Raw genomic sequence first — 112,987 nt, forward strand, 5'->3', positions numbered from 1 at the left:
TCGCCCTTCTCCATCGCGACGACGTTGGCGTGGAAGGCCGTCGGCGTCCACGACTCGTTGCGGGTCACCTGCATCACGGGGCAGACCTCGCGGCAGAACTTGTGGCCCGAGGAGAAGCAGTTGTAGCTGGCGTTGCGCCAGTCGGACAGGAATTCGACGGTCACCGGTGAGTGGTGGTGGTCCGGGGCTTCGGTCATGGAGCGGCCTCCCGGGTCAGGTCGGTGCACGGGTTTCGCTGTGAGCGCGGTCACGCTAGGCTAAAAACATATGACTTCATAGTTCAACGCGCAAGGGGTACCCGGCGGTCCCCGGTTAGGCTGCGGGCCCGGAACTGGGCTACCGAGAACGGGAGGACTGCCGGTGAGCGAACGCGGGGAGTCGGGCACTCCGCGGCACGTGATCTTCGCGCCGCTGGCCGACGGCGGCCGGGTGGACGTGGTCGGCAGGCGGATCAGCGAGGCGATCGGCCTCGGCCTGATCACCGACGGCGAGCAGCTGCCGAGCGAGACCGAACTGGCCGGCGCGCTCAACGTGTCCACGGTGACCCTGCGCGAGGCGCTGTCCTCCCTGCGGCAGCAGGGCCTGCTCGAAACGCGGCGCGGCCGCGGCGGCGGCAGCTTCGTCCGCGCCCCGGCCGACGCTTCCACCGCGCGCCTGCGCAAGCTGCTGCGCGAGACCGGCGTGCACGAGCTGCGCGAGATCGGCGACCAGCACCTCGCGGTGGCCGGGACCGCGGCCAGGCTGGCCGCCGAACGCGCCTCCGCCGACCACCTCGACCGGCTGCGCGGGCTGATCGACCAGCTCGCCGCGGCGGCCACGGTCGGCGAAAGACGGCGGGCCGACGGCCGGTTCCACATCGAGATCGCGGCCGCGGCCCAGTCGACCAGGCTCACCCGCCAGGAGATCGACCTGCAGGGCGAGATCGGCGAACTGCTGTGGATCCCGCTCGGCGAGGCGGTGCAGCTGGACGAAGCCGTGGCGCAGCACCGCGAGATCCTCGCCGCGATCGAAGCCGGTGACGGCGAGCGCGCCCGTGCGGCCACCGAATCCCACATCGAGCACGGGATCGCCCGGCTCATCGAATTCCACCTGCAGCTCGCCCAGCGCTGAGGCCTTACCCTGGGACCACTCACTGGCGAGCACGTGTTCTGGAGGCGCCGTGGCCCACGCGCGGGACCTGGACGACCGCGTGGCCACCGCGCGGGTCGAAGCCCTGTTGAACGAGGTTTTCGCCGGGATCGGCGCGCTGGCCGCGCAGGTGGTCGCGCTCTACGAACGGGCGGGCGCCGAGGGGCGCGCGCCGAGCACCACCGATCTCGCCGCGCTGCGCCCGGCCATCCTGGCCCACCTGCGCGGCCCCGGCCCGGCGCTGGCCGGCACCGGCGTGATCATGGCGCCCGAACTGCTGGCCGACGAACCGCGCTGGCTCGAATGGCTGCGCCTGCCGCTGGGCTCGTCCGAACCGTGCCCGCTGTCGGTGGATCTCGACCCGCACAGCGTGGCCGGGTACGAGTACACCTCGACCGAGTGGTTCTCCGCGCCCCGGCGCACCGGGCGGCGCGTGGTCGTCGGCCCGTACGTCGACTACGCGGGCACCGACGAGTACATCCTCACCTTCGCCGAGCCGATCCGATCGGGTGAGCGGTTCCTCGGCGTGGCCGCGGCCGACATCCGCGCGACCGACTTCGAGCAGTCGATGCTGCCGGTGCTCGACGCCACCGCGCCACGCTCGGCGCTGGTCAACGGCTTCGGCCGGGTGATCGCGTCGAACTCGCCGGACACCCTGCTCGGCCTGCTCGCGCCGGAGGCCAGGCAGGAGTGCGCGCTCCCCCGCGGGGACGCGTGGGCCGACTGCGACGGCCTGCCCTGGTCCCTCCGGACCGTCTGACTTTGCTATGGTCGAAGGGAGTCCCCAGATCCAGGAGCGTTGACGTGGCAGGTGAAGACGACATCTCCGGGTGAGCCCGGAGCTGCCAGGCCACCGGCAGGCTGAACCCAGCCTTCGCCGTCGTGGCCGGTTTTTGTCGTCCACCACACACTTTTCGGGGTCGTCCCCGCACACTTTCCTGAGGTCTCGACATGTCCGACGCCGCTGTCGTCTGCACCAACCTGTCCTTCTCCTGGCCCGACGACACCCCCGTCTTCGACCAGCTCTCCTTCTCGCTGCCCGGCGGCCGCACCGGGCTGGTCGCGCCGAACGGCGCCGGGAAGTCCACTTTGCTCAAACTCGTCGCCGGTGCGCTGACGCCCGCGTCCGGCTCGGTCTCGGTGGACGGCGTGCTCGGGTACCTCCCGCAGGACCTGCCGCTGACGCAGGATCTGAGCGTGGCCGAGGTGCTGGGGATCGCCCCTGTGCTGCGGGCACTGGAGGCCATCGAAGCCGGGGACGCCGACGAGGCGCACTTCACCACCATCGGCACCGACTGGGACGTCGAAGAACGCACGCGCGCCCAGCTGGCCCGGCTCGGTCTCGGCGGGCTCGCGCTCGACCGCCGCCTCGACACGCTCAGCGGCGGGCAGATCGTCTCGCTCGGCCTGGCCGCACAACTGCTGAAGCGGCCCGACGTGCTGCTGCTCGACGAGCCCACCAACAACCTCGACCTCGACGCGCGCCACCAGCTCTACGACGTGCTCGCCGACTGGACCGGCTGCCTGCTGGTGGTCAGCCACGACCGCGAGCTGCTCGACCGGATGGACCGCATCGCCGAACTCGACCGCGGCGAAATCCGGTTCTACGGCGGCAATTTCACCGAGTACGAGCAGGCGGTGCAGGCCGCGCGCGAGGTCGCGGAGAAGAACATCCGCAACGCCGAGCAGGAGGTCAAACGCGAGAAGCGGGAGATGCAGCAGGCACGCGAACGGGCGGCGCGCCGGGCCAGCAACGCCTCGCGCAATCTCGGCAACGCCGGGCTGCCGAAGATCTTCGCCGGGACCATGAAGCGCAACGCGCAGGAGTCGGCGGGCAAGGCCGACGGCACGCACGGCGCCCGGCTCGACGCGGCCAAGGCCAAACTGGACCAGGCCGAGCGTTCGCTGCGCGAGGACCAGAAGATCGCGCTGCACCTGCCGCAGACGGCCGTGCCCGCCGGGCGCACGCTGTTCCTCGGTCAACGGCTTCGAGTGCGGGAGCTGTTCGCCGGGGATGGGGCCGACCTGGCCATCCGCGGGCCCGAGCGGATCTCGCTGACCGGTGCCAACGGCAGCGGGAAGTCCACGCTCCTGCGGATCGTGCAGGGCGAACTCGAACCGGAGAGCGGTGAGGTGCGCCGGTCCGACGGCCGGATCGCCTACCTTTCGCAGCGCCTCGACCTGCTCGACCCCGAACGCACGGTGGCCGAGAACCTCGCCGACGCCGCGCCGGCGATGCTGCCCGCGGATCGGATGAACCTGTTGGCACGCTTCCTGTTCCGCGGTGCGAGGACGCAGTTGCCGGTCGGTGTGCTCTCCGGTGGCGAACGGCTGCGCGCCACGCTGGCCTGCGTGCTGTTCGCCGAACCGGCACCGCAGCTGCTCCTGCTCGACGAGCCGACCAACAACCTCGACCTGGTCAGCGCCGGGCAGCTGGAGAACGCGCTCAACGCCTACGAAGGCGCGTTCGTGGTGGTCAGCCACGACGAGCGGTTCCTGGCGAACATCGGCATACAACGAAGGCTGCGGCTGGAAGGCGGACGGCTGGCCGAAGCGTGAGCGCCCTGGTGGCCCGCGAGCTCGTGCGCGGCTTCGGCGGCCGCCGGGTGCTCGACGGCGTCTCGCTGACCGCGGCTCCCGGGCACCGGATCGGGTTGATCGGCGAGAACGGCGCCGGGAAGTCGACCCTGCTGCGCCTGCTGTCCGGAGTGGACGAACCCGAGCGCGGCACGGTCACCCGGCCGGCGGATCTCGGCTACCTGCACCAGGAAATGCCGTTCGACGGCACGGCAAAGGTGACCGACGTGCTCGACGACGCACTGGCCGACGCCCGTACGACGCTGTCCTCATTGGACAAGCTGGGCGCCGCGCTCGACGATCCCGACCGGCTCGACGAGTACGCCGAGCTCCTGGAATACGCACAGCGGCACGACGTCTGGGACGCCGACCGGCGCGCCGAGATCGTGCTGGCCGGGCTCGGGCTCGGCGCGGTCGAGCACCATCGCACGCTCGCGTCGCTGTCCGGCGGGCAGCGCGGGCGGCTGGCGCTGGCCGCGCTGCTGGTGCGCCGCCCGTCCGCGCTGCTGCTCGACGAACCGACGAACCACCTCGACGACGACGCGGCGGCGTACCTGGAAGAACAGCTCCGCGGGCTGCCGGGCACGGTGGTGGTGGCCAGCCACGACCGCGCGTTCCTCGACGCGGTGTGCACCGACGTGCTCGACCTCGACCCCGCGGTGGACGGCCCGACGCGGTACGGCGGCAACTACAGCGCCTACCTGGCCGAGAAGCACGCGGAACGGCAGCGCTGGGAACGCCGGTTCGCCGAGGAGCAGGAGGAGATCGCCGAGCTGCGCGACGCACTGGGCCTGACCACGCACCAGGTGGCGCACCACGGCGTCAAGCGGGACAACGAGAAGATGGGGTACGGGCACACGGCGGGCCGGGTGCAGAACCAGATCTCGCGCCGGGTGCGCAACACCACCCGCCGGCTGGAGGAGCTGGAACGGCGGCGGGTTCCGCCACCCCCGCCGCCGCTGCGGTTCCAGCCCGGTGCGCTGGCCGAGCAGGCGCCGGGCGAGGTGCTGGTGGCGTTGCGCGAAGTGCACCTGCCCGGACGCCTGTCTGTTGATCGCCTCGAGGTGACGGCCACCGAACGGCTGCTCGTCACCGGGGCCAACGGTGCCGGTAAGTCGACACTGCTGGCCGTGCTGGCCGGGCACGTCGAGGTGGCCGGGGTTCGCCGCCAGGAGGGGTTGCGGATCGGGTTGCTGAGCCAGGACACCGAATTCGACCGGCCCGACCTCAGCGCGCGGGCGATCTACCGGTCGGTGCTCGGCCCGGACGCGGTGCCGCTCGTATCGCTGGGCCTGCTGGGCAGGCGGGATCTCGGCAAGCCCGTCGGCGCGCTGTCGGCCGGCCAACGGCGGCGGCTCGCGCTGGCGTTGCTGGTGGCCGACCAGCCGCAGTTGCTGCTGCTCGACGAGCCGACGAACCACCTGTCCCCCACGCTGTGCGACGAACTGGAGGACGCGCTGGGCAGCGGTCCCGGTGCGATCGTGGTGGCCAGCCACGACCGGTGGCTGCGCTCGCGCTGGGGCGGCACCACCATCCGGCTGGGCCCCGATGACGTACGCCCGTGACGTCACCCGACGGTCTCGGAGGTGGTCCGGCCGGTTCTAGCGTTCTCCCGCAATCACCACAGCGATAAGGAAAACGCGATGCCTGAGATCACCTACACCGCCGTCGCCACCTCCACCGCGGAGGGCCGCAACGGCGGCCGCGCGACCTCCGACGACGGCGCGCTCGACGTCACCCTCGCCGTGCCCGCGGCACTCGGCGGCGCCGGTGGCGGCACGAACCCGGAGCAGTTGTTCGCCGCGGGCTGGGCGTCCTGCTTCGTCGGGGCCGTGCGCCGGGTGGCGACCGCGAAGCAGGTGCGGCCCGGCGACCTCGCGGTCGTCGCGGAGGTCACCCTCCACCACGACACCGAGGCGAGCGAGTTCAAGCTCAGCGCCGCGCTGCACCTGGAAGCCTCGGGCATCGACCAGGCCACCGCCGACGAACTGGTGCGGGGCGCGCACCAGATCTGCCCGTACTCGAAGGCGACCCGGGGCAACGTGGAGGTCTCGCTGGACGCCACGGTCGCCTAGAGCCGGTCCGCGTCCACGATGGCCTGGGTGAACGGTTCGGGAGCCTCCTGCGGAACGTTGTGCCCGATCCCGGCGAAGACGCGGTGTTCGTACTTGCCGGTGAACTTGGCGCGGTAGGGCTTCCCGTCCGCCGCCGCGCCGTCGAAGTCGCTGCCGATCGTGATGGTGGGTACGGCGATCGACGGCGCGGTGGCGAGCTTCTGCTCGTAGGCGTCGTACTGCGCCTCGCCCGGTGCGAGACCGAGGCGCCAGCGGTAGTTGTGGATGACGATGTCGACGTGGTCGGGGTTGTCGAAGGCGGCCGCGCTCCGGTCGTAGGTGGCGTCGTCGAATGTCCACTGTGGAGACGCTCGCTGCCAGATCAGCTTGTTGAACTCGCGCGTGTTCTGGCGGTACCCGAGCACCCCGCGCTCGGTGGCGAAGTAGTACTGGTACCACCAGCCCAGCTCGGCCGCGGGCGCCAGCGGCTGCTGGTTCGCCTGGAGGTTGGTGATGATGTAGCCGCTCACCGAGACCAGCGCCTTGCAGCGCTCCGGCCACAGCGCGGCGATGATGGCGACCGTGCGCGCACCCCAGTCGAAGCCGCCGAGCACCGCCTTGCCGATGCCCAGTGCGTCCAGGAAGGCGACCACGTCGGCGGCGATGGCCGACTGCTGTCCATTGCGGACGGTGCCGTCAGACAGGAACCGGGTCGCGCCGTACCCCCGCAGGAACGGGATGAGCACCCGGTACCCCTGCGCGGCCAGCAGCGGCGCGACGTCGGCGTAGCTGTGCCCGTCGTACGGCCAGCCGTGCACCAGCACCACCGGCGTCCCGGTGGCCGGCCCGAATTCGGCGTACGCCGTGCTGAGCACCCCGGCGGTGACCTGCTTGATCGGGCCGAGCGAGGTGTTCTTCCCCTCGCCCGCCCGCAGGTCCGGCGCCGCGGCGGGTTTCTCCGGCGAGCACGCGGCCAGCGAACCGGCCGCCACCCCGGCCGCGCCCGCGGCCAGCACCTGGGTGAATCGTCGCCTGCTGATCATCCGGAACTCCCTGCGCGATCGTCGTGGTGGAAACGACCGCGACGTTAGGCAGCCGGCGCCACCCGCGGCGACCGTCGAGTGACGCTGCCGGCGTACGTCACCGCTCGCCGAGCGCCTTCGCCAGTTCGGTGCGGGAGTTCACCCCGAGCTTGGGGAAGATCCGCTGCAGGTGGGTGCCGACGGTCCGGTGCGACAGGTACAGCTGCTGCCCGATCTCCCGGTTCGTCAGGCCGGTGGCCGCCAGCTGGGCGATGCTCAGCTCGTGCGGGGTCAGCCGTTCGCGCGCGTCCGGGTCCCGGTTCGGACTGGACTCCCCCGCGCTGCGCAACTCCCGCCGGGCGCGCTCGCCCCAGGCCGCCATGCCCAGCGCGTCGAAGGCCTCCCTGGCGGTGCGCAGGTGCGCGCGGGACTCCACGACCCGGCGCTGCCGCCGCAGCCATTCGCCGAAGGCCAGGTGCAGGCGACCGCGTTCGGCGGGCCAACCGACCAGGTCCGCCCGCAGCGCCGCGGTGAACGCGTCCTCTGTGGACTCCAGCACGGCGTGCGCGTACCGCAGGCCGATGTCCAGAGCCGGTGAGGTTCCGGCGAAGGGGGTCAACGTGCGCAGAACGTCCCGCATCGCGCCGGTCTGTCCGGATCGGACGGCCGCCTCGGTGAGTTCGGGCAGGAAGTACGCGCGCAGGGCCAGCTGGTAGGCGGGGTCCGCCGGATCGAGCACCCGGCTCAGCTGCGCGAACGCGTCGTCGAACCGGCCCTCGCTCAGCGCCAGGACGCCGCGGGCGAGCTGGACGGTGGCCAGCACCGGGCGCGCGCCCGCGGCGAGCCCCGCCCGTTCGGCTTCGTCCGCGAGCTTCCCGGCCTGTTCGTGCTCACCCCGCAGCGCGGCGATCTCCGCCTGCACGGCCTTGGCCAGTCCGCCCATGAACGGCTGTCCGGTCTCCTGCGCCAGCCTGACCGCCTCGGCCGCGATCGGCGCCGCGGTGATCAGGTCCCCGAGCCGGACCCGGCTCCACGCCTGCACGGCCAGCGCGCGCGTCAGCAGGCCGAGTCGTCCCTGGGCGCGCAGGCCCGGTGCCGCTTCGGCGGAGAACCGCGCGGCCACGTCGAACGCGCCGATCTGCAGTGCCGCACTGCCCAGGTACCGCAGGGTTTCCGGGTCGGTGACGGCTGCCGCGCGCAGTCCATTCCGGACAGTCTCGGCTCGGTCGAACGGCGCCACGTACGCGGCGATCGCGACCTTGCGCGGATCGTCGTCGCCGAGGGGCAGCCGGTCCAGCACCTCCAGCAGCGTGTGGCGGGCCTTCTCCCCGGGTTCCGCCCAGAAGCAGCGCATCGCGGCACCCCAGAGGATCCGCGACGCCGCATCCGGGTCGGCGACCGCTCCGGCGAGGTCGGCCAGTTCCGCGACGCGTGCGCTGTCCTCGCGGACACCGTCGTCGAAGATGCTGGGCAGCCAGCTCGCCGTGGCGCTCTGGTGCGGCGTGAGGTCGAGGGTCCGCGCCTCGCGCACCAGCCGCCCGGCCGTGTCGCGGCGGCCGGACTCGGCGGCGAGTTCGGCGGCACGCAGCAAGCGCCCGGCCTTGGTGTCCTGCCGCTCGCTGAGCCGCGCCGCCCGTTCCAGCGTGGTGATCGCGGCGGCGACTCCGCCCCGGTTCAGCGCGCGATCGGCGGCTTCGGCCAGCTCCGCGGCCACGTCCTCGTCGAGTCCGGCGGTCGCGGCGGCCCGGTGCCAGGCCCGCCGGTCGGCCTGGTCCGTCTCGGCCAGCGCGAGGTGCGCGCGCCGCTGGTCGGCGGGCGTCGCAGCGGCGGGAATGGCCGACCGCATCAGCGGGTGCCGGAAGGTCACCTTGCCCGATCCGAGGTCGATCAGCCGGGCCGCCACCGCGGGCGCGAAGACGTCCGGCTCGGTGGTGCCGAGCACGCGCGCGGTGGCGGCGAGCACCTCGGCGGCCGAGTCGCTCTGGGCGAGCGCGGCGATCAGCAGTGCGGTCCGGGTCTCGTCCGGCAGTTCGGCGACCCGGGCGGCGAACGCGCGGTGCAGGCGGTCAGTCAGCGGCAGCACCGGGTCGAGGCGGTCCAGCGCGGCGGGCAGTTCGATGAGGGCCAGCGGATTCCCGGCGGCCTCGGCGAGCAGGCGCTCCCGCACCTCGGGTTCGAGGCCGAAGGCGGTCGAGTCGAGCAGTTCGGCGGCGCTCTCGGCGGGCAGGCGGTCGAGCGGCATCGGGTGCAGCCCGGCGTCCCGCAACGGTCCGCTTTCGCGGGTGGCGGCGAGCAGCACCACGGGCTCGGTTTCGATCCGGCGGGCCACGAAGGCGAGGACGTCGGCGCTGGCCTGGTCGAGCCAGTGCACGTCCTCGGCGACGATCAGCAACGGCGCCGCGTCGACGAGCAGGGTCAGCGCGGCCAGCCCGACCAGGTAGGGGCTGGGCTCGGCGGCTTCGGCGAGGCCGAGCGCGGTCCGCAGGGCTTCGCGCTGGGCGGGCGGCAGGTCGTCGACGCCCGCGCGGACGGGGTAGAGAAGCTGGTGCAGTCCGGCGTAGGCGAAGTCGCGTTCGGCGGCCGTGCCGGTCGTCCGGAGCACGCGGAACCCGGCCGCCAGCGAGACCGCCTCGGCGAGCAGGGCGGACTTCCCGATCCCCGGCTCGCCGACGAGCAGGGCGCCACCGCGGCTGCCGGGCTCGTCGATCAGCTCGGACAGCACCTTCAGCTCGGGTTCTCGGCCGAACAGCGGCATGTGCTCCTCCTCGATCTTCGACATTACTTCCCCGCGCGTGACGTACGCCGGTGACGTCATCCGACCGACGCGGAGACCGCCGCCGCCGACCTAGCTTGGCCGCGTGTCCCTCTTCGCGAACGTGCCCCGTGTCCTGGCTTCCGCCGCCGTGGTCGTCCTGGCGACCGCGTGCTCGGCCGAAGCCGCGCCCACCGCCCCGGCTGCCGCCACGACTGCCGCGGCTGCCGCACCCGCGACCCCGGCTGCCGCAGCGACTGCCCCGGCTGCCGCGCCTGCGACCCCGGGCGGCGCGGCGGTCGCCCCGGGCGGCGCCCCGACCGCCGCCGCGCCACCGGGTGTTCCGGCGACCGAGCCGTCCTGGCCACCCGCGCCGGTGGTCCCGCTGCCATCGCAGCCGCCGCCCGCGCTGGTCACCGACGCGCCACTGCCCGAGCAGCTGGCCAAGGGCCTCGCGGTGATCCGCTACCGCGCGGAGAACCTGCGGATCGTGCCGGTCTACGGACCGGCCGCGCTGGACGTCTCGCCGCGGGTCGGCCACATCCACGTGACCGTCGACGGCGCGCCGTGGCACTGGGCCGACGGCAGCGGGGAGCCACTGATCATCCAGGGCCTGCCGTCCGGCCCGCACCAGGTGCGCGTCGACCTCGCCGATCCGACGCACCACGTACTGGACAGCAAGACCGTCGAGTTCACCATCCCGTGAAGGAACCCATGAAACGCCTGGCCGTACTGCTGCTGGCGGCGATCCCGATCGCCGCGCTCCTCTCGTTCAGCGCGAGTGCCGCCCCGCTCGGCTGCACCGCGCCCGCCGTCCCCGCGCCACCCGGCGCGCGGATCGAATCGGTCGACGCGGCCCGTGTCGCCGATCCCGCGCACTGCTTGGTCACGGTCACGCTGACGCACGACGGCACCGACCACGTCAAGGTGGCCGTCGCACTCCCGGACCAGGGCTGGACCGGCCGCCTCCAGGCAGTCGGGGGCAGTGCCTACGTCGCGGGCGACTTCGGCGCTCCGCTGGCCCAAGCCGTCCGCGACGGCTACGCCGGGGTGACCACCGACGCGGGCGTCTCCGCCAACCCGCTCGACACCAGCTGGGCGCTGAAGCCCGGCGGCGAGCTGAACACCACGCTGCTGACCAACTTCGCCACCCGGTCGGTGCACGAATCGGCGGTCATCGGCAAGGCGGTGGCGCAGGGCTTCTACCGCAGCCCGGTCACCTACTCCTACTGGAACGGCTGCTCGACCGGCGGGCGGCAGGGTTACGCCGAGGCGCAGCACCACCCCGGTGACTTCGACGGGGTGCTGGCCGTGGCCCCGGCCGTCCACTGGGGACAGTTCGCGGTGGCCACGCTCTGGCCGCACGTGGTGATGAACCAGGAGCACCACTTCCCCAGCGCCTGCGTGCTGACCGCGTTCCGGGAAGCGGCGATCAAGGCGTGCGACCCGCGTGACGGCGTGGTCAACGGCATCGTCGACCAGCCGGAGCTGTGCGGGTACGACCCCCGGCAACTGGTCGGCACCCAGGTCCTCTGCGACGGCCAGGAGGTCACGGTGACCGCCGCCGACGCGGAGGTGGTCCGCAAGATCTGGGCCGGTCCGGTCGACGAGCACGGCCGCAAGCTGTGGGCGGGCCTGCCCAAGGGCGCCGACTTCACCTGGCTCGCGAGCCCGGCCGGTTTCCCGGTGGCGGCGGCCTGGGTGCGGAGCTTCGTGGCGAAGGACCCAGCGCTCGACCTCGCGACCATCACCTACCCGCGGTTCGCCGAGCTGTTCCGGCAGTCGGTGCGCGAGTTCGACGACGTCATCGGCACCGCCGACCCGGACCTGTCGGAATTCCGCCGCTCCGGTGGCAAGCTGCTCAGCTGGGTCGGCGCGGACGACCAGCTGATCCCGCCGGACGGGGTGGTGCGCTACCGCGAGGCCGTCGAACGGCGGCTGGGCGGTGCCCACCGCGTCGACGAGTTCTACCGCCTGTTCTTCGCACCGGGTGTGGAGCACTGCTCCGGCGGCGTGGGCCCGGCCCCGAAGGACCCGCTCGGCGCGCTGGTGAACTGGGTCGAGCACGGCCAGGCGCCGGACGTCCTGCGAGCCGAGAAGGACCAGACCGTCACGCGCGACCTGTGCCGCTACCCGCGGGTGTCCCGCTACACCGGCCACGGCGATCCCGCGCAGGCGTCGAGCTACCGCTGCCGCTGAAGCTGGGCATCGTCACCGCGGAGGACCGCCTGGTGGACCCGGCCGACGAGGTCGCTCGGCTCGACACCGAGATCGTCCACCAGGCGGCGGCGCAGGCGCTGGAACACGCCGAGCGCGTCGGCGCGGCGCCCGCTGCCGTAGAGGGCGCGCATCAGCAACGCGGCCAGCGGCTCGCTGTGCGGGTGCTCCGAGGTCAGCGCGGACAGTTCACCGATGGCCTCGGCGTACCGGCCCAGCCGCACCAGGCACTCCAGCCGCCCCTGGAGCAGGGCGATCCGGCGTTCGCCGAGGCGTCGCCGCTCGCCCTCGGCGAAGGGGCCGGGCAGGCCGGCGAGGGGTTCGCCGCGGAACAACGCCAGCGCGCTCGCGTACCGGGCGACCGCGGCGACGAGGTCTCCGTCGCGCCGGAGGGCGGCCGCTTCGGTGGCGAGTTCGGCCAGGCGGACCGAGTCCACCTGGACCGCGGCACCGGCCAGCCGGTAGCCGCCCCGGTCCCGGCCGATCACCGCGTCCGGGGATTCGTCGCCCGTCTGCAGGCACTTGCGCAGCCGGTAGACGTAGACCGGCACGACCTTCGCGGCCGGCGGTTCCAGGCCCCACACCGCGTCGAGCAGTTCGGCACAGGTGACCGTGACGTCCGGGCGCAGCGCCAGCGCGGCGAGCAGCGCCTGCTGGCGCACCGGCCCCAGGTCCACCGGCTCGGTGCCGCGCCAGGCCCGCGGCGGGCCGAGCACGGACAGCCGCAGCGGCGCGGTCCTGGTTTCCTCGTCCAGCCCCAGATGGGCCACGATCCGCCCGAGGTCGGAGCGCACGGCCACTTCGGCGATGGACAGTTCCACCGCGATCTCCGCCGCGGACAGGCCACGCCCGACCGCGCGCAACACGCCCTGTTCCCTCGGAGTGAGCAACTCCCGTGTCAGCGCCATGCCCCAGATCGTGGCGTTCGCGCTGGTCACGAACCAGGGTGAGGACCGGCCATATGTGGCCGGTGGGCTCCACCGGCGCTTACGCACTGCGGCGGCCGGGCCGAGCCGTTAGCGTGGGTGACGTGCGGGATTCCCGCCCGCCGGACCCGGAGCGCACCGTGACCGATCACGAGGAAGATGCCCTGGCGCGGCGGGACCGGGCGCTGGGCCGCCGTGAAGAGCGGATCTTCGCACAAGACCGTGAGCTGGCTGCGGAGCGTCCGCACTGGTACGAAGCACTCGCGGCGAGGCAGCGGCGAGCTCATCGCCACGCGCTCGAGCAACGCGCGGTATCGGAGCGGCTCAGGGTCAGCAACCAGGAAACGATCGATGGCGCGCGTGCCGCGATCCAGCGGTCGCACCGGCGGCTGGACCGCGCCGAAGCCGCGCTCGCAGAGAGCAACCGCCGTATCGGGCGGGACCAAGCCGAGATCAACCGCGAGATGGCCAGGAGCGCCCGGCTAGCGGCGAACGACCCCGGGTACGGCGAAGAGGCCGCGCCAGAAGACCTCCCCTGACGCGACCTGCTCGCTCAACACGACCTCACTCGGCCCAGCCTGCCCAGTCCCGGTCACACACGCGATCCGGCCTACCCAGCCCGATCACACCCGGCCCAGCCAACCCAGCCCGGCCGCAAAGGCCCGGCCCGCCCAGCCCGATCACACGCGACCCAGCCTGCTCAGCCCGGTCACACGCGAACTGGCCTGCTTAGCCCCGGTCGCAGAGGACCTCGGTGATCGTCACCCCGCGGTGCACCGAGTTACCCCCGCCGACCGAACCGCTCTCCCCGGCGAGGTTGTTGATCACGTTCCCCGCCACGAACGCGGCCCGGCCGTCCGCGGTGGCCGCGGCGACCGACTGGTACCCCGGCCAGAGCCCGTAGTGACCCCAAGCCTCACCACCACAGGGCAGCTGGAACCGCTCCACGCCAAGCCCGTAGCCCCACGGCGGACCGCCTTCCACCAGCTGGAACATCTCCGCCAGCTGCGCGGGCGGCACCACCTCACCGGCCACGAGCGCCTGGAAGAACCGCGTCGCGTCGGCCCCGCTGGTGACCAGCCCGCCGCCCGACAGCCCGACGCTCGGCTCGATCAGCTCGGTGAAGTCGACGTAGAGGTACCGGCCGACATACCCGCGCGCGTGGCCGGGCGGCAGGGTCTTGTTCCCCGGCGTGGGCAGATAAGTCCTGGTCAGACCGAGCGGGGTGGTGATCCGGTCGGTGAGCTCCCGATCATAGGCGCGCCCGGTGACCTTCTCGATGATCATCCCGGCCAGGATGAAGTTGGTGTTCGAGTACTGGTACCCCTCCCCCGGCTCGAACAGCGGCGGCTGCGCCAACCCCCAGCCCGCCACCTCCGCCAGCGTGTGCGGCCGCAGCTGTTCGAGCGGGTTGAGACCACCGCCGAGCCACAGGTAGTCGGCGACCCCGCTGCTGTGGTTGAGCAGCTGCCGGACGCTGATCCGGTGGCCGTCGTACCCGTTGCCCTGGAGCACCCCCGGCAGGTACGTCTCGACCGAGGCGTCCAGGTCGACCGCCCCCTCGGCGACCAGCTGCAGCACCATCGCCGCGGTGAACGGCTTGGTCAGGCTCCCCGCCCGGATCTGGTCGTCCGGCCCGAACGGCTGGTTCTGCCCCAGCACCTTCGTCCCGCTGGTGACACCCCACACCTCGCCCTGCTCGCGCACCACGGCTTCCGCGCCGGGCGCGCCGTTGCTGGCGCGGAACTTGTCCACCGCGGCCTGGGTGACCGGGTGCGCCACCGGGGCGGCCGCGGCGGCGGGCCCAGCAAGCGCGAGCACCGCCGCGCCGACGACCGCCACCACGATTCTCTTCGACAACTCGGTTCTCCCCATGGTCAGTCGGCCACCGGCGTGAACCCGGCACCGGGCGCGTCCGGGCCGCGCGTGGCGATGTCGTCCTGGATGTTCTTGGCGCTGGTGAAGATGAACGGCGGCACGGTCAGCGCGACCCGCGTCACGATGCCCGCCCATTCCGTGGCCGTGCCGTCGTTACGCGCGACGACCAGCGGCCCACCCGAATCACCGGGCATGTTCACCGCGAACGACGCGATCAGCCCGTCCGCGTTGGACCCCACCAGTCCGCAGGTCTTGCCGGTGGTGCGCCCGTCCTTGCACACGTTCGACCCGACCGCGGGCAGCCCACCGTCGAGCACCTTGTCGATCCGCAGCGCCGGGCCGTTGGCACTGAGCGAAACCTTCGCCGGGTCGAACACGATCACCGCGTAGTCGCGGTACGCCTGCTCCTGCGAGACGAACGCGTACTTCCCGATCGGCCCCAGTTCGCGCTTGCCGGGGAAGTACACGTCGTCCCCGCCGTAGCAGTGCGCGGCGGTGATCCCGACCAGCCTGCCCGCGTTGTCCGTGCCCACCGGCCCCAGCGTGCACAGGGTGAGCCCGGCACCGTGGTCCATCTGCAGTCCGTTGGTCACCACCACCCTGTCCTGGGCGGCCGCGCCCGGCGCGAAAGCCAGCCCCAGCGACACCACCGCACCGGCCACCCAGGCCCAGCGCGTACCCCTGGCGAACACCATTTTCCCACCCCTTCGTTCCAGCGACGGGAACGAACCTAGGGGCAAGCGATGAAATCCTGACTACGTCGTGATTTTTGCGCCTTGACCGGGCCACCGCCCCGCTGGTGAGGTAACAGGTCTACTGGGAGGTGTGATGGCGCCGAATCCGAGGGACAAGCTCACCTACACCGAACCGATCGCCGTCGGCGAGGTCCACGTCGACGCCTCGCCGGACGAGGTGTACCGCCTGGTCAGCGACCCGGTGGCGATGGCGGACCTGGCCGAGGAGTTCTACCGGGCCCGCTGGATCCGCGGGGCCACCGAGGCCGCGGTCGGGAACTGGTTCTCCGGCTCGAACCGCAACGGCTGGCGCCGCTGGGTCACCCACGCCGAGATCACCGAGGCCGAACCGGGCCGCCGGTTCACCTACCGCGTGCGCACCCCGTTCTTCGTGCCGATCTCACGCTGGGAATACGACCTCGCCCCCGAACGCGGCGGCTGCCGCCTCACCGTGACGAACTGGCTGCGGGTGCCGCGGTGGTTCGTCCCGTTCGCCATCTTCATCACCGGCGAGCCGGACCGCGCCGGGACGAACAACGCCAACATCGCCACCACCCTGACCCGCCTGAAGGCCCACGTCGAGTCCCGGCGCGCGGACCTGCCCGACAGCGCCTGAACGCCCGGTCCGGGACCACTCCCAGCCCACCGCACCGGACCGGTAACCTCACCCCCGCCTTGTTTGACCGATTTCGAACCGGCGGGCGTGCTTGGAGGCGCGATGGGAGCCGAGCTGATCACCGCGGTGATCGTGGACGATCACGCGGCGATCGCCGCGGGGGTGCGGTACTGGTGCGAGCAGGCCGATCCGCCGATCCGCCTGGTCGACGCCGGTGACCGCCTCGCCGCGGTGTGGACCGGCGAGGGCGCTGAGGCGGACGTGGTGATCTTCGACCTGGAGCTGACGCCCGGCCAGCCCGCGTTCGGCGAGCTGCGCCAGCTGGTCGACAGCGGGCGGCGGGTGGTCGTGTACTCGCAGCACTCCGACGACCTCACCGCGATCAAGTGCATCGACCTCGGCGCGCTGGCGTACCTGACCAAGCACGAGGGACCGGGCCACCTGGTGCCCGCGATCCGGGCCGCCGCCGAGGGCCGCGGGTACACCGCGCCCTCGCTGTCCGGCGCGCTCGCCGCCGACGAGACCCCGGACCGGCCACGCCTGTCGCCGCGGGAAACCGAGGTGCTGCGGGCCTGGTTCGCCTCGTCCTCCAAGGAACTCGTCGCCGCCAAGCTGCACATCACGGTGAAGACGGTCGACACCCACATCGCCCGCGTGCGCGTGAAGTACGCCAACGCCGGGCGCGCCGCCCGCACCAAGAGCGAGCTCGTCACCCGCGCGCTCGACGACGGCGTGATCACGCTGGCCGAACTGAACGAGGCGGCGCTGTAACGGCGGCGAGCGTCCGCCGGATCACCTCTGCCCGGTCCGGGGTCTCGTGCCGGACCAGTTCGGCCACCACCCGCAGGGCCAGCGGCACGCCCGCGCACAGCTCGGCGAGTTCGGCAAGCGTGTCCGCCTCGGTGTCGCCGCCGAGCAATTCCCGCAGCAACCCGGCCGCGTCCGGCGCGGGCAGCCGCCCCAGCCGGATCCGGTGCGCGCCGTAGCGGACCACGAGTCCGGCCAGCGGGTCCCGGCTGGTCACCAGCGTGCAGCAGGTGGAACCGGCGGGCAGCAGCGGGCGCACCTGCTCGGCGCTGCCCGCGTTGTCCAGCAGCACCAGCATCCGGCGCCGGTCGGCGAGCGTGCGGAAGGCGGCCGCGCGCTCCTCGAGTTCGGCGGGGATCGCGGTCACGCCGAGCGCGCGCAGGAACCCGGCCAGCACGTCGGCGGGTTCGGCCGGCTCGCCGTACCCGCGGAGGTCGGCGTAGAGCTGGCCGTCGGGGAACCGGTCGCGCCGCTGCCGCGCCCAGTGCACCACGAGCGCGGTCTTGCCGGCACCCGCCGGACCCGTCACCACGGAAAGCGGGGCCGCGGCGTCGAGTTCGGCGAGTTCGGCGTGCCTGCCGGTGATCGCGCCCGCGTCCGCCGGGAGCTGGGCGGGCACCGCACTGGCCACCGGCGCCGGTTCGGACAGCACGCGGTGGCGCAACCCGCGCAGGGCCGGGCCCGGCGCCAAGCCCAGTTCGGCGGCCAGCACACCGTGGGCGCGGCGGTAGGCCTCCAGTGCCTCGTCCTGCCGTCCGGCCCGGTGCAGTGCGGTGATCAGCAGTTCGTGCAGCCGTTCCCGCAGCGGGTGCGCCCGCGCCAGTCCGGTCAGCTCCCCGATCACCGCCTCGTGCAGCCCGCACTCCAATTCGGCCTGGTAGAGGGATTCGATCGCGGTGAGGCGGAGTTCGGCGAGCCGCCGCGCCCAGTCGGCGAGCAGCGGCACTTCGGCCTCGGCGAACGCGTTTCCTTGCCACAGCGCCAAAGCCGCGCGCAGCGACTCGACCGCGCGCTGCGGTTCCCTTCGTGCGGTGGCGATCCCGGCCTCGGCCAGCGCCTCGAACCGGTCCGCGTCCAGCTCACCCGGCCGCACCTCCAGCCGGTACCCCGCGGTGCCGAAGGACAGCCGCTCCGGGACGTCGAGGATCGCGCGGAGCCGGTGGACGTGCAGTTGCAGCTTCTTCGGCGCCCGCGGGTCCGGCCGCTCCCCCCACAGCGCGTCGGTCAGCACGTCCACCGGCACCGGACGGCCGCGGCGGGCCAGCAGCACGCCGAGCAGCGTCCGCCGCAGGCTGCCGGTCAGCACCTCGGTCCGCTCACCCCGCCGGACCGCCACCGGCCCCAGCACCCGGAACTCCATCCGCCCACCCCTTCGCCCGCGGCCGTCCCCCGCCGGCCCCCCTCGGTCACGCTCCATTCCAGCCCGAACGCGAATCCCGTGCTGTCAGGCGTTCACCGGACACCCGTCAGTCGCGAGTGGCATCGAGCCAGTCCTGGTAGAACGGCGGCATCTCCGAGGCCCGGCCGGTGAACTCGGCGGCGCGCTTCTCGCGGAAGGCCGCCACGCCCTCGATGCCGTCGGCGATGCTGGTGTAGAACATCGCCAGCGAGTCCACGCGGTGGGCGTCGACGGGGTGCGGGCGGGCGGAGTTGCGCCGCATCATCTGCCGGGTGAACGCGGTGGCCACCGGCGACCGGCCGCGCGTCCACCGGTCGGCCAGTGCCCTGGCCTCGTCGAGCAGTTCCGCCGGTTCCACCACCTTCTGCACCAGGCCGACCTCGCGGCTCTGCTCGGCGTCGAGGATGTCGGCGCTGTAGGCCAGGTCCAGCGCGGCGGGCAGGCCCACGATCCGCGGCAGGAACCAGGTGGACGCGGCCTCCGGCACGATGCCGAGCTTGCCGAACACCAGCCCGACGCGGGCCTTGGTGGCGGCCAGGCGGGCGTCCATGGCCAGCGTCATGGTCGCGCCGATGCCGACCGCCGCGCCGTTGATCGCGGCGATGACCGGCTTGCGGCAGTCGTGGATGGCCAGGGTGACCCGGCCGCCGGTGTCGCGGATCCTGGCCAGCTCGGGGTCGTCGAGATCGGCCATGTCGGCCAGTTCCGGCCGCCGGTCGGGGTCGAGCCCGAACACGTTCCCGTCGTTGCTCAGGTCCATCCCGGCGCAGAACGCGCGGCCCGCACCGGTGACGATGACCGCGCGCACCTCGTCGTCGGCGTTGACCTCGGTGAACGCCGTTTCGAGTTCCTCGGCCATGGTCACGGTGAACGCGTTGAGCTGGTCGGGGCGGTTCAGCGTGATGGTGAGGATGCCGTCGGTCAGTTCGCGGGTGATCGTGGTGGGGCTCATCTGCGGGGTTCCCGTCCTTTCGGCTGGCGTCACCCCCACCTTCGCAGGACCGCTCCCGGGCTCACTCGGAGGGCTCCTCGGCGAGCCGCCAGCCACCGCGGCGGCGGCGCACGAGGAGGTAGTAAGCCCCGGCCAGCACGGCGATGCCGGCGGTGACGATCAGGCTGGGCCGCCCGACCTCGGGGTCGCGCGCGTTCTGGTACAACACAAAACCGAGCGCGGCCAGCGCCAGCACCGGTGCCACCGGGAACCACGGCATCCGGTACCGGGCGTGCGCGGTGGCCCCGGACCGCCGCCCGGCGATGGCGCCGAGGCACAGCGCCGCGTACACCACCACGATCGCCGTGCTGGTGACCACCAGCAGCACCCGTTCGTCCACAAAGCACAGTCCGGCGGCGACCGCGCCGGTGCCGATGGTGGCCACCCACGGCGTGCCGAACCGGGGGTGCACCTTCGCCAGCGCGCGGTTCACCGGCGCGGGCCAGGCGCGGTCGCGGCCGCTGCTGAACACCAGCCGCGAGCTGATCAGCACGATGGCCAGCACCGCGTTGACGATCGCCAGCGCCACGGCCAGGCTGATCACCGTGTCCAGCGTGCCGCCACCCCGCGCGGTGACGAAGTAGGACAGCATGTTCGGCGCGTTGAACAACTCCCCGAGATCCGGGGAGCCGAGCAGCACCGCGGTCACCGGGACCAGTTCGGCCAGTACGGTGATGCCCAGTGCGAGCAGGATCGCGCGGGCCACCCCGCGCCCGGCGTCCTGCGTCTCCTCGCCGAAGTAGACGGCCGAGCCGTAGCCGTTGTAGGCGAAAATCGCCACCGAGGTGGCCACCACGATGGCGCCGACGGTGGCCGGCCCGCCGTCGGCGGCCACCGGCTGGGTCAGCAGTTCGGTGAACGGGCGGACCGGGTCGAGCAGGCCCAGCGCGCTGACCACGGCCAGCGCGATCAGCTCGATGGCCAGGAACACCCCGGTGATCCAGGCGTTGACCTTGATGTCGAACACCGCGACCAGCCCGGCGAGCACGCAGGTCACCGCGGCCGCGACCGGGGCGGACAGGCCGGGGATCAGCACCCCGAGATAGGTCCCGACCCCGAGCGCGATCACCGCGAGGATGAGCACCTGGGTGACGATCATGATGCCGAGCACGACGAAGCCCGGCAGCCGCCCGAGCGTGCGCGCGGTGATCGCGTACTCGCCACCGGCCAGCGGGAACGCCGAAGCGAGTTCGGCGTAGACGAAGGCCATGAACACACCGACCACGGCCGCGATGACGAAGCTGTAGAAGGCGCCCGAACCGGCGCCGGTGAGCACCCCGGGCGCGATGACAAAAACCGAAGACGCCGGGCTGATCGCGGACAGGGTGATGAGCAGCGTGCCGAGGGTGCGAAGCCCTCGGCGGAGTGCGGGTGCGGCCACGGTCGACCTCCAGCTGTTCTTTGAAGTGCCTTCAGAGAACTGATGACCCAGAATGACAAGCCTTCAGCAGAGCAATGTCAAGACCGCTGTTGCGTTTTCTGAATCTTCTTTGAAGAATGATCGGCATGGCGAGACCGAGCAGGGCGAGCGAGCGGCGGGCGGAACTGGTGGCGGTGGCGCGGCGGGCCGTGGTCGATCGCGGGGTGCTGGACCTGCGGCTGCGGGACATCGCCGACGGCGCGGGCATGTCGTCCGGCTCGGTGCTGTACTACTTCCCGAGCCTGGCCGAGCTGCTGCAGGAGGTGCAGCGCGACGCGGTCGAGCGGTTCTGCGACGCCCGGGAGCGCGAGGCGTCGAGCGAGCTCACCCCGCCGGCGCGGCTGCGGGCCATGATCGGCAGCGGGCTGCCCACCGGCCCGGACGACGAGCTGTGCGTGCTGCTCTACGAACTCGGCACCATCGCGCGCCGCGATCCCGCCTACGCGGCCCGTCACATCGCGCTCTACGAACGCCAGGTTCGCTGCTACACCGCGATTCTCGAAGCGGGCGCGGCGACCGGGGTGTTCGACCTGACCGACCAGGCCGTGACGATCGCGCGGAACCTGGTCGCCCTGGAGGACGGGTACGGCCTGCACCTGACCCAGGCGGTGGCCCCGCTGGAGCGCGCCACCGCGGTGGCGATGCTGCTGGCCTACGCCCGGACCTCGACCCGCTGCGCGCTGGAGGATGTCTCGTGACCCGAGCCCGTGACCTGGCCATCGCCCCGCCCGGCGAACCGGGCCCGCACAACGCGATCACCGACGTGCCCGGGGTGGAGGTCGGCTACACCACGCTGATCTCCGGGGATTCGGTGCGCACGGGGGTGACCGCGGTGCTGCCGCGTGGGCGTGCCGAGTTCGATGTGCCTTGTGCCGCGGGGACTTTCTCGCTCAACGGCAACGGGGAGATGACCGGGACGGCGTGGCTCGCGGAAACGGGATCGCTGTCGTTGCCGGTGTTGCTGACCAACACGCACGCGGTGGGGCCGTGTCATCGCGGCGCGATCGACTGGGTGCTGCGGGAGCGGCCCGGGGCGGCGGCGGAATGGCTGCTGCCGGTGGTCGCCGAGACCTGGGACGGTTACCTCAACGACGTCAACGCGTCGACCGTCCACACCGGACACGCGATCGCCGCCATCGACGCGGCTTCCGGTGGTCCGATCGCCGAAGGCTCGGTCGGCGGCGGCACCGGCATGACCTGCTACGGCTTCAAGGGCGGGACGGGGACCGCGTCGCGGGTGGTCGCCCACGGCGGGGACCGGTACACCGTCGGCGCGCTGGTGCAGGCGAACTTCGGGAGCCGAGGGGAACTGACGGTCGCGGGCGCCCCGATCGGCCGTTCCCTGTCCGACGACGACCCGATGGCGGACACCAGCTGGCTCGCCCCACCCGGCGCCGGCTCGGTGATCGTCCTCATCGGAACCGACGCGCCGCTGCTACCCGGCCAGTGCGCTGCGTTGGCGAGGCGGGTCCCGCTGGGCCTGGCACGCACCGGAACGACCGGCTCGCACTTCTCCGGGGATCTGTTCCTGGCCTTCAGCACGGCCAACGCCGGGGCGCTCACCAGTCGCTTCCCGCAGCCCTCGGACCAGACGTACGAAACGCTGCGTTTTGTGCCGTGGGGCCGGATCGACCCGTTCTTCGAAGCGGTGGTGCAGACCGTGGAGGAGGCCGTGCTCAACGCACTGGTGGCGAACCGGGAGATGACGGGCTTCCGCGGTCGACGGGTTCCGGCGCTACCACACGCACCCTGGTCGCAGTGATCCCAACTCCTCGGAGGTCGCCCACCATGCTGCAGCTGAAGAAGGCATCGTTCGACCTGGCGTCCCTGATCGGGCAGCGGCCCGAAGTCGCGAAGGTGAGGTGCGAGGAGGACGGCTTCATCGTGGAGATCCTCGGGCCCGACACCGTCGCGTTGTTGCTGGACCTCAACCCGAACCGCATCCGGTTGCGGGTGGAGCGGAACCGGGTGGTCGAGTACCACCGAGGCTGACCGGCCCTCCTGCCGCCGGGGTACCGTGTTCGCTCGGGTTCGAGCAGGTAGGAGGGTGTTGATGGCCGCACCGGAAGGCGGGGAGAACGGGGGCGGGGTCCGCGAGGTGAAGTCGGCGGCCCGCACCCTGGAGCTGCTCGAACTGCTCGCCGCCCGCCGCAACCGCCCGGCCAGGTTGCGGGAGCTGAGCGAAGCCCTCGGCATGCCCCGCAGCAGCTGCTACGCCCTCCTCCGCACCCTGGCCAAGTACGGCTGGGTCCGCACCGACGCCTCCGGCACCCTCTACGGCATCGGCATCCGGGCCCTGCTCGCCGGCACCACCTACCTCGACACCGACCCCTGCGTCCGCATCGCCAAACCCGTGCTCGACATGCTCGGCGAGCACCTCGACGAGACCTTCCACCTCGGCAGGCTCGACGGCCAGGACGTGGTCTACCTGGTGACCCGCGCCTCCAGTCAGTACCTGCGCCCGCACAGCCGCGTCGGGCGCGACCTGCCCGCCTATTCGACCGCGCTCGGCAAGGCCCTGCTGGCCGAACTCGACACCGACCAGCTCGACGAACACCTCCCGGCCGAGCTGACCGCGCTCACCCCGCACACCCTGACCGACCGGCCCGCGCTGCTCAAAGACCTCGCCGAGATCCGCGAGCGCGGTTACGCGGTCGACCGCGAGGAGAACAGCGTCGGCCTGCAATGCTTCGCGCTGCCACTGCGCTACACCACCCCGGCCACCGACGCGATCAGCTGCTCGGTGCCGCTGACCCGGCTCACCCCGGCCCGCGAGGCGGAGATCCTGACCGCCATGCGCCGCGCCCGCGAAACCATCGAACAGGCCGCCCTGTCGATCGAGAGGTGACCTCGTCTACATCCGTGGACGCGCGTCTTCACATGTGGACAACGCCGGGTTAGGGTCGGGCCAAACACCCCGCGATCGGAGGTCCACCGGTGCCCTACGAATCCCACCGCGTCCGGGAAGTGCGCATCACCCCGGTGGCCTTCACCGATCTCCCGCTGCTCAACACCGTCGGCGTGCACGAGCCCTTCGCCCTGCGCGCGATCGTCGAGCTGGTCACCGATTCGGGACTGACCGGCCTCGGCGAGACCTACGGCGACGCCGGGCACCTCGACCGGCTCCGGCTCGCCGCGGCCGAACTCACCGGCGTCGACGTCTGGCAGGTCAACGAAATCGCCCGCCGCATCCGGGGAGCGCTCGCCGCCGACCGGAGCAAGGGCGGACACGGCATGAGCGGGATGGTCACCGGCAGCAGCACCGCCGACCGCGTGCTCTCCCCGTTCGAGGTGGCCTGCCTGGACATCCAGGGCAAGGCGATCGGCCGCCCGGTCAGCGACCTGCTCGGCGGCGCGGTCCGGGACCGCGTCGACTACAGCGCCTACCTCTTCTACAAGTGGGCGGGCCACCCCGGCGCCGACGACGACCCCTGGGGCCCCGCGCTCGACCCGGGCCAGCTCGTCGCGCAGGCTGAACGGATGATCGGCGAATACGGCTTCAGCGCGATCAAGCTCAAGGGCGGGGTGTTCGAACCGGACTCCGAGGTCGAGGCGATCTTCGAACTCCGCAAGGCTTTCCCCGACCATCCACTGAGGATCGATCCGAACGGCGCCTGGAGCGTGGAGACCGCCATCCGCGTCGGGCAGCGCCTCGACGGCGTGCTCGAATACCTGGAGGACCCGACCACCGGCATCGACGGCATGGCCGCGGTGGCCCGCGAAGTGCCGATGCCGCTGGCCACCAACATGTGCGTGGTCGCCTTCGACCACGTCCGGCCCGCCGTCAAACAGGACGCCGTGCAGGTGATCCTGTCCGACCACCACTTCTGGGGCGGCCTGGACCGGTCCCGCACGCTGGCCGGGATCTGCGACACCTTCGGCCTGGGGTTGTCCATGCACTCCAACTCGCACCTCGGCATCAGCCTGGCCGCGATGACCCATCTCGCCGCCGCCACGCCGAACCTCACCTACGCCTGCGACACGCACTGGCCGTGGAAGGACGCGGCCGACGACGTGATCGTGCCGGGCGCGCTCGCCTTCGAAGGCGGCTCGGTCGCGGTGCCGACCGGACCCGGTCTCGGCGTCGAACTGGACCGCGACGCGCTGGCCCGGCTGCACGAGCAGTACCTCGCCTGCGGCATCCGCGAACGCGACGACACCGGCTACTTCCGCCGGTTCGAGCCGCAGTTCGACCCGACCGCGCCGCGCTGGTGACGCGATGAGGATCCTGCTGTCCGACCCGATCATGAGCCGCTTCACCGACGAGCTGACCCGCGGCGGGGCCGACGGCCACGACTGGGAATTCCTCGCCGGCCGACCGGATGACGACGTGGTCGCGCGCCTGCCGGAGGCGGACGTGCTGGTGGCGTCCCGGATGACCGTCCCGATGGCCGAAGCGGGCACCGGACTGAAACTGGTGCACGTCACCGGCGCCGGGCTCGACCGCATCCCGCTCCACGCGCTCGCGCCGGACACGGTGGTGTGCAACACCTTCCACCACGGCCGGTCGATCGCCGAGCACGTGGTGATGGTGGCGCTGATGCTGTCGCGCCGCGTGCTCCGCGCGGATCGCCTGCTGCGACGGGGAATCTGGGAATCCGTAGCCCTGGATCCGACGGTCCCGCTCGGCGGTGCGCTGGCCGGGCGCACGCTCGGTGTGGTCGGCTTCGGCGAGATCGGGCAGCAGGTGGCCCGGGCGGCCACCGCGCTGGGCATGCGGGTCCGCGCGGTCCGCCGCAACCCCTCGGCAGCACTGCCCCCGGACCTGCGGGAGCTCCGGGTCGAGGGCGACGACCAGCTCCCCGGCCTGCTGGGCGACTCGGATCTGGTGGTGCTCACCGTGCCGCTGTCCACCGCCACCCGTGGCTTGATCGGCACCGCGGAACTGGCGCGGATGCGGCGGGACGCGTTGCTGATCAACGTCGCCCGCGGCCCGCTCGTCGACGAGGACGCGCTCTTCGAAGCACTGGTCGAGGAGCGGATCGGCGGTGCGGCACTGGACGTCTGGTGGAGCCACCCGAAGGACGGCACCGGCGCCACGGGGTACACCCGGCCGTTCCACGAACTGGAGAACGTGGTGCTGACCCCGCACCACTCGGGGCACACGCGCGAGACCTTCACCGGCCGGGCGGCCGAGATCGCCGCGAACATCCACCGGCTGGCCACGGACCAGCCACTGTCCAATGTGGTCAGAGGAACTGCTGGACGGTGAGCGTCACCGCGCCGGCGACCGCGAGCACCATCGCGGCGCCGCGTGTGCGACCCTCGTCGAGGTGCCGCGAAACCGGGCGGGCGAGCAGCACCCCGGCCGCCGCGGCGGGCGCCAGGAAGGCCGAATACCGCAGCGTTTCCACGTGCACCACACCGGCCACCGCCAGCGCGCCCAGGCTCAGCAGCGACCCGACCAGGAAGAACGCGCTCATCGTGCCGCGCATCTTCGGCCCGGCGTAGCGCTGCCACACCAGCGCCATCGGCGGCCCGCCGATCGAGGTCGCCGTGCCCATCAGCCCGGACGCGGCCCCGGCCAGCGCCACCGCCCGCGGCGTCGGGCGCGGCCGGAACCCGCGCAGGCTCACCACCACCCCGGCCAGCACCACCGCGGCCACGCTGAACGCGAGCGCCTTCGCCGGCAGGAAGGCCACCAGCGCCGCCCCGGCGATCGTGCCCGGCACCCGCCCGCCCAGCGCCCAGCCCGCCCCGCGCAGGTCCAGGTGCGCGCGTTCGGCCAGCACCGTCGCCGTGGTCACGCCGGTGGCCAGCAGGAGCAGCACCACCGGCACCAGCGTCGGGTCGAGCAGCGCGATCACCGGCGCGGCGAGCATGCCGAGCCCGAACCCGATGGACACCTGCAGCATCGAGCCGACCAGCACCACCGCCGACAACACGCAGAAGGCCGGAACGCTCACGCCGGGATCGCGGTGAGCGGGAAATGGCACAGCCCCTCGTGCGCCCCGGATTCGGTGACCACGGGTGGTTCCCCGGTGGCGCAGCGGTCGGTGGCCTGCCAGCAGCGGGTGCGGAACCGGCAGCCCGACGGCGGGTCCAGCGGCGACGGCAGCTCACCCCGCAGCAGGATCCGGTCCGCGCGCTCGGCCCCGGACACGTCCAGCGAGGGCGCGGCCGACATCAGCGCCGCCGTGTACGGGTGCACCGGCTGGTCGAACACCGCTTCGGCCGGACCCTGCTCGATCACCTTCCCGAGGTACATGACCGAGACCCTATCCGCGACGTGCCGGACCACCGACAGGTCGTGGGAGATGAACAGGTACGACACGCCGAGCCGCTGCTGCAGTTCGGCGAGCAGGTTGAGCACCTGCGCCTGCACCGAGAGGTCCAGCGCGGACACCGGCTCGTCGCAGATGATCAGGTCGGGGTTCAGCGCCAGCGCGCGGGCGATGCCGAGGCGCTGCCGCTGCCCGCCGGAGAACTCGTTCGGATACCGCTCGGCGTCGCCGGCCCGCAGGCCGACCAGGTCCAGCAGTTCCCTGGTGCGGGCGGCCCGGTCCGCCGCGGTCGGCACCACGTCGCGGTGCGTGCGCCACGGTTCGCCGATCAGCTCGGCCGCGGTCATCCGGGCGTTCAGCGAGGCGAACGGGTCCTGGAAGACCATCTGCACCCGGCGCCGCCACGCGAGCAGATCCTTGCCGCGCAGGGAGAACGGGTCGGTCCCGGCGAACCGCACGGTGCCCTCGTCCGGCCGTTCCAGCAGCATCAGCACGCGGGCCAGGGTGGACTTGCCGCAGCCCGACTCCCCCACCAGCCCGACGGTCTCGCCCCGGCCGATCCGGAGGTCGACGCCGTCCAGCGCCCGCAGCCGGTTCTTGCCCACCCGGAAGGACTTCCGGATGCCGTTGACCTCGAGCAGGTTATCCGGCATGGGTGCGCTCCTGTTCCGGGAAGTGGCAGGCGGCCGACCGGGTCCCGGCCGCCGGCGTCAGCCGAGGGCGTTCGCCGGCACACAGATCGGTGGCTTTCGGGCAGCGGGCCTGGAAAACGCAGCCCGGTGGCACGGCGCTGAGTTCGGGCGGGCTGCCCGGCACGGCGTGCAGCGGCTGACCCCGCACCCCCTGTTCGGGCACCGAATCCAGCAGGCCGCGCGTGTACGGGTGCTTCGGGTCGGCGAAGACCTCGCGCACCGGGCCGGTTTCGACCACGTTCCCGGCGTACATGACGGCCACGTCGTCGGCCTCCTCGGCGACCACGGCCAGGTCGTGGGTGATCAGCACCAGCGCCATCTCGCGTTCGGTCCGCAGGTCGCGCAGCAACCGCATCACCTGCGCCTGCACGGTCACGTCGAGCGCGGTGGTCGGCTCGTCGGCGATCAGCACCTGCGGGCCGAGCGCGACGGCCATCGCGATCAGCAGCCGCTGCCGCATGCCGCCGGAGAACTGGTGCGGGTACGACTTGGCCCTGGCCCGCGGTTCCGGGATGCCGACCAGTTCCATCAGCTCGACGGCCTTCTCCCGCGCCGCGCGGCGGGACAGGCCCTGGTGGATGCGGAACGGCTCACCGAGTTGCCTGCCCACCGGCTGCACCGGGTTCATCGCGGTCAGCGCGTCCTGGAAGACGATCGAGAGCACCGGCCCGGCCAGGCGGCGGCGTTCGGCGCGGCCGAGTTCGAGCACATCGGTGCCCGCCACCCGGACCGAGCCACCGGCCACCTCGGCGATCGGGTCGAGCAGGCCGACGATGGTCTGCGCGGTGATCGACTTGCCGCAGCCGGACTCGCCGAGCAGCGCCAGCGTCCGGCCCCGGCGCACGGAGAAGCTGACCTGGTCGACCGCGCGGACCGTGCCCGCCGCGGTGCGCAGGTCCACGCTGAGCCGGTCGACCTCCAGCGCCGCGTGCCCGGTGCCGGTGTCCGAAGTGGACTTGGTGGGAGCTGCCGCGTTCATCCGGTGACCTCCGTGGTGGTGGGACGGGCGCCGCGCGTGCGCCGCGGCAGGGTCAGCCGCCAGCGCTGGGCCGGGTCGGTGGCCAGGCGCACCCAGGCGGCGAGCACGGTGGCCGACACCGTGGTCACCACGATGGCCACCCCGGGCAGCACCGCGATCCACCACGCCGTCTGCAGGTACTGCCGGCCCTGGGCGACCATCAGGCCCCAGCTGACATCCGGCGGCTGGATGCCGATGCCGAGGAAGCTCAGCGAGGACTCGGTGAGCATGACGAAGCAGAAGTCGAGGGTGGCCACGGTGAGCAGGGTGGGCAGCGCGATCGGCAGGATGTGCCGGTAGATCGTCGGCCAGCTGGTCGCGCCGAAGGTCCGGGCCGCGTCGACGAACAGCCTGCTCTTCAGTTCGGCCGCCTCGGCGCGCGCGGTGCGCAGATAGACCGGGATGCGTGCGATGGCGAGGATCAGCACGATGTTGCCGACGCTGGGCGCGAACACGTAGAGCACCACCACGGCGAGCAGCAGCGACGGGAAGCTCAGGATCACGTCGGCGATCCGCATCGCGACGTTCTCCCGCACCCCGCCGTGGTACCCGGCCCACATGCCCAGCGTCGCGCCGATGACGAGCGAGCAGAGCACCGCCGGGATGGCCACCGACAGCGTGGTCCCGGCGGCGTCGATCAGCCGCGCCAGCACGCTGCGGCCCAGCACGTCGGTGCCGAGGAGGCCGAAGAAGCCGTGGTCGAACGACGGCGGCCGCAGCGACGCGCGCAGGTCCTGGCGCACCGCTCGGTCCCCGGTGAGCAGCGGGCCCAGCAACGCGGTCAGCAGCACCAGCCCGAGCACCACGGCGGCGACCGCGGCGAACCGGTCGCGGCCGAGCAGGGTCCACCAGCGCGCCCGGGCGCGGGCGGCCTTGCCGGGTTGGTTGACGGTGGTGGTCATCGTTGACTCCTAGAGCAGGTCAGGCCGGGACTGCCTGGCGCACACGGGCGTCGAGCAGGGCGTAGCAGAGATCGATCACGATGTTCAGCAGGAAGATGGTGATCGCGGTGAGCAGCACGGCGGCCTGCAGCACGGCGAAGTCGCGCTGCAGGATCGAGTCGATCATCAGCTTGCCGATGCCCGGCCAGCCGAAGATGGTCTCCACCACCACCGCGCCGTTGACCAGCCCGATGGTCAGGTCGCCGGCCACGGTCAGCGCGGGCGTGGTGGCGTTGCGCAGCGCGTGCCCGAACACCACCCGCTTCTCGCTCGCGCCCTTGCTGCGGGCCACCTTCGTGTAGGGCGCGGACAGCGCCGCCACCATCGCGCCGCGCACCACCTGGACCAGCACGCCGAACGGCCGGATGAGCAGGGTGGCGATCGGCAGCACCCAGACCTCCGGGCCGCCGCTGACCCCCGAGGTGGGCAGCCACTCCAGGCTCACGCCGAAGACCAGCACGCCCATGATGGCGAACCAGAAGTCCGGGATGCTGGCCGCGGTCATCGACAGGAAGCTGGAGATCCGGTCGGCCAGCGAGTTCGGCCGGTACGCGGCGAGGCAGCCGATCAGCACCGCGCCGGCCGCGGCGATCAGCATGGTCACCGCGGCGAGTTGCAGGGTGGCCGGGAACGCGGTGAGCACCATCTCCGCGGCGGGCTGGTCGGTCCGCAGCGAGGTGCCGAAGTCGAGCTGGACGACCTGGCCGAGGTAGTCCCACAGCTGCACCAGGATCGGCTGGTCGAACCCGTGCTCGGCGGAGAACGCGGCCCGCTGCTCGGCGGTGGCGCTCAGCGGGAGGTAGAGGTTGACCGGGTTGCCGGTCAGCCGCGCCAGGCAGAACACGCCCAGCACCACAAAAACCAGCGGGATCGCGCTGGAGACGACGCGTTTGCGCAGGAAGGTCAGCATCAGCGCGCCTCCCCCGCCGCCGCGGGCCGCACGGCGGCCAGGTGCATCTCGTCCCCGGTCGCCGAATCCGGTTGGTACCGGACGGACGGCGAGATGCCGAGCAGGCCGCGCATGTGGGCGAGGTGCACGTACTGCGCCACGGAGTCGTTCTGGTCGGCGAAGATCGCGGCGAACGCGTCCTGGCGGGCCGGACCGGCCAGCCCACCGGCTTCGGCGATCTTCGCGTCGAGTTCCGGCGTGCCGAAGGTCGACTGCGGGCCGCCGGCACGCAGGTACTGGCTCGTGGTGAACGCCGCGTCACCGGCCTGGTTGCCGTGCATGATCAGCAGCGCGATCGGCCCGACACCGGTCGGGAACGGCCGCAGCTGGTACTCCAGGTGGGCCGCCGTGTCCGCCATCTGGATCTGCACGTTCAGCCCGACCTGCGCGAGTTCGTACTGCAGTGCCTCGGCGGTCTCGGCCACCCTGGGGAACTGCGTGTTCCTGGCCACCAGGGTGATCTTGCGGTCGACCGGGACGCCGTCGGCGGCGGCCTCGCGGATCAGCGCGCGGGCGGCTTCCGGGTCGTAGGCGGCGGCCTTGAGCGTGGGGTTGAAGCCGACCACACCGTCCGGGATCAGCTGTGCGGCCGGTTCGGCCAGTCCGGCCAGCAGGGTGCCGACGATGCCGTCGCGGTCCACCGCCAGGCCGATCGCCTTGCGCACGCGGATGTCGTCGAGCGGGGCCTCGCGGCCGTCGAGGCGCAGCGCGGTGGTCTCGTTGTTGGGGTAGGCCACCGAGTTCTCCTCGGTCGCGTCCTCGGGGTTGAGCGTGGTGGCCAGATCGGCCTCGCCGCGGGTGATCATCGCCGCGCGCACGCTCGGCTCCGACCGCCAGACGTAGCGCGCGGCCGGGAAGGCCGGCGCCTCGCCCCAGTAGTTCTCGTTGCGCCGCAAGGTGATCGACACGCCGGTCTCCCAGCTCTCGATGGCGTAGGGTCCGGTGCCCACCGGTTCGCGCACCTTCGCCGTGGTGCTCGTGGCGCGCGGCACCATCTCGACGAAGCTGAGCCGCAGCGGCAGGATCGGGTCCGGCTTGGTGGTGTGCACGGTCAGCCCGGCGTCGCCGTTGACCTCCAGGCCGAGCTTCTCCTCGTCGTCGAACACGTAACCGTCCACATTGCACTGGAGGTCCGAGTTCACCGCGCGGTCGATGGAGAAGGCGGCGTCCTGCGCGGTGAACGGCTGTCCATTGTGGAAGGTGACGCCGCCGCGGAGGTCGAAGGTCCAGGTGGTCGGCGCGGTCTGCCGCCAGGCCGTGGCCAGCAGCGGGCGCAGGTCGCCGGTGCCGGCGTCGCGTTCCAGCAGCGGTTCGCTGATGTTGGAGCGGACCACCACGCCGGTCGAGGTGAGCGAGGCTTCACAGGGTTCGAGGGTCGGTGGTTCCTGCGCGAGGACAACGCGCAACGTACTGCCCGCGTCTCCGGCGTCGCCCGACGGGCTGTTCGCCACGGTGCAGGAACTGCCGCACAGGACCACCGCCGCGACCGCGAGGACGCGGGAACGTACGGAAGACAGCATCGTCTCTCCGATGATCAGGGGATGAAGTGATCGGAAAACCGGAGCCGATTGTCTATGGACGCGTATCCGGTCTGCATCTGTAGACGCAGACCGTAAGCCGGTCGCGATAAGCCGTCAAGGGAGTCCGTTTGATGCGCGGAAGGTATCGCTGAATGCGAACTTGGTCTTAGACAGGTATCGAACCGGTCCATACGCTCAGGGCCATGACCGGCTCCGTTCTCCAACTCTGCCCCCTGCTGCCGTCGCTGGAAACCGCGCTCGGCGCGCACCGCACGGTGCGGTTGTTCGAGCAGCCGGAGGGCTATCTCGCGGAGCACGGCGCCGAGTTCACCGCGGCGATCACCAGCGCCAGGATCGGCGTGCCGGACGAGGTGATGGACGCGCTCCCCCGCCTCGGCGCGATCGTCCACTTCGGAGTCGGTTACGAAACCACCGACGTGGCACGGGCCCGCGCCCGCGGTATCGACGTGAGCAACACCCCCGACGTGCTCACGGACTGCGTCGCCGACCTCGCCGTCGGCGGCCTCATCGACGTCATGCGCAGGCTCACCGCGGCGGACCGCTTCGTCCGCCGCGGTGACTGGTCCACCACCGCCTATCCGCTGGCGACCAAGGTCAGCGGCAAGAAGGTCGGCGTGCTGGGCCTCGGCCGGATCGGCCGCGCGATCGCCACCCGGCTGACCGGGTTCGGCGTGGAACTGAGCTACCACTCACGCCGCCCGGTCGACGGGATCCCGTACCGCTACGTGGATTCGGCCGTGGCACTCGCCGCCGAGGTCGACGCGCTGGTGGTCGCGGTGGCGGGCGGTGACGAGACCCGCGGCCTGGTCTCGTCCGACGTGCTCGCCGCGCTCGGCCCCGACGGTTACCTGGTCAACGTCTCCCGCGGTTCCGTGGTCGACGAACCCGCACTGGTGGCGGCGCTGACCGAGGGCAAACTGGCCGGCGCCGCGCTCGACGTGTTCGCCGCAGAGCCCGAGGTGCCCGCGCCACTGCTGGACCTGGATTCCGTCCTGCTGCTGCCGCACATCGCCAGCGCCACCACGGAAACCCGGGAGGCCATGGGAGAACTGGCTTTCCGCAACCTCGACCAGTTCCTCACCACCGGCTCGCTGCTCACTCCGGTGCCGTGAACCTCGCGGCGTGGTCGCGCGCGAACTCGGCGAAGTCCCGTGGCGGACGGCCGAGCAGCCCGGCGACCGCGTCGGTGGTGAAGTCACCCCAGCCCGCGGCGTAGGCCCGCGCGTACTCCTCCAGCATGTCGACGATCCACTTCGGAACGCCGTAACCGAGCAGCGTCTCGCGCTTCGCGTCGTCGCTGACCGGCAGGTGTCCGACGGACCGGCCGAGCACTTTTTCCAGCTCCACGGCGACTTCGTCGAAGGACAGCGAGCGCGGGCCGGTGAGCGTGTACGTCTTGCCGTGGTGGCGGTCCGGTTCGTCGAGGAGCACCCGCGCCGCGCTTTCGGCGATGTCGCGCGCGTCGATCATGCCGAGCCGCGCCGACGCCATGTTCATCGAGAACGTTCCGGTGGCCGCGATGTCGCCCGCCTCGTTCAGCAGGTTCTGCATGAACCAGTGCGGGCGCAGGATCGTCCAGCGCAGGCCCGACCGCTCGGTTTCCCGGTCGGACAACGCGTGCAGGCGGCCGCTGCGGTTGGGCGCATCGTGTGCCGCGCCCACCACGGACAGGCGCACCACGCGGTCCACCCCGGCCTGACGCGCGGCCCACAGCGCGTTCATGTTGTTCTCCGGTGCGCGCGGGCCGTTCGGCACGAGCAGCCAGAGGTCGTGCACGCCCTCGAAGGCGGGCGGTAGCGAACGGGCGTCGTCGAGATCGCCGGCGACCACCTCGATCCCGCGTTCGCGCAGTCCGTCCGCTTTGGACTCGTCGCGGACCAGTGCGCGGAGATCCGCTCCGGGCAGGGCGTCGATCAGCGCGGTGGACACGGTCCCGGTGGCGCCGGTGAGCAGGATGGTGCGAGACATGGCTTTCCCTTTCAGGCGGTTTTGACGACGGCGGTTTTCGGAGGCAACTGGGCGGCGGCGATGGCGGTCAGCGCGAGCGCGAATCCGGCGCCCTGCCATGCCGTGAGGGACTCGTCGAGGAACAACCAGCCCAGGAGCGTCGCGGCCGCGGGTGAGAGCAGGGACAGGAAGGACACGGCGACGACGGGCAGCCTGCCGAGGCCGTAGAACCAGATCGGGTAGGACAGCAGCGCGCCGACCACGCACAGCCAGGCGTAACCGCCGAGCGCGCGGGCGTCCAGCGCGGGGGGAAGCCCTTCGAAGGCGAGCGCGAACGGAACGAGCACGAGGCCACCGGCGGTGAGCTGCCAGGCCGCGATCGTCGTCGGGCCGGCACCGTCCGGGCGGCCCCAGCGCTTGGTCAGCACCAGCCCGGCGGCCATCACCGCGGCCGCCCCGAGCCCGGCGAGAATGCCCAGCAGGTCGAAGGAAACCTGGCCGCGCACCACGATCAGGCCGACGCCGACCACCCCGGCCAGGCCCCACCCGAGGCGCCGGCTCGTGGGTCTTTCGCCGAGCGCGACGAACGCCAGCGCGGCGACGAGCAGCGGCTGCACGGCGAACAGCGTCGCCGCCACCCCACCCGGCAACCGGTAGGCGGCGACGAAGAGCAGCGCGAAGAGGGCGCCGATGTTGAGCGTGCCGAGCACCAGCGAACGCCACAGCCAGTCACCACGCGGCAGTTTCCGCGTGATGGCGAGCAGGACGAGCCCGGCGGGCAGCGCGCGGAGCACCCCGGAGACGAGCGGGTGCCCCGGTGGCAGGAATTCGGTGGTGACCAGGTAGGTGGTCGCCCAGCTGACCGGCACGGCGGCGGTCAGCGCGGTCACCCCGAGGGTGCGGGCGGGCATGCAGACTCCTTAACATTGAAATGTTCAACGTTAAGGAACGTAGCTGTCTGTTAGGGTGACGTCAAACAGTTTCACGTTGAGATGTTCCGGAGGGGTGCGTGCGCGATAACGTCGACTGGCGACTGGACCAGTGGCGCACCGAACGGCCCGACCTCGATCCGGGGCCGATGGGCGTGGTGGCGCGGATCCAGCGCGCCTGCCGGTTGCTGGAGCGGGAGCTGCGCGAGAACTTCGCCCGGCACGACCTGCAGTTGTGGGAGTTCGACGTGCTGGGCACCATCCGCCGGTGCGGTCCACCGTTCCGGCTGACCGCCGGTCAGCTGGTCGAAGCCACCATGGTCACCTCGGGTGCGATCACCAACCGCATCGATCGCCTGGTGGCCAGGGGCCTGGTGACCCGGGAGGTCGACCCGGCGAACCGGCGGAGCGTCCTCATCTCCCTGACCGACGAGGGCCGGGAGCTGATCGACCGGGTGGTGGTGGACCACATCGACCTGGAGGCCTCGCTCCTACGCGACCTCAGCGGCGACGACCAGGACCAACTGGCGGGCCTGCTACGCCGCCTCCTCACCACCCTCGGCGACCACCCACAGACCTAGCATTCGCCGTGACCCAGGTCACAGTCACTCGGTGTCGAAGTGCCGCTCCCGGCTCCGACCCAGCGGTGTCAACCACAGCACCGAGGAGCCACCATGACCAAGCTGGAACACGTCGGCATCGTCGTCGGCGATCTTGAAGCGGCCAAGGCGTTCTTCGCCGAACTCGGCCTCGAGCTGGAGGGCGAGGCCTCGCTCGACGGCCCCACGGTCGACCGGATCACCGGCCTCGAAGGCGTGCGCACCGACATCGCGATGATGTGGGCCCCGGACGGCGACGGACGGCTCGAACTGATCAAGTACCACACCCCGCCGAGCCCGGCGGGCGACCCGCGCGCCCCGTCGAACGCACCGGGCCTCCGCCACATCCTGTTCTCCGTGGAGGGCATCGACGAGGTGCTCGACCGGCTGCGGCCGCACGGCGCGGAACTCGTCGGCGAGCTGGCGCAGTACGAGAACAGCTACCGGATCTGCTACGTCCGCGGCCCCGAAGGGATCATCGTCGAACTGGCCGAAGCGATCGGCTGACCGTCCACAAAAGACAAGGCAGGAAAAACCTCTCCCTGCCACTTCCAACATATAGCGCACCCCGGGGCTTGCGGCAAGACCCCGGTGGTGCCGCACAATCTGCGGCCGACGCGATTCCTCTCGAATGGTGGGTTCCTTGATCGACGTGATCATCGCCGGCGCCGGGCCGACCGGCTTGCTGCTGGCCGCCGAACTGCGACTGCACGGGGCACGGGTGCTCGTGCTGGAGAAGGAGGCCGAACCGCCCAAGTTCGTCCGCTCGCTCGGGCTGCACGTGCGCAGCATCGAGGTGATGGACCAGCGCGGGCTGCTGGACCGGTTCCTCGCCAACGGCAGGAAGACCCCGGTCGGCGGCTTCTTCGCCGGCATCACCACGCCCGCGCCCGACCGGCTGGACACCGCGCACCCCTACGTCCTCGCCATTCCGCAGACCACCACCGACCGCCTGCTCGCCGAGCACGCCGCCGAGGTCGGCGCCGAGATCCGCCGCGGCAGCGAGCTGACCGGGCTGAGCCAGGACGAGGACGGCGTGACCGCGGAACTGGCCGACGGCACGCGCGAGCGGGCGCGCTACCTCGTCGGCTGCGACGGCGGCCGCAGCACGGTGCGCAAACTGCTCGGCGTCGACTTTCCCGGCGAACCCGCGAAGGCCGAGACGATGCTGGGGGAAATGGAGGCGGACGCCCCCGTCGAAACGGTGAACTCCGTGGTGGCCAAGGTCCGCGAAACCCACAAGGGGTTCGGCCTCGGGCAACTCCCCGACGGCGCGTACCGCGTCGTGGTGCCCGCCGCCACCGTGTCCGAAGACCGTTCGGTCCCGCCGACGCTCGCGGAGGTCAAGGAACAGCTGCGGGTCTACGCCGGTACCGACTTCGGCGTGCACTCACCGCGGTGGCTGTCCCGCTTCACCGACGCCACGCGGCTCGCCGAGCGGTACCGGTCCGGTCGGGTGCTGCTCGCCGGCGACGCGGCGCACGTGCACCCGCCGATGGGCGGGCAGGGGCTCAACCTCGGCCTGCAGGACTCGTTCAACCTGGGCTGGAAACTCGCCGCCGAACTGGCCGGCTGGGCACCGGACGGCCTGCTCGACACCTACCAGGCCGAACGGCGCCCGGTCGCGGCCGACGTGCTGGACAACACGCGCGCGCAGGCCGTGCTGATGTCCACCGAGCCGGGTGCGCGGGCGGTGCGGCGGCTGCTGACGAAGCTGACCGAGTTCGAGGAGGTGAACCGGTACCTCATCGAGATGATCATCGCGATCGGCGTGCGCTACGACTTCGGTGAGGGCCACGAACTCCTGGGCAAGCGCTTGCGCGACGTGAAGCTCAAGCGGGGCCGCCTCTACGAGCTCACGCGCGGGGGTCGCGGCCTGCTGCTCGACCAGACCGGACGGCTTTCGGTGGCGGGCTGGGCGGATCGGGTCGACCACGTCGTCGACGTCAGCGAGGAACTCGACGCACCGGCGGCGCTGCTGCGCCCGGACGGCCACGTGGCCTGGGTCGGTGACGACCAGCAGGGACTGGAAACCGGTCTGGCGCGCTGGTTCGGGAATTCGTCGTGACGAGGCGTCGAATCGGCGGCGACGCGTTCGATCAAGAGGTATGACCGAACCCATCACCACCCGCAACCTCGACCGATCCGGTTCCGCCGACCTTCTTCGTCTCGACCTGATCTTGAAAAGCAAGCTCACCGGGTCGGAACCCCACGGCGCCACCCGCTGGGATTTCGCCCATTAGGTGGCGCCGCCTTTGTTTTCGCCCGGAAATGTCCCGGAATCGTCAATTCCGGCGCGGTGTGGTCAGCAATGCCAGCACCATGGCCACCGGCCAGATCACCGCGACCAGCGCGGCGCCGCCGACCACCACGGCCACCACCGCCGCCGTGGTGGCGACCAGGCCGAACGCGATCGACAGGTAGCAGAGCCCCAGCGGGCCGAAGACCAGGGTCCAGGTCAACGCCGTGCCGAGGGACTTGCCCAGGGCGCGGACGGCGGCCGGTTCCCAGCCCAGCGGAGGATGCGGCAGGACCACCGCCGGGCTCACGGCCAGCGATCGCGGCGTCCCCGGATGCGGCAGGGGCGGCGTCCGGCGGCGGTCGGTGGATCGCCGCCGGACGCTCTCGGCAGTACGCATGACGCCCTCCTCCGGTGCTGGCCAAACCTGGTGAACTCACCTGTGACCTGGCATGATTACCGAAAACCACGGTGGCCGGGCCACCCGCTCCCATGCTCGCCGACCGGCGGCGCGGGTGATGCGTCAGATGGAACAAAGCGGAGGGCCACGTGCGGGGTTCCTCGACTGCGGAGGCCGAGGAACGCCGGATGTGGCTGCGGCTGACACCGGACGAGCAGGCCGCGCTCACCGCAGCGGGCCACCTGAAGGTCTGGCAGCCCGGGCAGGTGCTCGCCCTGCAAGGCAGTCCGCCGAGCAGCGTGTTCGTGGTGCTGCGCGGGTGGGTGAAGGTCAGCGCCACCAACTACCGCGGCGACGACGCGCCGCTGGCCGCCCGCGGCCCGTCCGAGATCGTCGGTGAACTGGGCCCGATCAGCGGGCTCGCCAGAACCGCGACGATGTCGGCCATCGACGAGGTGCACACCCTGGTGGTGACGCGGGAGAAATTCGTCGGTGTGCTGCGCGCGCGGCCGCGCATCACCGAGGAAATCCTTCGCATGGCCGCGATCCGCCTCCAGCAGTCCGACCGCCTCCGCCTGGAATCCGGTGGCCCGGACTTCCCGCAGCGCCTGGCCGCCGTGCTGCTGGAGTTGGCACTGCAACACGAGTCCGGCCAGGCGGGCGAACAGGTCGAACTCCGCTTCAACCAAGGCGAACTGGCCGGTTTCGCCCGGGTTTCGCGGAGCACGCTGATCCGCGGCCTCGACGAACTGCGCAAGCTCGGCGTGGTGCGCACGGCGCGCCAGCGCATCACGATCACACAGCCGCTCGCCCTCCGCGAACTCGCCGCGGGCCGCCCGCCACCCCCACCGGCGAGCCAGACCTGAACCAGCCGGGGCCGAAATCCGGAAATCTCAGCTATCCTTGTTCAGGTCAAACTCTCACAACCGTTTGTCGGGTGGAGGGGATCGGCACGATGAGTTCGTTTTCGACAGGCACCGAACCGGACATCGAATCCGCGTTGATCGATCTCGACGCGGTTCCTTTCACCGCCCTGCGAGAGCTGGACGAGGACGCCCTCCACCATTCGGTGCAGCACGTGGTGGACCGGACCACGCGCCTCCGCGCCCGTTATCGGAGCGGAGCGGGCGGATCAGGTGAGCGAATCGACTGATGTCGTCGGAGCACCCCGCCTTCCATCGGTTGTCCTGGCGGGATTTCGACGCCCTTGCCCGGCTCGAGGGTGACGAAGGCGTGACCCGCCGCTTGCGCCGTGCCGAACGCAGCCGGCGCAAGCTGCTGATCCACGCGTTGCTGACCGAGGCGGCGAAATCCCCGGCGCGACTGGGATCCCTGCCGCCGCTGGAGGCGTTCTGGGAGCTGCTGGCCCGCGTCGAGGCCAGGGCACCGCGAGTGGTGAAGCGCATGCTCACCAATCCGTACACCGGGAGCTGGGCGGGCTACACCACCCGGCTGCTGCGCAACGGGATCGACGGCGTCGGTCCACTGTGGATGCACCTGGGCCACGCGCACGCCATCTCGGCGGCCGCGGCGATCCGGGCCGGACTGGACTTCGAAAACCGGATTCCCGTGTGGAACGGCAACGCCGTGCTGCCCTCACTCGGCACCGCCCGGTTCCCCGCCCGCGCCGCGTTCTCGCTCGCCACGGTGCGCGGCTCGGCGGGCCGGTACCGCGTGTCCCACGCCGGAACCACCGTCACCCTTCCCCGCACCTCGACCGACGACGGCCCGGGCTGGTGGGGCATCCGCCAGGTGCGGAGCCAGGTCGGCGCACACCGGTTCTCCTTGTTCCTGGACGATCTCGACCCGTACCGCGGCCTCTACGAACCACTTCCACCCGCGCGGCTCTCCGCCGGGGAACTCACGCATTGGCAGCACCTCATCGACGAGGCCTGCCGACTGGTCACCGCGCGGTTGCCCGCACTGGCCAGGACCATGCCGGTCGGACTGACCTCGCTGGTGCCGAAACCCCAGGTGCGCTTCCGGAACCCGAGCGCGTCGACCGGAGAAGCCTTCGGCAGCGCGGTGGTCGGCCTGCCCGCGGACGGCATGTCCCTGGCCGAAACGCTGATCCACGAATTCCAGCACATCGTGCTCGGTGGCCTGCTGCACCTGGTCGAGTTGCACGAACCGGATCCGCGAGAACGCTTGTACGTACCCTGGCGAGACGACCCCCGACCGTTCAGCGGCGCATTGCAAGGGGTCTATGCCTTTTTCGGCGTCACGGCATTCTGGCGGGCGCTCGCCGCCGGTGCCGGTTCACCGCGCACCGAGTTCGAGTTCGCCTACTGGCGACGGCAAACTTGGCACACCCTGCAGGCACTGCGCAACGACGCGACGCTGACCGGTGCCGGGACGCGGTTCCTCGACGGGATCGCCGAACGCCTCGGCCCCTGGCAGGACGAAACCGTTTCGGCGCAAGCGAAAGAACTGGCCGAAGCCGCCGCGCACGACCATTTCGCCGGTTGGCGCACGCGTCACCTGCGCCCGGACCCGCGGGTGATCGCCGAGTTGGCGCGGCACTGGCTCGCCGGGCGCTCGCGGCCACCCGCCGATCTCGAGCTCACCTCGACCGGCCTGCCACCGACACCGGTACCGGACGGGTCGTGGTGCCCCGCCAGGACCGACCTGGTCCGGCTCGCCAACGACGGCAAACTGGCCGGCTGGACCGCCGTCCCGGGCGCCACCGTGGCCGATTTCGCCTACGCCCGCGGGGATTTCACCGAAGCGGCCGACCGCTACCGCGCGGCACTGGCCACCGATCCGGACAGCCCGAACTCCCTGGTCGGCCTCGGTCTGGCGCTAGCCGCCCGCGGGCCTCACCCAGCCGCTCGCGCGCTCGTGCAGTGCCCGGAACTCGTCCGGGCACTGCACCGGCGCCTGCGCACTTCCGCCCCACGCCCACCGGCCGTGGAGCAGATCGCCGCCTGGATCGGCGGCCTCGTGCCGGAAACCCGCTGACGGTTACATCATCATCGGGTCGATGTCGCAGTCGGCCCGAGCGCCGCCGACCGCCGCCTGGGTTCCCGGATGTGCCTCGCCGAGAATCCGGCGGTACTTGACCAGGATCGGGTCGTGCAGGGGAGCGGCTTCCTCTTCGCGACCGGTCGCGGCAAGGTCCAAGCCGAGGTTGAACTGGGCCGCCAGCAGGGTCGGATGCTCGTCACCGAGCACCTGACGGCCCCGCTCGACCGCGTCCCGGCCCAGCTCGACCGCCCGTTCCAGCTCACCCAGTGCCGACAGGTCGCTCGCCAGGTTGATCGTGACGATGACCGCGTACGGGTGGTCCGGGCCGATGGTGGTGCGGAAGAGTTCGAGCGCGCGTTCGTTGATGGCACAAGCGGCGGTGACATCGCCCTGGAGCCGCAGGGTAACCGCGAGGTCGGCGGAGGCCCCCAGGGTGTGCGGATGACGCTCACCGAGGCCGCTCCGATAGCGCTCGAAGGTCTGCTCCCCCAGTTTCTTCGCCTCGGCGAGGTCGCCCGAGTGGCGGAGATCGATCGAATGCGCGAGGGCGCAAGCCATCGTGGTCGCGTGGGCGTCACCGTAGGCGAGCCGGAACCGCTTGAGGGCGACCGTGGAGAGCGCGAGCGCACCCGGGTGGTCGCCGTCCTTCCTCCTGGCCACCGAAAGGAGGAAGTTGTTGACGACGGCGTCCGGCTGTTCCTCGCCGAACCGGGCCTGGAAGTTCTCCGTCAGCCGCTCCTGCCGGACCCGGGCCTGGCCGTACTCACCGGCCTCGCGGAGGTCCACGATCAGCGCGCTGTTCGTGCTGAAGGTGCGAACGTGGTCGCGACCGAGCACCTCGACCCGTCGTCGGTGGGTGTCCTCGTCCAGTTCCGCGGCGGCGCGATAGGCACCGGACAGCCTCAAGCTGATCCCGTGCTGGTAGGCGGCGTTGAGCGTCTCCGGATCGTCCTCGCCGAACATGCGCTTGGCCTTGTGGTAGATCTCTTCGCTCAGCTTGGTGGCCGCGGCGAAATCACCCTGTGCGCGCAGGTCGGTGGTGATGTTCCGCTGCAGGGCGAAGGTTTCTTCGTTCTCCTCACCGGAAACCTGGAGCCGCAGGGCCAGCGTGCGCTGGTTGAGTTCGGCGGCCTCGGTGTACCGCCCGATCGCCCACAGGTACAGGCCCAGCCGGGAAGACACGTCGAGTGTCTGCGGATGCGTGGGGCCCAGGGTTTCGGTAAAGCGCGCCCGCGCCTGCGAACCAAGCTTCGCGGCTTCCTCGTGGTCGCCGAATTCGAACAGGTAGCGCATCAGGTTGATGTGCAGCTGACGCGGCCAGTCGTCGTCGCAGTCCAGCACGTTGGCGGCGTAGGCGTGGGGCAGCAGCTCACGATAACGCGGCCAGTGGCGGCTCGACTCGGGGTCGTTCGGGTCCAGCGCGGCGAGCAGCTGGTGCGCACCGTGTTGCATCGTGGCGTGCACCTGCGGGGCCATCACCCGGTTGCGCAGCACCAACTGCACGAGCCGGTGCAACTGGATTGTGTTGCTGCCGTGGTCGATCTTCGCCAGGCCGTACCGGTTGATGTCGCGGATGGCCCGCGCCAGCTTCATCGGCTCGCGCAGCGCGGCGTCCAGTTCCGGGGAGATGGACACCCGGCTGACGCCGGTGAGCAGGTCACGGGAAATCGGCTCGGGCGAGAAGAACGCACAGATGTGCAAGATCTGGTGCGCCGCCGGATTGCGGGTTTTCAGCTCCTCGAACGAAACGTTCCACGCGGCGGCGACGGACACCTCGTAGTCGGGCGCTGAGGCCGTGTCCAGGATTTCCTCGACCGAGTCGTCGAACAACCGCAGGTACTCCCGCACCGGCATCCCGGTCACCGCCCGCCAGGCTGCCGCCTGTTCGACGGCCAGCGGCAGGTCACCCAGCTTCTCGGCGAGTTCGTTGGCGTCACCGGGATCGATCTCCGGACCGCGCCGGCCGAGCAGTTCGACGCTTTCCTCCCGCTTGAACACCGCCAACTCCAGCGGACGGGCGATACCGGCCCAGTCGGAGTTGCGGGAGGTGATCAGGATTTCGCCGGGACCGTTGCGGGGGAAGAACGGCAGCACGTCTTGGGGGCTTTCCGCCGCGTCGAAGACCAGCAGCCAGCGGCGGAACGGCCGCCCCGTGCGCAACGCCTCGATCACCGCGGGCACCGCGACATTGGCCTCGGAAGCGCCCTGGACCCCGAGCACGCGGGCGAGTTCGGTGAGCCCGGCCCGGATCTGCGTGGTGTGGGCGGCGTCGATCCACCAGACGAGGTCGTAGTCGTTGAGGTGGCGGTAGATGTACTCGGCGGCCATCTGGGTCTTGCCGATACCACCCAGACCGTGCAGTGCCGACGGGAGCACGGCGGTGGTACCGCTGTTCAGCCGGCTGGCCAGCTGGTCGAGGAGTTCGGCGCGGCCGGTGAAGTTGGGGTTGCGAGCCGGGACGTTCCCCCACACCGGTGGTGGATCGTCGGGCTGCCGGTCGGGGAAGTTTCTGGTGGTGCCCGTCGCCAGCGGATGGGCGACCGGCCGGGTGGGCGACTCCGCGAAACCACCATCGTCGAGAGAGGGCGGATGTCCCTCCGTCGCGGGAGCGGAGGCGGAGGGGCGTTCAGCCGTCTCGGGCATCTTGGGACTCTCAGTCTTCATTGACGTCTTAATTGATTCAGTACCAGACATGACGGAAGACCGGCGCAGAACAGAGTTCCGCAACCGGTCGGCTCGGGACAGGTACGGGCCGGAAAGCGCGCGAAGGACGGCACCTTCCAGCTCCAGGTCGGCCTCGGACGCATGGGTGGCCACCGGGTCCGGCGTGTTGTGCGGGTCGGCGATGGCGTCCCGGAGGTGACCGAGCACCGGAATCCGTCCACCGAAATGGGTGGCCGCCACCTGCACGACACCGGCAGTTTCTGAACGCCGCGCGCCGCTGAGCAGCAATTCCCGGACTGCCTGGGGAAAGGCGAAAACCCCACCTGTGTCCCAAGTGGACTGCCCCTCCTTGAGTTCGGGACTGTACAGCACCCCGGACACGACGAGTTCCAGCAGGTGTTCCGGGCCTGCTTCGGGCAGGAAGCGCTGGCCTACCAGACGAGCCACGTCGAGGTGGACCGGGACCGCCGCGAGCAGTTGGGCCAAGCGTAACGCCAGCGGGGAGGCCACGCTCCGGAATCGGTGCACTCTTTCGGTGGGTGACAACGCGGCGAGCGGATCATCGGCCTCATCTTGGCGGACGCGGTCGGTGGTGAGCAAGACGGTGCCTTCTACCGATCCGGTGTGCTCGCCGGCGAGGAGCCGGGCCCACCAGGTCAGGCTGCGGGGCCGCAGTTCGAGCACGGGCACCGGCACGACCCCCCGCCGATCCGGCGGATCGGGGTCGAGCCAGGAATCGGACAGGTCGAAGGCCCACCGGCTGTTGGGTTTCAGCGCCCCCGGCACAGTCAGCCTGGCCTTGCGCGGGTTCAGCCCGCACCTGCCCCACAACCACTGCGGGAGCAGGTGCACGATGCTGACCGGCAACGCCCGGCCCCAGCGCGCCAGCAACGGGTACAGCACACCCTTCTGCCAGGCGTCGCCGACACCGTCGGTCAGCAGCAACACCGCGCGCCTGCCGCCGGGGGTGAGGATCTCGGCCGGGTCGCGCGCGGGCGCTCCTGGCGTGCCGCCCCGCAGTACGAGGGTGTCCTCCCCGTTGTCCTTGGCGGTCTCCAGCAACCGGAGCTGGATGGTGCGAAACGCACCCAATCGTTCGAGCAGTGCGACGAACGCCGACACCCGGGGCCGCCACAACGCCATCGACGGGCCGTTGTCGAGCACGATGGTCAGGTCCAGCCAGCGTTCCTCACACCTCCGGGTGACGGGCCACCACTGCCCGGTCTCGGCAACCCGGACCGCGGTCGCCTCCTCGTCCAGCACCATGTTGCGATGTCGCGGCGCGGGCGCCTTCCGTTTCAACGTGCGCAATGCACGGAAGTACTCGAGCGTTTCGGGCAGGGCGCCACCGTCCGCGCCGACGCCGTCGACCGTCGGTTCGGGCTGTTCGGAACGTTCGGCCGGCGCGGTTTCGATGCCCACGACGAGTTCTTCCGGCCACGTGCCGGGTGCGGGCGCTTCGGTGACCGGCGCCGGGCGCGGCGGGGATTCCCGGGATTCCGTACGTGCGTTACGAACCGGATTCCGTCCGGGGAGCGGACTCGGCCGGACCGCCTGCTCCGGTTCGGCCGTCTCGGCGGCGGGACTGATGGCCGCGGCCAGCCAGACGATGTCCGCCACGTCGGTCCAGCTCAAGTCGTCGAAGCCCAGCTTCGCCCGTGCCGGGCGGGCGTCAGCCGCTACCGGTTCCGCCGGGGCGGAACGCGGTTCGGGGGCACCGGCGGGCCTGTCCACGTCACCGCACCGTCAGCCGCTGCCAGAGGGCCTCCACCAATCGCGGCCAGGCATCGCGGTCCGGCTGGTAGGCACCGGAGGTGGCCAGGTAGACGGCGTCCAGTAGCCGGTCCGTCGGCAACCCGCCCTGCGCTTTGCTGCGTTCGGCGAACTCCCGGATGAGGGCGTCGCGATAATCGCCGTTTTCGTCGACCAGGTGACTCGAAACGATCGCGGCGAGCTGAGCGTGGTCCGGGTTCTCGATGCGCAATTGCAGGCAGCGGCGCAGGAACGCGGGCGGGAACTCCCGCTCACCATTGCTGGTCATCACGATGATCGGGAAGGCATGGCACGCCACACGGCCGTCGTGCACCACCGCGGTGCGCTGCGGATCATGGGTGTGCACGGTGACTTCAGGGTGCCGGTTGCGAACCCGCGCCAGCTCGTCGATGGTGAATTCGCCGTCTTCGAAGATCGACAGCAGATCATTGGGCAGATCGGCTTCTGATTTGTCCAATTCGTCGATCAGCAGCACACGCGGGAGGCGGGCGGACAGGAACGCGGTGCCCAGCGGCCCGAGCCGGACGAAATCGCCGATCGGTGGTTCCTCGGTCTCCTCACCGAGCCGCGCCTGGCTGGTCGCGGCGGCCTGGACCCGGCCGATCGCGTCGTACCCGTAGAGCCCGGAACTCAACGTGGTGTGACTGGTGATCGCCCAGCGCAGGACCCGGCCGAGGCCGAGTTCGCGGGCGATCCGGTAGGCGAGGCTGGATTTGCCGGTGCCCGGATTGCCGGTGACCAGCAGGGGCCGCCGCAACAGGATGGCGGCGTTGACCATGTTCAGTTCGTCGAAATCGATGTCGTGGCCGGACAGGGTGAACGCGGTGCCGAGCCGGCGCTCCGCTTCACCGTCGTCCGGCGGCGGCACGTCGTGCTCGGGCAACGGACCGCCGCGGTACGAACGCCACGGGGGCGGTGGTGGCAGCAGCCGGGCCAGGTCGATGTCGTGGATCGGCCTGCCGGTACCGCGGTAGATCCACCAGTCCGGCGCCTCGAATCGCGCCGCCCGCCGTCCCGGTGTCACGGCCGCGTCCTGATCGTTCACGCTCATCCGCGGTATCCCCCTACTGTCGATTCGGGAGCAACGGCTGACCGAGCACAATTACCCTTTTCGGATCGTCCCACAATACCACCAGATCCTCGACCAAAGAATGCTCGAACGGCAGCGCGGCGCGGGAATTCGCCAGTTTCCGGCGTTCCGGGAGACCGATGAAGCCGCTCTCCTCGTCCAGCAACCAGTCGAGCAACTCGCGCAGGTTCTCCGGGCCCGCCTCCGGGTGCCAGAGGATCACCGGAAGCCCGCCGCGGAGCGCGGTGGTCAGCTCGTCCGGCAGCGCATCCGGCTCGGGGGCGGGTGGTTTCGCCATCACGAGGCCGATCCAGCGCTCGTCGCTCAGTATCGCGTCGATGGGGAACTCCTCGAATTCCGGGCAACCGGAGTAGTGCAGCCGCTCGGCCGACGGGTCTTCCAGCATGGAGTTCCAGCGCACGTTCCACGCCCGGTGCCAATGCTTGGACCGCATGCGTTCCAGTGACCGTATCCCCAGCCGGTAGCCGTAGCGTAGCGGTTCCGGCTGACCCGTAGCGTGTTCTTTGGCCCAGCGTTGAATGGGCAGGTTGATGAGGGTCCGCGGGAGCAGGAATTCCACCGCCGCGGCGATCCGCTGATCGGACCAGACGTCTTCGGTCTCCAGGATCAGTTCGTCGACCCGGTATTCGACCTCGTCGATCCCCACTTCGCGGATCCCGCCGAGCGGCGGTGGCCACACGTCCGGATCGTCCTGTCGCCAGAAGGCGAGCGTGCAGCGGCCCGGATCAGCGGAAACCGGTTCGACCATGATCATCAGGTGCAGCCGGGAACTTTCGGTGAGGGGCGGCTGGGTTCTCCGTTGTTCGGCCAGTGCGGGACCGAGGCGCAGCCGGTGGGCCTGGTCGTCGATCCAGTCGTTGACGGCGGCCGCGGGGGCCCCACCTGTCCCGGCTGCCAGCAGGCGCAGGAAGCTGATCGCGGGCGGTATCCCGTCCGGGCCCGCGTTGAAGTCGGTCAGCAACTCGAAGGCGTCCCAGGCGTCGGTGATCCCGGCGAGGGAGGGCAACGGGACGGCGGGCCCGAGCGCGCGGCTCACCAGTACCGACAATCGGGGGACGTCCATCCGGGTGAGCTGGCGACGCAACTCCGCCAGGCCGGACGGCGGGATCAACTCCAGCACGAGGTCGTCGCCCACTTCGGCCGACACGGCTTTTTCGGGCGGCGGCGAGAGTGCCACCGAAGTTTGCGGCTTCGGCCGCACCGGTTCACCCAGCAGGCGGAAATAGACCGTTTCGGTGAATGTTTTCACCGAAATCGGTACCGCGGTGTAGGAATCGGGCAGCAGTCCCGAGTCCAGTTTGATCACTTCGTCGTAGAAACCCGGCGGCGAGATGAACGCGACCAAGCGATCGGAAACGGCGAAGGCCGTCTTGACCGGCGGTGCTTCCACGACGCGGAACGCGATGTCGATCGCCTGGCCGACCCAGCCGTTCCCGTCGTGCACCACGTCGCCGGAGTTCACGCTGACCCGCAGCCGCATCTGGGCTTCCGGAACGCGCGTCACGTTGTACCGGCGGAGCGCGACCGCGATGCGTTCCGGCAGCTGGTCGGCCACCACGGTCTTGGAAATGCCGATGGGCAACAGGATCAGCGCGCCGTCGCCACGGTCTTCACTCGCACAGGAACCGAAGTCGACACCGCTCTCGCCGAACGCGATCTTCAGCAGGTCGTACATGCCTTCGCGCAGCGCGAGGCGGTCGGACAGCGAACGTCCGGGTGAGGTGAAGCCCTCGACATCGACTACGACGATCGTGCGGTAGAGAGCCGGTGGCAGCTGAGACACGGCCCCCTCCAGCAAATATCCGGCCGGCCCGGACAGCCGACCGACATATTATGACCGCACCCGCGGCGCGGATCAGGCCCATATGACAAATTGCCGCGACCGGTGTTCTGGTATGAAAGATCAATTGCGAGTGCGCCGGCCACGCCCGCCGCGGGAAACAACGAACCGCGGCCCGTCACCGGACCGCGGTTCGTTGTTTGCTCACACCGTCGGCGAATCGGGGCGGTACGCCCGCGATCCCGCCGCCCGGATCACGCCCGTGCCGTCGACAGGGTCCAGTCGGGGCGGACGTAGTGGCAGGTGTAGCCGCCGGGTTGCTTCACCAGGTAGTCCTGGTGCTCGGCCTCGGCCTCCCAGAAGGTCCAGTCACCGGACACCGTGGTAACCACCTTCGCCGGCCACTTTCCCGAGGCGTCCACGTCCGCGATGGTCTGCTCGGCGACGCGCTTCTGCTCGTCGTCCTCGTAGAAGATGGCGGACCGGTAGCTGGTGCCGATGTCGTTGCCCTGCCGGTCCTTCGTGGTCGGGTCGTGCACCTGGAAGAAGAACTCCAGCAGCGCGCGGTAACTGGTCACCGCCGGGTCGAAGATGATCTCCAGCGCCTCCGCGTGGCCGCGGTGGTTGCGATAGGTCGGGTTCTGCACGTCCCCGCCGGTGTAGCCGACCCGGGTCGACACCACCCCCGGCTGCGCGCGGAACAGGTCCTGCAATCCCCAGAAACACCCGCCGGCCAGGACGGCGCGCTCGGTGGACTTGGTCATTTCGGCCTCAACTCCTTCCGCGGGGAGAACGCGGTCACCCGCCGCGGTATTCCGGGCCGGGTGGCCGCCTGTGATCTGGCGCACCGGCACTTGTCCTTGATACCGGTGTGAAGCTTTACCGTGGCGATCATGAACCAGTTTGTTGCCCAGCTCGACGGCAAGGACGCGACGGCGGAGGAACTGGCGCCGCTCGCCTTCTCCGGTTACGCCCATTTCACCGCCCTGCAGGTGCGCGACCACCGGATCCGCGGCCTCGACCTGCACCTGGACCGGCTCCGCGAGGCCTCGGCGGAGATGTTCGGCACGGCACTGCCCGACGAGCAGGTGCGCGCCCACCTGCGGACGGCCATCGAAGCCGGACCGGCCGACCAGTCGCTCACCGCCACGGTGTTCTCCGCCAACCGCGAGTTCACCGTGCCCGACGGGCAGGCGGAGCTCTCCGTGCTGGTCCGCACCGGCCCCGCCGCCACCCCGCCCGCGGGCCCGCTCCGGCTGTCCGCGGCCGAGCACGAGCGGTTCCTGCCCGCCCGCAAGCAGGTCGGTGAGGCGGCCAAGACCTACCTCCTGCGCCAGGCCGTCGCCGAGGGCTTCGACGACGCCGCCTTCCTCGACCGGCGCGGCCGGATCAGCGAGGCCACCATCTGGAACCTCGCCTTCTGGGACGGCACCGCGGTGGTCTGGCCCGAGGCCGAGCTGCTCCACGGCATCACCATGGCCATCGTCGGGCGGCAGCTGGACCGGCTCGGCGTGCCCCAGCGCACCGAGGAGATCACCCTCGCCGACCTGCCCCGGCTCACCGGGGCGGTGGTGCTGAACTCGTGGACCCCGGGCATCGCGGTGCACGGCATCGACACGGTCCAGCTCCCCGCCGCACCCTCCTTTGTGGACCTCATGCACCGGGCCTACGAGGCGGAACCGCTCACCGCCCCCTGACCGTCGAGCGCGGCCAGCTCGGCACCGGACAGCTCCAGGTGCACCGCCGCGGCCGAAGCCCGGATGGTCTCCGGTCGCGACGAGCCGGGGATCGGGATGACCACCGGCGACTTCGCCAGCATCCAGGCCAGGGTGACCTGCTGCGGGCTGGCGTCGTGCGCCCGCGCCACCTCGGCGAACGGGGCGAACCGCGAGCCGAGGTCCTCGGCCTTGGCGATGCCGCCGAGCGGACTCCACGGCAGGAAGGCGATGCCGAGTTCGGTGCACAGCTCCAGCTCTGGCTCGCTGGAGCGGAAGGCGGGCGAGAACTCGTTCTGCACGGCGGCGAGCCTGCCGCCGAGGATCTCGTTCGCCAGCCGGATCTGCTCCGGGTTCGCGTTCGAGATACCGGCGAAGCGGATCTTGCCCTCGTCGAGCAGGTCGGCCAGCGCACCGATGGAGTCGGCGTACGGGACCTCCGGATCCGGCCGGTGGAACTGGTACAGCCCGAGCGCTTCGGTACCGAGCCGCTTGAGCGAGGCCTCGGCCGCGCGCTTCAGGTACGACGGCGAACCGTCGAGCTCCCAGCGCCCACCCGGCCGGGTGTGGCCGCCCTTGGTGGCGACCAGCACGGCGGAGGTGTCGCCGGGAAAGCTCGCCAGCGCGCGGGCGATCAGCGATTCGTTGTGCCCGGGATCGCTCGTGTCGAGGTGGTAGGCGTCGGCGGTGTCGATCAGCGTCACCCCGGCGTCCAGCGCGGCGTGGATGGTGGCCACCGACCGGCTCTCGTCCGGCCTGCCCTGGACCGACATCGGCATGCCGCCGAGTCCGATGGCGCTGACCTCGGTTCCGCCGATCCGGCGCGTCTGCATGGGAACTCCTCTTGGTCGGGTCGTACGTCCCCCAGCCTGCGCCCCGCGCATTAAGCTGTCCAACAGAAGAAACCGATCCGACTAAGCAGACTGGGTGATCAGTGGTGGAACTCCGCCAGCTCGAGTACTTCGTCGCGGTCGCCGAGGAGTCGCACTTCACCCGGGCCGCGCAGCGGATGCACGTGGCCCAGTCCGGCCTGTCGGCCGCCATCCGGTCGCTGGAGAAGGAACTCGGCGCGCCACTGTTCCGCCGCAGCACCCGCCAGGTGCGGCTGACCAGCGCGGGCGAGGCCCTGCTGGTCGAGGCCCGCCGCACCCTGTCCGCCGCCGACGCCGGCCGGGACGCCGTGGCCGCGGTGCAGGGCCTGGTCCGCGGCACCCTGGCCATCGGCTCGCTGCAGTGCCTGCACTCGCTCCCCTTGCCGGAGTTGCTCCGTGACTTCGTCACCGCCCATCCCGGACTGGACGTCCGGCTGCGGCACAGCGGCTCGACCGAACTGCTCGACCAGGTGCGGACCGGCACGCTCGACCTCGCCTTCGTGGCCAGACCGTCCCGTTGCCCCGAGGGCCTCCGGCTCGCCCCGCTCGGCACCGAACGCCTCGTGCTCGCCTGCGCACCCGAGCACCCGCTGGCTGGTCGCGCCGAGGCACGCCTCACCGACCTCGCCGACGAGCGCTTCGTCGACTTCCACCCCGGCTGGGGCACCCGCGACCACGCCGACGCCGTGCTCGCCGACGCCGGGGTGCACCGCAAGGTGGCGCTCGAGGTCACCGACGTGCACTCGCTGCTCGAACTCGTCGCCTTCGGCCTCGGCGTGGCGCTGGTGCCGGAGACCTTCTCGCTGAAGACCGACCAGGCGCGGTTCATCCCGCTCCCCCGTCCGGTTCCGGCTTGGGAGACCATGTCGGTGACCACGGAACTCCCGAGCGCGGCCACGGTCGCGTTCCTCGGGCGGATGGGCGGCGGACATGGCTGAAACCCCGGAGCAGCGGCTGCACGACGCCCTGGCGAGCTGGGTCGCCGATCCCGACGGCGGGCCGGCCGAACTGATCGACGCGGCCTGCGCGGCCCTGGCCGGCGGGCTGGATTCCCCCGCGCTGCGCGACCTCGCCGGCACTTCGGCACGGGACTCGACCTGGGGCCTGCGGGAACTGGCCGAACGCGTGCTCCAGGAACTCGACATTCCCCTCCCCGGTCGCATTCCGCCCGGCTACTACGCGGCACCGGGCGGCGGGATCACGCGGCGCCCCGGCGTGGACTCCCTGCGGCTGGCCGTGGCTCCGACACCCGACGAAGCCCGCGGCTTCCAGGTCCTGGTCCACGTCAACGGCGTCGAGATGACCGCCGCCGGCGCGGGCCTCGGCATGGATCCGTTCGACCTGCTCATCCCGGACAACCGGCTGGTCGCCACCGCCGAACCGCACACCGTGCCGATCGCCCGGTGCGGCTGCGGGGTGTACGGCTGCGGCTCCACCGACGTCACCATCGTCCGCGACGGCGACCTGGTCCACTGGGAATGGCGACTCGAAGTGCCGATGCCACACGGGGTTTCCTTCCCCGCCGAGCAGTACGACGCGGAGATCGCCCGGGTCTCGGCCGACCATTCCTGGGAAACGCCGGTGCGCACCGCCGGGCGGTACGTGTTGACCAACCTCGACCACACCCACCTGCGCACCCACGGCCTCCGCGCCGACTGGGCCACCAACGACTACCGCGATCCCGAGTTGTTCTGCGTCGCTCTCGGGTGCGAGGAGTACCAGGTGTTCCTGTACACGCCGTGGCGCGGACGCAGCCCCGAGGTGCTGTCGCGCGAGGTGTGCGCGGCCCTCGCGCTCCCACCGGAACAGTGGACGGTCAGCTGGCACGCGATCCGTCCAGCGAACACCGAGCCGCCGAGCATCGCGGGACCTTCTTGGCAACGTCGGCAACTGTGGTGAGCCCAGTCGCTGCGGAAAACAACTCATTCGTCGGCGTCCCGGACGAGCAGCGCGATCTGGACCCGGTTGTCCACGGCCAGCTTGGTGAACAGACTGCCGGTGTGCGCCTTCACCGTGGCGACGCTGATGTGCAGCTGACCGGCTATCTCGTTGTTGGACCGCCCGTCCGCGATGGCGCGGGCGGTCTGCAACTCGCGTTCGGTGAGTGTGGACAGTCGTTCCCTGGCCCGGGCTTTCCGTGCCACGTCGGCCGCGCCCGCCCCGGTGGCGACCGCGATCAGCCGTGTGGCCGCGGCCGGTGACAGCGCGGGATTCCCGGCCGCCACCGTCCGGACGGCGGCCACGATGTCCGGCGGCGGGGTGTCCTTGAGCACGAACCCGAGCGCACCGGCACGCAGGGCGCCGAGCACCATCTCGTCGGAATCGAACGTGGTCAGCACCAGCACCCGCGGCGGCTCGGGCGCGGTGAGGATCTCCTCGGTGGCGCTCAGCCCATCGCGGCCGGGCATCCGCACGTCCATCAGCACGACGTCGGGCCGCAACTCGCCCACCATGGTGACGGCGGCGTCTCCGTCGGCGGCTTCCCCGGCCACCACCAGATCCGGCTCGCCCTCGACGATGAGGCGCAACGCCATCCGCACCAGCTGATCGTCGTCGACGATCACGATCCGGGTCTTCATTCACCCGCTCCCTTCCGGCCACGGCAGCCACGCGCCGAGAACGAAACCGCCCTCCGCCCGCTGGTGCTCCAGCTCGCCACCGGCGAGCGCGACCCGTTCGGCCAGCCCCAGCAAGCCGAACCCGGACGCCGGTGGCCGCTCGATCGTCCGCGCCGCACCGGAATCGCGGATCCCCACCCGCAGACCGTCGCCCGGCGTGCCCTCGACGGTGACGTGAACCTGTGCCCCCGGAGCGTGTTTCCCGGCGTTGGTCAGTCCTTCTTGGACGATCCGATAGGCGGTGCGTGCGACCAGATCCGGCGGCTCACCCACCGCCGTGTTCGTGAACGTGACGTCCAGTCCCAGCGCCCGTGCGTCGTCGACGAGTGCCGGAACGTCGGTGAGCCCGGGTTGCGGTGGTTCGGCGCGGTCCGGTCCCGCCCGCAACACCCCGAGCACATCCCGCAGTTCCTCCAGCGCCTGGTGGGAACCGTCGGCGATGCCCCGGGCCAGCACGGCGACCTGTTCGGCCGGGAGGTCGGTGCGGTGCCCGAGCACCCCGGCCTGCATGGCGACCAGGGAGACCCGGTGCGCGAGCACGTCGTGCATCTCACGCGCGATGCGATGCCGCTCCAGGATCCTGGCCTCCGCCGCTCGCGCGAGCTGTTCGCGTTCCGCGCTTTCCGCCCGCTCGCGCAGGGATCGCACCTCCTCCCGCCGCGCCCCGACCGCGATGCCGACCGCCACCACGATGCCCACGATCAACGTGGGCAGGGAGATCGCGAGCCACAACGGATCCACCCCGTCACGCCGGGGATAGAGGTCGTTGGTGAACAACACGGTGGTGGCCACGCAGGCCACCGCGAGCAACATGGTCTCCACCGGACGGCGGCGGGCCGCCAGCGAGCCCAGCGCCAGCAGCGCGGCACCGCTGGCCAGGGTGGACACGGTCGAGATCACGACGACCGCGGTGGCCACCACGACCGGGAAACGCCGCCGCCAGAGCAGCGCTACCAGACAAGCTAGCCCGATCACCGGGTCACCGATGAAGAACCAGTCGATCCGCGCCCCCGTTGCGCCCGCGGGCAGTTGACTGGCGGCGAGCAACCAGACGAGCACACCACACGCCGCGGCGGCGAGGAGCCGCCACGCGTGGTGCCACGGCCCGATGGCGGGCCCGCCGACGTCGTTGATCACCGGCCCATCATCACCGACCGGTGGCAGCGGGCGCATTCGCCGTCCGGCTAGGACTGCCCCCTACCAAAGTTGCAGATCGCCGTCTCTTTGGTAGGGGGTGGTTCGCGACGGAAGATCGATGTGCCCGCCCCGCCCCTCCGGCGAGACTTCTCCGGGCAAGCACATCCCGGACGGAGGAGAGCGATGAACAAGGGCGGCTACGTCGCGGCGCAGGTGCTCGGCATGGTGGTGACCGTCGTGTTCGCCCAGGCGAGCATCCGCAGTCTTGTCGACCATTCGTCGAACCCGCTGTGGGGTGCCCTCGACTGGGCGCCCGGCGGCTGGGGCGGACGGTTGGCCGTGCTCGTGCTGTGCACCGCGGCCGGAGCCGTGCTCACCGGCTGGGCCCACGACCGCCAGAAGACCAGAGCCCGCTCATGAGGTCCTGGGCGGGCGCGAGAGAACGCCGCGGATCATGAGTGCTCAGCCGGACCTTCAGCGCGCTGTGCGGGGCGGGCACGATCACGAATCGGCGTACGAACGCACGCAGCAGGCTAACGACGCCCGTCGCCACGATGGCGGTGGTTTTAGCATTCGGCATGGTCGACAACGGCACGCGGCTGATGCTCCGGCGAGGCCTGCTGCTCGCCGGGTTCGTGGTGACGGGCTGGGCGGCGACGCGGGTGGCGCTGTTGCTGAGCGGGAACGAAGCGGTCGTGGCCGAGGACGACCGGCACGGATATGTGGCGATCTTCTCGCTGGTGCTGATGCCGGTGCTGGCCGCCGCCCTGGTGGCGCTGGTGATCGCCGCCGGCGAAGTGTGGCGGCACGGCCGCTGGCCGATCGGCCCCGGGGTGGCGCTGGCGCTGTCGTCGCCGCTGGCCAGTCCGGTCGCGCTCGTCGCGTTCGCCCTGGGGGTGGTGATCATCGTGGTGGCGCTGGTGGATCGGCGTCAGAGGGCCTTGGCCAGGAAGTACTTGCGGTAACCGCCGGGAAAATCGGGCAGTTCGCCGAACACGCGGTACCCGTGTGCTTCGTAGAACGGCCTGGCCTGGAAGCTGTAGGTGTCCAGCCAGGCGGACCGGCAGCCCCGCCTTCGGGCCTCGTCCTCGGCGGCCCGCAGCAAGGAGGCGCCGAGGCCCTGGCCGCGGGTCGATTCGTGAACCCAGAGCTGGGCGATGAACAACCACCCGTAGTTCGTGTGGCCCGCGATCCCGCCGAGCAGCTCGCCGTTCTCGCCACGGATGAAGGAGGCCAGCTTCTCGCGGTTCTCCGGGGGCAACGAGGAGGGGCGGCTGGCGACCAGCGAGGCAACCAGCTCGTCGAGGTCGGCCGCGGCCGGATCGGCGGTGACCGCCGGCGGTGTCCCGTTCACCCGACGATCCTCGCAAACGCCTGGCCGGGGCGCCCCGGGGGAAGAACGGGCAGCCTCGGACGGCCACTCGGGCAGCGCCGGTGCCGGGGCGTTGTCGTGCTCGGGGGCGTTGCCTTGACTACCTCCATGGCCAATCCGCTGGTAGCCGAGGTGCAGGATTCGACCACGGCGATTTCCGGTGTCCCGATCCTGGAGTCGATCAACGAGACCAGCAAGGCGATCGAGAGTGGTGACTGGGCGGCCGGGGTGCTGGGCGCGGCCGGGACCGCGCTCGACGCCCTGGGCATGGCGATGGATCCCTTCGGGTCGATCCTCGCCGCCGGGGTGGGGTGGCTGATCGAGCACTGTGGACCGCTCTCCGATGCCCTCGACGCGCTGACCGGGAACCCGGATGAGATCAAGGCGCACTCGGAGACGTGGAAGAACGTCGGCACCGAGTTGTCCTCGATCAGCGCGGACCTGGCCAAGATGATCGAGGAGGACACCGCGTCCTGGACCGGCCCGGCGGGGGATGCGTATCGGACGCGCGGGGCGGATATCGCCACGTTGATCACCGGGGCGCAGTCCGCGGCCGAGGGGGCCTCCAGCGGTATCGGGACCGCGGGTGAGGTGGTCGGGGCGGTGCGGTCGCTGGTGCGCGACATCATCGCCGAGCTGGTCGGGCACATGATCAGCTGGGCGTTGCAGGTGCTGTTCACCCTGGGCATCGGGCTGGCGTGGGTGGTGCCGCAGGTCGTCTCGGCGGTGGCCAAGACGGCGATGAAGATCGCCGACATCACCAAGAAGCTGGTCCAGGCGCTGAGCAAGCTCTCCCCGCTGCTGAAGAAGCTCGGGGATTCCTTCGGGGATGCGGCCAAGGCGCTGAAGAACATCAAGAGCGGTAACCAGCCCAAGCCGGAAACCACCCGCGGTGGCGGTGGTGACACCAGCCCCAGCAGCTCCGGACCCACCCCCAACCCGCCACCCGGGCAAAGCAACAACGGCGGCGGTGGGGGTGGCGACACCACCAGCAGCAGCGCCAAACCGGACGGCTCCTCGGGCACCCCGCCACCACCGGCACCCAAGCCCGACCCCACACCCAACCCGACCCCCACACCGACACCCAGCCCCACCCCGACCCCGACCCCGACGCCGCGGTCACCGGAACCCAGTACAGCGAACGGCAAAGGCGGCTCGCGCAACGACTCCGTCGAGGCCGAAAACCGGAACTGCAAATCCGACCCGGTGGACATCGCCACCGGTGAGGTGGTGATGACCCAGCTCGACCTGACCATCGCGGGTCAGCCTGACCTGTTGCTGGAGCGCACGCACGTCTCGTCCTATCGCGAGGGCCGCTGGTTCGGGCCCTCGTGGGCGTCCACTTTGGACCAGCGGGTCGAGGTCGGCGGGGCGGGAATCACCTACTTCTCGGCCGACGGGATGAAGCTGGTGTACCCGCGCCCCGCCGGGGGCGAGGTGGTGCTCCCGGCCGAGGGACCGCGCTGGCCGCTGTCCCGCACCGCCGACGGGTACCGCCTGGGCGACCGCACCGCACGCCGGACGCTGGTGTTCACCACCGCTCCCGGGCAGAGCGACGGAGTGATGCCGCTGACCGCGATCGAATACGAGGCCGCGCCGCGGGTCACCGTCGAATACGCCGCGAACGGGGCGCCGAGCACGATCCGCCGCGCCGACGGCCACGAAGTCCGCCTTGCCTCGTTGCGTGGGCGGATCGTCGAGATGGAGGCCGTGAACACGGCCGACGGCACCGTGGTGCCGGTTGTCCGGTTCGGCTACAACGAGGCTGGGCACCTCACGCAGGTGATCAACTCGTCCGGCCGGCCGATGACCTTCGACTACGACCCCGCCGGGCGGCTCACCGGCTGGCAGGACCGGACCGGCACCTGGTATCGCTACGTCTACGACCACAACGGCCGCTGCGTGCAGACGGTCGGGGCCGATGGTTTCTACGACGGCCGGTTCACCTACGACACCGAGGCCCGCGTCACCACGTACACCGACGCGCTCGGGCACCGCAGCGAATATCGGCTCAACAACGCGGGCCAGCTGGTCGAGGAAACCGATCCGCTCGGCCACACCCGGAAGTACAGCTGGGACCGCTACGACCGCATGCTCTCCCGCACGGACGAGCTGGGCCGGATCACCCGGTACACCTACACCGACGACGGTGAATTGGCCGAGATCATCCGCCCGGACGGTTCCGCCCTGCGGGTTTCGGCCGCGGCGGACGGGGCCGTGTCGCTCGAAGCCCGTGACGCGCGGCGCGAATACCCGGCGGACGACGCACCCGATCTGTTCACGACTTCGGTGGGCGCCGCCGTTCCGTTCCGCGCGGACGGCCGGTCCAGTCCGCTCGACGAAGCGGCCGTGCACCCCGCCGTCGGGGGTGCTCCGGGTGAACGCGACCTGTTCGGCCGTCCACGAGTGGCGCGCACCGGTTCCGGCGCCGCCGTCCGTCACGGATGGACGGTGGAGGGCAACCGCACCGTGCGCACCGGGCCGCTCGGGCGTCACGAAACCTGGCAGTACGACGCCGAGGGCAACGCCATCGAACACCGCGGCGCGGCCGGGCAGGTGACCCGGCGCACCTACGGGCCGTTCGGCCTGCCCACCGCCGAGATCGATCCCGCCGGTGGGCGCACCACCTACGCCTACGACGGCGAACTGCGGCTGATCGCGGTGACCAATCCGGCCGGGCGAACTTGGCGCTATACCTACGATCCAGCGGGCCGCCTGATCGCCGAGGAGGACTTCGACGGCCGCCGCCTCAGTTACACCTACGACGCCGCCGGGCAACTGCTGAGCATGACGAACGCGCTCGGCGAGGTCACCGAGTACCGCTACGACGTGCTCGGCAACGTCGTCGAACGGCGGACGGCCGCCGGGACCACCACCTACTCCTACGACTCCCTCGGCCAGCTGGAGCGCGCGACCAACCAGGATTCCGTGCTGGACATCGTCCGCGACGAGTACGGGCGGGTGACCGCCGAGGCGGTCAACGGGCTCGGGATCAGCTGGGACTACGACGAGAACGCCGTGCACCGCCGCACGCCGAGCGGGATCGACAGCACCTGGGTGTTCGACGGTGCGGGACGGCCCGAGTTGCTCACGACCTCCGGGCGTGAAGTGCGGTTCGAGTACGACGCGGCCGGCCGGGAGATCGGGCGGTACGTCGACGGATCGGCTGTACTGCGCCAGTCGTTCGACGAGCAGGACCAGCTGACCGAACAGGTGCTCACGGCCGGCGACCGGGTACTCAAGCAGCGCCGGTACCACTACCGCGTCGACGGGGAACTCATCGCCATCGACGACTCCACGACCGGCGCGCAGCGGTTCCGGCTCGACACGGCGGGCCGGGTCACCGAGGTGTCCGCGCAGCACGGGACCGAGCGGTACGCCTATGACGCGTGCGGGAACCTCACCAGCGCCACCACGCCGTGGTCCGAATACGACCACGACGGCCAGGGCCGGGTGGTCTCCCGCTACACCGGCGGGGCGGTCTGGCGGTTCTCCTGGGATCCGCTGGACCGGATGACCGACCTGACCGCGCCGGACGGCACCCGGTGGACCTACCTCTACGACCCGCTGGGCAGGCGGTTCGCCAAGCAGCGGTGGACCGGTGGTGCCGACGGCGTGCCGGTGATGACCGACGAGACCCGGTTCGTCTGGAGCGGTCCGGAACTCGTCGAGCAGCTGACCCAGCGCCACGACGGGTCGAAGTCGGTACTCACCTGGGAACGGCACCCGCTCGACGGGCGCGCGGTTGCCCAGTCCGAATACGCGTGGCCCCAGCATGAATCGCGGTTCCACTCGATCGTCACGAACCCCGTCGGCACACCGACCGAACTGCTCGGCGACAACGGCGACATCGTGTGGGAAGCACGCACGAGCATCTGGGGCGTGACGTGGCCGTCGAGGTCGGTGGCCACGACGCCGCTGCGGTTCCCCGGCCAGTACCACGACGACGAAAGCGGCCTGCACTACAACGTCTACCGCTACTACGACCCGACGGCGGCGCGGTACCTCAGCCAGGACCCGCTCGGCCTGCGCCCGGCGCCGAACCCGGTGGCGTACGTGGCGAGCCCGCTGCTCGCCGCCGATCCGCTCGGCCTGGCCGGGACCGGCAAGTGCGGTGGGTCGAACGGCGCGCCGAACCGCGACGGCACCGGCAACGACGCCGGGCACATCGACCGGTCGCAGCCGAAGCCGGACGGGAACCCGGGCAACGGCAAGGGCCTGGACCTGCGCAACCTCAGCGAGGCCGACTACTACAAGCTGAGCCCGCAGCTCAAGGAACTGCTGAAGACCGATCCGAACGGCGCCTGGTTCTGGTCCGGCGGCCGCCACGACGCGGACGGCAAGTGGAACTCCGTGATGGACACGGCGAACGACACGGCCAAGCGCAACGACGGCACCACCCTGGAAGCCAAGCTGGACAGCAACAAGATCACCATGCCGAACTGGAAGGACGAAGGCCCGTTCAACAAGCCCATCTGGGACGACGCCTCGGCCGCCTTCGCCCGCAACGCCAAGGGTGACGTGCACGCCATCCTGGTGCAGCCGGGCAAGGACGGACCGATCCCGGAGAACCCCACCGACGGGATCGCACGGCGCACCGACAACGTGTTCGACATGACGGAGTTCCCGATCCTGCGGCACAACCCGAACGTGGACCGGATCTTCACCCACGACGTGGTGTTCGACCAGAACACCAAGACGTTCGTGCCGCTCGGCACGAACGACCTGCTGTGGGAGAACCCGAACCGGCCCAAGCCGAAGCTGTAGGGGGTCAGAAGGTGTAGCGGATCTGGCGGTAGGGCGCCTTGCCGAAGGCCAGCACCTTGGCGGGCGTCACGGCGTAGACCGGGGCGCGGTGGTCGTTGTTGCCGGGATCGCTGAACTGACCGTCGACCACCTCGAACGGCCAGTCGATCTTGTCCTGCCACATCTTGGCGAGGCGGTGCAGCGTCTCCTCGTCGCCGATCCGGGCCGCGGTGCCCTCGACAACCACGTCGAGGCCGGAGCGGTAGGAGTTGGTCCCGGTGGTGAGCACGCAGCGGGAGTTGGTTTCGAGGTTGCGTGCCTTCTGCTCGTGCGCGCCGGTGCAGAAGTGCAGTTTGCCGTCGAGCCACATCGCGGGCAGGGGCGCCACGTGGGGGCGGCCGTCCTTGCGCACCGTGGACAGCCAGAACATCTCCGACTCGCGCAGCACCGCCTCGACCTCGGCCCACGGCATGGCGACACTGCCCGGCTCGCTGAATTCGGTGACGTGCTGGCTCTTCGGCTTGGTCATCGTGGCTCCTGGTGCTCGGCTGACGCTCTCACCGAGTATCGACCAGGCTCCCGCGCGAAACTCATCGCTCCTCCGAGCCGGGCTCCAGTCGGACTGCCTACGCTCGGCTTCGCCCGGGACACGCCGTCCGGGGCCGCCGGCTCGGTGCCGGAACCTCCCCACGTGGACCCAACGGGTTCCCCACCGAGCCGGCACGGGCCCCTGGGCTGGGCACCGTGGCGGCCCGTTCGGAGAACGCTGCCATCAGGCGGCCGCAGTGGGCAGCCAAATTTTCGCTCGCACCAGGCTGGACCGCGCGACAACCGGGGTGGGGCGTGGCACCCGGAGTTGGGTGCCAGTCAGGGGGTTAGGTGGGTTGGAGTAGGCGGGCCGAGATCTGCCTGCCGATGCGTTCCAGTAAGGGCTCGGGCTGGGTCATGCACAGGTGGGCATCCGGCTCCAGGTCGGTTAGGGCGTAGGCGGTCTCGAAGCCGGCGAGACGGAGTTGTGCTGGGGTCAGGGTGGCCTTGCCCGCAACGGCGACCACCGGGACCGAGGCGGTGCGGGCGCGCGTGGCGACGCCCAGGGCTGCCTTGCCGCGGAGGGTTTGGGTGTCCAGGGCCCCTTCGCCGGTGATTACCAGGTGGGCGTCCTTCAACACCTCGTCGAAGTTGGTTAGGTCCAGTACCAAGTCGATGCCGGGGCGTAGGGTCGCGCCCAGAGCCGCCACCAGGCCGTAGCCGACTCCGCCGGCGGCGCCGGCGCCGGGGGTGGTTCTGTGGTCGGTGCCGGTGGCGGCGTCGAGCCGATCAGCCCAGCTGGAAAGGGCGTGGTCCAGCAGCGCGACCTGCACCGGCGACGCGCCCTTCTGCGGGCCGTACACCGCGGCGGCGCCGTTTTCGCCCAGCAGGGGGTTGTCCACATCCGCGGCGATGACGAACTCCGCGCTCGCCAGGGCCGGGTGCAACCCCGACAAGTCCATTGCCAGCACCTCGGTCAGGCTTCTTCGCACCACGCGGGCGCCCAGGGCCTCCAGCAAACCGCTGCCCCCGTCGGTGCTGGCGCTGCCACCGATGCCCAGCACGATGGACCGGCAACCCGCGTCGAGGGCCGCCCGCACGACCAAGCCCGTTCCGTACGTTGACGCGGTCATCGGCTTCGGGACCCCGCCGGGCAGGGCGACCAGGCCCGCGGTCTCGGCGAGTTCGATGACCGCCACCCCGTCCCGCGCCGCGTATCGGGCGCGCATCGGGCGGCCCGTCGGGCCCTGGGCGGTGACGGCCACCTCCCGGTACCCGGCTTCGATCGCCGCCGCGGCGAAACCGTCGCCGCCGTCGGCGATGGGGACGCGCACCACCTCGGCGTCCGGGGCGCCCGCGCGGATCCCCGCGGTGAGGACGGCCGCCACCAGCGGCGCGGACAGCGAACCCTTGAACTTGTCCGGCGCGACGACCACCTTCACCCCGGGCACGCTCAGTCCAGCCCGACCGGCTGCCGCAGTTCGGCACCATCGGTCTCGGCCAGTTCCTCGAACTCGACGATCCCGTCCAGCTCCTGGCCCATCGCGATGTTCGTCACCCGCTCCAGGATGATCTCCACGACCACCGGCACCCGGTGCTCGGCCATCAGCTTGCCCGCCTCCTCGAAGGCGTCGGCGATCAGCTCCGGCTCGTGCACGCGGATCGCCTTGCAGCCCAGGCCTTCCGCCACCTTCACGTGGTCGACCCCGTACCCGCCGAGCTCGGGCGAGTTGATGTTGTCGAAGGCCAGATCGACGTGGTAGTCCATCGCGAACGCGCGCTGGGCCTGCCGGATCAGGCCGAGATAGGAGTTGTTCACCAGCACGTGGATGTAGGGCAGGTTGAACTGCGCGCCGACCGCCAGCTCCTCGATCATGAACTGGAAGTCGTAGTCACCGGACAGCGCGACCACGGTGGCGTCCGGATCGGCGACGCACACGCCCAGCGTGGCGGGCACCGTCCAGCCGAGCGGACCGGCCTGCCCGCAGTTGATCCAGTGCCGCGGGTGGTACACGCGCAGGAACTGCCCGCCGGCGATCTGCGAGAGCCCGATCGTGGACACGTACCGCACGTCGCGCCCGAACACGGCGTTCATCTCGCGGTAGACCCGCTGCGGTTTGATCGGCACCTCGTCGAAGTCGGTGCGCCGGTGCAGGGTGCGCTTGCGGTCACCGCAGGCACCGACCCAGTCCGCCCACGACGGCAGGCTCCCGGCCGCACGGCGGTCGCGGGCCGCCGCCAGCAGCTGCCGCAACGCCGCCTTGGCGTCCGAGACCACGCCGTAGTCCGGCGCGAACACCCGCCCGATCTGCGTCGGCTCGATGTCGACGTGCACGAACCGCCGTCCCGCGGTGTAGGTGTCCAGTCCGCCGGTGTGCCGGTTGGCCCAGCGGTTGCCGATGCCCAGCACGAAGTCCGAGGCGAGCAGGGTCGCGTTGCCGTAGCGGTGCGCGGTCTGCAGCCCGGCCATGCCCGCCATCAGGGGGTGGTCGTCCGCGATCGAACCCCAGCCCATCAGCGTCGGGATGACCGGCACTTCCAGCAGTTCGGCCAGCTCGACGAGCTCCTCGCTGGCGTCGGCGTTGATGATCCCGCCGCCCGCCACGATGAGCGGCCGTTCCGCGGTGACCAGGAGGTCGAGGATCTTCTCGGCCTGCGCCCTGGTCGCGGCCGGTTTGTGCACCGGGAGCGGTTCGTAGGTGTCGATGTCGAACTCGATCTCGGCGAGCTGCACGTCGAGCGGCAGGTCGATCAGCACCGGGCCGGGCCGCCCGGACCGCATCAGGTGGAACGCCTGCTGGAAGGTGCCCGGCACCTGCGCCGGTTCCAGCACCGTGGTGGCCGCCTTGGTCACCGTCGCGGCGATCGAGGCGATGTCGACCGCCTGGAAGTCCTCCTTGTGCAGCTTGGCCACCGGCGCCTGGCCGGTGATGCACAGGATCGGCGTGGAATCGGCCCACGCCGAGTACAACCCGGTGATCATGTCGGTGCCGGCGGGCCCCGAGGTCCCCACGCAGATGCCGATGTTGCCCGCCCGCGCCCGGGTGTAGCCCTCGGCCATGTGCGCCGCGCCCTCGACGTGGCGCGCCAGCACGTGCCGGATCCCGCCGTGGTCGCGCATCGCGGAGTAGAACGGGTTGATGGCCGCGCCGGGGAGGCCGAACGCCTGGGTGGCGCCCTCCCGCTCGAGGATCAGGACGGCGGCGTCGACCGCTCTCATGCGTGCCATGGCGTCTCTCCTTGGTGGACGAACGGGATCACTTGAGGCCGGACAGTTCTTCGACGAGCAACCGCAGTGCCGAGTGGTCGAGCGAGCCGTGGCCGCGGGCGCGCAGCGCGCCCATCAGCTGGGCGACCAGCGCGCCCAGCGGGATGGCCACCCCGGCTTCGCGGGCGGCCGAGGTGACGATGCCGAGGTCCTTGTGGTGCAGGTCGACGCGGAACCCCGGGGTGTAGTCGCCGGCGATCATGCCCGCCGCCTTGCGGTCGAGGATGCGGTTGCCCGCCAGCCCACCGGCCAGCACCTTGACCGCCGCCTCGGCGTCGACACCGTGCGCGTCGAGGAAAACCAGCGCCTCCGCGACCAGTTCGATGGTGCCCGCGACGATCAGCTGGTTCGCCGCCTTGACGGTCTGGCCGGAACCCGCGGGCCCGACGTGGACCACCGTCGAGCCGACCGCGTCGAGCACCGAACGCGCCGCTTCGACGTCCTCGGCGGTGCCGCCGACCATGATCGACAGAGTGCCTTCGACCGCACCGGCCTCACCGCCGGACACCGGGGCGTCGACCGCCCGGAGCCCGCGCTCGACCGCCGCGCCGACGAGCCGCGCGGCCACGTCGGGCCGGATCGTGCTCGCGTCGATCCACAGGCTGCCCGGCCGGGCGTTCGCGAGGAGTTCCTCCGCGACGCCTTCGACGTCCGGCGAGTCCGGCAGCATGGTGAGCACCACGTCGGCGCCGCTCACCGCTTCGGCCACGCTTCCCGCGCCACGACCGCCCTGTGCGACGAGCGCGTCCACCTTCTCCTTGCTCCGGTTGAACCCGATCACCCGGTACCCGGCCTTCACCAGGTTGGCCGCCATCGGACCGCCCATGATGCCGAGACCGATCACCGCGACCGTGTGCTGCTCGCTCATCTCTGCTCTCTCAATCCTTTGTAGACGGTTCAGCCGCGGAGCCAGGCGAACGGGTCCGCCGCGGCCTTGTACTCCAGGCCGACCAGCCCGGCGTAACCCGCGGCCTCGATCGCGCCGAGCCAGTCGGCCAGCGGCAGGTCGCCGGTGCCCGGCGCGCCACGGCCCGGCGCGTCGGCGATCTGCACGTGGCCGACCCGGCCGGTGTGGGCCGCGATCACGGCCGGGACGTCGTCCCCGTTGACCGCGAGGTGGTAGAAGTCGGCCAGCAGGCGCACGTTGTCCGCACCGACCCGGTCGAGCACCGCGACCGCGTCCGCGGCGGTTTTGAGCGGGTACGCCTCGATCCCGCTCACCGGCTCGACCACGATCTGGCCGCCGAACGTGCCGACCGCGTGGGCCGCGTGCGCCAGGTTCGCCACCGCGATCTCGTCCTGCCGCTCCGGCGCCACGCCGTCGATCCGGTTGCCGTACAAGGCGTTGAACGTCCGGCAGCCGAGCCGCTTGCCGATCTCCACCACCACGTCGACGTTGTCCCGCAGTTCCTTTTCCCGGCCGGGCCAGGAAACGAGCCCGCGGTCACCGGCGGGCATGTCCCCGGCGGCCAGGTTCAGGCCGGTGAGCCGGACCCCGGCGTCTTCGATCGCCTTGACAAAGCCCTCGACCTCCGCGTCCGACGGCACCGCCTCGGGGAACGGCCACCAGAACTCGACCGCGTCGAACCCGGCGGACCGGGCGGCCGCGGGGCGTTCCAGCAGCGGCAGATCGGTGAGCAGGATCGAGCAGTTCACCGTGTAGTGCAGGCCGTGCGTCATCGGGGGGTCTCCTTCATTCGGGTGGTCACCGGATTGGTCAGCGCGCCGACGCCCTCGATCTCGACGGTGACCCGGTCGCCGCCGGTCATCGGGCCGACGCCCGCCGGGCTGCCGGTCAGCACGACGTCGCCGGGCGACAGGGTGAAGTACCGCGTCACGTGGGCGAGGATCTCGCCGATCCCGAAGATCATCCGGTCGATCCCGGACCGCTGCACCCGGTCGCCGTTGCACCAGGTGGTCAGCTCCGCCGCGCCCGGCGGTTCGGTTTCGATCCACGGGCCCAGCGGGCAGAAGGTGTCGGCGCTCTTGGCCCGCGCCCACTGCCCGTCGGCCCGCCAGTCGTGCGCGGTGACGTCGTTCGCGCAGGTGTAGCCCAGGACGTAGTGGTGGTAGTCGTCCGCACGGACGTCGCGCGCCCGTCTGCCGATGACCACCGCCAGCTCGCCCTCGTACTCCAGCCGGTCCACCTCGGCGGGGCGTTCGATGGCCTGGCCGGGCCCGATCACCGAGTTGGGCGTCTTCAGGAACAACGCGGGCCGCTCGGGCCACGGCCGCCCCTTTTCCTCGACCTGGCAGGGGTAGTTGCTCCCGACGCAGACGATCGTCCGGGGGTCGCACGGCGCCAGCAGGGTCACCTCGTCCAGCCGTGCCACCAGGTTCCCGTCCCGCACGACGTCGCCTTCGAGCACGCCGGTGCCCACCCGGCCGTCGAGTTCGTAGCGGACGATGCGCATGTCTCAGCCCCGCTCCGCCACGGCCGCGCGCACCAGTTCCAGCGGGTGCCACGCGGTGCGGCCGACGCCGTGGAAGATCTGCTGGCGGCAGGAAACCCCGGTCGCCGCGACAAGCGTTTCCGCCGGTTCGGCCTCGATCGCCGGGAACAGGCGGTCACGGCCGACGGTCATCGAGGTCTCGTAGTGCTCGGCCTCGAAGCCGAACGAACCGGCCATCCCGCAGCAACCCGAGTCGATCTCGGACACCTCCAGCCCGGGGATCCGGCGCAGCAACGCCATCGTCGCGGCGGTGCCCACTTCGGCCTTCTGGTGGCAGTGCCCGTGGAAGACCACGCGCCGCCCGGCCAGCCACGAGTTCTCCGACAGCGTCAACCGGCCGTCGTCGATAGCTTCGACGAGCAGTTCCTCCACCTGCCGCACGCGTTCACCGACTTCGATGACGGCGGGCAGGTCCGGGAGCAGCGCGGCGGTTTCGTCCCGGAGCGTGAACACGCAGGACGGTTCGCAGCCCACGATCGGCGAGCCGGGCACGGTGTTCTCGGCCAGCGAGGTGACCAGCCCGGTCGCCTTCTTCTTGGCGTCGTCGAGCAGTCCCTTGGACAGGCTCGACCGGCCGCAGCACCCGCCACTGGCCAGTTCGACCGCCCAGCCCGCGGTTTCCAGCAGTTCGATGGCGGCCTTGCCGATCTGCGGTTCGGTGTAGGTGGTGAACGAGTCGGCCAGCCAGTTCACCGTGCCCGCCGAGCCGGGCGCGACCCGGCCACGGCGGCGGTGCCAGCGCAGCAGGTTGTCGCGGACGAAGGCGGGCATCGGCCGTTCCGCCTTGATCCCGATGACGCGTTCCATGATCCGGCGCACGAAGCCGATGCGGCCGGGCAGGTTCGACACCGGCGCGGTGGCCGAGCCGAGCCGGTTGAGGAAGCGGATCGAGCCGAACAACCGCGAGCGAAACGGGATCCCGTGCTCCTCGTGGTGGTGGTGCAGGGTCTCGGCCTTGAGCGCGGCCATGTCCACGCTCATCGGGCACTCGCTCTTGCACGCCTTGCACATCAGGCAGAGGTCGAGGATCTCGTGCAGCCGGTCGTCGGCGAGCGCGGCCTTCGGGTCCGGTTCGGACAGTGCCTTCACCAGTGCGTTGGCCCGGCCGCGGGTGGAGTGCTCCTCCTGCAGGGTCGCCTGGTACGACGGGCACATCACGCCCGCGGTGGTCTTGCGGCACAGCCCGATGTTCATGCACCGGTCGGCCGCGTCGCGCATGCCGCCGCCGACCACCTCGAAGGTCAGCATGGTGCGGAACGGCTGGGCCGGGGTGAGCGCGTCGCGGTCGCGCAGGTTCTCGGTCATCGGCGGCGCGTCGACGATCTTGCCGGGGTTCATCACGCCCGCCGGGTCGAACAGCGCCTTGACCCCGCGCATGGCCTCGTACAGCTCGTCGCCGAAGATCTCGCGGTTGAACTCGGACCGGGCCAGGCCGTCGCCGTGCTCGCTGGAGTTGACCCCGCCGTACTCGGCGACCAGGTCCTTGATCTTCTCCGCGACCACCCGCATGGTGTCGACCTGCGCCGGATCGGTGAGGTCGACGAACGGGCGGATGTGCAGGCAGCCCACCGAGCAGTGGCCGTAGAACCCGGCCTCCAGCCGGTGCTCGTCGAGGATTTCCTTGAACCGCGCGGTGTATTCGGCGAGGTGCTCGGGCGAGACCGCGGTGTCCTCGATGAACGCGAGTGGCCTGCGCGTGCCCTCCCCCGCCGCCATCAGCAGGCCCAGACTGGACTTCCGGACCTTGAGCAACGCGGTCTGCTCGGCCTTGGTGACCGCCTTGAGCGTGTGGTAACCGTGCCCGTTGCGTTCCCACAACGCCGCGACGTGGTCGAGCTTGGTCACCAGTTCGGCTTCGTCGTCACCGGAGAACGACACGAACAGCAAGGCCGCCGGGTCGCCGACCAGGTGGTTGCCGAGGTCGGCGTACTCGATCTTCTGCCGGGACAGGTCCAGGATGGTCTTGTCCATCAGTTCCACCTGGTGCGGATCGCACGACAGCGCGTCGCCGGTGGCGGAGATGGCCGCGTGCGTGGTCTCGAAGTGGCCCACCGCGTACACGGTCTTCTTCGGCTTGGGCACCAGATCGACCACCGCGCGGGTGGCGATGACGAGCGTGCCCTCGGCGCCCACGACGAACTTCGCCAGATCGAACGGCACGTCCCCGGTGAGCCGGTCGAGGCGGTACCCGCACGCCCGCCGCCAGAACAGCGGCATCCCGGCGGCGATCGCCTTTTCGTTGGTGTCGACCAGTTCCGGCAGTTCGCGGTAGATGCGGCCTTCGAGCGTGTCCGCCTCGGCACGGCGGCGGCGCTCGTCCTCGGTCACCGGTTCGAGCCGCGCCGTCGAGCCGTCGGACAGCACCACGTCGAGCGCGCGCACGTGGTCGATCGTCATGCCGAAGGTGAGCGAACCGCTGCCCGCCGAGTTGTTGCCGATCATGCCGCCGATGGTCGCCCGGTTGCTGGTGGAGGTGTCCGGGCCGAACATCAGCCCGTGCGCGGCGGCCGCCTGGTTGAGCTGGTCCTGCACCACCCCGACCTCGACCACCGCCGTGCGCGCCACCGGATCGATCTCCAGGATCCGGTTCATGTGCCGGGAGAAGTCGAGCACCAGACCGGGGCCGACGGTCTGGCCGGCCAGGCTGGTGCCCGCACCCCGAGGCACGACCGGGATGCCGAACTCGGCAGCGGTGCGCACGGCGGCGCTGACGTCCGCGTCGTCCACCGGGAACACCACGCCGGCCGGCATGATCGAGTACATGCTCGCGTCCCGCGAGAACAGGTGGCGCGTGTAGTCGTCGAACGCCACCTCGCCGGTCACCCGGCCGGACAGGACGTGCTCCAGCGATCGGGTGCCGAGGCTCAGCTCAGCGGTCATGGGCGGAAGTCCTCTCGCGTCGGCGGGTTCAGTTGTCCTGCAGGTGTTCGAGCGCCGCGTCGACCCCGCGCGGCTCGATCGGCACGCCGGAGAGCACCAGGCCCATCTGCACGCCGGAGAGCGTGCCCGCCAGGGTGAGGTCGTTGAACGCGCCGAGGTGGCCGATGCGGAAGATCCGGCCGGCGAGCTTGCCCAGCCCGGCGCCCAGGGACATGTCGAAGCGGTCCAGGATCACCGCCCTGACCTTGTCCGCGTCGACGTCCTCGGGCACCAGCACCGCGGTCAGCGCCCCGGAGTACTCGCGTTCGTCGAGGCACAGGACTTCCAGGCCCCAGGCCCGGACCGCGGCCCTGGTCGCGGCCGCGTGGCGGGCGTGCCGGGCGAAGACGTTCGGCAGGCCCTCGGCGTAGAGCAGGCGCAGTGCTTCCTTGAGGCCGTAGAGCAGGTTCGTGTTCGGGGTGTAGGGGAAGAAGCCGCGCTGGTTCGCCGCGAGCATCGGCTTCCAGTCCCAGAAGGTGCGCGGCAGGCGCGCGGTCTCGGACGCGGCCAGTGCCTTCTCGCTGACCGCGTTGAAGCTGAGGCCGGGCGGGAGCATGAGTCCCTTCTGCGAGCCGGAAACCGTGACGTCCACGCCCCATTCGTCGTGGCGGTAGTCGATCGAACCCAGCGACGAGATGGTGTCGACGAACAGCAGCGCCGGGTGGCCCGCCGCGTCGATCGCCGCGCGGATCTCCGGGATCCGGCTGGTCACCCCGGTCGAGGTCTCGTTGTGCACCACGCAGACGGCCTTGATCGTGTGTGCTTTGTCGGCGGCGAGCTTCTCGGCGACCACCTCCGGGCTCGCGCCGTGGCGCCAGTCGCCGGGCACGAAGTCCACCTCGAGGCCGAGGCCGCGGGCCATCTCCTGCCAGAGCGTGGCGAAGTGGCCGGTCTCGAAGCACAGCACCCGGTCACCCGGGCTCAGCGTGTTGACCAGGGCGGCCTCCCAGGCACCGGTGCCGGTGGCGGGGTAGAGCACCACCGGGCCCTCGGTGCCGAACACCGGCTTGATGTCGCGGAGCAGCTCCAGGCCCAGTTCGCCGAACTCGGGGCCGCGGTGGTCCATCGTCGCGGCCGACATCGCCCGCAGCACGGAGTCCGGCACGTTGGTCGGCCCCGGGATCTGAAGGAAGTGCCGCCCTGCCGCGTACGTCATCTGTGTCCTCCGGGATCAGGAAAAAGGAAGTTCTCCAGGCGATTTCGTCGTATTTCGCATTGCGGAAAACTTATACTGCCTAGCGAAATAGTAACCGGGACCACCCGTGCTCGTCGAGCCTCCGGAGCGAATTCCCGCAGGCGGAACCCGTGCCTTGACGCCTCGATGTGACCCGGGTAATACTCATCACACGGAATTCTTATTCCATATAGCGGAATTAGCCCGCACCGACCGCCCCCGAGTCACCGCCGATTCCAGGGAGCCCCATGTCGATACAACTCATCACCGTCGCAGCACTCGCGCTGGTGTTCCTGATCGCCACCGTGCTGCCGGTGCACATGGGCGCGCTCGCGTTCGTCGCGGCGTTCGTGGTGGGCACCGCGTTCGCCGGGGAGAGCACCGACGACATCGTCGCGGGCTTCCCCGGCGACCTGTTCGTCATCCTCGTCGGCGTCACGCTGCTCTTCGCCATCGCCAAGGGCAACGGCACGGTCGACTGGCTGGTGCACGCCGCGGTCCGGGCGGTGCGCGGGCGGATCATGCTGATCCCGTGGGTGATGTTCCTGGTCACCGCGGTGCTGACGGCGGTCGGCGCGGTGGTCCCCGCGGCGGTGGCGATCATCGCGCCGATCGGGATGAGCTTCGCTTCGCGCTACCGGATCAACCCGGTGCTGATGGGCCTGCTGATCATCAACGGCGCCAGTGCCGGCGGGTTCTCCCCGATCAGCATCTTCGGCAGCATCGTCAACGGCGTGGTCGGGCGGAACAACCTGCCGAGCAATCCGGGGCTGCTGTTCCTGTCCTCGTTCCTGTTCAATGTGGTGCTCAGCGTGGTCGTGTTCTTCCTCTTCGGCGGGCGCGAACTGCTGCGCCGCCAGCCGGAGCGCGAGCAGGCCGCGGTGCTCGCCGGTGGTGGCGGCGGTCCGGTCACCCCTGAGCCGAGCCCGCCGACCGGCGGCACCACCGGCGACGACGCCCCGCCCTCGCTCACCCGCGACGGCGTGTTCACCCTGCTCGGCCTGGCCGCGCTCGCGATCGGCGCGCTCGCCTTCGGCCTCGACGTCGGCTTCACCGCGCTGACCGTGGCGGCCCTGCTCTCGATCGCGTCACCGCACGCCGCCAAGGCCGCCGTCGGGCAGGTCGCGTGGCCCACCGTGCTGTTGATCTGCGGCATCGTCACCTACGTGTCGCTGATGGAACGCGTGGGCACCATCGACTGGCTCGGCAACCTGGTCACCGGCATCGGCTCGCCGCTGCTGGCGGCGCTGGTCATCTGCGTCATCGGCGCGATCGTGTCGGCGTTCGCCTCCACCACCGGCATTCTCGGCGCGCTCATCCCGCTGGCCGTGCCGTTCCTGCTCGCCGGGGAGATCGGCGCGGTCGGGCTGATCGTCGCCCTGTCGATCTCGTCGTCGGTGGTCGACTCGTCACCGTTCTCCACCAGCGGCGCGCTGGTGGTCGCGAACGCCCCGGCGGACCAGCGCGACCACACCTTCCGGCGGCTGATGATCTGGGGCTTCAGCATGTGCGCGGTCGCGCCCATCGCCACCTGGATCTTCTTCGTCTCCCCCGGCTGGCTCTAGATCTTCACCGGCTCAGGCCGGTCCAGCGAACGGAACACCGGCGCGAGCAGGGCGGCGATCGCGGTGGCGGCGGTGACGGCGGCGAGGATCAGGCCCGCGGTGAGCAGGCCTTCCCCCGCCGCCACCGCCGCGAGCGGCGCGCTGGTCAGCGCGGGCGCACCGAGCAGCAGGGCGTTCTGCGCCCCCAGCACGCGTCCCCGCATCTCGTCCGGGGTGGCTTCGATGGTGAGCACGCCGAGCACGGCACCGGCCGGGGCGTTGGTGAAGCCGACCAGCGCCGCGGAACCGAGCACCACCCACGGTGCGGCCAGGCTGCCGATCCCGGCGAACCCGGCCAGCGTGCCGAGCATGCCGATGACGAACCAAGTCCGCCGCCGGACGCGACCGGCGGAGGCGGCGAAGAGCGCCGACCCGAGAAGGCTGCCCGCGGCGAACGCGCTCAACGTCAGCCCCGCCAGGCCGGGCAGGTTCTCGCGGGTGAAGTACGCGGGCATGAGCGTGGTCTGCATGGCGCTGATCGCGGCCACGAACGCCGAACTGACCAGCGTGGCCCCGAGCACGATCCGGCTCCCGGCCAGGAACCGCCACGACACCAGCAGATCGCCGAAGGCCCGGCGGACCGCGCCACCGGGCGCGTCCGCGGCCGGCGTGACGGCACCGGCCCGCGGGTCGATCACCCGCGTCATCACCGCGGCGAGCAGGCTCAGCGCGGCGGTCAGGTACAGCAGCGCCGGGGTCAGCCCGAACAACGCGACGAAGAGGCCGCCGAGCCCGGGACCCGCGAGCAGCAGGAGGTTGCTCAGCGTCTCCCGGGTGGCGAGCAGCCGGTCCAGCACCACCGGCGGACCACCGCGCAGCCGGGCCACCACGGGCAGCAACGTCTCGTGCGCGGTCATGCCCGGCGCGCGGACCGCGGCGCCGAGCACCGCCATCACCAGGAACCAGGTCATGTCCAGGCCCCACAGGGCATCCACCACCGGCAGCGCGGCCACCGCCACCGCGGCGAGCAGGTCGGCGGTGCTCGACACCAGCCGCCGGTCGATCCGGTCGACGAGCAGCCCGCCGACCACCCCCACCCCGGCCGAAGTCGCCGTCGACACCGTCGCCAGCACCCCGGCGGCCAGCACGTCACCGGTCCGGTCCAGCACCAGCAGCGGCATGATCACGCCGGCGATCCCCTTGCCCAGCAACGAAAGGCCGTACGAAACCAGGTACAGCACCGGACTGCTGCGCACGGTGGCCCTCCTCCTCGGTACGCTCGGTCGGTCCGGACCAGCAGACACTCAGCCGTTGCGGCACACTCAACGGCATGTGACCCACGTCATGGGCACCTCGAGGAGGGGGCGGGAGTGGCCTGGAGTACCCGTGAGATCGCCGAACTGGCCGGTACCAGCCTGCGCGCGGTGCGGCACTACCACGAGATCGGCCTGCTGGCCGAGCCCGAACGCCGCGCCAACGGCTACAAGCGGTACGGCGTCGCGCACCTGGTCCGGCTGCTGCGCATCAAGCGCCTGACCGATCTCGGCTTCTCCCTGCCGCAGATCGCCGAGATGGGCAACGCCGACGAGCACCCCGAAGAAGCGTTGCGCGCGCTGGACACCGAGCTGGCCGAGAAGATCGACCGGCTGCAGCAGGCCCGCACCGAGATCGCCGAGGCCCTCAAGCAGCCGGGTCCGCTCGACCTCCCGCCGGACCTGGCCGCGGCCACCGCCGAAGCGAAGCTCACCGACGCCGACCGCTCGTTCGTCGTGGTGATGAGCAGGCTGCTCAGCGACTCGGCGATCGACGCGTACCAGGACATGCTGCACGCCACCGGCACCGACCACCCCAGCAACGCCGCGTTCGACGCGCTGCCCGCGGATGCCGACGAGCAGACCAAGGAAGCCCTGCTCGACAGCATGGTGCCGTACATCCTCGAAGTCCAGGCCGAGCACCAGGGCGTCAGCGAGTTCAAGGCGGCCAGCCCCCGCGAACAGCGCCTCGCCGTGCACACCATGAGGTCCGCGCTCGAAGAGCTGTACAACCCGGCCCAGCTCGACGTCATCCGCCGCCTGTCCGTCCGGCTCGCGGCCGAGGCCGCCGCAGCCGCCGAAGCCGGCGGCTGAAGCCGGGGCCGCGCCCGTGTCCGGACAGCAGCCGCTGCTGCACGACCTCGCGATCGCGCTGCGCGCGCCGACCGTGGTGCTGTCGGGCCGCGACGGGCAGCTCCGGGCCACCGGCACCCAGGGCGTGCTGCACGGCGACCGGCGGGTGCTCGGTGAAGCCGTGGTGACCGTCGACGGCCGGGAACCGGAGCCGATCGGGTTCGCCGAAACCGGTGCCGCCCGCGCCGAATTCACCGGCTTGCTCCGGGACGCGGGCACGACGGCGTGGCTGCGGCGGCGCCGGACCGCCGATGCGCGCGGCATGGTCGAAGAACTCGAACTGGACGGGACCACCCCGGCGGCCCGCGTGGTGGAGCTGACCGTGTCCGCCGACTTCGCGCCGATCGAGGAGATCAAGGGCGGCGGCTCGTGGCCACCCGCGAACGCGGTGGTGGACGCTTCGAGCGCCCGGTGGAAGTCGGGCGAACTGACCGGCACGGTGACCGCCGAGGGCGCGACGATCGAGGCCCGCGGCGAGAAGGTGGTGGTCCAGTGGACGGTCACCGCACCGGCGACCGTGCGCTGGTCGATCGAGGTGACCGACGAGAACCCGATCTTCGTGCCGGGCGCGCCCGTGCTCGCCACCCCCGAGGTCCGCGCCGACGACCGCCGGTTCACCACGTTCCTCAACCGCTCGCTGGCCGATCTCACCGGTCTGCTGCTGGCCGAACGCGAGCACCCGCGTGACGTCTTCGCCGCCGCGGGCGCGCCCTGGTACCTCACGCTCTTCGGCCGCGACAGCATCTGGGCGGCCCGCATGCTCCTGCCGGTCTCGGTGGAACTGGCCGCGGGAACCCTGCGCACGCTGGCCCGCTCGCAGGGCCGCGAACACAACCCGGCCAGCGGTGAAGCGCCCGGCAAGATCCTGCACGAACGCCGTCGCGCGGACTTCCAGTTGCGCGGTATGTCGTTGCCCGCCTGGTACTACGGCACGGTCGACGCGACGGCACTGTGGGTGTGCCTGCTCCACGACGCGTGGCGCTGGGGACTGCCCGAGGAGCGCGTGCGCGAGCTGCTGCCGAACCTGCGCGCCGCGCTGACCTGGATCACCGAACTGTCCGACACCGACGGTGACGGTTTTGCCGAGTACCTCGACGAATCCGGCCGTGGCCTGGCGAACCAGGGTTGGAAGGACTCGGCGGACGCGGTGCGCTTCGCCGACGGGCGCCACGCCGAACCACCGGTCGCGCTCGCCGAAGTCCAGGGGTACCAGCACGAGGCCGTGGTGCGCGCCGCCGAGCTGCTGTCCGCTTTGGACGAACCCGCCGACGGGCTCGCCGAATGGGCCGGAAGATTGCGGGCGCGCTTCCGTGAACGCTTCTGGGTCAACGGGTATCCCGCGCTCGCACTCGACGGCTCGAAGTCCAAAGTGGACGCGCTGACCAGCAACATCGGCCACCTGCTCGGCACCGGCCTGGTCGGCGGAACCGAGTCCGCCGCCATCGCCGGCCACCTGCTCGGCCCGGACCTGGCCGCCGGGTACGGGCTGCGGACCATGTCCTCGGCGATGGGCGGGTACTCACCGCTGAGCTACCACTGCGGGTCGATCTGGCCGCACGACACCGCGATCGTGGTGCGCGGGCTGTCGCGGGCCGGGAAGCACGCCGAAGCCGCCGGACTGGGCATGCAGCTGGTGCGCGCGGCCGGTGCCTTCGGGGACCGGATGCCCGAGCTGTACGGCGGGTTCGCCGCCGACGATTCGCCGATTCCCTTGCCCTACGGTGCTTCCTGCCGTCCCCAGGCCTGGTCCGCGGCGTCCGCGGTGGTCCTGCTGCAGGCGTTCCTCGGCCTGGAAGCCGACCTCCCGGCGGGCACGATCTCGCTCGCTCCGCCGCCCTCCCCCATCGGCGCCTTCGAGGTCCGGGGCCTGCCGATCGGCGAGGGCACGCTGGACGTGGCCGTGCGGGCGGACGGGTCGATCGCCGAACTGGTGCTGCCACCCGGCCTCAGCGCAACGACTTCCGGTCCTTGAGCGAGCGCGCCTTCGCGTTCTCGACGTGCTCGCGCATCCGCTCCGCGGCACCTTCCGCGTCGCCGCGGGTGAAGGCCTCGTGCACCGCCCGGTGTTCCCGCGCGGCGACCTCCGCGTCGGACGAACCGAGTTCGGCGTAGAGGCGGAAGCGCTGCACCGAGCCGCCCAGTGAGCGGTAGGCGCCTTCGAGGAACGGGTTGCCCGACTGCTTGGCGATGAGCGAGTGGAAGGCTTCGTCGGCCGACCAGTAGGCGCTGAAGCCGTTGGCGTCCGAGTCGGCCGCGGTCGCCATCCGGTCCACCGTGTCCAGCAGCTCGTCCAGGAACTCCGGGGTGGTCCGGCGACCGGCTTCGTAGGTGAGCGCGGGCTCGAGCACCAGCCGCGCGTCCATCAGCTTGCCCAGCTCGGCCTCGGTGAACAGCGGTGCCACGCGGTAGCCCTTGAGCGCCTCGCGGTGCACCAGCCCGGTGTGCTCCAGCCGCGCCAGCGCCTCCCGCAACGGGGTCTGGCTGACCTCCAGTTCGCGGGACAGCGCCCCGATGTTGACCGGTTCGCCGGCGTGCCACCGGCCGTCCATGAACTGCCCGAGCAGCACCTCGTACATGCGATCGGCCAGGGGCTGCCGGGTGGATCGCCGCGGGGAAGCCATCTGTGTCCCGTCCTCCTTCGTCGTGCCCAAGATAGCCGAGCCGCGCCGCTATACTATTGACACAAATCCTATAGTATTTGACATGACCCAGCGAGTACTGATCACCACCGCCTATCTCGAGCCCGGTGGCGAGGTCGACCGGCTGCTGCTCGAAGCCGGTTTCGAAACCGCGTTCGCGCCTCGGAGCGGGCCACGCCTGCGCCGGGTGATCACCGACGTGGACGCGGTCGTGGCCGGGACCGACGCCTTCACCGCCGAGGTACTCGAGGCCGCCACCCGGCTGAAGGTGCTCGGGCGCTGCGGCGCCGGGTACGACAACATCGACGTGGAAACCGCCACCCGTCAGGGAATCGCGGTCACCTTCACACCCGGCGCCAACCGCCGCTCGGTGGCCGAGCACGTGCTCGCGCTGATGCTCAACTGCGCGCGGCTGATCCCGCAGAACGTCGCCGCGGTGGCCGCGGGTGGCTGGGACCAGCGCAGCGGGCGCGAGCTGGCCGGGGCCACGCTCGGCATCGTCGGCCTCGGCTCGATCGGCAAGACCGTGGCCCGGCTGGCGCTGGCGCTCGGCATGCGCGTGGTGGCCTACGACCCGTTCCTGGACACGGATTTTGTCGCCGACACCGGGATCGAGGTGCGGTCGCTGGACGGGGTGCTCGCCGAGGCGGACTTCGTCAGCTTGCACCTGTTCCTCGACGACTCGACGCGCCGGTTGATCGACGCCCGTGCCCTCGCCCTGATGAAACCCGGCGCGTACCTGATCAACACCGCGCGGGGTGAGGTGGTCGACGAGGCAGCGCTCGCCGACGCGCTGGAGTCCGGGCACCTCGGCGGGGCCGGGCTGGACGTGGTCGAAACCGAACCGCTGCCCCCGGACAGCAGGCTGCGCGGGCTCGGCAACGCCCTCGTCACCGCGCACATCGGCGCGGCGACCGTCGAAGCCCGTTCGCGGTCCAGCCTGATGGCCACGCGCCAGGTGATCGACCTCCTCCAGGGCCGCACGCCGGACAACCTGGTCAATCCGGACTACGCGAAGGCGGTCCGGTGATGCGGTTCGCCGCCAATCTGAAGTGGCTGTTCACCGAGTTGCCGTTCGAACGACGTTTCGACGCCGCCGCCGCGGCCGGCTTCACCGGGGTCGAATGCCCGGCGCCCTATTCGGTGCCCGCGCCCGAACTGAGGCGGCGGCTCGATGACGCCGGTCTGCCGCTGGTGCTGCTCAACACGCCCGAAATCGCTTGCGCGCCAGGGCGGACGGCCGAGTTCCGCGCGGGTTTCCACCGGGCACTCGACTACGCCGCCGAACTGGACTGCGGGCTGGTGCACGTGCTCGCCGGTGCCCGGCCGGACGGCGTCGGCCAGGACCGCGCGTTCGCCCAGTTCGCCACCAACGTCGCCTGGGCCGCCGAGAATTCGCGCGGCACCGGCGTGCGGTTGGTGCTGGAGGCGCAGAACAAACGCGACTCCCCCGGTTTTGTGCTGGAAAGCCAGGCGCAGGCCGCCGCGGTGGCCGAAGCCGCCGGGCACGACCACGTCGGCCTGCTCTTCGACGTCTACCACGTGCAACTCGACGAGGGCGATCTGGTGAACCGGCTGCGGGCGTTCCTGCCGCGGGTCTTCCACGTCCAGATCGCCGATCCGCCGTCGCGCACGGAACCGGGCACCGGGGAGATCGGCTGGCCGGTCCTGTTCGCCACCCTGCGCGAAGCCGGGTACGACGGCTGGATCGGCTGCGAATACCGGCCCACCACCGGAATCGCCGACACCCTGACCCGGCTGCGGGAGCTGGCCCGGTGACCCGCGTCGCGCTGATCAGCGCCACCCCGGCGGCCATCGGCCCGGCGGTCGCGAGCCTGGCCGAGCGGTTCCCCGAGGCCGAGCCGTGGAACCTCCTGGACGACAAGCTGCTCGGGGACGCGGAGAACGGGCTCACCCCGGCACTCGCCGAACGCATGCGGCGGCTCATCGCGCACGCGTTGGCCGAGCGCGCCGACGCAATCCTGTTGACCTGCTCCCTCTACGGCGTGGTCGCGCAGGAAACACGTGCGCCGGTTCCGGTGCTGGCGCCGGACGAAGCCCTGTTCGAGCAAGCCCGCGAGCACCGGCGGATCCTGGTCCTCGCGTCCTTCGAAACCGCCCTGCGTGACTGCGTCTCGCGGTTCACCGCCGTTGCCGATTCCGAAGTGGACGGTGTGGTGGCGGCCGATGCGTTCGGCGCCAGTGGTTCCGAACTCGCGGCGGCTTTGGTCACCGCGGCCCGGCCGTACGCCGATCGCGTCGATGCCGTGCTCCTGGCCCAGTACTCACTCGCCCCCGCCGCCGCCGAACTCGCCGGCGCGCTCGGGCTGACCGTCCTTTCCGGACCCGACAGCGCCGCGGCGAAGCTGCGGTATCTTCTCTCTTATTGATGGGAAAACCATGTCCACTGAAGTACAGATTTCCCTGTTCAGCACGCTGGCCGTGAAGAAGGCCCTCGACGACGTGCTGCTCGGCGCTTTCCACGACAAGACCGGCATCACCGTCGACGGCACCTTCGATCCGACCAACGTGCTCACCGACCGGATCACCGCGGGCGCCCGGCCCGACGTGATGATCGCGGTGTCGAACTCCTTCGCCCCGCTGGCGGACGCGTTCGACCTGGACACCCGCACGGTGGTGGCGAAAACCGGGGTCGGCCTGGCGGTCGCGCCCGGGCACGACCTGCCCGACATCAGCACCGTGGACGCGTTCGTCGCCACGCTGACCTCCGCGCGTTCGGTCGCCTACTCGCGCACCGGCGCGAGCGGCGTCCACTTCGCCGCGCTGATCAGGGAACTCGGCATCGAGGAACAGGTCAACGCGCGGGCCACGGTGGTGGAGAAGGGGTTCACCGCGCTCGCCGTGGTCGACGGCCGCGCCGACGTGGCCATCCAGCAGCTGAGCGAACTGCGGTTCGTCCCGGAGGCACGCATCGCCGGGCCGTTGCCCGCGGAAACGCAGCACTACAGCGAGTTCTCCGCCGTGCTGGGGCGTGCGGCGAAGCCGGAGGCAGCCGAACTGGTCCGGTTCCTGACCTCCGCGGCGGCGGTCGAGGCGTACCTGGCCACCGGTTTGGAAGTAGCGTGAACGCGATCTACGCGCTGGTGGCGTTCATCGGCGCGATCGTGGTCTGGAACGTGGGCTTCAAGCGCAACATCGGCGAGGCGATGGTGGTCGGTTTCCTGGCCACCGCCGCCTTCGCCGGTTCGGACGCGCTCAGCGTGGGCTGGGAAGGGCTGGTGGACGGCCTCAAGTCGGAGATCACCTTCGCCGCGCTGGCGTTCGTGTTCGTCAGCGAACTGCTCACGCGTACCGGGCTGGTGCAGCGCCTGGTGGACATCCTCAGTTCGGTACTCGGCCGGTACCGTGGCGGGTCGGCGTACGCGGCGACGGTGGCGTCCGGACTGTTCGGCGCGGTAGCGCACAACGGCGCGGCGATCGTGGCCACCATCGGCTCGATCACCATTCCGTGGATGAAGCGGTCGCGGGCCAGCGGGGAGACCGCCGCGCTGGTGCTCTCCGGCAACGCCGGGGTGGGCGCTACCTTCCCGTTCAGCGGCGCGTTCTTCCTGTTGCTCGCCGCGCCGACGGTGATGCCCGTGCTGGGTACCGGCGACGTGGTGGCGACGATCTTCGTGACCGGCGTGTGGATGGTGCTGATGCGCGTGGTGATCGCGTACGCCATCGTCCGCCGCCGCGGGGTGGGCGCGATGGCACCGGAGGACATCCGCCCGCCGCGGGCGGCGCTGCGCGCGGGCTGGCCGTCGCTGCTGGTGCTCGGTTCGATCGCGTTGCCGATCCTGGCCACCGCTCCCCCGACGAGCGACTTCGTCTCGGCGCGGATCAGCACGGAGGCGACGGACGCGATCCCGCTGCTGATCTGGCTGCCGATCGTGATGCTGGCCGCCGGGCTGCTGGTGGAGCGGAAGGCGCTGCCGCGGCGGGGTGCGCAGTGGTGGGCGCTGCTCGGCGAGGTCAGCCCGAAGCTCGGGCTCGTCGGCGTCACCATGGTTTCCGCGTTCGCCGCGTCCAATGTGCTCAGCGAACTGGGCCTCGGCGAGCAGCTGGCGCCGTTACTGGCGGACCTGGCCGGGGTGCCCGCGCTCGTCGCGGCGATCGTGGTCGGCTTGATCATCGTGATCGTGGCCGGTCCGCTGAACACCACCTCGACCGTGGCCGCGATCGGGCCGGTGGCCTTCGCCGCGCTGACCGCGGCGGGCGTGCCACCGCACATCGCCTTCGCCGCGATCCTGGTGTGGGCGTCGTCGGAGGGCTGTTCACCGCCGGGAGCCGCGCCGCTGTACGTGGCCGCGGGCATCGCCGGCATCAACCCGGTGCGGATCTTCGTGCCGGTCGTTCTCTACTACCTGCTGCCGTCACTGGTGACCGGGGTGCTGATCGCGGTCGGCCTGCTCTGGATCCCGGGCTGAGAGGAGTCCACCGTGCACCGGTTCCTGCTGATCGCCGCCCGGCTCTGCCTGGTCGCCTTCCTGCTCGGCGGCGCGGCCGTCACCCTCGGGCAACTCGCCGCGATCGCGCTGGGCGACGGCGGGGTGATGTCGTTCTTCGGCACCACCGTGGCCGACGTCGCCTGCACCGTCGCCGCGGTGGCGGGCATCTTCGCCTTCCTGCTGCGCTACACCCGGCGGGGCAAGGACATCGAGGAGGAAACCTGACTCAGCGGCGGCGCTGGTGGTCGGTGATGTCGGCGAACGCCTCCTTGAAGGCGGCGTAGCGCTCCCGGCCGAGGCGCCGGGCGTGGCGGTCCTGGATCGCGTTCATGATCTTGGCCGCCGCGCGGAGTTCGGCGTGGCCCCGCTCGGTGGGGCAGACCAGCTTCGCGCGGCGGTCGGCCAGGTCCGGGCGGCGTTCGACGTAACCCAGCTCCTCGAGTTCGTCGATCAGCTTGCCGATCACCTGCTTGTGCTGCCCGGACAACTGCGCCAGCTCGGTCGCGCGCACACCGCCCGGTTCGAGGTACGCCAGCACCGCGCCGTGCCGGGGGTGCAGATCGCCGTAGCCCTCGGCGGCGAGCTTCGTGAAGAGCTCGTCCTGCACGGCGAACAGCAGCCGCCCGGCGAGCACGCCGAGATCCGGGTCGTCCCTGTTCTGCTCGGCCCGCGTGCCCATCGCCGCTCCTCCCGCCAGTGAAGTCACCAGAGATTACTATCACTCTGCCTGACCACCCCGGCGTCCGGCGGGCGTGTCACCCCGGCCAGGCCGGCAGGTGCTTCTCCGCTTCGTCCCCGCGCAGCAGGTCACGGATGTCCGCGAGGAAATCGGCGGCCACGCCTTCGTCGTCGCGGTAGGGCCGGACGTTGTCGGCGATCAGCTGCAGCAGGCCGCGCACGTTCGGCGAGAACCGTTCGATGCCGAGCAGGCTGGCCGCCTGGTAGCACCCGGCGGCGAGCACCGACGTGATGGCGTGGACGTTTTCCACCAGCTGCAACGATTTCCGCGCGGCGATCAGGCCCATGCTGACCACGTCCTGGTTCTGCCCGTTCGACGGGATCGACTTCACCGAGGCGGGCGCGGCCAGGTCCAGGTTCTCCGAGGCGATGCTGGTGGCCAGGTACTGCGCGCCCTGCATGCCGCAGAACAGGCCCTGTTCCCCCAGCGCGAGGAACGGCGGGTACGAGCCGTTGAGGTGCGGGTCGAGCAGCCGGTTGAGCTGCCGCTCGGCCAGCACGCCGACCTCGGTGACGGCGATGTTGAGGAAGTCGCACGCCATCGCCACGTACTGGCCGTGGAAGTGGCCGCCGTGGAAGACCGTCTCCGGCGTCTCGAAGATCAACGGGTTGTCGTTGCAGGAGTTGAGTTCCTCCTCGACGATCCGGCGGCAGTACGCGGCGGCGTCCACCACCGGGCCGAGGATCTGCGGCACGCAGCGCACGCTGTAGGCATCCTGCAGGTAGTGCGGGCTGTCGGTGACCTCGTCGCGGGAGCCGGTGGACTCGCTGATCTGGCGCATGACCTCGGCGTGCTCGCGGGTCAGGTCGCTGCCTTCGAGCAGGTTCATCATCGAGACGGCGATGGCGCTCTGGCCGGCGTGGTTCTTCAGCGCGTGCCCGCGCGGGTTGTAGCCCGAGGTCGAGCCGCGCATGGCCTGTACGAAGACGCCCGACGCCCACAACGCGAGCCGGAGCAACCGTTCGACGGCCACCAGCGCCAGTGACGCGACGGCGGTCATGCCGGAGGTCCCGTTGATCAGCGCCAGGCCGTCCTTGTACCCGAGCTTGACCGGCAGCAGGCCCTCCTCGGCGAGTACCTCGGCCGAGGGACGGACCACCCCCCGATGGGTGACCCGGCCCGCGCCGATCAACGGCAGCGCGAGGTGCGACAGCGGGGCGAGGTCACCGCTCGCCCCGAGCGAACCCTGTTGCGGCACCACGGGGTGGATGCGGCGGTTGAGCAGTTCGGCCATCAGCAGCAGGGCGTCGGCGCTGATCCCGGAGTACCCCTTGAGCAGGCAGTTGAGCCGGGACACCTGCATCGCCCGGACCACGTGCTCCGGGAAGACCGGCCCGCCACCCGCGGCGTGCGTGCGCAACAGGTTCTCCTGCAGTTCGGTTTCGTAGCGCGGTGGCACGATCAGGTGAATGAGCTCACCGAACGCGGTGGTGACCCCGTAGATCGGCGTGCCGTCGCGGCCCCACTGCTGCACGCGGTCGCAGGTGTCGGCGACCATCTTCAACTGGCCCTCGTCGAGTTCGACCGGCTCGCCGAGCACCGCGACCCGGTGCACCTCACCGACGGTCATCCCCTGCCCCTGGATCAACACAGCTACCCCCAGACCGAACGGTTTTCCCGTGCGGGCAATACTTTTTTACCCGCCCCTATATTCGGCCTACCGGGAAAGCTATACGGGCGCTGGCGATCAGGTCAGGGCGTCGCGGCCAGCCACGCCGCGGCGACATCGGTGAGGCGCGCGGCACCCCGGTCGTTGAGGTGGACGTGGTCGATGAGCAGGGCCCGGCCGCCGTCGCGGGCGATGTCGTCCCAGGTTTGCCCGAGTACGTAGTGCCGGGTCGCCACGGTCAGCGCCAGCGGGAACGAGAAGTCGTAGGGCACGCGGTCCTCGCGCGGGCCGAGCAGTTCGAGCAGGCGCTCGTGCACCGGCAGGTAGTCCACGCCGGTCCGGGTCGCGGTCTCCTGGATCACAGCGTTGTACCCGGCCAGCGACTGGTTGATCCCGGTGGTCAGGTCCTCGCCCAGCGGCGGCAGGGAGAGCAGCGCGATCCTGGCCGTCGTCCCGGTGCGGAGGCGGTCGGCGATCGCGGTGAGGTCGGCGCGGTACTGCTCCAGCGGGGTCCCGGCACGCACGTCGTTGGTGCCGACGAGCACCAGCACGGCGGCCGGTCGGCAGGCCAGAACGTCGGCGTCCAGGCGGGCGAGCAGGTCGGCGGCGGTGTCACCGTTGTGCCCGGCGTTGACGAACTCGTGCCCGGCGAACTCGGGTCTGCCGCGGAGGGCGCCGATCCAGTCGCCGCCGAGCGTGCCCTGGGTCATGCTGGCGCCCGCGCCGACGACCGCGGGCTTGGCGGTGGCCCCGGCACCGCAGGCCTCGGCCGGACTGCCGTCCGGGGCGCGCAGGAAGGCGAGGTAGCCGGCGGTGCCGACCACCCCCAGGGCCGCGACCAGCACCGATGCCACCGTGATGAGGACGCGCTTGCGCCGGTTCATACTTGCTCCGTTCAGTTGGTGAGTGCTCACTAACCACTATAGTTAGTAAGCACTCACCAACGCCAGGCGGCTGCCCCAAACCAGAACGGGGACAGGCAGGATGACGGAGTGAGCGGCGAGAAGCGGCGAGGTCGTCCCAGCACGGGGGTGCGGGACGCGGTACTGGCGGCGACCGAGGCGATCCTCGCCGAGTCGGGCGTCGCCCGGTTGTCGACCAAGGAGATCGCACGGCGCGCGTCGGTGGCCGAGTCGAGCATCTTCTACCACTTCACCGACCGCCTCGGCCTGCTCCAGGCCGTCGTGCACCGGCACCTCCCGCGCTACAAGGAGGTGGCCACCGAGGTCCGGGAGCGCGCGGGCACCGGCAGCCTGCGCGACAACCTCGTCGATCTGCTCGACGGTCTCGACGCCTTCTACGAGCGGATCACGCCCATCCTCGCGGCCGTGCAGGCCGACGGCGAACTGCGCGCGCTGCTCGCCGACCGCGGTGCCGGCGGGGAGATCGGGCCGCAACGCGCGCTGCTGCCCATCGCCGCCTACCTGACCGAGGAACGCCGTCTCGGCCGCGTGCGCGCGGACCTCGACGTGGACTCCACCGCCCTGCTCGTCGTCGGCGCCGCCCACCAGCGCGCGGTCTACCGCTACCTCTCCGGCGCCGCCCCGCTGCCGGGCACCGGCGACGTGATCGACACCCTGCTCCCCGCCCTGCTCGACGCCTGAACTCCCGGTCGTGGCACGCCGGACCGTTCTCGGGCTATATTTACTGAGTGATTACTCAGCAAATGACCCGGGCCACCACCGCGCTCGCCCTGCTGTCCTCCGGCCTGCTCGCCGGCGCGTTCGGCTACGGCGCGGTCAACCTCGTGACCACGTTCAACGTGGTGCCGCTGGACATCCGGCTGACCTTCCACTCCGCGCTGATGAAGATGAACGGCCCGGTCATCCAGGCCACGATGGCCGTCGCCGCGCTCAGCGCGCTCGCCCTCGCCGTGCTGGCGCGACGGCGGACGCGGCTGCTGGCCGGTACCGCGGTGGCGCTGGTGACCACGTCGTTCCTGGTCACCCGGTTCGGCAACGTGCCGATCAACGGCCAGATCAAGGTGTGGGCGGTGAGCACGCCACCGGCCGACTACGCGGAAATCCTGCAGCGGTGGGAGGCGTTCAACGTCGTGCGCACGCTGACCGCGCTGGCCGCCTTCGCCATCGTGATCGGCATCGCCACGACGGCGGCCCGGACGTCCAGGAAGGCGCCGGAACCCGCTTTGGCGTGATCACCGGAGGCGGCCGCGGGCGCCGTCACGCCTGTTCCCCCGCCGTCCGGTGCAGGAGCGGGGTGACCCGGTAGCTGACCAGTTCGCTCATCACCAGCGCCGTGTCGGTGCGTTCGACGCCCGGGATGGCGAGGATCCGCCCGGCCACCCGGTACAGGTCGTCGGCGTCGGCGGCGACCACGTGCACCAGCAGGTCGCTCGGCCCGGAGATGCCGTGCACCTGCAGCACCTCCGGGATCTCCCGCAGTTCGGCGCCGACCGGGTCCAGCTTGCGCTGGGCGACCCGCACGGTGACGAACGCGGTCAGCGGGTACCCCAGCGCCGCCGGGTCGACGCGGCGTTCGAACGAGTCGAGCGCCCCGTCCTCCTCCAGGCGGGCGAGCCTGGCCTGCGCGGTGTTCCTGGCGATCCCCGCCGCGTCGGCGACCGCGCTCGTGGTGGCCCGCGGGTGCGCGGACAGCTCCAGCAGCATGCGCGCGTCGGTCCGGTCGATCCTGCCCGCACTGCGCATGGTGCCCCTTCGAAGCGGTCGTAACCCGGCGGAAACTGAGCATTCTGCCCAACTTTCCCGGCGATTATTGCGCAGATGCCACCGCGGTTGGTGAGCTGTCCGGGCCGCGTGTCGAGGAGGACCCAGCCATGACCAGCACCACGACGGACCGGTCGCGTCCGGCCGCCGACTTCGCCACGCTCGAGCGGGTCGAGGACCGGCTGCTGTGGCTGTCCTCGGCGGTCATCCACCACGCCAACCGGGTGCGGCCCAACCCGTCCGGGCTGAAGGTCGGCGGGCACCAGGCGTCGTCGGCCTCGATGGTCTCGGTGATGACCTCGCTGTGGTTCCGCCACCTGCGCCCCGAGGACCGGGTCTCGGTGAAACCGCACGCGTCCCCGGTGCTGCACGCCATCAACTACCTCCTCGGCGACCTCGACGCCGCCTACCTCCCCCGGCTGCGCGAGTTCGGCGGGCTGCAGAGCTACCCGAGCCGCGCCAAGGACCCCGACCAGGTCGACTACTCGACCGGTTCGGTCGGCATCGGCGCGACGGCCCCGATCTGGGGCGCGCTCTCGCGGCGGTACGTCGATTCGGCGTTCGGCACCGCCGGGTCCGGGCGCCAGTACTCGCTGGTGGGCGACGCCGAACTGGACGAGGGCGCGGTGTGGGAGGCGGTGCTCGACCCGGCCGTCGCCGAACTCGGCGAGGTGGTCTGGGTGGTCGACCTCAACCGGCAGTCGCTGGACCGCGTGGTGCCGAACATCGCCGCCGCCAAGCTGCAGGACATGTTCGCCGCGGCGGGCTGGCAGGTCATCACGGTGAAGTACGGGAGCCTGCTCCAGGAGCTGTTCACCCGGCCCGGTGGCGGGGAGCTGCGGGACCGGATCGACACCATGTCCAACCCCGAGTACCAGCGGCTGCTGCGGTGCGACGCCGCCGAACTCCGGCGGCGCCTGCCCGGCGACGGTCCGGGCGCCGCGGGCATCACCGCGCTGGTGTCCGAAGTGGACGACGAGACGCTGGTGGACGCGGTGGCGAACCTCGGCGGGCACGACCAGCCCGCCATCGACGCCGCCTTCGAGTCCATCGAGGACACCCGCCCGACGGTGATCTTCGCCTACACCGTCAAGGGTTACGGCCTGGCCACCAAGGGCCACCCGCAGAACCACTCGGCGCTGCTGTCCGAGGAGCAGATGCGGGAACTGGCAGGCAAGCTCGGCGCGGACCTCGACGACCCGTGGGCCGGGTTCGCGCCGGACAGCGCCGAGCAGCGGTTGTGCGAGGAGACGGCCGCGCACCTGCGGCGGCCGCACATCGACCAGCGGACCCCGCCCGAGGTGCCCGCCGACTTCGGCCGGGTCCCGTCGGGCACCGCGACCACCCAGGCCGCGCTGGGCCGGGTCCTGCTCGACCTCAGCCGGGGCGCGCCCGAAGCGGCCCGGCGCGTGGTGACGGTGAGCCCCGACGTCAGCTCCACCACCAATCTCGGCGGCTGGGTGAACAAGGTGGGCGTGTGGTCCTCGGCCGAGCGCACCGACTGGTTCGCCGACGACGCCGAGACCATCCTGCACTGGCGTGAGAAGCCGACCGGCCAGCACATCGAACTGGGCATCGCCGAGGTCAACCTGGTCAGCATGCTCGGTGAGCTGGGCACCACCTGGAGCCGCTGGGGCGAGCCGCTGCTGCCGATCGGTGTGCTCTACGACCCGTTCGTCGAGCGCGCGCTCGAACCGTGGTCCTACGGCATCTACGCCGGTGGGCAGTCGATCCTGGTCGGTACGCCGTCGGGTATTTCGCTGGCGCCGGAAGGCGGGGCGCACCAGTCGATCAAGACCCCGTCGATCGGACTGGAACAACCCGGCTGCGTGAGCTACGAACCCGCGTTCGCCATCGACACCGAATGGGCGCTGCTGGCCTGCCTCGGCCGGTTGGGCCGGCCGGACGGCACCTCGGCCTACCTGCGCCTGTCCACCCGGCCGGTCGACCAAAGCCTGGCCGCGGTGCCCGCCGACCCCGCCGCCCGCGAACGGCGTCGCAGGCAGGTGGTGGCCGGGGCGTACACCCTGCGCCGCACGGCGGAACCCCAGGTGACCATCGCCGCCATGGGCGCCATCGTGCCCGAGGCGCTCGCTGCGGCGGAGCGGCTCGACCAGGTCGGGGTGGCCGCCGACGTGGTCTGCGTGACCAGCCCGGACCTGCTCTACCGCGCGGTCCGCGCCCGCCAGGGCCACGAACCGGCCGACAGCTGGATCCTGGACCAGGTGTTCCCGGCCGATCGGGCGGTCCCGCTGGTGACCGCGCTCGACGGCCACCCGCACACGTTGTCCTTCCTCGCCACGATCAACCGCGTCGCCACCACCGCGCTGGGCGTGACCCGGTTCGGCCAGTCGGGTTCGCTGGAGGAGGTCTACCGCCACCACGGGCTCGACGCGGGCAGCCTCGTCCGGGCCGCGCTCGATCTGACCAGCTGACCAACCGGCCACGGTGACCGGCGGCGGCGGAGTGCGCGCCGCGGTCACCGCCCATCCCCGGTTACAGCGTCCAGTCGCCGACGCGCCTGGTGCCCTGCACCGAAGCGACCAGGTCGAAGCCCACCACCAGCAGCACCGCGATTTCCACGAGCATGAGCAGGAACAGCATTTCTCCGTTCACCTCCTTCCCCTGCCACCAGTCCCGACGTACCCGGGTCGTGCGGCCAGCAACCCACTCACCAGCTCCGGCACCACCAGCACCAGCAGCACCCCGATCGACCACCCCCAGCCGCCCGTGACCGTGTGCAGCACGCCGAAGGTCAGCGGGCCGGATCCGGCGATGAGGTACCCACCCGACTGGGCCATGCCGGACAGCCGCGCGGTGAGCGCGGCGGTGGGCGAACGGAGGTTCAGCAGGGTGTAGGCGAGCGGGAACGCGCTGCCGGTGGCAAGACCGAAGATCGCGACCCACACCCAGCCTACCTCCGGGGCCAGCAGCAGCCCGCCGAGGCCGAGGCCCATCGCGGCCACCACCGCGACCACGAGCGGGCGCTGGTCGCGGAGCCGCGCGGCGACCACCGGAACGAGGAAACCCAGTGGTATTCCCACAATCACGATGAGCGCGTTCATCATCCCGGCGGTGGCGGGCGAGAACCCGTTGTCCCGCATGAGCTCCGGCAACCACGACGTGAGCGTGTAGAACATGAGCGACGCCATACCCATGAAAATCGTCACAGCCCATGCCAGCGGGGAACGCAGCAGTGATCCCGGGTCGGCCTCGGCTTCGGCCGGGGGCGCCGGAAGTCGGAGCCGGGCCCACACCGCGGCCGCGATCACCGCCGGGACCGCCCACACGGCCAGTGCCAGCCGCCAGCCGCCGAGTTGCTCGAGCGGGACGGCCAAGCCCGCCGCGGTGGCGCCGCTGACCGACATCAGCATCATCGCCAGCCCGGTGAGCGGTCCGACGCGGCCGGGGAAGGCGCGCTTGATCACCGCGGGCACCAGCACGTTGCCGGTGGCGATCCCGGCGCCGGCCAGCACCGTGCCGGTGTACAGCGCCACCGGCACCGGCACCACGCGCAGCAGGGCCCCGAGCGTGATCACCACCAGCGCGACGGCGATCGCCGTCCCGATGCCCACCCGGCGCGCGAGCGCGGGGCGAATGCGGAGAAGACGCCGAGGCACAGCATCGGCAGCGTGGTGAGCACACCGGTCTCGAACCCGGTGAGCCCGGCGCCGTCCTGGACCTCGCTCAGCACCGGGGGCACACCGGTGATGGCCGCCCGCAGGTTCAGCGTCACCAGCACCAGACCGGCCAGGATCCAGAGGGTCCTGGCTCGCGCGGTGGTGGTCGAAGTGGTCATGACCGCAGCATGACCCGGGAGGACCGTTGCGGTCCATTGCGGATTTCGCCGGTGATTGTGCAAAATCATTGCATGATCGACCTGCGCCGCCTGCACATGCTCCGCGTCGTCCAGCAGCAGGGCACGGTCACCGCGGCGGCCGAGGCCCTGCACCTCACCCCGTCGGCGATCTCCCACCACCTGCGTGAACTCGCCCGCGAGCTGAAGGTCCCGCTGCTGGAACCCCAGGGCCGCGGGGTCCGGCTGACCCCCGCCGGGCGCCTGCTGGTCGACCACGCCGACGCGCTGCTGGCCCGCTGGGAGGAGGCACGCGCGGACCTGGAGTCCTTCCGGGCCGGGCGGGCCGGGCCGTTGCGCATCGCGGGTTTCACCACCGCGATCAGCGGCCTGGTCGCGCCCGCGGCCGGGCGGCTGCGGCGCAGCCACCCGGACCTCGTGGTGCAGGTGCACGAGTGCGACACCGCGGAGAGCATGGACCTGCTGGTGGCGGGCAAGGCGGATGTCGCGCTGGTGGAACCGGTCGCGGGCGGTCCCCCGCCGGACGACGCGCGGTTCGAGCAGCGGCTCCTGCTGGAGGAGCCGTACCTGCTGCTGGTGCCCGCCGACCACCCGCTGGCCGGCACCGAACCGGTCCGGCTGGCGGACGCGGCGGCGGAGGACTGGATCGTCGCCGACCCCGGCACCTGCGATCACGTCCAGCGGGTGGAGGCGCTGTGCGCGGCGGCCGGCTTCTCCCCGCGGATCGTGCACGCGGCCACGCAGTGGGCGACGATCTGGTCGCTGGTCGCGAACGGGCTCGGGGTCTCACTGGTGCCGCGGCTGACCGAGGGCCCGGCGGGCCAGGCGGTGTCGCTGGTGCCGGTGTCGAGCGAAAACCCGCCGACGCGGCGGATCTTCACCTGCGTGCGCCGCGGCAGCGGGCGGAACCCGCTCATCGAACTCGGGCTCCAGGCACTGGAAGAGGTGGCGGTCAGCGCAGCACTGCCGCCAGCAGATCTGCGCCCAGCGCCGTCAGGTCGGGCAGGTTGAGCGAGTAGCGGACGTACCGGCCGTCGCGCTGGGCGGTGAGCAGGCCCGCGCGGCGCAGGACGGCGAGGTGACGGGAGACCTCCGGGGCGGTGAGTTCCCAGGAGTGGGCCAGTTCGCCGGTGGTGTGCGGGCCGCGGGCCAGTGTCCGCAGCAACCGCAGGCGGATCGGGTGGGCGAGCGCCTCCAGCCGGAGCGTGACGGTGTCCAGCGAGACCGGTCCGGCCTGCTCGGCCACCGGGTACTGCACCACCGGCTGCCAGCCGGGCGCGTGCACCACGACCAGGTGTGGGCCGGCGAACGCGCTGGGGAGGAAGGTGATGCCGTCCTCGTGTGCCGCGGTCGCCTTGTCCTGCAGCTTGTCCACGATGACGCGGTCGCCGTCCGGGGACAGGGTGATCGCGCCGGACACCGAGGCGAGCGCGGCCCGGAGCCCGCGCTGCCGCCGCAGATCGCTCTTCCGGCGGACGTCGGCGGTGAGCTGAGCGGCGACGCTCGCCCACGCGACGTCGAAGAAGGCCTCGGCGCACTGTTCGAGGGTTTCGCGTACGCGTGCCCGCACCGCCGCCGGGTCCGTGAGCAGGCGTTCCGCGAAGGCCTCCTGCCGCGGGCCGCGGGCTTGGGCGAGGTCCAGCGCCCGTTCGCGCGCGGCCGGGTCGGTGAGCGGGGAGGCGGTGATGGCGCGGACGCGGTTGCTGCCGCAGGTGCTGACCAGGGCGGCGGTGACGTAGGCGTCGTCGTCGATGCGGTCGACGTCGTCCAGTTCGGCGGCCAGCGTGGGGCGGGGCTTGGCGGGGAGGAGGAAGTCGGCCTGGGAGGACCGCCAGAGGAACTCGGCCTCCCGCAGGCGCTCGGCCAGCTCCGGGCCCACCCGGACCCCACTGGCCCACCCCGCGAGCTGCGGGTGGTGGCCGGGTTCGGCGAGCACGTGCAGCATCGCGGTCAGCTCGGCCAGCGGGGAAACCGCGAACCGAAGCGGCCCGCCGAGGTCGATCCGCAAGGTCATCGCTTCAGCATCACCGACCCGCTCCCCGGCAGCCGCACCGGCTCACCCCACCGCGGCACCGATTGACGGAGGTGGTCAACCGGCGGGTGCGGGCCGGGTGCGGCGACCACGGTGAGCGCCATGGTCACCAAGCTCCGCCCCCGCGCCCTCGTCCGCGCGTCCGGCGGCCCCCGGTACGCCGCCGCGCTCGCGGTGGACGCGCTCGGCACCGGCCTCCTGCGGCCCTTCCTGCTGCTCTACGGGGTGACCGTGCTGGAACTGTCCGCACCGGCCACCGGGCTCGCCATGACCGGCGGCATCGTCGCCGGGCTCGGCTGCACGCCCGTGGTGGGCCGCTGGCTGGACCGGGGTGCGCGCAGCACGGTCGTGGCCGCGTCGATGCTGGTGCGCGTGCTGGGCGTGGCCGTGCTACTGGCCACCCCGGCCGGGCAGGTCTGGCCGTTCGCCGCGGCGGCGCTCCTGCTCGGGATCGGCAACCAGGCCTGGCCCGCCGCCCACGCGGCCGTCGTGGCCACCGTCGCCGTCGGCCGCGACCGCGACACCGCGCTCGCGGCGGGCCGCGCCCTGCGCAACGCCGGTCTCGGCATCGGGGCCCTGCTCGCCACCGTCTGCCTGACCGGCGGCACCACCGGGTTGCGGGCACTGGCCGCCGTGACCGGACTCGCCTACCTCGTCGCCGCGGTGCTGGCGTGGTCCGTCCGCCTGCGCGCCGACCCGGTCCCGCTGAGTTGCGACGAGGACCGCGCGCCCGCCCCTCGGCTGCGCGGACTGCTGGCCGCCAACGTGGTCTACGTCTTCTGCCTCAACGTTCCCGAGATCGCGCTGCCGCTGATCCTGGTGACCCAGCTGCACGCGTCGCCGGTGTGGTCGGCGGCGATCTTCGTGGCGAACACGGTGCTGGTGGTCACCCTCCAGGTACCGGTCACCGTCGCGCTGGAGCGGTTCTCCCGGCGGACCGCGCTGGCGCTGGGCGGGGTGGTGCTCGCCTTGTCCTACCTCGGTTTCCTCGCGGCCACCTCGCTCGGCGGCGGCTGGGGCGCGCCCGCGGTCGCCGTGGTGTCGGTGGTCTGCACCCTCGGCGAGATCGTCTACGCCGGGAGTGCCACCGCGCTCGCCACCGCCCTCGCCCCACCCCACGCGCTGGGCCGGACGTTGGCGCGCTTCGAGTTCTCCACCGGCTTCGGGCTCGCCGTCTCCCCCACCGTCATCACCGCTCTCGCACCCCACGGCCCGACCGCGCTCTGGGGCAGTCTCGCCGCCGCGACGCTCGTCTCCGCTTCCGTCGTACGCCGCGCCTAGGCTGGCGGCATGGGGACCACGGCGGATTGGGAGGTCGTGCGGCCAGGGCGGCCCAGCCGGGTCGCGGGCGTGCGCATGGCCGGGTTCCGCAGCCGCGGCCCGGTCGACGTGCGGGCGGTCGGGCACCCGGCCGTCACGCTGGTGCTGGAGTTCGGCGACGGCCCGCTCGTCGTGGACGAAAACCTCGAACAGCAAGGGAATCTGGTGGCCAGGCCGGCGTTCGGGGGCCTCCGCGTGCGCGGGGAACAGGTCGAATGCGTGCAGGTGCGCCTGTCGCCCGTGGCCGCGCACGCCGTGCTCGGTACCTGGCAGGACCACACGGTGGTGGCGCTCGACGACCTCTGGGGCCGGGAGGCGGCCCGGATCCGGGAGCGGTTCGGGGAAGCGTCGTCGTGGCAGGAGCGGTTCGCCATGGCCGACGCGGTGCTCGCCCGCCGATACGAGGACGGACCGCGGGTGGATCCCGAAGTGGCCCGCGCCTGGGACCGGATCAACGCCGGCCGCGGCCGGGTACGCGTCGACGACCTGGCGGCCGAGGTCGGCTGGAGCCGCAAGCGCCTGTGGTCCCGGTTCCAGGCGCAACTCGGCATGCCGCCCAAGCGCGCCGCGAGGCTGGTCCGCTTCGACCACGCCGCCCGCGGCTTGGCGGCGGGCCGGGAGGCGGCGCGCGTCGCGGCCGAAAGCGGGTACGCCGACCAGTCCCACCTGCACCGGGACGTGCGGGCGTTCAGCGGTCTCACCCCGGCGGCGATGACCGGGCAGGTGTGGCTGGCGGTGGACCGGCTCGCCTGGGGGAACATTCGTCCAATACCCGCCGACGCGGCACGCACCACGCTGGCCGGGTGACTGGACTACGTGGCACGAAGGTGCTGGTGACCGGCGCCAGCGGCGGAATCGGGCAAGCGCTCGCGGTCGAACTGGCCGGGTGCGGTGGCGAAGTGGTGCTCAGCGGGCGCCGGGCGGAGGTGCTCGAACCGCTGGCGGGGCGGCTGGGCGGACGGGCCGTCCCGGCCGATCTGACCGAACCGGACGCGGCGGCCCGCCTGCTCGACGCGGCAGGCGAAATCGACGTGCTGGTGGCCAACGCCGCGTTGCCCGCGACCGGTCTGCTCGCGAACTACTCCCTGCCGGAGATCGATCGCGCGCTGGCGGTCAACCTCCGCGCGCCGATCGTGCTGGCGAAGCTGGCCGGGGCGCGCATGGCCGCCCGCGGCCGCGGGCACCTGGTGTTCATCTCCTCGCTGTCCGGGAAAACCGCGTCGGGGCAGGCTTCGCTCTACAACGCCACCAAGTTCGGGCTGCGGGGGTTCGCCTTGGCGCTGCGTGAGGACCTGCGGCCGCACGGCGTCGGCGTCTCGACGGTGTTCCCCGGCTTCATCCGCGACGCGGGCATGTTCGCCGACTCCGGCGCGGTCCTGCCGCGGGGGGTGGGCACGCGATCACCGCGGGACGTGGCGCGGGCGACCGTGCGGGCCATCGAGCGCGACCTCGCCGAGGTCGACGTGGCACCGCTGGGCCTGCGCCTGACCGCGGTGCTCGGTGGCGTGGCCCCGAGCCTGGCCGCCACCGTCCAGCGCCGCCTCGGCGGGGACCAGGTCACCGGGCAGCTCGCCGCGGGGCAGCGGCACAAGCGCTGACCGTGCTTGAGTCTCCCCCGGGGGTAGACGGGAAGGTGGCTTCATGGACCGCGGCACCCTGTACTCGATCGGCGAACTCGCCCGGCGCACCGGCCTGACGGTCAAGGCGATCCGGCGTTACTCCGATCTGGGCATCGTGGTGCCCGCGTGCCGCACCGACGCCGGTTACCGCCGCTACACGGCCGACGCCGTGGCCCGGCTGGCGTTGGTGCGCACGTTGCGCGAGCTGGGTTTCGGCCTCGGTGTCATCCGCCAGGTGGCGGACCGGGAGCGGACGCTCGGCGAGGTCGCCGCGGAACACGCCGCCGCGCTGGACGCGCAGCTCCACCTGCTGCGGCTGCGGCGCGCGGTGCTGACGATCGCCGCGAAGCGGGAGCCGACCACCGAGGAGATGGAACTCGTGCACCACCTGGCCACCTTGTCCGAAACCGAACGGCGGCGCCTAATCGAGGACTTCCTCGACGCGGTGCTCGACCCCGAGCTGGCGGGGGTCCGCCGCACCCTGACCCCGGAACTACCCGACGACCCGACCGAGGAACAGCTGCGGGCGTGGGTCGAACTGGCGGAGCTTTCGCTGGATCCGGAGTTCCGCGCGGCCCTCCGCCGGCTCGTGGCGGAACACGAGGTGTCCGTGCCACCGCGGCCGGACGCCGTCGCCCTCACCCGCGAACTCGCGGGCCCGGCCGTGGCGTCCGGCATCGCGCCGGACTCACCGCGGGCCGATGCCGTGGTCACCGCGATCACCGGCCGCTGCTCGCTCGGCCCGGCGGAGCTGGCGCACCGGCTGGAAGCCGCGAACGACCCGCGGCGGGACCGGTACGTGCGCCTGCTGGCCGTGATCAACCAGTGGGCCCCGCCGGAGGACCTGGCCCCGGTGCTCGACTGGTCGGTCACCGCACTGCGGCTACGCGCGGCTTAGGCACACCACGGTCGAAACAGAACGACAATCCCCTAGGCCCAGGTGCGGTCCGCTGGTACAGCCACCGGCTCTTCTCCCTCCCGGTCCGCCGGCACCACTGGAAATCCGCCGGTTGACCGGACTGTAGAACGCGGCGCTTTCTGATCTCTTTCACCGAGCTGACAGCTCGCGAACTCCGGGAAGGACTGCCTCAGCCGCTCCCTGACCTTTTCGACGTCGCTGTCCGGGATGTTGGCCAGCAGCGCCCACGCCTCCCCGGCGGTGTGCCTGGCCCGCTCCACTTCGCCGTTGAGCAGTTCCGCGCGCGCGAGGTTCCCCAGGTGGACGCCTTCGTTGCGCCGGTCGCGGTAGGCGCGGGCCAGCGTGACGGCCTGCCGGTAGCAGTCGACCGCCTCCGCGTGGTTGCCGAGTTCCGTCCACGCGTCGCCGAGGTTGTCCAGGGTGTGCGCCTGGCCGCGTTCGTCGCCGGAGGCCCGCCGCAGGTGCAGGCACCGCGTGCTCAGCTCGACGGATTCACCGTGCCTGCCGAGGCTGATCGCGGTGATCGCGAGATTGCTCAGCGCGTGCGCCTCGCGGGCCTGGTCCCCGAGCTCGCGGGACAACGCGATGCTCGTCCGGTAGCTCCGTTCGGCGTCGGCGTGGTGTTCGAGGAACTCGAGGCAGTTGCCGACCAGCACCAGCGCGACCGCCTGCTGCGCCTTCGCCCCGGCCGCCTCGAACGCGGTCAGCGCTTGGCGGTAAGCGATCAGTGCCTGGGCTTCGAGGCCGAGGTGGACGTGCAGCGTGCCGAGGCCGACCAGGCACGCGCCCCTGGCCACCGGGTCGCCGAGCCGTTCCGCCGACACGAGCGCCGCCCGGTACGCCGCCTCCCAGTCGTCCCAGATCGGCCGGACCACGAAGAACGCGTGCAGCGAGGCCGCCAGCCGCCAGGCGAGGTCGTCGGCTCCGGCTTCGGCCGCCAACCGCACGGCCGCCACCACGGCAGGCCACTCGTGGTCGAACCAGTCCAGCGCCTGCGGCTGTCCGGCGAACAGGTCCGCACCGGGCACCTCGTCGGGCCAGAGGTGCCTGCCGGGCGCCAGCACCACCGACGCGGCCATCGCCGTCCGGCAGTACCATCCGAGCGCCCGGCGCAGTGCGGCCGAACGGGTGGTCGCGAGGTCCTCGGCGACGGTGAGCTCGGCGGCGTAGTGGTGCAGCAGGTCGTGGAACTGGTACCGCCCGAGCCCCCGCGACTCCAGCAGGTGGACCGAGACCAGGCGGTCCAGGCTCCGGCGGGTCTCGGCCTCCGGGCGCCCGGCCAGCGCCGCCGCGGCGGCCACCCCGAACTGCCCGGCCGGGGACAGGCTCAGCAGCCGGAACAACTGCGCCTCCCCCGGCGGGAGTTCCCGGTAGGACCAGGAGAACACCGCCCGCGGGTCGGCGGCGTCGTCGGCCGGGTCGGCGAGCAGTTCCAGCCGGCGGGCACGCAGTTCGTCCGCCAGCTCGGCCAGCCGGGTGGCCGGATCGCGGGCCACCAGGTCGGCGATGATCCGCAATGCCAGTGGCAGGTGCCCGCACAACCGCGCGAGGTCGTCGGCCGCGGCGGGTTCGGCGGCCACGCGGTCGATCCCGGTGTTCGCGGCCAGCAGTTCGGTCGCCTCCAGCTTGCTCATCCGGTGCAGCGCCACCGAACGCGCGCCGTCGCGGACGCTGAGCCCGCGCAGATCGCTGCGGCTGGTGATCAGCGCCAGGCACCCGGCTCCCGGCAGCAGCGGCCGGACCTGCGCGGCGTCACGGGCGTTGTCCAGCAGCACCAGCACGCGGCGTCCGGCGAGCTGGCTCCGCAGCAACGCCTCGCGCTCGGCGGCGTCGACCGGCACCGCTCGTTCGGGCACCCCGAGAGCGCAGAGGAACGCGCTCAGAACCGCTGACGCGGCAACGGGTTCCCCCGGCCCGTACCCGCGGAGATCGATGTAGAGCTGCCCGTCGGGGAACTGCTCGGCCACCTGGTGCGCCCACCGGACGGCGAGCGTGGTTTTGCCGACACCGCCCGTGCCGTGCACGACCACGGTCAGCACGCTGGGATCGGTGTGCCCGCGCAGGAGTTCGTCGAGTGCGCGGAGTTCATCGGACCGGCCGACGAATCCGGGCACGGCCGAGGGCAGCTGGCGCGGCAGGATCGCGCGGGCCGGCGGCTCGGTGTCCTGGGTGTCGTGCGCGAGGAGTTCGAGGTACAGCTCCTGCAACGCGGCGCCGGGGCCGATCCCCAGTTCCTCGGCCAGTTTCTTCCGGCAGTTCGCGTACTCGGCCAGCGCCTCGGCGTGCCGCCCGGTCGCGGCCAGCGCGCGGATCAGGCGTTCCCACAGGGGTTCGGTCAACGGGTGCCGGGCGACGAGGGCGGTCAGCTCGGCGACCAGGCCCGCGTGCTCACCCGCCGCCAGGTCGAGGTCCACCCGCCGCTGCACCGCGCGCAGGTACTGCTCGGTCAGGCCGGACAGCAGCTCGGGGAAGGACGGTTCACCGCGCCACAACGCGAGCGCCTCGCGCAACGCGGCCCGCTCGTCCCCGGCACTCTCGGCGACGGCCAGCAGGCGCTGGAATTCGGCCACGTCGATCGCGCCCGGTTCGACGTCGAGCAGGTACCCGTCCGCGGTGGTGCGGATCGATCCGTCGCCCAGCAGGCGCCGCAACCGCGCGACCAGGGTGTGCAGGCTGGCGCGGGCCCGCTCGGGCAGCTCCTCGCCCCACACGCCGTGCGCGAGCGCGTCGACCGAGACCGAAACCCCTGGTGAGACGGCCAGGACGGCGAGCAGGGCGCGTTGCTTCGGACTGGACAACGCGACCGGCTCGCCGAACCGCTCCACGCGCAACGGCCCCAGCAGGAAGATCCTCAGTTCCGATAACACGTCGCCACCCCAGCCGACCGCCCGTCCCTCTCGGGCTCCAGCGTAGGCGCAACGAGTCAGAACCGGGCCCTGGCAGCGACCGCGGGGAACGGCGTCACTGGTAACTGATGTCGCTCGCGGAATACCGGCAATGCGTGCTGTCCGGGCCGGAACCGTTCTCGTCGGGTTCGTCGCCGTCGTCGTTGCCGATGTACTTCTGGCAGATCACCATTTTCCGGTCGGGATCGTTGACGATGGTGAGCCCGCTGATCCTGGCCGTGTCGCCGTAGTTGGTGTTGATGCCCGTCACCCGGTTGCCCGGCCGGGTCAGCGTCACGTCCCGGAGCACCACGTCGCGCTGGTGCTGGGTCGAGCAGTTGCCGCACGAGCGGTAGAACGTGCCGAAGTTGCTGGCCTGGAAGTTCTGCACGGTCAGCGTCCCGGGCCCGTTGTGCTGGAACACCTTGTCCCCGGCCGACCGCGCGCCACCGCCGTCGACCAGGAAGGCCGGGTCGCCGCTGCCGCGGAAGGTCGCCGCGTCCTCGCCGACGTCCTCCCACCACACGTTGCGCAGGGTGCAGGCCCCCTGGCAGTGCACACCGTCGCCCGCCGGGCCGCCGATGATCACGTTCTGCAGCGTCGCGCCGGGCGCGAGCAGGAACATCGGGTCCTGGTCCTCTTCCTGGCCGCCGTCGCCGATGCAGCAGTACCGCCGCATCCCGCCGTCCAAGCCGCTGGCGGGCACCGAGATCGTGCCGTTCACGCTGACCTGCCCGGTCGGGGTCGGCCAAGCTGGAGCGGCCTGGGCCGTCGCCGCCGTGCTCACCGGCCACGCCAGGCCGGCGGCCAGCAGCAGGCCCGCCATGAGTGTTGTCGGTTTCTTTCCGTTTCCGCGCACGGGAACCACGTTAGGAACACACGCGGGGACGATTGCGGACAACGTGTGGACTTTCCCGCACGACGGGTCCGGCCACCCGAGTCCGGTTTGGACGGTGCTACCGGAGCTCCGCGATCCGGGCGGCGATGGTCCGGGCGCACGCGAGTGCCTCGGTGCGGGTGGTGTCGACTTCCAGGTCGTAGCGCACGCCCTGGTGGACCAGTTCCGCCTGCGACTCGGCCATGCCGCCGATCCGGTCGCCACGCGCCAGCTCCCGGCTCACCGCGACCTCGCGCTCGCACCGGACACCCACCCAGAGCACGTCGAGCCCGTCGAGGGCGTCCAGCCAGTCCCGCTGGGAATGCGCGCCACCGAGGAAAACGTCGTCGATGATCACGCGGGCGCCCGCCCGGACCATCGCGGCCACGCCCGCCATCCACGCGAACTGCAGCGCGCGGAACTCCGGCCCGACGCTCACCCCGCCGTCCGCCGCGAACTCGATTCCGTCATCGGACGCCCGCATGGCCGCGGGCATGGCCTCGATCAGCACGTCCACCCCGACGGCCAGCCACGGGTCGGGCAGCACCGCCTGCAAGCACCGGACGATGCCGGACTTCCCCGAACTGGACCCGCCGTTGAGCACGATCACCTGCGTCACCACGTCACCGTATCCAGGCTGTCGCGTGCTTTTCTCGTCTGACCTTCTGGTCATCCCGGTCCGCGCACGGAGGTCGTGTCGCTGGTCAGCGGGGCGCCGCCGATGGCCACCGGAACGAGCTCCGGCACGACCTCCCCCTGTTCGTCCACCAGGACCGAACGCGGTTCCCCCGCCTCGAAGGCGTGCCGTTCACCCCACTGCCGCAGCGTCACGATCACCGCGAACAGGTCCTTGCCCGCCTCGGTGAGGGCGTACACGCGGCGCTTGCCCGACGGCGCCTCGACCTGGGTGATCAGGTCGTGCGCGGCGAGCTTGCGCAAGCGGTCGGCGAGGATGTTGCGGGCGATCCCGGTGCGCTGCTGGAAGTCGGTGAACGAGCGGGCCCCGGCCATCGCGTCCCGGATGATCAGCAGGCTCCACCGGTCCCCGACCACGTCCACCGCCCGCGCCACCGGGCACTCCGGATCCGTCCACACCGTGACCACCTCCCCATGAGTTGCAATGTGAAACCATTCTGCCCTACCCTCCGAAGAGTTGCGATTTGCAACCAATTACGGAGGTGTGATGGGCTGGGGAACGAGGCTGCTGCTCGCGGTCGTGTGCGGGGTGGCGGTCGCCGGGGTGTACGCCGGGCAGCCGGTGCTGGCCCCGATGGGGCACGACCTCGGCGTCGCCCGGGACGCGGTCGGCTGGTTCGTGGCCGCTGGGCAGCTCGGTTACCTCGCCGGGCTGGTCCTGCTGGTGCCGCTGGGCGATCTGCGCGACCGGCGCCGCCTGATCGCCGGTCACCTGGGGCTGGTGGCGATCGGCCTGGCGGCCACCGCGGCCGCGCCGGTGGCCTGGGTGGCGTTCGGCGGTCTTGTCGTCGCGGGCGGTTTCGCGGTGGTGGTGCAGACCGCGGTCGCGTACGCGGCGTCGATCTCGCCGCCCGGTGAGCGCGGGCGCAACCTCGGTGTGGTCACGTCTGGCGTGGTGGTCGGGATCCTCGGCGCGCGGATCGTCACCGGAGGCCTCGCCGAGGTGTGGGGTTGGCGCAGCAGCTACGTCGTGCTGGCGGTGCTCGCCGCCGTCCTCGGTGTGCTCAGCTTCTTCGCGCTCCCGGCGGACGTCCGCACCACCGGCACGAGCTACGGGCAGGTCGTCCGGTCGCTGGGCGAGTTGTTCACGCGGCGGACCTTCCTCAGCCGCGGGCTGATCGCGTTCTTCCTCTTCGCTTCCTTCGGCACGCTCTGGAGCGGGATGGCGCTTCCGCTGGCCGGCGCGCCGTGGCACCTGAGCGAGGCGCAGATCGGCCTGTTCGGCATCGCCGGGCTCGCCGGCGCGCTGGGCGCCGCCCGCTCCGGCCGCTGGGGCGACGCCGGGCACGCGCGCCGGGTCAGCGGCATCGCGCTCACGCTCCTGCTCGCCTCGTGGGCGGCGATCGGCCAGCTCGGCTGGTCACTGCCCCTGCTGGCGGTCGGGGTGCTCGTGCTCGACTTCGCCGTGCAGGCCGTGCACGTGAGCAACCAGCACGTGCTCACCACCGCGTACGCCGACCGCACCAGCACGGCGATCGGCGGGTACATGGTCTTCTACTCGCTCGGCTCCGCCTTCGGCGCCACCGCGACCACCGCCTTGTTCGACGCCGCGGGCTGGCCCGGCCCGACCGCACTCGGCGCGGGCCTCGCGCTCTGCGCCCTCGGCGTCTGGTCGATTTCACGTTCCCGCAGTGCGACTACGTCGAGTCTGGTACCCATGGTTCAAGGACTACGCGGCCGGTCTTGACAAAATGTTGTGGAAATCTTGCGCCCCAGCCGGGCACCGGCTTCCTCGCACAACCGCCGGGAGAGAACCGCGTCGCGGCTGGGGTCTTCGGTCGACAAATCGGCGAGGGCGAGTACGTCCCGCAGCCCCAGCCGATGATGTTCCTCCTCCGTCAAGAGGGATTGACCGACGACCGCGCTCACCGGCCGAGGAGCGGCTCGTGCCGCGACGACGGCGGGCAGTTTCCCGGCTGCGGTTTGGCCGTCCAGCCTGCCTTCGCCGGTGATGACCGCGGCGCATCCGTCCAGCGCCCGGTCGAAACCCACCAGGTCAAGGAAATACTCCGCACCGGCCACCCGCCGGGCGCCCAGCCAGCGGCACGCGAAGCCGACCCCACCGGCCGCTCCCGTGCCCGGTTCGTCGGCCAAGGACGGCGAGCCCAGCAGCCGCGCGAAATGCGCCAGCCTGGCCTCCAGTTCGACGACCTGTTCGGGCGTGGCGCCCTTCTGCGGCCCGAAAACCGTAGCCGCTTGGAGCAGCGGCGTCACCACATCGGTGGCCACCACCAGTTCCACCCCACCGAGGTCGGGCCGCCCGGAGACGCCGGTGATCCGCCGCAGATTCCCGTCTGCCGGAAAACCCTCGAACCGCACGCCGAGCGCGTTCAGCATTCCCGCACCGCCGTCGGTGCTGGCGCTGCCGCCCAGGCAGAGCACGACACGGCGGGCACCGGCGGCGAGCGCGGCCGCGACCGCCTCGCCGAACCCCCGCGACGACGCGGTCATCGGCGCGAGTTCGGTCAGCGTGGCCAGGCCGCAGGTGTTCGCCACCTCGACCACGGCCGTCGTGCCGTCGAACGCGAAAACCGTGTCGTGCCAACGGTTGTCGGCGCCGTGCACCCGAACGTGCCGGGCACTGAACCCGGCGTGCAACGCGGCCGCCACGCTGCCGTCACCACCATCGGCCACGGGCAGCAGGCTGGCGTCGACGCCCACCGACGCCAGCCCGGCACCGACCGCCTCGGCCACTTCGAGCGCGCTCAGCGAACCCTTGAACTTGTCGGGAGCGACCAGTACCCGCACGGTTCAGGCGCCGACCCGGTCCAGCACCGCGCGGGTGTACGCGTCGGTGTCCGCGGTCCCGCCGAGATCGGCGGTGCTGATCCCGTCGGCCAGCGCACCGAACGCGGCGGCGAGCAACTCCTCGCTCGCCTCGGGGTGCCCGAGGTGGTCGAGCATCATCGCCGCGGACCACAGCGCGCCCAGCGGATTCGCCTTGCCCTGCCCGGCGATGTCCGGCGCGGAACCGTGCACCGGCTCGAACATCGACGGGAAGTCTCGCTCGGGATTGAGGTTCGCCGCCGGAGCGATGCCGATGCTGCCCACCACCGCGGCGGCCAGGTCGCTGAGGATGTCGCCGAAGAGGTTCGAGCCGACGATCACGTCGAAGCGCTCCGGGGCGAGCACGAGCTTGGCGGCGAGGGCGTCGATGTGCTCCTTGTCGCTGCGCACTTCGGGGTGCCGCTGGGCCACTTCGGCCACCAGCTCGTCCCAGAACGGCATGGTGTGCACGATCCCGTTGCTCTTCGTCGCCGAGGTCACGTGCTTCCCGCGCGTCCCGGCCAGCGCGTAGGCGTACTCGACGACGCGCGTGACGCCCTTGCGGGTGAAGACCGCTTCCTGCACCGCGAGTTCGTCCGGGGTGTTCCGGCCGAGCCTGCCGCCGATCTCGGAGTACTCGCCCTCGACGTTCTCCCGCACCACGACGAAGTCGACGGCACCGGCGTCGCGCAGCGGGCTGGGCACTCCGTCGAGCACCTTCACCGGCCGCAGGTCGACGTACTGCCGGAAGCCGCGGCGGATCGGGATCAGCAGCCCCCACAGCGAAACGTGGTCCGGTACGCCCGGCCAGCCGACCGCGCCCAGCAGCACCGCGTCGTGGTGGCGGATCCGGTCGAGCCCATCGTCCGGCATCATCGCGCCCTCGGCGAGGTAGCGCTCGCAGGACCAGTCGAAGGAGTCGTAGGTGAACGAGAGCCCGTGCCGCTTGCCGACGGCGTCGAGCAGGGCCTGCGCCGGGGGCAGCACCTCGGTGCCGATGCCGTCACCCGGGATGAGCGCGATGCGGTAGCTGGTCATGGCTCCAGTGGACGGGGTCCGGTGCCACCGCGTCCAAGACCCAGTTCTTGCCGCCTTGAAAGGCTGCGCCTATCTATGCCCGGACGAGCTCGCGGAACGCCGCCGCGGCCGGGCTCAGCCTGCCCCGCCGCGACACCAGGCACACGCGGAGGCGGTCGGGGCAGTCCAGCGCGCGCACCGCGGCCCCGGCGGACTTCGCCAGCGCGCGCCAGGAATCGCTGACCACCGCGATGCCCACCCCGGCGAGCACGAGGGGCAGCACGGCCTCACGGTGCTCGACCTCCACCGCGAACCGGCTGCCCGGCGCCTCGCGGCGCACGGCGTCGGCCACCGACCGCATCCCGGTGCCCTGCTGGCCGACGATCAACGCGGCACCGGCCGGTTCGGCGGGCCGCACCGGGTCCGACGGCGGCAGCATCCCGTCGTCGCGGGCCAGCAGGGCGAAGGACTGCGTCTCCAGCTCCAGCGCTTCCAGTTCGGGCAACGGCGGGGCGTCCGGTGAGGCCGCCACGACGCCGAGTTCGGCATCGCCGGTGGTGAGCATTCGCTGCACGTCAGCGGGGGTGCTGGCGGCGCGGACCGACAGCTGCACGCCCGGGTGCGCGGCGGCGAAGGCGGCGATCAGGCCGGTGAGCGGGCTGACCGACTGCGACGGCATCGCGGCGATGACCAGTTCCCCGCCGAGGAGCCCGTCGACGGCCTCCACCGTGGCGCGCGCGAGGTCCAGGTCGCGCATGACCTCGCGCGCGGGCGCGACGAGCGCGTGCCCGGCGGCGGTCAGCACCAGCCGGCGGCCGGTCCGGTGGAACAGCAGGCTGCCGAGGTCGCGTTCGAGCGCGCGCAGCGCCTGGGAGACCGACGGCTGCGCGACGTAGAGCTGCTCGGCGGCCCGGTGCACGCTCCCGGCGTCGACCACGGCCAGGAAGTACCTGAGCTGACGGGCGTCCATCCGGGCCACCTCCCTCGCTGATAATCGCTGCCTATCACCTTGCCAGCAACCCGGTCTTGGACCGGCACCCCGCCCGCCGGGCTTACTGGGGCGCGGACGGCACCGGCGCCGTCCGAGGATCCCGAGGAGGGCCACCGTGTCCGAGGCCTGGCTACTGGCCCACACCGGCATCGCCATCGCCGGCATCGTCGTGCTGATCACCTGGCTCAAGACGCCGCCCATCTTCGGCCTGCTGCTCGGCGCGACCTATCTCGGGCTGGCCACCGGCCTCGGCACCGGCGGCACGACCGAGGCGCTGGCCACCGGGTTCGGCGACGTGATGGCCGAGATCGGCCTGCTGATCACCTTCGGCGTCGTGATCGGCTCACTGCTCACCGCGACGAACACGCTGACGCGCGTGATGGAGCGGCTGCTGGGTTTCTTCGGCGAGAAGCGCGTCCCGATGGTGTTCGCGGTGTCGCTGTCGACGCTGTTCACGTCGATTTATTCGGACGTGGTCCTGGTGCTCACCGCGCCGCTGGCCCGGCGGCTCGGCACGCGGATGGGCAGCCGGGGCGTCGCGCTGATGGGCGGGGCGCTGACCGCCGGGATCGAGGTCGGCCTGGTCTTCGTGGTGCCTGGCGTGGCCGCGCTCGCGGTGGCGGGCCTGCTCGGCGTGCCGCTCGGCGAGATGTTCCTGTTCGGACTGGCCGTCGGCGTGCCGACGGCGGTGCTCACCATGGTGGTGTTCGCCGTGCTGCTGCGCCGGACGTTGCGCTGGAACCCGGTCACCGACGAGCTGCCCGGCGGCGAACCGGCAGCGGCGGCCGCCGAGCCCACGGGGAAGCAGTTGCCCCTGCTGCTGTCGGTGTCGCCGGTGCTGGTGACACTGGCGCTGATCGCACTGGGCGCGCTGGCCGACGCGTTCGGCTTCGGCCTCGGGCCGGTCGCGCTGGTGAGCGACCCGGTGCTCGCGATGGCGATCGGGGCGGGGTTGGCGCACCTCCTGGCGCAGCGCGTGCTGCCCCGGCAGGAGGTCAACGCGGCGGTGGGCAAGGCGCTGGCGATGGCCGGGCCGATCCTGGTGCTGTCCGGGCTGTCGGGGTCGGTGGCCGAGGTGATCGGCAAGTCGGGGCTGCGGGATGTGCTGGCGGAGTCGTTCGGCGCCGGTTTCCTGCCGCCGTTGCTGCTGGTGTGGCTGGTGGCCGCGGTGCTGCACATCGCGATGGGCTCGATCTCCATTTCGGCCATCACCGCCGCGGGCATCCTCGCCCCGATCGCGGGCTCGCTGGGCGTGCCGGTGGTGCTGATCGCGCTGGCGGCGTGCTCGGGTGCGTTGTTCCTGCCGCACGTCAGCAGCAACTTCTTCTGGATGTTCCAGTCGCTGCTGGGGTTGAGCACGCGGGGCACGTTCAAGACGCACACGGTCGCGATGACCCTGGCGTCGGTGATCTCGCTGCCGATCGTGCTGTTGCTGGGCCTCGCTTTCTGACGGCTCCTATCGGTGGCGAAGTAGCCGCTGCTGGCGAGACTTCAAGCGGTTGAAGGACTCCTGGGCGTGCTGGAGCGCCTGGTCGCGCGGAAAGTTGCGCGCGGGCTTGTGCAGGGCGAAGTTCCCGTTATCCCACGAGACAAGAAGCGGCTCGTAGGCCGACACGTGCGCACACAGGTCGAGCAGGCACTTCGGAATGGATTCCTCGTCGAAGAGGTGGGCCTTGGTGACGATCAGGTCCCGCATCTGCCGGTTCAGCGGCATGAACACGGTCGAGATCCACAGCCGCCAGGCTTCGCCCTCGGCTTCGGTCGGCGGGTCGTCCTGGTCCCAGAAGGCGCCGTTCGGCCGGTACTCGGTCCGGAAGATCCACCAGGCGCGGTCCGCCGCGCTGATCAGGGCGAGCAGCGGGCCGTACAGGTCCTTCAACTGCTCGTTGACCCGTTCGAGCCGATCCTTGCGCCGCGCCAGGCGCAGGTTGGACCAGTACGCGGCCAGGAAACCCGCCATCGCCACCAGCGCGGGCACCGCGAGACTCCAGATCACCGTGGCGCTCATCCGCAAGCCCTCACTTCCGTCACCGAGCAGATCGCGGCTCGGCGAGGTCGGCGTTACTCAGGCCGCCGAATGCGAGCAAGGGGCTGGCCATCTCCCCGTCCGCGAAGGCGGCGCGGCTACCCAAAAGCGAGTAGCCACCACCCCGAGCAATTGCTCATAATTGGGCCATGACCAGCAATAACCCCATCAGCGCGACGCGTCCGCGCCGGGTGTCGTTCGAGGGGGTGCGGGAGCGGCTCGGCGAGCCGGAGGCGATGATCAGGGCGAAGGTCCACGACCGCGTCGACCGGCATTTCCGGCGGTTCATCGCGCACGCGCCGTTCCTGGCGATGGCCACCTCCGACGCCCGCGGCCTGCCCGACTGCTCACCGCGCGGCGACTACCCCGGCTTCGTCAAGGTGCTCGACGACCGCACCCTCGCCATTCCCGACCGGCCAGGGAACAAGCTCGCCGACTCCTTCCGCAACCTCGCCGAGAACGACGGCATCGGCCTGATGTTCGTCATTCCCGGCGTGCGGGAAGTGTTGCGCGTCAACGGCCACGCCTACCCCACCGACGAACCCGACGTGCTGGCCCGCATGCGCACCGAGGGCAAAGACGCGGAACTCGCGATCGTCGTCGAAATCGCCGAGATCTTCTTCCACTGTGGACGCGCGCTGATCCGGTCCCGCCTGTGGGACCCCGCGAGCCAGGCGCTGGCCGACGAAATGCCGTCCGTCGGCGCGATTTCCGCCGACCAGATGGGGATCGACGTCGACCCGGCCGCGCTGGAGCAGATGCTCGAAGCCGGCTACCGGCAGTTGTACTGAGGTGAGCATGCAGCGAACAGTTCTCGAAGAAGTACGGCCGATCGCCGACGGCGTCGTCTCGCTCGTCCTGCGGGGAGCCGACGGCCCGCTGGCGTCGTGGGAGCCGGGCGCGCACATCGACCTCGCCCTGCCGAACTGGCTGACCCGGCAGTATTCGCTGTGCGGCGACCCCGCCGACCGCGACAGCTACCGAGTCGCCGTCCGGCACGACCGGCTCAGCCGCGGCGGCTCCGAATACGTCCACCTGTTCCTCCGCGCCGGCCGGACGCTCGACGTTTCCCTGCCACGCAACAACTTCCCGCTGAAGCCCGCACCGGACTACCTGTTCATCGCGGGCGGCATCGGCATCACCCCCATCCTGCCGATGTTCAACGCGAGCCCTTCGGCGACGCTGGTGTACGTGGGCCGGTCGACCGCCACGATGCCGTTCGCCACAGAACTCGTCGCCAACCACAAAAACCGCGTCCGCCTCTACCCCACCGAGGAACACGGCAAGCCCGACTTCACCGCGTTGGCCGACGAACTGGATCCGCACACACTGGTGTACTGCTGCGGCCCCGCCCCGATGCTCGAAGCCGCCGAAGCCGCGTTTCCCGCGCAGCGCCTGCACCTCGAACGCTTCCGGCCGGTGGCCAAGGAGTTCGCCCCCAACCAGCCGTTCGAGGTGCACTGCGCCCGCTCGGGCCGGGAAATCCAGGTCGGCGCGGAAGAGTCCATGTTGGACGCGTTGAACCACGCGGGACTCCGAGTACCGTCCGGCTGCCGCGAAGGTGTGTGCGGCAGTTGCGAAATCACCGTCGTCGACGGCGAACCGGAACACCGCGACGACATCGGCGCGCCGCCCGGCAGCATGTACTGCTGCGTCTCCCGCGCGCGATCCGCACGCCTGGTCATCGACTGCTGACCACTACGCCTCCTTGAACAGGTCGACCAAGCTCTGCGGCGCGTTCTCGCCGAACAGGCTCTCCAGCATCAGGTCGTCGTCGAGGCGGGCTTCGCTGCGGGGGAACATTTCCCGCTCGTACTCGGCGAGCGCGGCCTCGACGTCACCGCGGTGCGCGGCGAGCGCCTTGCCGAGTTCCGCACCGTCCACCATGGCCAGATTGGCGCCTTCCCCGTCCGGGACGGCGAGGTGGGCGGCGTCCCCGACCAGGGTCACGCCCGGCACCCGGTCCCACCGGTGCCCGGTCGGCAGCGCGTAGTGCGGCCGCCAGACCGGATCGGTGTCGCCTTCGGTGATCAGCGCGGTGAGTTCGGGGGCCCAGCCCTCGAACTCCCGCGCGATCCGCGCGGTGGCGGCGGCCCGATCACCGAAGTCGATCGCGGTGAACCAGTCCAGCGGCTCGGTGAGCTGGACGTAGGTGTGCAGCGTGCCGGCGGTTTCCCGGTGCGCGTGGATGCCCTTCTCCGGCGCGGGCGCGATCATCATCCCGCCGCCGACCGCCTTCGCCGCGGCCGGTTGCCGGTGGTCGGCGTCGAACAGGTAGATCTCGATCGACGACGAACCGGCGTACTCGGGCGTGGCCCCCGAAACCAGCGGCCGCACCCGTGACCACGCGCCGTCCGCACCGACCAGCAGATCGGTCACCACCGTGCTGCCGTCGGTGAAGACGACCTCGTGACGACCGCCGCCGAGCGCGCGGGTGTGCTCCACCTTCCGTCCCCAATGGACAGTGCCGTCCGGGATCGAGTCGAGCAGCAGCTGCCGCAGCCTGCCGCGGTGCACCTCGGGGCGCCCGCCCGTGCCGTCGTCGGCCTTGTCGACCAGGACGGTCCCGTTCCGGTCGAGCACCCGCATCGCCTGGTGGCCGTGGAGCACGATCGCCTGGAACTCGTCCATCAGCCCGGCCGCGGCCACCGCCTGCTGGCCGTTGTAGTCGTGGATGTCGAGCAGTCCGCCCTGCGCCCGCGACGACGGGGACGGTTCGGCTTCGTACACCGTGGCCGGAATGCCGTGAATGTGCAGAACGCGGGCGAGGGTGAGGCCACCGAGGCCCGCGCCGATGATCGTGGCGTGCATGATCGCTCCTTCTCTGGATTCCCCCGAAGGCTGGCGCGGACCGCTGGCACGGGACGCACACGACGCTGGCACGGGCCTGGCAGGGCGTGTCAGCGGACGAGGCGGTCGAGTTCGCGCAGGACGTCGCCGGGATCTTCGTGGTCGGGAAGTTCGAAGAGGACGCGGTCCACGCCGGCGTCCCGATAGTCCGCGAGCAGTTCGAGACGACCGCCGTAGAGGGTGACGTTCACCGGGCGCCCGGCGGCGCGCTTGCGCAGGGTCGTGATCCGGTCACCGAGTTGCTCGGGGGTGAACAGCGGCAGCGGCAGCCAGCCGTCTCCGTGGCTGAGGACGCGGTCCAGCACGGTCGGCCCGACGCCCGCGATCAGCACCGGCGGCCGCCGCACCGGCTTGGGCCAGGACCAGATCGGGTCGAAGTCGACGAACTCGCCGTGGAACTCCGGTTCGTCCTCGGTCCAGATCGCCGTCATCGCGGCGACGTGCTCCAGCATCCTGGCCACCGGCCGCGCCGGGTCGACGCCGTGGTTGGCCATCTCCTCGGCGTTCCAGCCGGGACCGGCGCCCAGTTCGAACCGCCCGCCGGAGAGGCGGTCCACGCTCGCGACCCGCTTGGCCAGGTTGATCGGGTGGTGCTGGTTGACCAGCGCCACGGCGGTGCCGAGCGTGATGCGTTCGGTGGTGGCGGCGATCGCGGCCAGCGCGGTCAGCGGGTCGAACGTGTGGGAGTAGTGCCGCGGGAGCGGTTGTGGTGACGCGCCCACCGGCCACGGCGTGAGGCGGCTGGTGGGGATGTGCGTGTGCTCGGCGAGGAACAGCGCGCCGAAGCCGCGCTCCTCCACCGCCCGTCCCAGTCGGACGGGAGCGATGCCGTAGTCGGTCAGGAAGGTGACGATGCCGAGGTCCATGGACCCGAGCATGCCATAAATGTCATTGCCATGACATTTAGCCGCCGGTGTTAGCGTGACGCGGTGGCGGAGAGAACGAACGAGCGGGTCCGCGCGGACTCCCGGCGCAACCGGGCCGCCATCGTGACCGCGGCCCGCGCGGCCGTGGCGGACCTGGGCGACAAGGCGTCGATGGAGCAGATCGCACGGTTGGCGCAGGTCAACACGCGCACGTTGTTCCGGCACTTCCCGACCAGGGACGACCTGCTGGCGGCGGCGCTGGAGGACTACTTCGCCGAGCGGGTGGAACCGGTGCTGCTGCGGGCCGCCGCCGATCCCGACCCGCGGCGCGCGATGGAGACCGTGCTGTCCGAGAGCACCGCCGCCTTCGTGGAGCACCCGGGCATGCTGGCGCTGATCAGCGGCGGCGCCCGGACGTCCGGCATCGCGCCCCGCTACCTGGAGCCGCTGGGCGAGATCCTGACCAGGGCCCGGCAGGCCGGGGCGGTCCGGGACGACCTCACCCCGGACGACTTCCCCTGCCTGGTCACCATGCTCGTGGCCGGCGCGAGCCACGCCGGTCCGAACTGGCCTCGTTACCTCGCGCTCGTGCTGGACAGCTTGCCGCCGGAAGCCGCCCGCACTCCGCTTCCGCCGCTTTCGCCGCTTTCGCGGTAGTAGTCGGCGAGTGCGGCGAAGGCGGCCTTCGGTTCCCAGCGCAGGCCGGGATAGGATTCGCCAGTGCGGTCTTCGAGAACCTTGACCACGCCGAAACTGGCCAGGTCGAGATCGCGACGAGGGTCGTCGGCGCGATGCGGATAGTTTTCGAGGGCGAAAAGGTACACAAAGGCGCCGTCCACCCCCTCGGCGTCGAAGATTTCGAGCAATTCGACGAGATAAGCCGCTTGCCCCTCTTCGTCACGGACGTAGTCACCACTCAGACGGACCGGAATTCCGTCGTCGTATTCGACGATTTCCATGCTGCGGGGCGCCACGTCGCCGGAACCACGCCAGGTGGCCGTACCGAATCCGGTTATCGCCACCGGTTTCCCTTGTTCCACGAGCTTTCGGACGCCCTCTTGGAACCGGTCGGCGACCTCGGCCGAGCGGATGAGTTCGACTGAAACGAAGTCGAACAGGGACCAGTCGACGCGTTCGAACGGGATGCAGGCGTACGTGAGCTTCCCGTCGAAATGCTCGCGGATCTTGCTCACGGCCCGCTTGAGGAATTCGTTGAGCCGGGTGTTGATTTCCTCGAGTTCGTTGGTCCGAATGGCGTTCAACAGTAGGCCGAGCCGCTCTTCGAGGCTTTCGCCGGGCACGAATCCCTGATTCATGATGCTCAACTCGACACCAGCGACAAAAACGACCTCGGCGCCCGTCTGGCGCAGCCGCTCAGCCCGTTTCGCACAGTCAACGA

Annotated in this window: 106 protein-coding genes (2 of these 106 only partly in view); 52 read left to right on the plus strand and 54 right to left on the minus strand. The window is 71.3% G+C overall.

What is annotated here, in order from left to right; genetic code table 11:
• Positions 1-197, minus strand: the 5' portion of a protein-coding gene (locus JYK18_RS39695; RefSeq protein ID WP_206809018.1) for a (Fe-S)-binding protein. It extends 1,036 nt beyond the left edge of the window; the window shows 197 of its 1,233 coding nt (coding positions 1-197); the start codon lies at positions 195-197; the stop codon falls past the left edge of the window.
• Between the two features lie 163 nt (positions 198-360).
• On the opposite strand from JYK18_RS39695, the gene JYK18_RS39700 reads away from it, so the two are divergent.
• From JYK18_RS39700 to JYK18_RS39720, 5 genes are all read left to right on the plus strand, one after another.
• A complete protein-coding gene (locus tag JYK18_RS39700) occupies positions 361-1,110 on the plus strand; it encodes an FCD domain-containing protein (protein ID WP_307796266.1) in 750 nt (249 codons plus the stop codon).
• Between the two features lie 49 nt (positions 1,111-1,159).
• Complete coding sequence (locus JYK18_RS39705; RefSeq protein ID WP_206809019.1) at positions 1,160-1,888, plus strand: cache domain-containing protein; 729 nt, start codon at positions 1,160-1,162, stop codon at positions 1,886-1,888.
• A gap of 191 nt (positions 1,889-2,079) precedes the next feature.
• Complete coding sequence (locus JYK18_RS39710) at positions 2,080-3,687, plus strand: ABC-F family ATP-binding cassette domain-containing protein (protein WP_206809020.1); 1,608 nt, start codon at positions 2,080-2,082, stop codon at positions 3,685-3,687.
• Positions 3,684-5,270, plus strand: coding sequence for an ABC-F family ATP-binding cassette domain-containing protein (locus JYK18_RS39715; protein ID WP_206809021.1), 1,587 nt, complete (start codon positions 3,684-3,686; stop codon positions 5,268-5,270). Before JYK18_RS39710 ends, JYK18_RS39715 begins: the two co-directional genes overlap by 4 nt.
• A gap of 78 nt (positions 5,271-5,348) precedes the next feature.
• Positions 5,349-5,780 carry an Ohr family peroxiredoxin gene (locus JYK18_RS39720; RefSeq protein WP_206809023.1) on the plus strand — a complete coding sequence of 144 codons (432 nt, stop codon included), beginning with the start codon at positions 5,349-5,351 and terminating at the stop codon, positions 5,778-5,780.
• Here the strand turns inward: JYK18_RS39720 and JYK18_RS39725 are convergent.
• Together JYK18_RS39725 and JYK18_RS39730 are read right to left on the minus strand one after the other, a co-directional pair.
• Positions 5,777-6,802 carry an alpha/beta fold hydrolase gene (locus JYK18_RS39725; RefSeq protein WP_206809025.1) on the minus strand — a complete coding sequence of 342 codons (1,026 nt, stop codon included), beginning with the start codon at positions 6,800-6,802 and terminating at the stop codon, positions 5,777-5,779. The two genes, JYK18_RS39720 and JYK18_RS39725, sit on opposite strands and share 4 nt — an antisense overlap.
• A 97-nt stretch (positions 6,803-6,899) precedes the next feature.
• The gene (locus tag JYK18_RS39730) at positions 6,900-9,536 is read right to left on the minus strand and encodes an AAA family ATPase (protein ID WP_206809965.1); all 2,637 of its coding nucleotides are present in this window, start codon (positions 9,534-9,536) and stop codon (positions 6,900-6,902) included.
• Positions 9,537-9,639: 103 nt separating this feature from the next.
• On the opposite strand from JYK18_RS39730, the gene JYK18_RS47825 reads away from it, so the two are divergent.
• Both JYK18_RS47825 and JYK18_RS39740 read left to right on the plus strand, forming a co-directional pair.
• Positions 9,640-10,239 (plus strand): DUF6130 family protein, encoded by a 600-nt coding sequence (locus JYK18_RS47825; RefSeq protein ID WP_307796267.1) that lies wholly within the window; start codon positions 9,640-9,642, stop codon positions 10,237-10,239.
• 8 nt (positions 10,240-10,247) lie between these two features.
• Complete coding sequence (locus tag JYK18_RS39740) at positions 10,248-11,732, plus strand: tannase/feruloyl esterase family alpha/beta hydrolase (protein ID WP_206809026.1); 1,485 nt, start codon at positions 10,248-10,250, stop codon at positions 11,730-11,732.
• Here the strand turns inward: JYK18_RS39740 and JYK18_RS39745 are convergent.
• Positions 11,717-12,658, minus strand: a complete 942-nt coding sequence (locus JYK18_RS39745; protein ID WP_206809027.1) for a BTAD domain-containing putative transcriptional regulator — start codon at positions 12,656-12,658, stop codon at positions 11,717-11,719. The two genes, JYK18_RS39740 and JYK18_RS39745, sit on opposite strands and share 16 nt — an antisense overlap.
• Before the next feature lie 158 nt (positions 12,659-12,816).
• Here JYK18_RS39745 and JYK18_RS39750 point away from each other — a divergent pair, with 158 nt between their 5' ends.
• The gene (locus JYK18_RS39750; protein WP_206809028.1) at positions 12,817-13,215 is read left to right on the plus strand and encodes a hypothetical protein; all 399 of its coding nucleotides are present in this window, start codon (positions 12,817-12,819) and stop codon (positions 13,213-13,215) included.
• Between the two features lie 190 nt (positions 13,216-13,405).
• On the opposite strand, the gene JYK18_RS39755 is transcribed toward JYK18_RS39750, so the two are convergent.
• Both JYK18_RS39755 and JYK18_RS39760 read right to left on the minus strand, forming a co-directional pair.
• The gene (locus tag JYK18_RS39755; RefSeq protein ID WP_206809029.1) at positions 13,406-14,536 is read right to left on the minus strand and encodes a serine hydrolase; all 1,131 of its coding nucleotides are present in this window, start codon (positions 14,534-14,536) and stop codon (positions 13,406-13,408) included.
• A 17-nt stretch (positions 14,537-14,553) separates the two neighbouring features.
• A complete protein-coding gene (locus tag JYK18_RS39760; protein WP_206809030.1) occupies positions 14,554-15,249 on the minus strand; it encodes a hypothetical protein in 696 nt (231 codons plus the stop codon).
• A 133-nt stretch (positions 15,250-15,382) separates the two neighbouring features.
• On the opposite strand from JYK18_RS39760, the gene JYK18_RS39765 reads away from it, so the two are divergent.
• Positions 15,383-15,904, plus strand: coding sequence for an SRPBCC family protein (locus JYK18_RS39765; RefSeq protein WP_206809031.1), 522 nt, complete (start codon positions 15,383-15,385; stop codon positions 15,902-15,904).
• A gap of 102 nt (positions 15,905-16,006) precedes the next feature.
• Positions 16,007-16,675 carry a response regulator transcription factor gene (locus tag JYK18_RS39770; RefSeq protein WP_206809032.1) on the plus strand — a complete coding sequence of 223 codons (669 nt, stop codon included), beginning with the start codon at positions 16,007-16,009 and terminating at the stop codon, positions 16,673-16,675.
• Here JYK18_RS39770 and JYK18_RS39775 read toward each other — a convergent pair.
• The 3 genes from JYK18_RS39775 to JYK18_RS39785 all read right to left on the minus strand — a co-directional run bounded on the left by JYK18_RS39775 (position 16,641) and on the right by JYK18_RS39785 (position 20,482).
• Entirely contained in the window at positions 16,641-18,071 is a 1,431-nt protein-coding gene (locus tag JYK18_RS39775; protein WP_206809034.1) for a BTAD domain-containing putative transcriptional regulator, read from the minus strand. The two genes, JYK18_RS39770 and JYK18_RS39775, sit on opposite strands and share 35 nt — an antisense overlap.
• Positions 18,072-18,177: 106 nt before the next feature.
• Positions 18,178-19,062 carry a crotonase/enoyl-CoA hydratase family protein gene (locus tag JYK18_RS39780; RefSeq protein ID WP_206809036.1) on the minus strand — a complete coding sequence of 295 codons (885 nt, stop codon included), beginning with the start codon at positions 19,060-19,062 and terminating at the stop codon, positions 18,178-18,180.
• A gap of 61 nt (positions 19,063-19,123) precedes the next feature.
• Positions 19,124-20,482, minus strand: coding sequence for an APC family permease (locus JYK18_RS39785; protein ID WP_206809038.1), 1,359 nt, complete (start codon positions 20,480-20,482; stop codon positions 19,124-19,126).
• A 125-nt stretch (positions 20,483-20,607) separates the two neighbouring features.
• Here JYK18_RS39785 and JYK18_RS39790 point away from each other — a divergent pair, with 125 nt between their 5' ends.
• The 6 genes from JYK18_RS39790 to JYK18_RS39815 all read left to right on the plus strand — a co-directional run bounded on the left by JYK18_RS39790 (position 20,608) and on the right by JYK18_RS39815 (position 25,733).
• Complete coding sequence (locus tag JYK18_RS39790; RefSeq protein ID WP_206809040.1) at positions 20,608-21,219, plus strand: TetR/AcrR family transcriptional regulator; 612 nt, start codon at positions 20,608-20,610, stop codon at positions 21,217-21,219.
• Positions 21,216-22,283 carry a P1 family peptidase gene (locus JYK18_RS39795; RefSeq protein ID WP_206809041.1) on the plus strand — a complete coding sequence of 356 codons (1,068 nt, stop codon included), beginning with the start codon at positions 21,216-21,218 and terminating at the stop codon, positions 22,281-22,283. Before JYK18_RS39790 ends, JYK18_RS39795 begins: the two co-directional genes overlap by 4 nt.
• Positions 22,284-22,309: 26 nt before the next feature.
• Positions 22,310-22,513, plus strand: a complete 204-nt coding sequence (locus tag JYK18_RS39800) for a hypothetical protein (RefSeq protein WP_206809043.1) — start codon at positions 22,310-22,312, stop codon at positions 22,511-22,513.
• A gap of 61 nt (positions 22,514-22,574) precedes the next feature.
• Positions 22,575-23,369 (plus strand): IclR family transcriptional regulator, encoded by a 795-nt coding sequence (locus JYK18_RS39805; protein ID WP_206809045.1) that lies wholly within the window; start codon positions 22,575-22,577, stop codon positions 23,367-23,369.
• Positions 23,370-23,458: 89 nt separating this feature from the next.
• A complete protein-coding gene (locus JYK18_RS39810) occupies positions 23,459-24,736 on the plus strand; it encodes a glucarate dehydratase family protein (RefSeq protein ID WP_206809047.1) in 1,278 nt (425 codons plus the stop codon).
• 4 nt (positions 24,737-24,740) lie between these two features.
• On the plus strand, positions 24,741-25,733 hold the full coding sequence (locus tag JYK18_RS39815) for a 2-hydroxyacid dehydrogenase (protein WP_206809049.1): 993 nt from the start codon (positions 24,741-24,743) through the stop codon (positions 25,731-25,733).
• On the opposite strand, the gene JYK18_RS39820 is transcribed toward JYK18_RS39815, so the two are convergent.
• From JYK18_RS39820 to JYK18_RS39845, 6 genes are read right to left on the minus strand one after another with little or no spacing between them, the layout of a single operon-like run.
• Positions 25,711-26,427 (minus strand): sulfite exporter TauE/SafE family protein, encoded by a 717-nt coding sequence (locus JYK18_RS39820; protein ID WP_307796268.1) that lies wholly within the window; start codon positions 26,425-26,427, stop codon positions 25,711-25,713. The two genes, JYK18_RS39815 and JYK18_RS39820, sit on opposite strands and share 23 nt — an antisense overlap.
• Entirely contained in the window at positions 26,424-27,398 is a 975-nt protein-coding gene (locus tag JYK18_RS39825) for an ABC transporter ATP-binding protein (RefSeq protein ID WP_206809053.1), read from the minus strand. The genes JYK18_RS39820 and JYK18_RS39825 overlap by 4 nt, the downstream gene beginning before the upstream one ends.
• Positions 27,388-28,416, minus strand: a complete 1,029-nt coding sequence (locus JYK18_RS39830) for an ABC transporter ATP-binding protein (RefSeq protein ID WP_206809055.1) — start codon at positions 28,414-28,416, stop codon at positions 27,388-27,390. The genes JYK18_RS39825 and JYK18_RS39830 overlap by 11 nt, the downstream gene beginning before the upstream one ends.
• Complete coding sequence (locus JYK18_RS39835) at positions 28,413-29,357, minus strand: ABC transporter permease (protein WP_206809057.1); 945 nt, start codon at positions 29,355-29,357, stop codon at positions 28,413-28,415. The genes JYK18_RS39830 and JYK18_RS39835 overlap by 4 nt, the downstream gene beginning before the upstream one ends.
• Before the next feature lie 19 nt (positions 29,358-29,376).
• Positions 29,377-30,306 carry an ABC transporter permease gene (locus tag JYK18_RS39840; protein WP_206809058.1) on the minus strand — a complete coding sequence of 310 codons (930 nt, stop codon included), beginning with the start codon at positions 30,304-30,306 and terminating at the stop codon, positions 29,377-29,379.
• Positions 30,306-31,865, minus strand: a complete 1,560-nt coding sequence (locus tag JYK18_RS39845) for an ABC transporter substrate-binding protein (protein ID WP_206809059.1) — start codon at positions 31,863-31,865, stop codon at positions 30,306-30,308. The genes JYK18_RS39840 and JYK18_RS39845 overlap by 1 nt, the downstream gene beginning before the upstream one ends.
• A 203-nt stretch (positions 31,866-32,068) precedes the next feature.
• Between JYK18_RS39845 and JYK18_RS39850 the strand changes: the two genes are divergently transcribed.
• A complete protein-coding gene (locus JYK18_RS39850) occupies positions 32,069-32,998 on the plus strand; it encodes a 2-hydroxyacid dehydrogenase (RefSeq protein WP_206809060.1) in 930 nt (309 codons plus the stop codon).
• Here JYK18_RS39850 and JYK18_RS39855 read toward each other — a convergent pair.
• Positions 32,982-33,854, minus strand: a complete 873-nt coding sequence (locus JYK18_RS39855) for an SDR family oxidoreductase (protein ID WP_206809061.1) — start codon at positions 33,852-33,854, stop codon at positions 32,982-32,984. The two genes, JYK18_RS39850 and JYK18_RS39855, sit on opposite strands and share 17 nt — an antisense overlap.
• Positions 33,855-33,865: 11 nt before the next feature.
• Positions 33,866-34,744 carry an EamA family transporter gene (locus tag JYK18_RS39860; RefSeq protein ID WP_206809062.1) on the minus strand — a complete coding sequence of 293 codons (879 nt, stop codon included), beginning with the start codon at positions 34,742-34,744 and terminating at the stop codon, positions 33,866-33,868.
• A 98-nt stretch (positions 34,745-34,842) separates the two neighbouring features.
• Here JYK18_RS39860 and JYK18_RS39865 point away from each other — a divergent pair, with 98 nt between their 5' ends.
• The 4 genes from JYK18_RS39865 to JYK18_RS47830 all read left to right on the plus strand — a co-directional run bounded on the left by JYK18_RS39865 (position 34,843) and on the right by JYK18_RS47830 (position 37,604).
• On the plus strand, positions 34,843-35,343 hold the full coding sequence (locus tag JYK18_RS39865) for a MarR family winged helix-turn-helix transcriptional regulator (protein ID WP_206809063.1): 501 nt from the start codon (positions 34,843-34,845) through the stop codon (positions 35,341-35,343).
• 93 nt (positions 35,344-35,436) lie between these two features.
• A complete protein-coding gene (locus tag JYK18_RS39870; RefSeq protein ID WP_206809064.1) occupies positions 35,437-35,868 on the plus strand; it encodes a VOC family protein in 432 nt (143 codons plus the stop codon).
• Positions 35,869-36,004: 136 nt separating this feature from the next.
• Entirely contained in the window at positions 36,005-37,429 is a 1,425-nt protein-coding gene (gene rox / locus JYK18_RS39875) for a rifampin monooxygenase (RefSeq protein WP_206809065.1), read from the plus strand.
• Positions 37,430-37,469: 40 nt separating this feature from the next.
• Entirely contained in the window at positions 37,470-37,604 is a 135-nt protein-coding gene (locus JYK18_RS47830; protein WP_277992426.1) for a hypothetical protein, read from the plus strand.
• 42 nt (positions 37,605-37,646) lie between these two features.
• Here JYK18_RS47830 and JYK18_RS39880 read toward each other — a convergent pair whose 3' ends face one another.
• Complete coding sequence (locus JYK18_RS39880; RefSeq protein WP_206809066.1) at positions 37,647-38,000, minus strand: hypothetical protein; 354 nt, start codon at positions 37,998-38,000, stop codon at positions 37,647-37,649.
• A gap of 149 nt (positions 38,001-38,149) precedes the next feature.
• Between JYK18_RS39880 and JYK18_RS39885 the strand changes: the two genes are divergently transcribed.
• The 3 genes from JYK18_RS39885 (at position 38,150) to JYK18_RS39895 (ending at position 40,961) form a co-directional block, all read left to right on the plus strand.
• The gene (locus JYK18_RS39885; protein WP_307796269.1) at positions 38,150-38,866 is read left to right on the plus strand and encodes a Crp/Fnr family transcriptional regulator; all 717 of its coding nucleotides are present in this window, start codon (positions 38,150-38,152) and stop codon (positions 38,864-38,866) included.
• 71 nt (positions 38,867-38,937) lie between these two features.
• Positions 38,938-39,153, plus strand: coding sequence for a hypothetical protein (locus JYK18_RS39890; protein ID WP_307796270.1), 216 nt, complete (start codon positions 38,938-38,940; stop codon positions 39,151-39,153).
• A gap of 80 nt (positions 39,154-39,233) precedes the next feature.
• The gene (locus JYK18_RS39895) at positions 39,234-40,961 is read left to right on the plus strand and encodes an HEXXH motif-containing putative peptide modification protein (protein ID WP_307796271.1); all 1,728 of its coding nucleotides are present in this window, start codon (positions 39,234-39,236) and stop codon (positions 40,959-40,961) included.
• A gap of 3 nt (positions 40,962-40,964) precedes the next feature.
• Here JYK18_RS39895 and fxsT read toward each other — a convergent pair whose 3' ends face one another.
• From fxsT to msrA, 4 genes are all read right to left on the minus strand, one after another.
• On the minus strand, positions 40,965-45,365 hold the full coding sequence (gene fxsT, locus JYK18_RS39900; RefSeq protein WP_206809068.1) for an FxSxx-COOH system tetratricopeptide repeat protein: 4,401 nt from the start codon (positions 45,363-45,365) through the stop codon (positions 40,965-40,967).
• A 1-nt stretch (position 45,366) separates the two neighbouring features.
• Positions 45,367-46,455, minus strand: coding sequence for a MoxR family ATPase (locus tag JYK18_RS39905; protein WP_206809069.1), 1,089 nt, complete (start codon positions 46,453-46,455; stop codon positions 45,367-45,369).
• A gap of 13 nt (positions 46,456-46,468) precedes the next feature.
• Positions 46,469-48,277 carry a hypothetical protein gene (locus tag JYK18_RS39910; protein ID WP_206809070.1) on the minus strand — a complete coding sequence of 603 codons (1,809 nt, stop codon included), beginning with the start codon at positions 48,275-48,277 and terminating at the stop codon, positions 46,469-46,471.
• Between the two features lie 251 nt (positions 48,278-48,528).
• A complete protein-coding gene (msrA, locus tag JYK18_RS39915; RefSeq protein ID WP_206809071.1) occupies positions 48,529-49,038 on the minus strand; it encodes a peptide-methionine (S)-S-oxide reductase MsrA in 510 nt (169 codons plus the stop codon).
• A gap of 129 nt (positions 49,039-49,167) precedes the next feature.
• Between msrA and JYK18_RS39920 the strand changes: the two genes are divergently transcribed.
• Positions 49,168-49,971, plus strand: a complete 804-nt coding sequence (locus JYK18_RS39920; protein WP_206809073.1) for an aminotransferase class IV family protein — start codon at positions 49,168-49,170, stop codon at positions 49,969-49,971.
• Here the strand turns inward: JYK18_RS39920 and JYK18_RS39925 are convergent.
• Positions 49,941-50,822: an aldo/keto reductase gene (locus tag JYK18_RS39925; protein WP_206809075.1), complete on the minus strand. Its 882-nt coding sequence runs from the start codon at positions 50,820-50,822 to the stop codon at positions 49,941-49,943. The two genes, JYK18_RS39920 and JYK18_RS39925, sit on opposite strands and share 31 nt — an antisense overlap.
• A gap of 104 nt (positions 50,823-50,926) precedes the next feature.
• Between JYK18_RS39925 and JYK18_RS47280 the strand changes: the two genes are divergently transcribed.
• Both JYK18_RS47280 and JYK18_RS39935 read left to right on the plus strand, forming a co-directional pair.
• Complete coding sequence (locus JYK18_RS47280; RefSeq protein ID WP_206809076.1) at positions 50,927-51,799, plus strand: LysR family transcriptional regulator; 873 nt, start codon at positions 50,927-50,929, stop codon at positions 51,797-51,799.
• Positions 51,792-52,760 carry a hypothetical protein gene (locus tag JYK18_RS39935; protein WP_206809078.1) on the plus strand — a complete coding sequence of 323 codons (969 nt, stop codon included), beginning with the start codon at positions 51,792-51,794 and terminating at the stop codon, positions 52,758-52,760. The genes JYK18_RS47280 and JYK18_RS39935 overlap by 8 nt, the downstream gene beginning before the upstream one ends.
• A gap of 23 nt (positions 52,761-52,783) precedes the next feature.
• On the opposite strand, the gene JYK18_RS39940 is transcribed toward JYK18_RS39935, so the two are convergent.
• Together JYK18_RS39940 and JYK18_RS47285 are read right to left on the minus strand one after the other, a co-directional pair.
• Positions 52,784-53,440, minus strand: coding sequence for a response regulator transcription factor (locus JYK18_RS39940; protein WP_206809079.1), 657 nt, complete (start codon positions 53,438-53,440; stop codon positions 52,784-52,786).
• On the minus strand, positions 53,441-54,616 hold the full coding sequence (locus JYK18_RS47285; RefSeq protein WP_206809080.1) for a sensor histidine kinase: 1,176 nt from the start codon (positions 54,614-54,616) through the stop codon (positions 53,441-53,443).
• 183 nt (positions 54,617-54,799) lie between these two features.
• Here JYK18_RS47285 and JYK18_RS39950 point away from each other — a divergent pair, with 183 nt between their 5' ends.
• A complete protein-coding gene (locus tag JYK18_RS39950) occupies positions 54,800-55,036 on the plus strand; it encodes a hypothetical protein (protein ID WP_206809081.1) in 237 nt (78 codons plus the stop codon).
• A 134-nt stretch (positions 55,037-55,170) separates the two neighbouring features.
• Positions 55,171-55,581 carry a hypothetical protein gene (locus tag JYK18_RS39955; RefSeq protein ID WP_206809082.1) on the plus strand — a complete coding sequence of 137 codons (411 nt, stop codon included), beginning with the start codon at positions 55,171-55,173 and terminating at the stop codon, positions 55,579-55,581.
• Here JYK18_RS39955 and JYK18_RS39960 read toward each other — a convergent pair.
• Positions 55,548-55,970, minus strand: a complete 423-nt coding sequence (locus JYK18_RS39960; protein ID WP_206809083.1) for a GNAT family N-acetyltransferase — start codon at positions 55,968-55,970, stop codon at positions 55,548-55,550. The two genes, JYK18_RS39955 and JYK18_RS39960, sit on opposite strands and share 34 nt — an antisense overlap.
• Before the next feature lie 126 nt (positions 55,971-56,096).
• Here JYK18_RS39960 and JYK18_RS39965 point away from each other — a divergent pair, with 126 nt between their 5' ends.
• A complete protein-coding gene (locus JYK18_RS39965) occupies positions 56,097-60,755 on the plus strand; it encodes an RHS repeat-associated core domain-containing protein (protein WP_206809084.1) in 4,659 nt (1,552 codons plus the stop codon).
• A gap of 4 nt (positions 60,756-60,759) precedes the next feature.
• On the opposite strand, the gene JYK18_RS39970 is transcribed toward JYK18_RS39965, so the two are convergent.
• The 8 genes from JYK18_RS39970 to JYK18_RS40005 all read right to left on the minus strand — a co-directional run bounded on the left by JYK18_RS39970 (position 60,760) and on the right by JYK18_RS40005 (position 71,058).
• Positions 60,760-61,263, minus strand: coding sequence for a pyridoxamine 5'-phosphate oxidase family protein (locus JYK18_RS39970; protein WP_206809085.1), 504 nt, complete (start codon positions 61,261-61,263; stop codon positions 60,760-60,762).
• A 346-nt stretch (positions 61,264-61,609) separates the two neighbouring features.
• A complete protein-coding gene (locus tag JYK18_RS39975; protein ID WP_307796272.1) occupies positions 61,610-62,713 on the minus strand; it encodes a glycerate kinase in 1,104 nt (367 codons plus the stop codon).
• Positions 62,714-62,715: 2 nt separating this feature from the next.
• Positions 62,716-64,491: a glyoxylate carboligase gene (gcl, locus tag JYK18_RS39980; protein ID WP_206809087.1), complete on the minus strand. Its 1,776-nt coding sequence runs from the start codon at positions 64,489-64,491 to the stop codon at positions 62,716-62,718.
• A gap of 28 nt (positions 64,492-64,519) precedes the next feature.
• Positions 64,520-65,398: an NAD(P)-dependent oxidoreductase gene (locus JYK18_RS39985; protein ID WP_206809088.1), complete on the minus strand. Its 879-nt coding sequence runs from the start codon at positions 65,396-65,398 to the stop codon at positions 64,520-64,522.
• A gap of 29 nt (positions 65,399-65,427) precedes the next feature.
• Entirely contained in the window at positions 65,428-66,210 is a 783-nt protein-coding gene (locus JYK18_RS39990) for a hydroxypyruvate isomerase family protein (protein ID WP_206809089.1), read from the minus strand.
• Entirely contained in the window at positions 66,207-66,944 is a 738-nt protein-coding gene (locus JYK18_RS39995) for a fumarylacetoacetate hydrolase family protein (protein WP_206809090.1), read from the minus strand. Before JYK18_RS39995 ends, JYK18_RS39990 begins: the two co-directional genes overlap by 4 nt.
• A 3-nt stretch (positions 66,945-66,947) precedes the next feature.
• Complete coding sequence (locus JYK18_RS40000) at positions 66,948-69,863, minus strand: FAD-binding and (Fe-S)-binding domain-containing protein (RefSeq protein ID WP_206809091.1); 2,916 nt, start codon at positions 69,861-69,863, stop codon at positions 66,948-66,950.
• Between the two features lie 28 nt (positions 69,864-69,891).
• Positions 69,892-71,058, minus strand: a complete 1,167-nt coding sequence (locus JYK18_RS40005; protein ID WP_206809092.1) for an alanine--glyoxylate aminotransferase family protein — start codon at positions 71,056-71,058, stop codon at positions 69,892-69,894.
• Positions 71,059-71,324: 266 nt separating this feature from the next.
• On the opposite strand from JYK18_RS40005, the gene JYK18_RS40010 reads away from it, so the two are divergent.
• Positions 71,325-72,641 carry an SLC13 family permease gene (locus tag JYK18_RS40010; RefSeq protein WP_206809093.1) on the plus strand — a complete coding sequence of 439 codons (1,317 nt, stop codon included), beginning with the start codon at positions 71,325-71,327 and terminating at the stop codon, positions 72,639-72,641.
• Here JYK18_RS40010 and JYK18_RS40015 read toward each other — a convergent pair.
• Positions 72,638-73,876: an MFS transporter gene (locus JYK18_RS40015; protein ID WP_307796273.1), complete on the minus strand. Its 1,239-nt coding sequence runs from the start codon at positions 73,874-73,876 to the stop codon at positions 72,638-72,640. The genes JYK18_RS40010 and JYK18_RS40015 overlap by 4 nt on opposite strands.
• 114 nt (positions 73,877-73,990) lie before the next feature.
• Between JYK18_RS40015 and JYK18_RS40020 the strand changes: the two genes are divergently transcribed.
• Positions 73,991-74,746: a MerR family transcriptional regulator gene (locus JYK18_RS40020; protein WP_206809096.1), complete on the plus strand. Its 756-nt coding sequence runs from the start codon at positions 73,991-73,993 to the stop codon at positions 74,744-74,746.
• A gap of 16 nt (positions 74,747-74,762) precedes the next feature.
• The gene (locus tag JYK18_RS40025; RefSeq protein WP_206809097.1) at positions 74,763-76,757 is read left to right on the plus strand and encodes a glycogen debranching N-terminal domain-containing protein; all 1,995 of its coding nucleotides are present in this window, start codon (positions 74,763-74,765) and stop codon (positions 76,755-76,757) included.
• Here the strand turns inward: JYK18_RS40025 and JYK18_RS40030 are convergent.
• Positions 76,732-77,406 (minus strand): GntR family transcriptional regulator, encoded by a 675-nt coding sequence (locus JYK18_RS40030; RefSeq protein WP_206809098.1) that lies wholly within the window; start codon positions 77,404-77,406, stop codon positions 76,732-76,734. The genes JYK18_RS40025 and JYK18_RS40030 overlap by 26 nt on opposite strands.
• 82 nt (positions 77,407-77,488) lie before the next feature.
• Between JYK18_RS40030 and JYK18_RS40035 the strand changes: the two genes are divergently transcribed.
• From JYK18_RS40035 to JYK18_RS40060, 6 genes are read left to right on the plus strand one after another with little or no spacing between them, the layout of a single operon-like run.
• On the plus strand, positions 77,489-78,454 hold the full coding sequence (locus JYK18_RS40035; RefSeq protein ID WP_206809099.1) for a phosphoglycerate dehydrogenase: 966 nt from the start codon (positions 77,489-77,491) through the stop codon (positions 78,452-78,454).
• The gene (locus JYK18_RS40040) at positions 78,454-79,203 is read left to right on the plus strand and encodes a hydroxypyruvate isomerase family protein (protein WP_206809972.1); all 750 of its coding nucleotides are present in this window, start codon (positions 78,454-78,456) and stop codon (positions 79,201-79,203) included. The genes JYK18_RS40035 and JYK18_RS40040 overlap by 1 nt, the downstream gene beginning before the upstream one ends.
• Positions 79,200-79,814, plus strand: a complete 615-nt coding sequence (locus JYK18_RS40045) for a hypothetical protein (RefSeq protein WP_206809100.1) — start codon at positions 79,200-79,202, stop codon at positions 79,812-79,814. The genes JYK18_RS40040 and JYK18_RS40045 overlap by 4 nt, the downstream gene beginning before the upstream one ends.
• Positions 79,815-79,824: 10 nt before the next feature.
• The gene (locus tag JYK18_RS40050) at positions 79,825-80,511 is read left to right on the plus strand and encodes a substrate-binding domain-containing protein (RefSeq protein WP_206809102.1); all 687 of its coding nucleotides are present in this window, start codon (positions 79,825-79,827) and stop codon (positions 80,509-80,511) included.
• On the plus strand, positions 80,508-81,854 hold the full coding sequence (locus JYK18_RS40055) for a TRAP transporter large permease subunit (protein WP_206809104.1): 1,347 nt from the start codon (positions 80,508-80,510) through the stop codon (positions 81,852-81,854). Before JYK18_RS40050 ends, JYK18_RS40055 begins: the two co-directional genes overlap by 4 nt.
• Positions 81,855-81,866: 12 nt before the next feature.
• Positions 81,867-82,100, plus strand: a complete 234-nt coding sequence (locus tag JYK18_RS40060) for a hypothetical protein (RefSeq protein WP_206809106.1) — start codon at positions 81,867-81,869, stop codon at positions 82,098-82,100.
• A gap of 1 nt (position 82,101) precedes the next feature.
• On the opposite strand, the gene JYK18_RS40065 is transcribed toward JYK18_RS40060, so the two are convergent.
• From JYK18_RS40065 to JYK18_RS40075, 3 genes are all read right to left on the minus strand, one after another.
• Positions 82,102-82,554: a MarR family winged helix-turn-helix transcriptional regulator gene (locus tag JYK18_RS40065; protein ID WP_206809107.1), complete on the minus strand. Its 453-nt coding sequence runs from the start codon at positions 82,552-82,554 to the stop codon at positions 82,102-82,104.
• A gap of 76 nt (positions 82,555-82,630) precedes the next feature.
• Positions 82,631-84,184, minus strand: coding sequence for a histidine ammonia-lyase (hutH, locus tag JYK18_RS40070; protein WP_206809108.1), 1,554 nt, complete (start codon positions 84,182-84,184; stop codon positions 82,631-82,633).
• A gap of 122 nt (positions 84,185-84,306) precedes the next feature.
• Entirely contained in the window at positions 84,307-85,107 is an 801-nt protein-coding gene (locus JYK18_RS40075) for a GDSL-type esterase/lipase family protein (protein WP_206809109.1), read from the minus strand.
• A 108-nt stretch (positions 85,108-85,215) separates the two neighbouring features.
• Here JYK18_RS40075 and JYK18_RS40080 point away from each other — a divergent pair, with 108 nt between their 5' ends.
• Complete coding sequence (locus tag JYK18_RS40080) at positions 85,216-85,827, plus strand: TetR/AcrR family transcriptional regulator (protein ID WP_307796274.1); 612 nt, start codon at positions 85,216-85,218, stop codon at positions 85,825-85,827.
• A 47-nt stretch (positions 85,828-85,874) separates the two neighbouring features.
• Positions 85,875-86,378, plus strand: coding sequence for a DUF1772 domain-containing protein (locus JYK18_RS40085; RefSeq protein WP_307796275.1), 504 nt, complete (start codon positions 85,875-85,877; stop codon positions 86,376-86,378).
• 25 nt (positions 86,379-86,403) lie between these two features.
• Here the strand turns inward: JYK18_RS40085 and JYK18_RS40090 are convergent, their stop codons facing one another.
• Complete coding sequence (locus JYK18_RS40090; protein ID WP_206809110.1) at positions 86,404-86,889, minus strand: Lrp/AsnC family transcriptional regulator; 486 nt, start codon at positions 86,887-86,889, stop codon at positions 86,404-86,406.
• 128 nt (positions 86,890-87,017) lie between these two features.
• On the opposite strand from JYK18_RS40090, the gene JYK18_RS40095 reads away from it, so the two are divergent.
• Complete coding sequence (locus JYK18_RS40095; RefSeq protein ID WP_206809111.1) at positions 87,018-89,342, plus strand: pyruvate dehydrogenase; 2,325 nt, start codon at positions 87,018-87,020, stop codon at positions 89,340-89,342.
• 177 nt (positions 89,343-89,519) lie between these two features.
• Here the strand turns inward: JYK18_RS40095 and JYK18_RS40100 are convergent, their stop codons facing one another.
• Both JYK18_RS40100 and JYK18_RS47290 read right to left on the minus strand, forming a co-directional pair.
• A complete protein-coding gene (locus tag JYK18_RS40100) occupies positions 89,520-90,482 on the minus strand; it encodes an MFS transporter (protein ID WP_307796276.1) in 963 nt (320 codons plus the stop codon).
• Positions 90,443-90,706: a hypothetical protein gene (locus tag JYK18_RS47290; protein WP_242583973.1), complete on the minus strand. Its 264-nt coding sequence runs from the start codon at positions 90,704-90,706 to the stop codon at positions 90,443-90,445. The genes JYK18_RS40100 and JYK18_RS47290 overlap by 40 nt, the downstream gene beginning before the upstream one ends.
• Before the next feature lie 72 nt (positions 90,707-90,778).
• Between JYK18_RS47290 and JYK18_RS40105 the strand changes: the two genes are divergently transcribed.
• Positions 90,779-91,735 (plus strand): LysR family transcriptional regulator, encoded by a 957-nt coding sequence (locus tag JYK18_RS40105; RefSeq protein ID WP_242583975.1) that lies wholly within the window; start codon positions 90,779-90,781, stop codon positions 91,733-91,735.
• Here JYK18_RS40105 and JYK18_RS40110 read toward each other — a convergent pair.
• A complete protein-coding gene (locus tag JYK18_RS40110; protein ID WP_206809113.1) occupies positions 91,677-92,738 on the minus strand; it encodes a helix-turn-helix domain-containing protein in 1,062 nt (353 codons plus the stop codon). The genes JYK18_RS40105 and JYK18_RS40110 overlap by 59 nt on opposite strands.
• 120 nt (positions 92,739-92,858) lie before the next feature.
• Here JYK18_RS40110 and JYK18_RS40115 point away from each other — a divergent pair, with 120 nt between their 5' ends.
• The 4 genes from JYK18_RS40115 to JYK18_RS40130 are packed head-to-tail and all read left to right on the plus strand — an operon-like array spanning position 92,859 to position 96,593.
• Complete coding sequence (locus JYK18_RS40115) at positions 92,859-94,037, plus strand: MFS transporter (RefSeq protein ID WP_206809115.1); 1,179 nt, start codon at positions 92,859-92,861, stop codon at positions 94,035-94,037.
• Between the two features lie 9 nt (positions 94,038-94,046).
• Positions 94,047-94,883 carry an AraC family transcriptional regulator gene (locus tag JYK18_RS40120; RefSeq protein ID WP_206809116.1) on the plus strand — a complete coding sequence of 279 codons (837 nt, stop codon included), beginning with the start codon at positions 94,047-94,049 and terminating at the stop codon, positions 94,881-94,883.
• Positions 94,880-95,674 (plus strand): SDR family oxidoreductase, encoded by a 795-nt coding sequence (locus tag JYK18_RS40125; RefSeq protein ID WP_206809118.1) that lies wholly within the window; start codon positions 94,880-94,882, stop codon positions 95,672-95,674. The genes JYK18_RS40120 and JYK18_RS40125 overlap by 4 nt, the downstream gene beginning before the upstream one ends.
• A 43-nt stretch (positions 95,675-95,717) precedes the next feature.
• Complete coding sequence (locus JYK18_RS40130; protein WP_206809119.1) at positions 95,718-96,593, plus strand: MerR family transcriptional regulator; 876 nt, start codon at positions 95,718-95,720, stop codon at positions 96,591-96,593.
• Between the two features lie 32 nt (positions 96,594-96,625).
• On the opposite strand, the gene JYK18_RS40135 is transcribed toward JYK18_RS40130, so the two are convergent.
• The 4 genes from JYK18_RS40135 to JYK18_RS40150 all read right to left on the minus strand — a co-directional run bounded on the left by JYK18_RS40135 (position 96,626) and on the right by JYK18_RS40150 (position 101,471).
• Positions 96,626-99,481, minus strand: coding sequence for a BTAD domain-containing putative transcriptional regulator (locus JYK18_RS40135; RefSeq protein WP_206809120.1), 2,856 nt, complete (start codon positions 99,479-99,481; stop codon positions 96,626-96,628).
• Between the two features lie 94 nt (positions 99,482-99,575).
• A complete protein-coding gene (locus tag JYK18_RS40140; RefSeq protein ID WP_307796277.1) occupies positions 99,576-100,358 on the minus strand; it encodes a pectate lyase in 783 nt (260 codons plus the stop codon).
• A 97-nt stretch (positions 100,359-100,455) separates the two neighbouring features.
• Complete coding sequence (cpt, locus tag JYK18_RS40145) at positions 100,456-100,995, minus strand: chloramphenicol phosphotransferase CPT (RefSeq protein ID WP_307796278.1); 540 nt, start codon at positions 100,993-100,995, stop codon at positions 100,456-100,458.
• A 50-nt stretch (positions 100,996-101,045) separates the two neighbouring features.
• Positions 101,046-101,471 carry a helix-turn-helix domain-containing protein gene (locus JYK18_RS40150; RefSeq protein WP_307796279.1) on the minus strand — a complete coding sequence of 142 codons (426 nt, stop codon included), beginning with the start codon at positions 101,469-101,471 and terminating at the stop codon, positions 101,046-101,048.
• Positions 101,472-101,559: 88 nt separating this feature from the next.
• Here JYK18_RS40150 and JYK18_RS40155 point away from each other — a divergent pair, with 88 nt between their 5' ends.
• Positions 101,560-102,759: an MFS transporter gene (locus JYK18_RS40155; RefSeq protein ID WP_206809121.1), complete on the plus strand. Its 1,200-nt coding sequence runs from the start codon at positions 101,560-101,562 to the stop codon at positions 102,757-102,759.
• Here JYK18_RS40155 and JYK18_RS40160 read toward each other — a convergent pair.
• The 3 genes from JYK18_RS40160 to JYK18_RS40170 form a co-directional block, all read right to left on the minus strand.
• Positions 102,735-103,820: a glycerate kinase gene (locus JYK18_RS40160; RefSeq protein ID WP_206809122.1), complete on the minus strand. Its 1,086-nt coding sequence runs from the start codon at positions 103,818-103,820 to the stop codon at positions 102,735-102,737. The two genes, JYK18_RS40155 and JYK18_RS40160, sit on opposite strands and share 25 nt — an antisense overlap.
• Before the next feature lie 3 nt (positions 103,821-103,823).
• The gene (locus JYK18_RS40165; RefSeq protein ID WP_206809123.1) at positions 103,824-104,876 is read right to left on the minus strand and encodes a tartrate dehydrogenase; all 1,053 of its coding nucleotides are present in this window, start codon (positions 104,874-104,876) and stop codon (positions 103,824-103,826) included.
• Positions 104,877-104,949: 73 nt separating this feature from the next.
• Complete coding sequence (locus JYK18_RS40170; protein WP_206809124.1) at positions 104,950-105,825, minus strand: LysR family transcriptional regulator; 876 nt, start codon at positions 105,823-105,825, stop codon at positions 104,950-104,952.
• Positions 105,826-105,961: 136 nt separating this feature from the next.
• On the opposite strand from JYK18_RS40170, the gene JYK18_RS40175 reads away from it, so the two are divergent.
• Entirely contained in the window at positions 105,962-107,296 is a 1,335-nt protein-coding gene (locus JYK18_RS40175; protein WP_206809126.1) for a GntP family permease, read from the plus strand.
• Positions 107,297-107,302: 6 nt separating this feature from the next.
• Here JYK18_RS40175 and JYK18_RS40180 read toward each other — a convergent pair whose 3' ends face one another.
• Complete coding sequence (locus JYK18_RS40180) at positions 107,303-107,854, minus strand: hypothetical protein (RefSeq protein WP_206809128.1); 552 nt, start codon at positions 107,852-107,854, stop codon at positions 107,303-107,305.
• Positions 107,855-108,021: 167 nt separating this feature from the next.
• Between JYK18_RS40180 and JYK18_RS40185 the strand changes: the two genes are divergently transcribed.
• The gene (locus JYK18_RS40185) at positions 108,022-108,663 is read left to right on the plus strand and encodes an MSMEG_1061 family FMN-dependent PPOX-type flavoprotein (protein WP_206809130.1); all 642 of its coding nucleotides are present in this window, start codon (positions 108,022-108,024) and stop codon (positions 108,661-108,663) included.
• 7 nt (positions 108,664-108,670) lie between these two features.
• Positions 108,671-109,567, plus strand: coding sequence for a PDR/VanB family oxidoreductase (locus tag JYK18_RS40190; protein ID WP_206809131.1), 897 nt, complete (start codon positions 108,671-108,673; stop codon positions 109,565-109,567).
• Positions 109,568-109,570: 3 nt separating this feature from the next.
• Here JYK18_RS40190 and JYK18_RS40195 read toward each other — a convergent pair whose 3' ends face one another.
• Positions 109,571-110,683, minus strand: coding sequence for an NAD(P)/FAD-dependent oxidoreductase (locus JYK18_RS40195; RefSeq protein ID WP_206809132.1), 1,113 nt, complete (start codon positions 110,681-110,683; stop codon positions 109,571-109,573).
• A gap of 89 nt (positions 110,684-110,772) precedes the next feature.
• Positions 110,773-111,600, minus strand: coding sequence for an LLM class F420-dependent oxidoreductase (locus JYK18_RS40200; RefSeq protein WP_206809133.1), 828 nt, complete (start codon positions 111,598-111,600; stop codon positions 110,773-110,775).
• Between the two features lie 51 nt (positions 111,601-111,651).
• Here JYK18_RS40200 and JYK18_RS40205 point away from each other — a divergent pair, with 51 nt between their 5' ends.
• The gene (locus tag JYK18_RS40205) at positions 111,652-112,245 is read left to right on the plus strand and encodes a TetR/AcrR family transcriptional regulator (RefSeq protein ID WP_206809134.1); all 594 of its coding nucleotides are present in this window, start codon (positions 111,652-111,654) and stop codon (positions 112,243-112,245) included.
• Here the strand turns inward: JYK18_RS40205 and JYK18_RS40210 are convergent.
• Positions 112,164-112,987: the 3' portion of a hypothetical protein gene (locus tag JYK18_RS40210; protein WP_242583978.1), read on the minus strand. 256 nt of this gene lie beyond the right edge of the window; the window shows 824 of its 1,080 coding nt (coding positions 257-1,080); its start codon lies off the right edge, out of view — the gene reads right to left on this strand; its stop codon occupies positions 112,164-112,166. The two genes, JYK18_RS40205 and JYK18_RS40210, sit on opposite strands and share 82 nt — an antisense overlap.

It is taken from the genome of Amycolatopsis sp. 195334CR (assembly GCF_017309385.1).
Taxonomy (GTDB): Bacteria; Actinomycetota; Actinomycetes; order Mycobacteriales; family Pseudonocardiaceae; genus Amycolatopsis.

What these genes read in the sequence shown, in the direction of transcription:
- JYK18_RS39955 (WP_206809082.1), top strand. Translation starts at nt 55,171, where the DNA reads ATGGCGGTGGTTTTAGCATTCGGCATGGTCGACAACGGCACGCGGCTG.
- JYK18_RS40195 (WP_206809132.1), bottom strand. Translation starts at nt 110,683, where the DNA reads ATGCACGCCACGATCATCGGCGCGGGCCTCGGTGGCCTCACCCTCGCC.
- JYK18_RS40010 (WP_206809093.1), top strand. Translation starts at nt 71,325, where the DNA reads ATGTCGATACAACTCATCACCGTCGCAGCACTCGCGCTGGTGTTCCTG.
- msrA (WP_206809071.1), bottom strand. Translation starts at nt 49,038, where the DNA reads ATGACCAAGTCCACCGAGCGCGCCGTCCTGGCCGGCGGGTGTTTCTGG.
- JYK18_RS39710 (WP_206809020.1), top strand. Translation starts at nt 2,080, where the DNA reads ATGTCCGACGCCGCTGTCGTCTGCACCAACCTGTCCTTCTCCTGGCCC.
- JYK18_RS40095 (WP_206809111.1), top strand. Translation starts at nt 87,018, where the DNA reads ATGACCAGCACCACGACGGACCGGTCGCGTCCGGCCGCCGACTTCGCC.
- JYK18_RS39855 (WP_206809061.1), bottom strand. Translation starts at nt 33,854, where the DNA reads ATGTCTCGCACCATCCTGCTCACCGGCGCCACCGGGACCGTGTCCACC.
- gcl (WP_206809087.1), bottom strand. Translation starts at nt 64,491, where the DNA reads ATGGCACGCATGAGAGCGGTCGACGCCGCCGTCCTGATCCTCGAGCGG.
- JYK18_RS39840 (WP_206809058.1), bottom strand. Translation starts at nt 30,306, where the DNA reads ATGCTGACCTTCCTGCGCAAACGCGTCGTCTCCAGCGCGATCCCGCTG.
- JYK18_RS47830 (WP_277992426.1), top strand. Translation starts at nt 37,470, where the DNA reads ATGACCGAACCCATCACCACCCGCAACCTCGACCGATCCGGTTCCGCC.
- JYK18_RS40030 (WP_206809098.1), bottom strand. Translation starts at nt 77,406, where the DNA reads ATGGCTTCCCCGCGGCGATCCACCCGGCAGCCCCTGGCCGATCGCATG.
- JYK18_RS39745 (WP_206809027.1), bottom strand. Translation starts at nt 12,658, where the DNA reads ATGGCGCTGACACGGGAGTTGCTCACTCCGAGGGAACAGGGCGTGTTG.
- JYK18_RS39825 (WP_206809053.1), bottom strand. Translation starts at nt 27,398, where the DNA reads ATGCCGGATAACCTGCTCGAGGTCAACGGCATCCGGAAGTCCTTCCGG.
- JYK18_RS40165 (WP_206809123.1), bottom strand. Translation starts at nt 104,876, where the DNA reads ATGACCAGCTACCGCATCGCGCTCATCCCGGGTGACGGCATCGGCACC.
- JYK18_RS40005 (WP_206809092.1), bottom strand. Translation starts at nt 71,058, where the DNA reads ATGACGTACGCGGCAGGGCGGCACTTCCTTCAGATCCCGGGGCCGACC.
- JYK18_RS39815 (WP_206809049.1), top strand. Translation starts at nt 24,741, where the DNA reads ATGAGGATCCTGCTGTCCGACCCGATCATGAGCCGCTTCACCGACGAG.
- JYK18_RS39830 (WP_206809055.1), bottom strand. Translation starts at nt 28,416, where the DNA reads ATGAACGCGGCAGCTCCCACCAAGTCCACTTCGGACACCGGCACCGGG.
- JYK18_RS40105 (WP_242583975.1), top strand. Translation starts at nt 90,779, where the DNA reads ATGATCGACCTGCGCCGCCTGCACATGCTCCGCGTCGTCCAGCAGCAG.
- JYK18_RS39970 (WP_206809085.1), bottom strand. Translation starts at nt 61,263, where the DNA reads ATGACCAAGCCGAAGAGCCAGCACGTCACCGAATTCAGCGAGCCGGGC.
- JYK18_RS39805 (WP_206809045.1), top strand. Translation starts at nt 22,575, where the DNA reads ATGGCCGCACCGGAAGGCGGGGAGAACGGGGGCGGGGTCCGCGAGGTG.
- JYK18_RS40035 (WP_206809099.1), top strand. Translation starts at nt 77,489, where the DNA reads ATGACCCAGCGAGTACTGATCACCACCGCCTATCTCGAGCCCGGTGGC.
- JYK18_RS39870 (WP_206809064.1), top strand. Translation starts at nt 35,437, where the DNA reads ATGACCAAGCTGGAACACGTCGGCATCGTCGTCGGCGATCTTGAAGCG.
- JYK18_RS39880 (WP_206809066.1), bottom strand. Translation starts at nt 38,000, where the DNA reads ATGCGTACTGCCGAGAGCGTCCGGCGGCGATCCACCGACCGCCGCCGG.
- JYK18_RS40170 (WP_206809124.1), bottom strand. Translation starts at nt 105,825, where the DNA reads ATGGACGCCCGTCAGCTCAGGTACTTCCTGGCCGTGGTCGACGCCGGG.
- JYK18_RS39935 (WP_206809078.1), top strand. Translation starts at nt 51,792, where the DNA reads ATGGCTGAAACCCCGGAGCAGCGGCTGCACGACGCCCTGGCGAGCTGG.
- JYK18_RS39725 (WP_206809025.1), bottom strand. Translation starts at nt 6,802, where the DNA reads ATGATCAGCAGGCGACGATTCACCCAGGTGCTGGCCGCGGGCGCGGCC.
- JYK18_RS39905 (WP_206809069.1), bottom strand. Translation starts at nt 46,455, where the DNA reads ATGAGCGTGAACGATCAGGACGCGGCCGTGACACCGGGACGGCGGGCG.
- JYK18_RS39800 (WP_206809043.1), top strand. Translation starts at nt 22,310, where the DNA reads ATGCTGCAGCTGAAGAAGGCATCGTTCGACCTGGCGTCCCTGATCGGG.
- JYK18_RS47290 (WP_242583973.1), bottom strand. Translation starts at nt 90,706, where the DNA reads ATGACCACTTCGACCACCACCGCGCGAGCCAGGACCCTCTGGATCCTG.
- JYK18_RS39995 (WP_206809090.1), bottom strand. Translation starts at nt 66,944, where the DNA reads ATGCGCATCGTCCGCTACGAACTCGACGGCCGGGTGGGCACCGGCGTG.
- JYK18_RS39950 (WP_206809081.1), top strand. Translation starts at nt 54,800, where the DNA reads ATGAACAAGGGCGGCTACGTCGCGGCGCAGGTGCTCGGCATGGTGGTG.
- JYK18_RS39765 (WP_206809031.1), top strand. Translation starts at nt 15,383, where the DNA reads ATGGCGCCGAATCCGAGGGACAAGCTCACCTACACCGAACCGATCGCC.
- JYK18_RS39760 (WP_206809030.1), bottom strand. Translation starts at nt 15,249, where the DNA reads ATGGTGTTCGCCAGGGGTACGCGCTGGGCCTGGGTGGCCGGTGCGGTG.
- JYK18_RS39940 (WP_206809079.1), bottom strand. Translation starts at nt 53,440, where the DNA reads ATGAAGACCCGGATCGTGATCGTCGACGACGATCAGCTGGTGCGGATG.
- JYK18_RS40075 (WP_206809109.1), bottom strand. Translation starts at nt 85,107, where the DNA reads ATGAACCGGCGCAAGCGCGTCCTCATCACGGTGGCATCGGTGCTGGTC.
- JYK18_RS39730 (WP_206809965.1), bottom strand. Translation starts at nt 9,536, where the DNA reads ATGCCGCTGTTCGGCCGAGAACCCGAGCTGAAGGTGCTGTCCGAGCTG.
- JYK18_RS40120 (WP_206809116.1), top strand. Translation starts at nt 94,047, where the DNA reads ATGGGGACCACGGCGGATTGGGAGGTCGTGCGGCCAGGGCGGCCCAGC.
- JYK18_RS39720 (WP_206809023.1), top strand. Translation starts at nt 5,349, where the DNA reads ATGCCTGAGATCACCTACACCGCCGTCGCCACCTCCACCGCGGAGGGC.
- JYK18_RS39990 (WP_206809089.1), bottom strand. Translation starts at nt 66,210, where the DNA reads ATGACGCACGGCCTGCACTACACGGTGAACTGCTCGATCCTGCTCACC.
- JYK18_RS39920 (WP_206809073.1), top strand. Translation starts at nt 49,168, where the DNA reads ATGAACCAGTTTGTTGCCCAGCTCGACGGCAAGGACGCGACGGCGGAG.
- JYK18_RS39985 (WP_206809088.1), bottom strand. Translation starts at nt 65,398, where the DNA reads ATGAGCGAGCAGCACACGGTCGCGGTGATCGGTCTCGGCATCATGGGC.
- JYK18_RS39770 (WP_206809032.1), top strand. Translation starts at nt 16,007, where the DNA reads ATGGGAGCCGAGCTGATCACCGCGGTGATCGTGGACGATCACGCGGCG.
- JYK18_RS39790 (WP_206809040.1), top strand. Translation starts at nt 20,608, where the DNA reads ATGGCGAGACCGAGCAGGGCGAGCGAGCGGCGGGCGGAACTGGTGGCG.
- JYK18_RS40110 (WP_206809113.1), bottom strand. Translation starts at nt 92,738, where the DNA reads ATGACCTTGCGGATCGACCTCGGCGGGCCGCTTCGGTTCGCGGTTTCC.
- JYK18_RS39845 (WP_206809059.1), bottom strand. Translation starts at nt 31,865, where the DNA reads ATGCTGTCTTCCGTACGTTCCCGCGTCCTCGCGGTCGCGGCGGTGGTC.
- JYK18_RS39850 (WP_206809060.1), top strand. Translation starts at nt 32,069, where the DNA reads ATGACCGGCTCCGTTCTCCAACTCTGCCCCCTGCTGCCGTCGCTGGAA.
- JYK18_RS39775 (WP_206809034.1), bottom strand. Translation starts at nt 18,071, where the DNA reads ATGGAGTTCCGGGTGCTGGGGCCGGTGGCGGTCCGGCGGGGTGAGCGG.
- JYK18_RS40090 (WP_206809110.1), bottom strand. Translation starts at nt 86,889, where the DNA reads ATGCGCAGTGCGGGCAGGATCGACCGGACCGACGCGCGCATGCTGCTG.
- JYK18_RS39835 (WP_206809057.1), bottom strand. Translation starts at nt 29,357, where the DNA reads ATGACCACCACCGTCAACCAACCCGGCAAGGCCGCCCGCGCCCGGGCG.
- JYK18_RS39740 (WP_206809026.1), top strand. Translation starts at nt 10,248, where the DNA reads ATGAAACGCCTGGCCGTACTGCTGCTGGCGGCGATCCCGATCGCCGCG.
- JYK18_RS40040 (WP_206809972.1), top strand. Translation starts at nt 78,454, where the DNA reads ATGCGGTTCGCCGCCAATCTGAAGTGGCTGTTCACCGAGTTGCCGTTC.
- JYK18_RS40050 (WP_206809102.1), top strand. Translation starts at nt 79,825, where the DNA reads ATGTCCACTGAAGTACAGATTTCCCTGTTCAGCACGCTGGCCGTGAAG.
- JYK18_RS40180 (WP_206809128.1), bottom strand. Translation starts at nt 107,854, where the DNA reads ATGAGCGCCACGGTGATCTGGAGTCTCGCGGTGCCCGCGCTGGTGGCG.
- JYK18_RS40115 (WP_206809115.1), top strand. Translation starts at nt 92,859, where the DNA reads ATGGTCACCAAGCTCCGCCCCCGCGCCCTCGTCCGCGCGTCCGGCGGC.
- JYK18_RS39860 (WP_206809062.1), bottom strand. Translation starts at nt 34,744, where the DNA reads ATGCCCGCCCGCACCCTCGGGGTGACCGCGCTGACCGCCGCCGTGCCG.
- JYK18_RS39925 (WP_206809075.1), bottom strand. Translation starts at nt 50,822, where the DNA reads ATGCAGACGCGCCGGATCGGCGGAACCGAGGTCAGCGCCATCGGACTC.
- JYK18_RS40200 (WP_206809133.1), bottom strand. Translation starts at nt 111,600, where the DNA reads ATGCTCGGGTCCATGGACCTCGGCATCGTCACCTTCCTGACCGACTAC.
- JYK18_RS40190 (WP_206809131.1), top strand. Translation starts at nt 108,671, where the DNA reads ATGCAGCGAACAGTTCTCGAAGAAGTACGGCCGATCGCCGACGGCGTC.
- JYK18_RS40000 (WP_206809091.1), bottom strand. Translation starts at nt 69,863, where the DNA reads ATGACCGCTGAGCTGAGCCTCGGCACCCGATCGCTGGAGCACGTCCTG.
- JYK18_RS40065 (WP_206809107.1), bottom strand. Translation starts at nt 82,554, where the DNA reads ATGGGCACGCGGGCCGAGCAGAACAGGGACGACCCGGATCTCGGCGTG.
- JYK18_RS40155 (WP_206809121.1), top strand. Translation starts at nt 101,560, where the DNA reads ATGGGCTGGGGAACGAGGCTGCTGCTCGCGGTCGTGTGCGGGGTGGCG.
- hutH (WP_206809108.1), bottom strand. Translation starts at nt 84,184, where the DNA reads ATGACCGTCGGTGAGGTGCACCGGGTCGCGGTGCTCGGCGAGCCGGTC.
- JYK18_RS39780 (WP_206809036.1), bottom strand. Translation starts at nt 19,062, where the DNA reads ATGAGCCCCACCACGATCACCCGCGAACTGACCGACGGCATCCTCACC.
- JYK18_RS40185 (WP_206809130.1), top strand. Translation starts at nt 108,022, where the DNA reads ATGACCAGCAATAACCCCATCAGCGCGACGCGTCCGCGCCGGGTGTCG.
- JYK18_RS39965 (WP_206809084.1), top strand. Translation starts at nt 56,097, where the DNA reads ATGGCCAATCCGCTGGTAGCCGAGGTGCAGGATTCGACCACGGCGATT.
- JYK18_RS40130 (WP_206809119.1), top strand. Translation starts at nt 95,718, where the DNA reads ATGGACCGCGGCACCCTGTACTCGATCGGCGAACTCGCCCGGCGCACC.